Consider the following 115,343-nt stretch of genomic DNA (forward strand, 5'->3'; position numbering starts at 1 on the left):
CCACGTACGGCGGTGCTCTCACCTTTTACGATCCCGTGCAGTACGACGCGTGGAAGCCGACGAACTCGCTGTGGTCGAACAGCCAGGTCGCCAACAACATCGCTGAGCGTCTGATCTGGCAAGACCCGAAGACCGGCGAATACAAGCCGTGGCTCGCCGAGTCCTGGACGACATCCGACGACGGACTCTCGTACACCTTCACCCTGAAGGACGGCGTGACTTTCAGCGACGGGACGCCACTCGATTCCGCAGTGGTCAAACGCAACTTCGACCAGCACGGAATAGGCGACGAGAACCGAGGAATCACCAAGGATCCGTTCTGGCTGAATTACGCGGGCACGGACACTCCCGATGCGAAGACCGTTGTCGTGCGACTGACCGAGCCGAATGCGGCGTTCCTTCAGCTCTTCTCGAACTATCGGGCGAGTTCCATTCTCGCCAATTCGTTCCTCGACCGCGACCTCAACGGACAGAGCGACCTCAAGAACTGGGTCGGCACCGGACCTTTCGTCGTGGATTCGGTGGACGGCACCAACGGAGTGACATTGACGCGTCGCGACGACTACGACTGGGCGCCCGGCGGGTCGACGCACCAGGGCAAGGCGTACCTGGACAAGGTCGTGTTCAAAACGGTGGCCGAAGGTGGAACGCGCGTCGGTGCTCTGACGACGGGCGACGCGCAGATCGCTCGGAACATCGCGCCCTACGACGAGGAGACGGTCTCCGCGGGTGGAGGCGAGATTCTCGCGGTTCCAGTCCAAGGCGAGACCAACGATCTCACTGCGACCCTTAATGAGGACTCCCCGATTCGCGACAAGCAAGTGAGGCTCGCGCTGCAGGCTGCGACCGATCGCAAGGCGATCAACGAGACGGCGCTGTCACCGAGCTATCCGATTCCGACGAGCGCGCTCGTCAAGGGCACTCCGTTGCGCGCCGACTCGAGCCGATTCCTCGGCTACGACCTGGACAAGGCCAAGGACCTGCTCGATGAGGCGGGCTGGAAGGTCGGCTCCGACGGAATCCGTTCGAAGAACGGCCAACGACTCTCCCTCCCGCTGCGCGTCGCGCCGTACTACCAGGTGTCGCAGTCTGTGCTCGAGGTGCTGCAGTCGCAGTGGCGGAAGGCCGGGGTCGAGATCACGCTCACCAGTCCCTCGCTCACCGAGTACGAGTCGCAGCTCGCGACAGGCAAGAACTGGTATCTGACGCAGGGACAGAACTCGACGGCTGAGCCGGGCGTCCTAGCGATCACCTACGGCTCTGACCAGCAGAATTCGTTGAAGAACCCGGTCCCGGATGCGAAACTCGACTCGCTGATCGCGGCGCAGGCCGCCGAGCGGGATCCGGCCGAGCGGAAGAGCCGGATCGCTGACCTCGAAACGTACATCTTCGAGCAGGGCTATTCGATTCCGTTGTACGACGAGACCCAGGTGTTCGCCCTGGCGCCGAGCGTTCACGGATTCGGTACCGAGTCGACCGCGCGCTCGTGGTTCTACGACACCTGGCTCACCTCGGGAGGCAACTGACATGCGCGCCTACGTCCTACGGCGGGCGGCCGCCGCGATCCTCGTCCTCTTCGCCGCGTATACCTTGTCGTTCGTTCTGCTCAGTGCGCTGCCCGGCGACGCGGTGACCAACAAGATCCAGAGTCCGGAGGCACAGATGTCGCCGGAGTCCGCGCGCGCACTGCTCGAGTACTACGGTCTGGATCGGCCGGTCGTCGAGCAGTACCTGCACGGCCTCGGCGCGTTGGCGCACGGTGATCTCGGCTTCTCGATCACCAACGGCCGTCCGGTGATCGACCTGATCGCCGAAGTGCTGCCGAGCACGGCGGCACTCGCCGGCGCGGCGCTGGTCGTCGGCATCGTCGTCGCCGCCGTCTTGGCTCTGCTCGGTGAGTACGCGTCGAGTCGTTGGATCCGCACGGCGGCCACCGCGGTGCCGGTACTGTTCGCCTCGGTCCCCACCTTCGTCGTAGGCATCGTCATCCTGCAGGTCTTCGCGTTCAAACTGTTCGTCATCCCGGCCGCCGACGACGGTACGTTCACCGCGCTCATCGCTCCGGCCGTGACCCTCGGCGTCTTCGTGTCCGCTCCCCTCGCGCAGGTGTTCGGCCGGTCGATCGAAGCGACGCGCAAGCAGGCGTTCGTGCACGTCCTCTACGCGCGCGGTGCGGCCGAACCGTACGTGTTCACTCATGGCGTGCTGCGCAATTCGTCGTTGCCGGTGTTGACGCTCCTCGGTCTCGCGGTCGGTGAGCTCATCGCGGGATCCGTCGTGACCGAAGCGATCTTCGCTCGACCGGGCATCGGTCAGCTGACGGTGTCCGCGGTGAGCACTCAGGACCTGCCGGTGCTGCAGGGCGTCGTGCTGGTCGCGGCGGCCGCTTACGTGTTGGTCAACCTCGTCGTCGATTTGGTGTACCCGGTCATCGACTCGCGGATCCTGATACCGACCTCCGCCGGAGTCTCCGCCGCATGGCGCGTACTGGCGCGACGTCCGACAGGTCGACGCACCTCAACGTCCGACCTCCCTGTCGAGGCGGTCATGCCGTGACGATCTCCACCACGCACGGAGCCGCCACCGGCAGGCTCGCCGATATCGGGCGCCGGCTCCGCGGAAACTGGGCGTTCGCCCTAGCTTCGGCAGTCCTGCTGCTGGCGGTGGCGTGGGCGATCGCGCCCGGGCTGTTCACGGGTTACGACCCCCTCGGTGTCGACCAGAGCCAGCGCCTGCAGTCGCCGTCCGGCGCGCACTGGTTCGGCACCGACCTGCTGGGGCGCGACGTATACGCCCGTACCGTGTACGGGGCCCGCGCGTCTCTCGCGGGAGCGGCGCTGGCGGTCGCCGTCGGTGTGGTGGTCGGGTCCGCGCTCGGCACCGTCGCCGGCTGGTTCGGCGGATTCGTCGACAACACGGTGATGCGCGCAATCGACGTCGTGCTGTCGATTCCGAGCTTCCTGCTGGCGATCGCGATCGTGGTCATCTACACGGCGGGGACCGATGACGCGGGACTGGTACCCGCGGCCTTCGCGGTCGGTCTGACGTCGGCGGCGACTTTCGCCCGGCTGATCCGATCGGAGATCCTCAGCGTGCGCGTCAGCAGCTACGTGGAGGCAGCCGTCACCAGTGGAGCATCGACGTGGTCGATTCTGCGTCGGCACGTGATTCCCAACTCCATCGGTCCGACCGCCGCCCTCGTCACGGTGCAGTTCGGAATCGCGATCATCTGGATCGCCTCGCTGAGCTTCCTCGGGCTCGGAGCTCAACCGCCAGACCCGGAATGGGGGCTGATGGTGTCCGACGGACGCAAGTACATCGCCACCCGCGAATGGCTGATCCTCTTCCCGGCGGTGACGATCTCAGTCGTCGTACTCGCCGCCAACCAGGTCTCTCGTCACTTTCAGAACCGGAGCACATCATGAGCGACACTCCTCTCCTGTCCGTCCGTGGTCTGCAGGTCGGCTATCGCACGGGCGAATCCGGCCGCTCAGCGCTCGCCGGCCGAGCGCTGCCGGTGGTCCACGGCGTCGACTTCGACGTGCGCCCCGGCGAAGTGCTGGCGCTGGTCGGCGAGTCCGGTTCGGGAAAGACCACGACCGGTCACGCGATTCTGGGCCTTCTTCCCGAGAACGGCGAAGTGATCGGCGGCGACATCACCTTCGACGGCCAGGATCTGACGACGCTCGACGCGAAGAGCTGGCGGGCCGTGCGCGGATCGACACTCAGTCTCATCCCGCAGGACCCCACGGTGTCCCTCGACCCCCTCCGACGCGTCGGACACCAGGTCGAGGACGTGCTCCGCCTCCACACCGGCCTCGACGCCGGCCAGCGTCGCACACGTGTGCTGGACGTGTTCGAGACCGTCGGGTTCCGGGATGTCGAAGCCGTCTATCGGCGTTATCCGCACGAACTGTCCGGCGGGATGCGCCAACGCGTTCTGATCGCCGCCGCAGTGATCGCCGAACCGGACCTCATCGTCGCCGATGAGCCGACCTCCGGGCTCGACGCGACTGTGCAGAAGCAGGTCCTCGATCTGATCGACGAGCTCCGCATCCGTTCGTCGACGGCGGTCGTCCTGGTGACCCACGATCTCGGCGTCGCCGCTGATCGCGCCGACACTCTTGCGGTGATGCGGGCGGGTCGGGTCGTCGAGTCCGGGCCGACGGCACAGGTCGTCGCCGAGCCCGCACACGAGTACACGAGGTCGCTGCTGCACGCCGTGAGGTCGCGGTCGGTGCGGCGTCCGACACGTATCGCATCGCTCGACGACAGTCTGTCCGCGGACGCCGCGATCGAGGTGGATGCGCTGACCAAGACGTTCGGCGACGTCGCTGCCGTCGACGGAATCTCTTTCCGAGTCTCGTTCGGGCAGACGTTCTCGATCGTCGGCGAGTCGGGGAGCGGAAAGTCGACAACGGCCCGCATCCTGTCCGGACTCACCCGACCGACGTCGGGCGGTGTGCGTGTGCTCGGCAGCGAGACGTCCGGGTACTCGCGTCGCGACTTCCGTCCACTGCGCCGCGCCGTGCAGATCGTCTATCAGAATCCGTACGCGTCCTTCGATCCGCGTTTCGACGTGTTCGACGTCGTCGAAGAGCCGTTACGGGCGTTCGCGCCCGCCCGGTTCTGGCGTCACGGCCGAGAACGGCCCGGACGGGAGAGACACCGGGACCGCGTCGCGGCCGCACTCGAGTCTGCCGCACTGTCGCCGGACCTGATCGACCGGCATCCTCGCGAGCTGTCGGGTGGCCAACGTCAGCGTGTAGCGATCGCACGAGCCCTGGTCGGCGATCCGTCGGTGTTGATCCTCGATGAGCCGATCTCGGCGCTCGACGTGTCTGTAGCCGCGCAGATCCTCGAACTTCTGCAGACGCTACAGGACGAGCGCGGCCTGACCTACGTGTTCATCTCGCACGACTTGGCGGTGGTGTCGGCGATCTCCGACGAGGTCGCCGTGATGCAGAACGGACGCATCGTCGAGCAGGGGTCGGTCGGTCGGATCTTCGACGCGCCCCGCGAGGACTACACGATCCGGCTGCTCGACGCGATCGCCGGGCGCGACCTGCACACCGTCGGGGCATGCCAATGAGCGAGGTTCCCGTCGACGACTTCCGAGCGGTGTTCGCCGAACTCGCGCGCGGCGCCGCCGATCGCGATCGAACCGGCGAGCACCCGTACGGTCTCGTCGCCGCCCTTGGCGAAGCCGGATTCGGCAAACTCCGCGTGCCGGTGGAGTACGGCGGCTACGACGTGGACCTTCCGACGCTGTTCGCGCTCCTCGCCGAGGCGGGGGAGGCGGACTCGAACATTCCGCAGATCTGGCGCGGGCATTTCACTACGACCGAGATCCTGCGACGTGAGTCCGACTGTGCAGTCCGGGACCGGTGGTCCAGCGCGATCGGCGACGGCGCAGTGTTCGGCAACGCGCAGTCCGAGCCGTCGACGGTCGGCGCCTCGACGCGCGATCTGTCGACTCACGTCCGCGAAACCGTCGACGGACGGTACGTCTCCGGGACCAAGTTCTACTCGACCGGGGCGCGGTTCGCCGACTACATCCGTGCGGCCGTCGCCGACGGCGCCGAACGCCGGTTCGTGGTGCTGCCCGCGCGGCATCCAGGCGTCACCCACGTCGACGACTGGGACGGCATCGGCCAACGACAGACCGGCAGCGGGACAACCGTGCTGGCCGACGTGCCGGTGGAGGACTTGGGTGACATCGGACGCGGTGACGACGCGGTCCGCGGCCTCGATTCGTTCGTTCAGGTGGTGCACTTGGCGAATCTCGTCGGGATAGCTCGCAATCTGGTGTCCGACACGGTCGAACTGGTCCGCGGCCGCACCCGGACGAGCCTGCACGGACTCACTCAGGTGGCAGCCGAAGACCCGGAGGTGCTGGGCGTGGTGGGGCGAATCCAGGCGAGCGCCCTCACCGCGGAGACACTCCTCACCCACGTCGCACAACGACTGGAGGACGCGCACGCCGCGGACGACGAACGCGGATTCGCGGCGACGTATCTGACGGTCTCGACCGCTCAGGTCGCGATCGTCGACGCGGTGCTGGACGCGGCGTCGTCGGCGTTCCACGCCGTCGGATCGTCGGCCGTGCGCAACTGTGTCGGTCTGGACCGACACTGGCGGAACGCGCGCACCCTCGCATCACACAACCCGGTCGTCTACAAACCCCGCATCGTCGGCGACCACTTGGTCAACGACGTCTACCCGAACTCCGGGTACTACCAACAACCCTAAGGACCGCGCCGTGAGAGATCGACTCCATCTCAACGTGAACATCCTCAACGCAGGCGTGTTCGGCGGATCGTGGCGGTTCCCCGGAACCGACCCGGTCGCCAGCTACGGCGTCGAGCATTACACCTCGATCGCCGCGAAAGCCGAAGCCGCCCGGCTGGACGCCGTCTTCCTCGCCGACGGCCCGGTGCTCGATCCGCACATCAGGCATCGGACCGGCAACAGCCTGGAGCCGAGCACCGTCCTCGCACGGATCGCCGCGCAAACCGAGCACATCGGCCTCATCGGGACGTTGTCGTCGTCGTACAACGACCCCGACGAGATCGCCCGTCGTCTCGGCGACCTCGACTATGTGAGCGGCGGCCGTTTCGGCTGGAACGTGGTGACGACTGCGGGCGGGGCCGCTGCCGCCAACTTCGGTCGCGACGGCGAGCCGGATCACGCACTGCGCTACCGACGGGCCGAGCACGTCGTCCGGTCGGTCGTCGCGCAATGGGCGACCCGCACCGAACTCGTGTCCCCGCAGGGGCGCCCGGTGGTGGTCCAGGCGGGTGGGTCCAGCGACGGGCGGCGTCTCGCCGCGCAGGTCGGAGAGGTCGTCTTCTCCGTGGACCAGAACGTCGCCGACGCCCGAGCCTTTCGGGCCGGACTGCGCGCCGGCGCTGCAGAGGCCGGACGCGACCCCGCTGACCTCGTCGTTCTTCCCGGTCTGTCCACCGTCATCGGTGGGACGGAAGCGGAAGCGGCGGCTCGCCGCGCGCTGCTGGACGAGCTTCTGCCCACACCGTATGCGCGTGCCCGGTTGGAGGGCCAGCTCGGGTTCCCTCTCGACGGACTCGACGACGACCAGCCGATACCGCTCGCGTTGCTGCACGATCCGGATACGGCGGGTGGTTCGCAGTCGTTCTACCGCATTGTCCGAGACGTCATCATCGCGGAGCGACCGACGGTACGGCAACTGATCACCAGACTGTCCGGGGGCGGTGGACACCGCATCGTCGTCGGTACCCCCGAACAGATCGCGGACGACATCGAACTGTGGTTCCGGACCGGTGCCGCCGACGGCTTCAACGTGATGCCCGACGTGCTGCCGTCCGGATTCGACGATTTCGTGGAGCACGTGGTGCCCGAGTTGCAACGGCGCGACCTGTTCCGCACCGACTACGAGACCGATACCCTCCGCGGGCACCTCGGGCTCGGTCTTCCGTCGGTCCGCAAGGCGGACCCGGATCTGCTCGTGAGCGCGCGATAGCGCAGGGAATGGAGACCTCATGACCGTATTCATCGAAGTATCGATCGGCTCGGCGCCGCACCAGGTGCCCTTCGCCCACGCGGAGTCCGTCGCCGCAGCGGCGGCCGCTGCCGGAGTCACGGGGCTGCGGCTGGTGGAAGGCGACGTGGGAAGTCCCACCGTCGACCCCAGCATCACCGCCGCCTATCTGGCCGTAGCCGAGCCGGTGCTCGCTTATCTGGTTGACGCGTCGACCAGTCATAATGCGCCCTACAACCTCGCCCGCCGGATCGGCTCACTCGACCGGGCCACCGGCGGACGAACCGGCCTCGTCCTGCGGCCAGGGGCGGGAGACGAGGTCAGTGACCCGGTGACACCGGATCCGGCCGCCGACACCGACGCGGCTCAGCGCTGGGGCGAGTACACCGACGTCCTCGCCCAATTATGGGACTCGTTCCCGGCGGACGCCCTCGTCGGCAACCAGACGGCCGGGGTCGTCGTCGACGACGAGCAACTCGTGCGCATCGACCACGAGGGCGCGCTCTACCGGGTGCGCGGGCCGCTCGACGGTCCGGGCTCCCCGCAGGGCAGACCGCCGTTGGTGACCGACCGTCTCGACACGGTCGGAGCCGATGCCGTCGTCGCGCGTGCTGACGCGGTCATCATCGCCGTCGCCGATGTCGCTGACGCCCTGCCCGCACTGACCGAAGCGCTGTCGGCCGCCGCTCGTCCGCGCGAGACGCTCGCGATCTTGGCACGTGTCGGAGTGGACGAGTCGGCCGACAGGCTCGTCGCGTGGGCGGCCGATGCGGGCGTCGACGGCTTCGTCGTCGCCGACGCGGGCAACGTCGACGCGACGATCGGTGCCGTCCGCACCGTTGCCGCGGGTCTGGTGGGATCGGGAACGGGCACCCTGCGCGCGTCGCTAGGCCTGGCGCCGCGGTTGCGCGGCCTCGAGTCGGCGGCGGTTCTCGCATGACGATCTCCACTGCGGTCGACCTTCCGCACGGTGCTCGGCTCGACCGTCCGACCGTGGCCGGGATCCGCGCGGCGATCGCCCCGATCCTCGACCGGCTCGCCGCCACTGCGGGCGAGCGTGAGGAACGCCGTGACTACGCGTTCGACGAAGTTCGCGGACTCGCTGCCGCCGGACTGGGCGTCGTCGAGGTCCCGTCAGCCGACGGCGGTGCAGGAGGCACGGTCCGCGACGTGGTGGACATCGTTGTCGCCGTGGCTCGGGCCGACTCGTCTGTCGCGCAAGCGCTTCGACCGACGTTCCTGACCGCGCATCAGATCGCGGAGAACCCGGCCGTTCCGTTTCGGGCCGAGAACGTCGAACGACTCTGCCGGGGTGCATTGTTCGTCGGCACCGGCAACGAGCGCAACGGCGGCGCGAGCGGCAGCGTGAGCACCACCGCCAGTCGGGTGGACGGCGGCTACCTGGTGAACGGTCGCAAGTTCTATTCGACGGGAGGGCTGTACGCCGACTACTTCTCGTCGCAGGCGGTCACCGACGACGGCACGATCATCCGATTCACGATTCCCGTCGACCGTGCCGGGCTGGACCGGATCGACGACTTCGACGCCGTGGGGCAACGACTCACGCAGAGCGGCTCCACCAGTCTCGACGGGGTGCGCGTCCACGACCACGAAGTGTTCGTGCCGACCGACGAACGCCGAGACAACCCGTGGACCGGATCGTTCGCCCAGCTCTACCTAGCCGCCGTGCAGGCGGGCATCGCCGCAGCCGCGCTGGACGACGCCGTCGGCTTCGTGCGAGACCGCGCCCGGCCGATCAAACACAGTTCGGCGAGTCGGAGCGTCGACGACCCGTACGTCCGGGAGACCGTGGGCGAGATCGCGGCCCGTGCCCAGGCCGCGGCCGCCGTCGTCGGAGGGGCCGCCGACGCGGTGCACTCGGTGCGCGGGCTGACTGGTGCGGCGGCGAGAACGGCTGGAGCTCAGGCTGCGGTGCGCGTCGCCGGCGCGGCAGTCATCGCCATCGAGTCGGCGCTGCGCGCCGCGGAACTGCTCTTCGACGTCGGCGGCGGCTCGATCACCGACCGGGGCCTCGGATTCGACCGACACTGGCGGAACGCTCGCACCGCCGCCAACCACAACCCTCGGCAGTGGAAGACCGCGGTCGCCGGGGCCTACCACCTGACCGGTGAGGAACCTCCGACCACGGGTCTCTTCTGACCACATGTGCCCTGGCCATCCAGAGCATCTAACCCCGGACACCCACAACCCTAAGGACAGTCTTCATGACCATCGAGGCCGATCGAATCCTCGGACGCACCGGTGCGCGCATCACTCCGCTCACCCTGGGCAGTATGAACTTCGGACGCTGGCAGGACGAGACGGAGAGCCTCCGGATCCTTGGCGCGGCGCTCGACGCGGGCATCAATGCCGTCGACACCGCCGACGTGTACGCACAAGGTGTCACCGAGCGAATCGTCGGCAAGGGGCTCAAGGGGCGTCGCGACGATGTCTTCCTGGCCACCAAGTTCCACGGCCAGATCGGCGAGAACCCGTCGCATGCAGGCAACTCACGACGGTGGATAACTCGCGCCGTCGACGACAGCCTGCGGCGCCTCGACACCGACTACATCGATCTGTATCAAGCGCATCGCCCCGACCCGGACACGGATCTGCTCGAAACTCTCCACACTTTGAACGACCTGATCCGGGCCGGAAAGATCCGGTACTACGGGACATCGGTGTTTCCTGCGCACGAGCAGGTACGTGCGCACTGGCTCGCCGAACGGCACGGTCTGATCGCGCCGCACACCGAGCAACTGCCGTACTCGCTGTTGGTACGCGGCTCCGAACGGGAGGTGTTTCCGGTGGCTCAACGGTACGGCGTCGGCGTCATCTCCTATGGCCCGCTCGCGGCCGGCTGGCTGTCGGGCAAGTATCGGGTCGGCGGTGATCAGCCCGAGTCGGCCCGCGCCGAACTGATTCCGGGCCGGTTCGACGTCGCGGCGCCGGCCAACGCCAGGAAGTTGGCTGCGGCCGACGCCCTGGCCGTCGTCGCCGAGGACGCCGGTCTGAGTCTGATCGACCTCGCGGTCGCGTTCGCGTTGAACCATCCAGCGATCTCGAGCGTCATCATCGGGCCGCGCACCCACGGCCACCTCGACGCGTATCTGGCTGCGGCTCAGACCGTCCTCAGCGACGAGGTCCTCGACCGAATCGACGAGATCGTCGAGCCGGGCACACAATTCCATGATCGCGACACCGGACGCGACACTCCCTCCCTGCAACCGGCCGCCCTCCGTCGCTGACCGGTGAGCCCACCCACGAAAGGCACCCGCATCCCATGACCGCACGCATTGTCGACACCGTCTACTCGGCCGCCACCGACCGCTACGCGAAAGCGACGTTCCGACGCACCGGCGACTCCGGCCTCGACCTGCCATCGTTCTCCTTCGGCCTGTGGCAGAAATTCGGCGCGGACTACGCGTACGAGACGCAACGAGAGATCATCCTGCACGCCTTCGACCTCGGCATCACGCACTTCGACAACGCGGATCGCTACGGTCCGCCGCATCGGGCGGCCCAGATCAACTTCGGCCGCGTCCTCGCCGAGGACCTCGGCCGTTACCGCGACGAGATCGTGCTGTCGACGAAGGCGGGCAATCCGATCGGCGAGAGCCCGTATCTGAAGGGCGGTTCTCGCAAGGCCCTGCTCGGCTCGCTCGACCACAGTCTGCGCGATCTCGGCACCGACTACGTCGACATCTTCTACCACCATCGCCCGGACGCGTCGACGCCGCTCGAAGAGACCGCGAGCGCGCTGGTGTCGGCAGTGGAGCAGGGCAAGGCGCTGTACGTCGGTGTCTCGAACTACCAGCCCGACCGCGCGCATGAGATCGCTCAGCTGCTGCGGACCGCGGGCGTTCCGTTGCTGATCCATCAGCCGCGCTACTCGATCTACGACCGCAGCATCGAGCGCAACGGCCTGCTGCAGCTCGCCCAGGACGACGGCTTCGGGCTCATCGTCTACTCGCCGCTGGCCCAGGGACTGCTGACCGGAAAGTACCTCGAAGCGATCCCCGACGACGCGCGCGCTGTCAACAGCAGCTTCCTGAGCAGTGCGAACATCACCGACGAGTATCGGCAGCGGACCGCCGAACTGAACAAGCTCGCCGAGTCCCGCGGCCAGTCGTTGGCGCAGCTCGCGCTGCAGTGGGTGCTCCGACAACCGACGGTCAGCTCGGCGCTTATCGGTGCGAGCTCGACCTGGCAGCTCGACCACAACGTCGCCGCGATCGACTTCCCGGATCTGACCGACGACGAGTTGGCGATCATCGATGAGCACGGTGTGCACGGCACCGGATTGAATCTCTGACATGGAGGCACGCGCGGGGACACGGATCGGGGCGGGGGTGCCGGACGGACGGCCCTTCCGCCTCGGCTTCCTGCTGCACCTCGACGGGGACCTCGAACCAGCCGACGCGTACCGACAGGCCGTCGACCTGTTCGTGACTGCCGAGGAACTCGGCTACGACTCCGGCTGGGTGATCCACCGGCACTTCCGACAAGGACGTGAACACGTGTCGTCGCCGTTGGTTCTGCTGGCGGCGATCGCCGAACACACGTCGAGGATCCGGTTGGGCACCGGCGTCTACGTGCTGCCGCTCGATGATCCGTTGCGGGTCGCTGAAGACGCCGCCACGCTCGATGCACTCAGCGGCGGTCGGCTCGAACTGGGGGTCGGCTCGGGACCGTTCGCAGGAGCGTGGGAGGCGTTCGGACACGATCTCGGCGACCGTCATCGGCTGTTCGACGCATCGGTCGGCCGTCTCCGAGAAGTCCTCGACGGCACTGTGTTGAACTCTCGCGGAGAAGCACTGCACCCGCCCGGAGCGGGTGTACGGAGTCGCCTCTGGCAGGCGACGACGAGCGATCGGGCCATTGCGCTGGATGCGGCGCGCGGCGTCGCCCGCGGCGGTGACGGGCTCCAACTGTCCCGAGCGAATGCTCAGCGGGGCGGAACCGTGACACAGGCGCAGGAGCATCAGGCGCGGATCGTCGACGCCTATCTGGGAGCCTGGACGGATCCGGAGAAATCGCCGCGTGTCCAGATCTCGCGCGCGGTGTACCCGCACCCCGACCGTGCCGCGGCCGTCCGGGAGGTGACGCCCGGCATCCGCCGCTGGCAGAGTTGGAGCACACACGACGATGCGAAGCGCACCGTCGGCGTCGAGGAGTATCTGGCTGCCGATCGGGCGCTGATCGGGCCGAGCGAACAGATCGCGGGGGAACTGCTCGCCGATCCGGCGCTGGCACAGATGACCGACCTGCTCGTCAGTTTCGTTCCGGGTGTTCCGGCTTTCGACGAGCATCGGCGACTGCTCGCCGACACTGCCGCCGAGCTGTCCCCGTTGCTGGGGTGGCGACCGAGCCGGCGGTCGACTCAGATCGGAGCACACCGATGACCCGGTTCCACCTCAACCTGTCGTTAATGACACCCGGGCACTTCCGACATGCGTGGCGGCTGTCGCACGCCGATCCGCTCGCCTATCTCGACGTCGACCACTTCGTCCGGCTGGCTCGCCTCGCCGAGGACGCGAAGGTCGACGCGGTGTTCCTCGGCGATGCGCCGGCACTGCGCGGCGAGATCGCATCGGCCCCCGGTACCGGTATCGATCCGCTGATTCTGCTCGGGCACATCGCGGCGGTGACCCAGAACCTGGGTGTGATCATCACGAGTTCCAGCACGTTCAACTCGCCGTACAACCTGGCGCGGCGCTTTCAAGCTCTCGATCACGTGACGAAGGGGCGTGCCGCAGTCAACGTGGTGACGACCGCTGCGACAGCTGCTGCCGCCAACTTCGGACTCGACGAACATCCCGACCGTGCCACTCGGTACCGCCGGGCGTGGGAGTTCCTCGATGTGGTGACCCGGCTGTGGGACGGGTGGGCGCCCGATTGGCTGGTCGCCGACCGAGAGACGGGCGAGTACGCTGATCCGTCCCGGATCACCCCGATCGATCACCGGGGCGAGTTCTTCGCCGTCGCCGGGCCGCTGCCTGTTCCGGCGGGGCCGCAGGGTCGTCCGGTGCTGGTACAGGCGGGTGGTTCTGAGGGCGGTCTGCGGCTGGCGGGCGATTTCGCCGACGTCGTGTTCACCGTCGCGCAGACCCGCGAGGACGCCGTGGCCTTCCGGAATGAGATCCGAAGCCGTGCCGCAGCGGCTGAGCGCCGACCCGACGACGTCAAGGTGTCGTTGGGCGTCGTCGTGCTCGTCGGAGAGGATGAGAGGGATGCCGCCCGGCGACTCGATGAACTCGCGGCGACGCTGCCGATGGGACGGCTTGCCGCCGAGATGGTGCGCAACCTCGGTCTGTCCGTCGAACAGTTCGGTCCGGACGTTCCGATACGTGCGGCCGACCTACCAGACGATGTACCGGAATCGGCGTTCTCCGCAGGATTCGGCCGCGCGGTACGTGCGTTGATCGCGCAGGAGCCGAGGACACCGCGGCAACTCGTCATCGGCAGTGCCGGAGGTTCGGGGCATCGTCTGGTCGTCGGATCACCGGAGAGGGTCGCCGCCGACCTCGCGGACTGGTTCGCCGCAGGCGCCGCAGACGGCTTCACGATCATGCCGGCCGACGTCGCGGTGGATCTCGAGAACTTCACTCGGCTGGTTGTTCCGATCCTGCAGCGGCGCGGGATCTTTCAGAGCGAATACTCGGCGCCGACCCTCCGCGCGCGGCTGTTCGGCACGTCCTCGGACACCGACCACGAGCACGATGACGTGGTGTCGTGGGCTCCCGTCGGTGAAGTCGACTCGGCGGTAGTCGAAGGTCTGCGCCTGGGGTGAACGCTTACGTCGGCCGGGGGCGACGACGGTCGCGTTCGGCGCAGGCGCGGAGGACGCCCGCAACGGGTGACGTCGTGGGCGGTGAGGTGAATCGTGAACGTGGAAGCCCCGGTTCGGGCTATCTCCGTCCGAACAGCGTCACGTCGTTGCACGCCTCGCAGACGTCGTCCGGAATGACGCCCGCGCGCTGCAGGTAGCCGAAGCCGATGCAGCCCAGGCACAGCCCGAACGCGAACTCGAGGAAGGCCGCGACGATCAGTGCACCGACGACGATCTGTGCCGCCAGGCCGAGGCCGACGAGCGAGAGTCCGAATGCGACGGCGGAGAACACGAGGCCGATGGTCTGGGCGAAGCGCTTCGGCGGACCCGGTACCGTCTTCTCCCGGCGCCAGATGCGCGGGACGATCACGTGGACGGCGAGTCGACCGAACGGGGAGTAGCGCGGTCCGCCGGCCACCCGCAGCAGGAAGCCGAGCGCCAGAATCCCGTACAGCCACGGTTGATTCACCACGATCGACACGATGGCCAGCAGGATCACCAGTCCGGCCGTGCTGCGGGCCGCATAATCGTTCACCGGGTTCGGGAAGTCGAGCGCGCCGCGGTGCCACGAACGCCGCTCGACGGCGACGGACGAATCGACCTGCGTGAACAGGGAGTCGGAGGGGCTCATGCGGCCCACGCTACGTCCGCGATCGGGGCGGGTCGAGGATTTGGCTCACGCTGCGGTGAACGTCTCGATCACGTCGAGGATGGCCTCGCCGTACCGTTCGAGTTTGGCCTCGCCGATACCGTTCACCGACAGCAGCTGCTCGTCGCTCGTCGGACGCGTCTGCGCGATGCCCTCGAGGGCCTTGTTCGACAACACCGTGTACGGCGGGATCGCCGCCTCCTTCGCCACGGAGGTCCGCCAGCGGCGCAGCGCCTCGAAGAGGTCCTTGTCCTCGTCGGACAGATCGACGGTGGCCACCGCGGCCTTCGGTCGACGAGTTCGTGCCGGTCCCCGCGCATCCTCGCGGAAGAGCTGCGGCACCTTGCCGTGCATCACCGGCACTCCGGCCTCGGTCAGGTAGTACTGCCCGTACTCGCCGCGGGTCTCGAGATAGCCGGACGCGAGCAGCTGCCGCACCACGCTGCTCCAGGTGTTCGCGTCGAGGTCGTCACCGATGCCGTATGTGCTGAGATTCTTGTGGCCGAGCTGGTCCATCCGCTTGTTGTCCACGCCGCGGAGGATGTCGATCAGATGGCCCGCACCGTAGTGCTGGCGGTATTCGCGGTCGAGCCGCCAGATGGTCGCCATCAGCTTCTGCGCGGGCACGGTCCCGTCCCAGGTCGACGGCGGATTCAGGCAGGTGTCACAGTTGCCGCACGGACCCGACTCCTGGTCGAAGTAGCGAAGCAGCCGCTGCCGCCGGCATGACGCCGTCTCACACAGCGCGAGCATCGCGTTCAAGTGCTCCGACTGACTACGACGGTGCGCGGCATCGCCGTCGGACATCTGGATCAGCCGCTGCTGCTGTACGACGTCGGCCAGGCCGTACGCCATCCACGCCACCGACGGGAGTCCGTCGCGGCCGGCGCGGCCGGTCTCCTGGTAGTAGCCCTCGACGCTCTTGGGCAGATCGACATGCGCGACGAATCGCACATCCGGCTTGTCGATGCCCATGCCGAACGCGATGGTCGCCACGACGACGATCCCGTCTTCGCGGAGGAATCGGTGCAGGGTGTCCTCGCGCAGCCGTTTGTCCAGTCCCGCGTGATACGGCAGCGCGTTGATCCCGTTCGAGGACAGGAACGCGGCGATGCTCTCCACCGATTTGCGGCTCAGCGCGTACACGATGCCGGTGGCCGGCTCGCCGTCGACGACGCCTTCGGTGCGGACGAAGTCGAGCAGCTGCTTGTTGGCCTGCTTCTTCGGCTCGATCCGGTAGGTGATGTTCGGGCGGTCGAAGCTGGACACGAAGTGTCGGGCCCGCTGCAGATGCAGCCGCTCGGTGATCTCCTCATGAGTGCGACGGGTCGCCGTCGCGGTCAACGCGATCCGCGGAACGTCCGGCCACAGCTCGGCGAGCTCGCCGAGCGCGAGATAGTCGGGCCGGAAGTCGTGCCCCCACTGCGACACGCAGTGCGCCTCGTCGATCGCGACGAGGGACAGCTGTCCCCGCGAGAGCAGATCGCGCGTGTACTGACCACTGAGTCGTTCGGGTGCGACGTAGATCAGATCGAGTTCGCCCGCCAGGAAACGGCGCTCGACGTCGGCGCGGTCCTCCGGCGCCTGCGTCGAGTTCAGGTAGGCCGCCCGGACGCCGAGTTGTCGGAGGGCGCCGACCTGATCGGCCATCAGCGCGATCAACGGCGACACGACGACCGCGCACCCGTCCCGCACCAGGGCGGGCACCTGGTAGCAGAGGCTCTTGCCGCCGCCCGTCGGCATCAGCACGACGGCGTCGCCGCCGCCGATCACCTGTGCGACGATCTCGGCCTGATCGCCACGGAACTCGTCGTACCCGAATACGGTCCGCAGTACCTCGTACTGGTCGGTCACAGGTGGTCAGGACTCCTTCGAACGCTCGGCCTGTTCGGCCTTGCGCGCCGCATCGCGCAACTCGAAACCATCGGTCACCAACTCGCCGACCTCGCGGGCGACATCGCCGACCGCCGTGGTGATGATGCTGGTGATGTTGCCGACGCGAGTCGCGGTGTTCTGCACCAGCTCCTGCGCGATGTCCTTGGTTCGTTCCGTCCGACCGACCACGATCTGTCCTCCCTCGGGCTGTTGTCCATGGTAGGGGTCTCGACTCCGCTCGACCAGCGGTGGGGCTCGACCAGCGGTGGGGCTCGAGATGGGGTGAGGGTCTACAGCACCTTCTCGACGAAGGCCACGATCTCGGCCTCGACCTCGTCGCGGATCTCGGGTTCGTTGTGGACCTCGTGGCGGAAACCGGTGTAGACGCGGGTGCGCACATCGCGGTGCCGGGTGGCGACGAGTCGGTTCGCGACGTGATAAGCGCCCTCGCCGTAATTGGTCACGGGGTCCTGATCGCCCGCCAGGATCATCACCGGCAGGTCGGTGCGCACCGATGCGTACCAGTCGTCGGCGTTGGCGACGTCGTACAGGTCGATGAAGCCGCGCAGGAAGCGGACGGTCATCGGGGCGCCGAAGTTGTTCAGCGGGTCGATGCCGTGATCGCGCACCACGTCGGCGCTGCGGGCCACCCAGTCGGTGGGGCCGGCGCCGTCGCCGTAGCGGGACACGAAAGCGTCGAACAGGGTCTCGATGTACTCGGCCGCGGCCGGACCGGCCTGGTTCGGCTCGGCGGCGAGCGCGGTGCGGTCGACACCGGTCTCGATGCCCGCCATCTGTGCGGCGATCCCGCACAGGATCAGCCCGTCGATCTGAGTGACCGAGGCCAGCGGTCGCGCGATCATCGACCCCCACGAGTGTCCGAACACGACGTACGGCAGATCCGGGTAGGTCTCCCGTGCGATCGTCATCAACGACTGTTCGTCGACGACGGCGGTCTGTGCACCGTGATCACCGGTATCCACCCAGAATCCCGATTCGACGGCCGTCTTGCCGTGGCCGGCGTGATCGTCGGCCACGACGACGAACCCGGCGTCGAGCAGTGTGGTGATCAGGTGCAGATAGCGGCGGGAGTGCTCACCGAGACCGTGGATGATCTGGACGATCGCCCGCGCGGGCCGTGTGGGGTGATACATCCACCCGTAGACGGTGTCGCGGCCGTTGTGCGAGGGAAAGGCGAGTTCGGTGAGTGCCACTCTGTCACCGTATCGCAGTGCGCACAGTGGAGACGGCGCACGAACGGCGACAGGTGTCGCCGCTCGCGCGCCGTCTGTGTCGGCTGCGCGACGCCTCGACGCAGACCTAGGGGACGTGGGCCTAGGCTGCGTCGACGGCCTTGCTGCGCTCGATGTTGACGATCACGTCGTTGTCGTCGCGGGTCATCCAGTTGGGCAGCGACAGTTTCGCGATCTTCTTCCAGGTGGAGCCGAGCTGATTGCTCAGCGAACCGGTGTTGTACGGCAGACCGTACTTCTCGCAGATCTCGCGGACCTCGACGGCCATCTCCGGGTACCGGTTGGCGGGCACGTCCGGGAACAGGTGGTGCTCGATCTGGTGCGACAGGTTGCCGCTCATGATGTGGAACAGGCGACCGCCGTCGATGTTGGCCGATCCGAGCATCTGCCGGACGTACCACTGTCCCTTCGTCTCGTCGACACATTCTTCGGCGGTGAACGTCTGTGCGCCGGTGGGGAAGTGGCCGCAGAAGATGATCGAGTACGCCCACACGTTACGGATCAGGTTGGCGCTCGCATTGCCGACCAGGGTGGAGAGGAAGAACGGTCCGGTCAGGGCCGGCCACAGGATATAGTCCTTGGCGACCTGCTTGCGGGCCTTGCGCCACATGCCCTTCACCAGGTGCTTGACGTCGCCCCACTTGCGCTTGCCCTGCACGATGTTCTCGGCTTCGAGATCGTGCAGCATGACGCCCCACTCGAACAACAGCATCAGGGCGGTCGCGTAGCCGAGGTTGCCGAGGTAATACGGGTTCCACTTCTGATCGCGCGCCATGCGCAGGATGCCGTAGCCGATGTCGCGGTCTTCGCCGAGGACGTTGGTGAAGGTGTGATGCATGTAGTTGTGGCTGTGCTTCCACTGATCGCCCGGGCACACGTTGTCCCAGTCGAACTCGCGCGAATTGTAGGTGTCCTCGCGCATCCAGTCGTACTGGCCGTGCATCACGTTGTGGCCGATCTCCATGTTGTCCAGGATCTTCGCGACGCCGAGCGACGCGACGCCCGCCAGCCACACCGGCGGCAGGAACGGGACGAACATGGCTGCGCGACCCGCGAACTCGAGCTTTCGCTGAGCGGCGATGATCGAGTAGATGTACTCGCGGTCCTTGTCGCCGAGGTCGGCGACGATGCGCGAGCGCAGGGCGTCGAGTTCGGCGCCGAGCGCTTCGACCTGCTCATACGAGAGGTCGATCTCGGTGGACGGGGTGCGCTGGGGGAGAAGTGAGACGGTCATGGTGTCGATCCCTTCTTTTCAGGTGTGGTGGCGGTCGGCTCAGACGTCGATCTCGACGTCGCCGACGGGGGCGTTGACGCAGATCTGGATGTGGGCGTCGGGCTCGGAGTCGAGCTCCCCGGTCAGCACGTTGCGGGTGCAGCCCGACGTGCGGACCTTGGTGCAGCTGAAGCAGATGCCCATGCGGCATCCGTATTCGGGACTCAGGCCGGCGCCCTCGGCCTGTTCGAGGATGGTGCGGCCGTCGTTCTCGGCGCTCACGTTCGACGTCCCGAAGGTGACCGTGCCACCGACCTGGTCGTCGGGCACCACGGTGGGCAGTGCGACGGTGAACGCCTCGCTGTGCAGGTTCTCGGCGATCCCGGCCTCGTCGGCGTACTCCCGGACGGCGTCCATCAGCGTCGCCGGACCGCACATGTACACCTGTGCACCGGATGCGGCGACGTCGGCGATGTGCTCGGCCTGAAAGTGCGACGGGTCCTCGCCGCGCGTGTAGTACAGGCGCAGCGTCACACCGGCGACGCTACGGGCGATCGCTTCGAGTTCGGCGCGGTACGCGACGTCGTCGGCCGAGCGGGCGTAGTGCACGAAGGTGATCGGACCGGGGTGTCCTTCGGCGATCAACGTGCGCAGCATTGAGAGCACGGGTGTGATTCCGCTGCCGCCGCTGACGAGGACGATCTCGGCGGGGCGTTGGGTCGGCAGGGCGAACTCGCCGGCGGCGGCCGCGAGCGTCAGCACCTCGCCGGCCTCGACGCGGTCCCGGAGGTGGTTCGAGACGAGGCCGCCGTCGTGTGCCGCGACGGTCAGCTCGATGTCGCCGCGAGGGTTCTCGGCGTTGGCGGGGGAGAAGAAGCGGCGCTGGCGGATGCCGTCGATCACCACTCCGACCTCGACGTACTGTCCGGCTCGGTGGCCCTTCCACTGGCGGGTGGGGCGCAGCGTCAGCGTCACTGAGCGATCCGTGCGGTGCTGCACGTCGACGACCTTGGCCCGGGTGTCTCGCCAGGTGAGCATCGGGTCGATGAACTCCAGGTACCGGTCCACCGGGTAGGGGGTGGCGGTGGCTTCCACGAGCGAACCGACGAGGGTCGCGAGGCGCTTGGCCATATCGGTCTCCTTCCGGGGTGTTCGAACTTTTCAGTGAACATCTGTACACACAAAGAATGTCTCTCCGCACCGGGAGGTGTCAAGGTCTTGTGAACGTGTCGGTCATCACCGTGGAGGGGTGAACTACAGTGCACATGTGGCCGGAAGTCGAGCGGAGAAGAAGGAACAGACTCGGCAGGCGCTGCTCGACACCACCGTCGATCTGGTGGACGACCGTTCATTCGGAAGCATCAGCCTGCGCGAGGTCGCACGTGGTGCGGGCATCGTGCCCACCGCGTTCTATCGGCATTTCGCCTCCATGGAGGACTTGGGCGTCACACTCGTCGAAGACGCGATGCGGATGCTGCGGGGAGCGCTGCGCGAGGCGCGTCGGGATCTGTCCGGGCGGGGGATGCCCACCGCGCGAGACTCGCTGGCCATCCTGCTCAAGAAGGTTCGCAGTGACGAGAGGCAGTTCCGGTTCCTGGTCCGCGAACAGCACGGCGGCGTCGCCGAGGTCCGTCGCGCCATCGGCACCGAACTGCGGCTGCTCTCTCGTGAACTCGCCATCGATCTCGCGCGGACGCCCGCGTTGGTGTCGTGGGAGGCCGAGGATCTCGAGGTCGCGGCCGATCTGATCGTGACGATCATGATGACCGCCGTCGCCGAACTGCTCGACGGCGACGGACGCGAGTCCACCGAGCGGCAGCTCGTCGCGCGAGCGGAGAAACAGTTGGTGATGGTGTTTCTGGGGATGGCCGCGTGGCGTCCGAACGAATGACGACTGCGCCGATGTGAGGCACAGTTGTCGGACTCATGAGGAATGATCTACGTCATGGATGTAGGTTCTCAGTTCGGTCCGTATCGGATCGACGCATTGCTCGGCCGCGGCGGCATGGGACAGGTCTTCCGCGCGTACGACACCGTTCGTGACCGGGAAGTCGCGCTCAAACTGTTGAACACGAACCTCGCCGAGGATGCGACGTTCCAGGAACGCTTCCGTCGCGAGTCGCAGACGGCGGCGAGACTCGGCGAGCCGCATATCATCCCGATTCACGACTACGGTGAGATCGACGGCGTCCTCTACCTCGACATGAGGCTCGTGGACGGGCGGGACCTGCGCGCCGTGCTCCGCGGCGACGGTCCGATGGCGCCGTCGGAAGCGGTCGGCGTCGTCGAGCAGATCGCGTCCGCGCTCGACGCCGCACACACGGTGGGTCTGGTACATCGCGATGTGAAGCCGGAGAACATTCTCGTCACGTCGAACGGATTCGCCTACCTGGTGGACTTCGGTATCGCGCATCATGCGGGCGACGATCATCTGACCAGGACCGGCACCGCGGTCGGTTCGATCGCCTACATGGCGCCCGAGCAACTCGACAACGTGCCCGTCAGTGCGGCGTCGGACGTCTATTCGTTGTCCGCGGTCCTGTTCGAGCTGCTGACCGGCCGGCAGCCGTACCCCGGCGACTCGGTGAGCGCCGTGCTCAAGGCCACTGTGTTGGCGGCCGTTCCCGCGCCGAGCTCGATCAGCCCGGCGGTGATGCCCGCGCTCGACGCCGTCGTGATGCGCGGCCTGGCGAAGAACCCGGCCGACCGTTTCGGCTCGGCCGGCGAGTTCGCGGCCGCGGCCCGGGCCGCCGTCGACGGTGCGCCGATCGACCCTGCGTTCGAGGCGACCCGGATCGGGCAGCCGATTCCGATGCAGCCGCCCGTTCCGAGTACTCGACAGATGTCCGAACCGATGTCGTTCTCCGGGCCGCAGGCCTACTCGGGGCCTCAGAACTACTCGGGTCCCCAGAACTACTCCGGTCCCCAACAGCAGTTCTCCGGTCCCATCGGGCAGCCGCCGCCGAGCTATCCGTACGGCGCGGCGCCCGCGTACGGCGCTGCTCCGCAGGGCGACAGCCGGGTCCTGCACATCGTGCTCGCCGTGCTGATCGGTCTGCTCGTGGCGGCGCTGATCGGTTTCGCGGTGTACTGGTTCGGCTTCCGGGATTCGGGTGGGTCGAGCACGGCGGCACCCTCGTCGACGACGACCGTCACGAGCACCGTTCCGCCCACGACGCCGAGCGCCGCGCCCACGCCGCCCCCGGGGACCGTCCCGTGCGGTGGCGATGTCGGTGTGGCGGGCGGGGTCACCACCTGTGAGTTCGCCGTCAACGTTCGCAGCGCATACCTGCAGGCGGGGCCCGAGGGGCAGGCGCGCACCGTGGTCGCGAGCAGTCCGGTGACCGGTATGTCGTACACGATGTCGTGCACCCCGGAGGCGGGCGTGGTGGTCTGTCGCGGCGGGAACAGCGCCGTCGTCGTGATCTACTGAGCGGCGGATCTCAGGTGAACGAGAGGATGCGTGTGGCATCGAAACGGCGTACTACGGGAATCGCCGTCCTGGTTGCGGCTCTGGCGGTCTCGCTCGCCGCGTGCGGTGACGATGCGGCGTCGGAGGGAGTCGCGACGGTGACCGAGATCGTCACGGCGCCGTCGTCGACGACTCCCCAGGCGCCGTCGTCGACGGAGAAGTCGTCGAACGCCGAGCGGCGGCTGACGGCGAGCTTCGACGACTTGGCACTGGCTCAGCCGGTGGGGCTGGCAGTCGAGGCGGTCGGCGGCGGGAATTCGATGGTGTTCGGTGATCAGACGCCGCGGGTCGCCTGGTCGACGATCAAGGTGCCGATCGCGTTGGCCGCCGAACGTCGCAACGGGGCGAGCGACTCGGAGTCGGCGGCGATCATCGACTCCGACAATGCGGCGGCCGAGGCGCTGTGGGCGTCTCTCGGCTCGCCCGATCAGGCGGCCGCCGCGGTCACCGAGGTTCTCCGCGAGGGCGGCGATGAGACGACCACCGTACCGTCGCAGAAGCTGCGGCCCGAGTACACGGTGTTCGGCCAGACGAGCTGGCCGCTCGCCGATGCGGCGACCTTCACCGCGCATCTTCCCTGTCTGCCCGGCAGCGAGCACGTCGTGTCGCTGATGGGGCAGGTCGCGGGCAATCAGCAGTGGGGCCTCGAGGTGATTCCGGCGCGCGCCACGGCGGTCAAAGGCGGTTGGGGGCCCAACGCCGACGGCGGCTACGTCGTCCGGCAGATCGGCCTGGTGACGTTGAAGAACGGTCGGCGGGCGGCGGTCGCAATGAGTACGTACGCGCCCGGCGCGTCGATGGATTCGGGTATCGCGGCACTGAATCAGGTCGGCGGCTGGGTGGGCCGCCACCTCGCGTCTCTCCCGGCCGGTCGCTGCGCATAACAGTCCGGCCACGCCCGGATTGCGGGTGAGCCACACGAATAGGCGACTGCGGATCCCGTCGGCTAAGTTACTGGAGTTGTTGATGTGACTGGAGGGGCTGAAGTTGATTCGTCGCGGGTTGATGACCATGTGTGCGGCCGCGGTTCTGGCGGGTGGGGCCGTCGCGGGCGCGGGCAGTGCGGATGCGATTCCTCTTCCGCCGTTGCCGAACCCGCTGCCGCAGTTGTCGCCGCATGCGTCGCAGGTCGCGCTGATCAAGTCCTTCAACACGCGTTCCAAAGCGATCACCGCGGCGATTCCGGGTCGCATCGGATTGTCGATCACACCGGTCGGCGGTGACGAGGCGATGAACTTCGGAACGGTCCGGACTGCGCGAGCGTGGTCGACGTTGAAGGTTCCTGTGTCCATCGCCGCCGAGCGTGCGAACGGCAAGAAGGTGGTCGCCGACATCCGACCGGCCATCCGGGCCTCCGACAACGACGCGGCCGAACGGCTGTGGGCGTCGATGGACGATGACAAGACCGCGGTCGCCGATGTGACCGCGGTGCTGCGAGAAGGCCACGACTCCGTGACGCGCATCCGATCGAGCCTGAGCCGACCGTCGAGCTACCCGGGTGCCACGAACTGGACTCTTGAGCAGCAGTCCGTGTTCGGTGCGCATCTGCCGTGCCTGCCCGACTCGTCGCGTGTCCTCGGCTACATGCGCACGGTCGAGAGCAATCAGCAGTGGGGCGTGAAGACCATGCGCAAACGCGGTGTCACCACCGCGGTGAAGGGCGGCTGGGGGCCGGTGAACGACGCGACGGGGAAGTACGTCGTGCGCCAGCTCGGAGTCGTCACCACGCCGCGTGGCGCATTCGCGGTCAGCATGGCGGCCCTGCCCTCGAGCGGATCGTTCGAGGACGGGATCGCCATGCTGAACCGGGTGGGCGGCTGGGTCGGAGCCAATCTGAACAAGCTGCCCGTCGGAGGCTGCTGACGCGGGGCGTCAGCTCCCGAAGCTCGTCAATACGATCGCCTCGGCGAGAGCGGTCCGGCGGATCTCCTCCGGATCGACGCTCTCGTTCGGCGCATGGATGTGGCACAGCGGCTCCTCGACGCCGAGCAGCGCGATCTCCGCGTTCGGGTGGGCTTCGGCGAGTACCGTGCACAGCGGGATCGACCCGCCCTGTCCGGCGTGGAACACACCGTCGACGCCGTAGGCGGACTTCAACGCCTCGGTCAGCGCGGCGTAGCCGGGACCGTCGACCTTCGCGCGGAACGGTCGACCGAACGCGTCCGGTTCGACGTCCACGCGCACACCCCACGGGATGTGCTTGCGCAGATGCGCGACCAGGGCGTCGTAAGCCGGTTGCGGCTCCATACCCGGCGGAATGCGCAGGTTGAGCATCGCCGAGGCCTGCGGGATGATCGCCGCCGCGCATTCGGCGGTGCTCGGTGCGTCCATGCCGATCACCGTGACGGCCGGCCGCGCCCACGCCATGTCGGCCGGGGTCCCGCTGCCGAGTATCGCGGTGCCCTCCAGTGCGCCGACATCGGCACGGAACTGCTCGTCGGAGTAGACGACACCGCCCCACTCCTGGGTGTTCTCCACCCCTTCGATGACGGTGTCCCCGCGGTCGTCGCGCAAGGAGGCCAGGCCGGCGACCAACGCCGCCATCGCATCCGGAGTCGGGCCGCCGGCCGCACCGGAGTGCACCGCGGTCTCGAGCGCGGACACGGTCACCTTCACGTTCACCACGCCGCGCAGGCTGGTGGTGAGCGTCGGCAGTCCGACGGCGACGTTCCCGGCGTCGCCGATCAGGATCAGATCGGCCGCGAACAGTTCGGGGCGCTCCTTCACGAGGTCGTCGAGGCCTTCGCCGCCGGCTTCTTCCGAGCCTTCGATGATGATGCGGACGTTGCACGACAGGTCCTCGGCGGCGGCGCGCAACGCGGTCAGGTGCGCCACGACGTTGCCCTTGCAGTCGGCGCTGCCGCGCCCGTACCAGCGGCCGTCACGTTCGGTCAACGTGAACGGGTCGTCGGTCCACAGCGCGTCGTCGCCCGCGGGCTGCACGTCGTGGTGGCTGTACAGTGCGACCGTCGGACTGCCCGCGGGCCCCGCCCGGTGGCCGACGACGGCGGGGGAGCCGTCGCTGGTCACTATCACCTCGGCGTCGAACCCGAGATCGGTGAACGCCTCGCACACCCACTCCGCGCTGGCGCGCGACGCATCGGACTTGGAGGAGTCGATGTGCACGGACGGGAACGAGACGAGGGTCGCGAGGTCGTTGTGCGCGCGATCCATGAACTCGGAGACGGAGGCGGACAGGCTGTCGGCGGTGGGGACCGGAATGCTCATGCTTTCAGGATCGCACGAGATCGAAGCCCGCGTGCATCTCCCAGTAGAGGACCTCAGGCTGCGCGTCGTCGTCGACCGGCGTCACCGTCAGCTCGCCGGAGTCGGTGAGCCGCATGGCATCTCCCTGCGCGAGGACGTGCTGCTCGCCGTCGACGCGCACTGTGGCCGATCCGCGCGCGAGGAAGAGATGTCCGTACGGGGCACCCGGCAGTGTGACGGCGTCGATCGGTCGGGCGATGTGCAGCGTGGCGTATCGGTTGTTGATCGGCGCGGCCGCGGTGCCCGCGTGCTCGGGCCGACCGGAGGCGACGACCACCGGTCGGCCGGTCGCCAGGGCGTCGGCGAAGTCGTGTGCTGACTGCTCGGGCGGCAACTCGTCCTGATGCGGGGCGACCCACATCTGGATCACGCGGAGACTCTGCCGGCCGGAGCGCTTGGCGGCGTTGGCCTCCGAATGGGTGATCCCGGTTCCCGCCGACATCCGGCCGAGCGTCCCGATCCCGAGGGTTTCGACGTTGCCGACCGAATCCTTATGCGTCACAGCGCCGTCGAGCACCCAGGTGAGGATCTCCATGTTCTGGTGATGGTGCGCGTCGAGGCCTTCGCCCGGGTCGACGACATCGTCGTTGTGCATGACGAGGACCCCGTGGGCGTTGCCGAACAGGTCATAGTTTCCGGTGCCCGGAAACGACTGGCGCGAGGTGAGCCACTCGTTGGCCCAGTGGAGCCGGTCGGCGGCGGGGATCACGGTGATCATGATTCCTCCAGGGAGTCGAGGTGGTCGGCGAGGCGGCACATGACGGTCTCGAGAGACTCGCCGTCGTCGGGGGTGAGACCGGCGAAGAAGAAGCGGTCGACGTCGGCGCCGTGGTGTCGTGCCGCCGCGGCGAAGGCTGCTCGTCCGTCGTCGGTGAGGCAGGCGAAGGAGCCGCGGCCGTCGCCGGGCACGGGTTCGCGGCACACCCAGCCGCGTTTGGCGAGAGCGCCGATCTGGTAGGAGAGACGGGACGCGGAGAAGATCATGCGGTGCGACAGATCGCGCATGCGCATCCGTCGGTCCGGCGCCTCCGACAGGAGCAGCAGGACGTGGTAGTCCGACAGTGTCATGCCGTCACTCGCGCGGAGCCGCTCGTCGACGGCGGTCTGCACGCGGACGCTGTTCTCGATGAACAGGCGCCACGCGGCAGACCGTCGGTCGCCGGTCATCGACCCATACGGTGCGGGCGCAGGGCGTCGGCGGGCACGACGCCCAGGCGACCTGCCTGGAAGTCCTCCATCGCCTGGACGACCTGCTCCTTGGTGTTCATGACGAACGGACCGTACTGCGCGACGGGCTCGCGGATCGGCTGTCCGCCGAGCAGCAGCACTTCGAGCGAGGGGCGGTTCGAATCCTGATTCTCGTCGGCGGCGACGGTGATCCGATCGCCGGCGCCGAGCAGAGCGAGCTGTCCGCCTTCGACGGGGCGCTTCTCGACACCGACGGCGCCCCGTCCGGACAGGACGTAGACCAACGCGTTGAAGTCCTCGCGCCACGGCACCGACAGTTGTGCGCCCGGCGAGATCGTCGCGTGCGCGAACACGATCGGCGTGTGTGTCGCGCCGGGTCCGGTGCGGCCGTCGAGGTCGCCCGCGACGACGCGGACCAGCGCTCCGCCGTCCTCTGAGGACAGCAGCAGCGACTGCTCGCCTTCGAGATTCTGGTAGCGCGGCGCGATGAACTTGTCGGTCGACGGCAGATTGACCCACAGCTGGATGCCGTGGAAGGTGCCGCCGGATTCGACGAGTTCGGCGGGTGGCGTCTCGATGTGCAGGATGCCCGATCCTGCGGTCATCCACTGGGTGGCGCCATTCTGGATGAGTCCGCCGCCTCCGGTCGAATCCTGGTGCGCGAACAGGCCGTCGATCATGTAGGTGACGGTCTCGAAACCGCGATGCGGGTGCCAGTCGGTGCCGCGCGGCTCGCCGGGTTCGTACTCCACCTCGCCCATCTGGTCCATGTGGATGAACGGATCGAGGTCGCGGGCGTGGACTCCGGCGAACGCGCGGACGACGGGGAATCCCTCACCCTCGTATCCGCGCGGACCGGTGGTGACGGTGCGGACGCGGCGCTCGGTCGCGTCGATCGGAGCCGAGCTGATGCGCGGCAGGGTCAGAGTGTCTGCGGTCACGGCGGGCATGATGTTCTCCTTTTCCTTAAAATTTGAACTATCTGCCGGGATCAACCGTCCCGCGCGGAGGACTATTCCCGCGTCGATGATCGGGCTGAGCGGCTCGTCGGCGGTATCGGATCGTTCGGCGCCGAGTCCGTCGGCCGAGCATTCGCATCACGATTAGGCATAATCAGTCGCGATCTGCGGCGAATCGGGGGATATTCAGTCAATCAGATGAGCGATCACACTATGGGAGGAAATGATCGTATGACTGACACCGTGTCCACGCCCGCCAAATGGTTGGCAGAACTGTTCGGAACATTCTGGCTCGTCTTCGGGGGCTGCGGTTCGGCCGTCTTCGCCGCCAAGGTCATCGCAGAGGATGCCGACACCAGCAGCATGTTCCAAGTCGGCATCGGATTCCTCGGTGTCGCACTCGCTTTCGGTCTGACTGTCGTCACCATGGCGTACGCGGTCGGTCACATCTCCGGCGGACACTTCAACCCGGCGGTCACTCTGGGCGCCGCGGTGAGCGGACGCCTGCCGTGGAAGGACCTGCCCGGCTATTGGATCTCGCAGGTCGTCGGCGGCCTGATCGCCGGTGCCGCGATCTACGGAATCGCATCGGGTAAGGACGGATTCGAGGCGACCGGAAACATGGCGGCCAACGGCTACGGAGACCATTCGCCCGGCGGCTACACCCTCGGCGCGGTGATCCTCGCCGAGGTCATCCTGACGGCGTTCTTCTTGATCGTCATCCTCGGGGCGACGGACGCTCGTGCACCGAAGGGCTTCGGTCCCCTGGCGATCGGCCTGTCTTTGACGCTCATCCACCTCATCTCGATCCCGATCTCCAACACCTCGGTGAATCCGGCACGGTCGACCGCGGTCGCGTTCTTCAACGGCGCGGGCGCGCCCGGCCAGCTCTGGGCCTTCTGGGTGGCCCCGCTGATCGGTGGACTCATCGGCGGACTGCTGTATCCGCTGCTGTTCGAGAACGGCAAGCTCAAGTTCGGCGCCAAGGCCGCGGCGGAGAGTCCGCGCGACTGACGATTCCGGCTACGCTGCACTCCATGCAGACAGTCACAGCGTCAGTCGCAGGCCTGGGCGGCACCACCATCGTCTACGACGTCCACCGGCCCGACACCGAGCCGGTGGGCGTCGTCTTCCTCGCTCACGGGCTCGGTGAACACGCCGCTCGATACCGCCACGTCGCTCGGGTGCTCACCGACCGCGGCTACGTCGTCGTCGCCCCCGATCACGCCGGACACGGACGGTCCGGCGGAAAGCGCTTGGGCGTCACCGACTTCAGCGACTTCACCACCGATCTGCATACCGTGATCGGTGCCGTCGACGTCACCGGGCCGCGATTCCTGATCGGGCACAGCATGGGCGGTGCGATCGCGCTCTCGTACGCACTCGATCACCAGGACGAACTCGACGGGCTCGTGCTGTCGGGACCGGCGCTGGTGCCCGGCGACGAGCTTCCGCCGATCATGGTCAAGCTCGCGCCCGCCCTCGGCAGGATCGTTCCGTGGCTGCCCGCGGCGGCGCTGCCCGCCTCCGGAGTGAGCCGCGACCCGCAGGTGGTCGCCGCCTACGAGAACGATCCGCTCGTCTGGCACAGCGGTATCAAGGCGGGACTCGGCGGCGCGCTGATCCGTGAGATGAAGACCTTTCCGGAACGGCTTCCGTCCCTGCGGATCCCGACACTCGTCTTACACGGGGGCGCCGACGTCCTCGCCAACCCCGAGGGGTCGCGGATGGTCGAGCGTCTGGCGGGCGGCGACGATGTGACCGTGACGGTCTACCCGGGGCTGTTCCACGAGATCTTCAACGAGCCCGAGCAGGACGAGGTGATCGGGGCGGTCGCCGACTGGATCGTCGCCCACAGCCACTGAATCACAGCCAGGCGCTGTCCGTGTCGATGGTCGTGCGGTCCAGCGACTCCAGGAGGTCGAACTGAGCGGTGGTCTTCGGCAGTTCGTATGCGAAGAAGTAGCGGGCCGCCGCGCGCTTGCCCTGGTAGAAGTCCTCGTCGGAGTTCTCCGCGGCGTCGGCGGCCAGCACCTGCTCCAGCCACATCCAGGCGACGACGATGTGCCCTGCGGCCTCGAGATACGCGGTCGCGTTGGCCAGAGCCAGTTTCGGATCGCCCGGCGCCCAGACCGCTGCCGTCGTCTGACCGAGTCGACCCACGGCTTCGGCGAGGTGCTCGGCGTGCTCGGCGACCTCGTCGCCTTCGGCGCGCGCCTTGGTGATCGTCTCGCCGATCGCCTCGACGAGGACGCCGAGTCCCTCGCCGCCGTTCATGATCACCTTGCGCCCCAACAGATCCAGGCCGTGGATACCGTGCGCGCCCTCGTGGATCGGGTTGAGCCGGTTGTCGCGGTAGTTCTGCTCGACGTCGAACTCCTTGGTGTACCCGTAGCCGCCGTGCACCTGGATGGCGAGACTGTTGGCCTCCAGGCACCACTGGCTCGGCCAGCTCTTGGCGATCGGGGTGAGGACTTCGAGGAGCGTGTGCGTACGCTCGCGGGTCTCCGGGCTGCCGGTCTGCTCGTCGTCGAGCAATGCGGCGCAGTACAACAGCAGCGCGAGGGCGCCTTCGACGTACGATTTCTGCGCCAGCATCATCCGCTTGACGTCCGGGTGCTCGATGATCGCGATCGGCGCCGACTCCGGATCCTTGTTGTCGACCGGTCGTCCCTGGGTGCGGACCTTCGCGTACTCCAACGACGAACGGTAGCCTGCGTGACCGAGAGCGGTCGCCATGAAACCGACGCCGATCCGGGCCTCGTTCATCATGTTGAACATGTACTTCAGGCCCTGGTGGAGATCGCCCACCAGGTAGCCGACGGCGCCGGACTCCGTTGCGGGGGAGAAGGTGCCGTCGCCGAAGTTCAGCAGCGTGTTGGTGGTACCGCGGTTGCCCATCTTGTGGTTGAGCCCGACCAGGGCGACGTCGTTGCGGGTGCCGTCGGCGAGGACCTTCGGGACGATGAACAGCGAGATGCCCTTGGTGCCGGGGCCGCCGCCCGGAGCCTTCGCCAGAACGAGGTGAACGATGTTCTCGGTGAGTTCGTGGTCGCCGCCGGAGATCCACATCTTGGTGCCGGTGATCCGGTAGCTGCCGTCGTCGGCCGGGACGGCCTTGGTGGTGATGTCCGCCAGCGACGATCCGGCTCCCGGCTCGGACAGGCACATGGTGCCGAAGTAGCGGCCCTCCAGCATCGGCCGGACCCACGTGTCGATCTGCTCGGCGGTGCCGTACGTGGTCAGCAGATTGGCGTTGCCGACGGTCAGGAACGCGTACGACGCGGTCGGCGTGTTCTCCGACTGGATGAAGCTCATCGCTGCGCGGGCGACGGTGTTCGGCAATTGCATGCCGCCGAGCTCCTCGTCGAATGTGCCCGCGATCAGGCCCGCCTCGCTGAAGGCGCGGAGCGCCTCGCCGATCTCCGGCAGCAGTACCACCTTGCCGTCGTCGCCGACGTAGGGCTCGGTCTGGTCGGAGATCTTGTTGTGCGGAGCGAACTTCTTGGTCGCGATGTCCTCGCTCAGGTCGAGGACGGCGTCGAAGGTCTCCCGCGAATGCTCGGCGAAGCGGGGTCGCGACGTCATCGAGGTGACGTCGAGCCACTCGTGCAGCAGGAAGTCGATGTCGCGGCGGGACAGGTGCTCGGTCATGTCGGTCGGCTCCGGTTCGGTTACAGGTCGGTCGGGGTGGTCTCGGCGGACAGCCCGCCGAGGATGATGGTCGCGATCCGGCCGGACAAGGCGGTCAGATCGTCATCGGTCTGGTCGTCTCGGGGACGGAACCACTGGTCGATCGCCGAGACGCTGGACAGCAGCGTGCGGGTCAGCAGGCCAGGATCCTCGTCTCTGATCGTCCCATCCGCGATGCCGTCGACGATCACCCGGTGGAACATCGCCTCGAAATCGTCGCGGAGGTCGTTGAGAGCGCCCAGCGCATCGACCTGTTTCGGCTTCAACGCGATCGTCGATCGATGATGGACGCCCTGCCGGATCGTGTTGTGGTACGCGATGTGGCGCAGGAGATAGAACGCGTGCGCGCGGGTCATCGCCGTCAGTCTGGCGAACCCGGTGCCGGGTTCGTCCGCGAACGGCTCCACCCGCGTCCGCACCGAAGTCATGCCGAACTCGTAGACGGCGAGGAAGATGTCGAACTTCGACCGGTAGTGGTAGTAGATCAGGCCCTTGGTCGCACCGAGGCGAGCCGCGATGTCGTCGATCGTCGTCTGTGCGAAACCCTGCTCGTGAAAGGCTGTCGCGGCCGCGTCGAGGATGCGGAGCTTGGCGCCGTCGGCGACGGAGAGCTGTGCCATCTCGAATCGTCACCTCTCTCACCAGCAATACTACAGAGTATTATGTTCTCCGGGTGCGGCTCGGTCAAGGCCGTGCGATGTGGATTCTCAGATGCCGAGGCGGGTGATGACCCGGCCCATGATGCGCGGCGAGACGTCGCCGATTGCGCGCAGCACGCCCGTGTACGCCGGATACAGTTCGGCCGGGCGCTCGTCGATCGCGCGCAGTATCCACGCGGCGGCCTGCTCGGCCGAGATCATCGGTGCGTCGTCGTACGATGCGGTCGGTGCGATCATCGGGGTGCGTACCAGCGGGAAGCCCGCGTTCGTCACGGCCACTCCGGTGCCGTCGCACTCGGCGTCCAACGATCGGCCGAATGCCGCCAGCGCCGACTTCGAGGCGTGGTAGGCCCCGAATCGGGGCATGGCGCCCGCGTCGACGCCCCACGTGACGACGTTGACGATGTGACCGCTGCCGCGGTCGATCATCGCGGGCAGCAGGCCGAGGGTCAGGGCGGCGGGGCCGAAGTAGTTCACGGCCATCGTGCGCTGGTAGTCGTGAAAGCGGTCCACCGATTCCAACGCGGTTCGGCGGATCGATCGGCCCGCGTTGTTGACCAGGACGTCGGGGACGCCGAATCGGTCGAGTACCTCCCGGGCCAGACGCTGAGCATCGTCCGGGTCGGAGAGGTCCGCGGTGAGCGGATACGCTGTGCCGCCGGACTCGGAGATCTCGCTGCAGACCTCCTGGAGCGGCTCGAGGGTGCGTGCGACGGCCAGGACCGTCGCGCCGCGAGAGGCCAGGAGTCGGGCGGTGGCTTCGCCGATGCCCGACGAGGCGCCGGTGAGGAGTACGACGGTGCCGCTCAGATCGGCGGGCGACCCGCCGATCACGCGCCGCAGGCTCCGCAGCCCGAGCGGCGGATTCAGCATGGCGTCCATCACGGGCCGCAACGCCGTCTCGACCGCGCGTGTCACGGGCATGACTACTTGTAATCCTTGATCACGTCTCGCACTTCGTCGGCGCCGATGTTCTTCGCCACCAGCTTGCCGTTCTTCACCTTGCGCACGCTGTACTTATTCGCCTTCTTACCTGCGGCGACGTGCAGGCCGGCCTTCTTCGCCTTCTTGTTCAGTTCTTCCAGCACGCCTGGATCGTAGCTTGTGAAAGTGAACTCGCACGTCGAGGTTGCGCCAGTCGGTCCTGAATCGTGAATCGGCGGATGATCGAGCCGCGAGATCGGGCGGACGTCAGCACACGTCGACGCCGACGGCGGTGACGTCGTCGAGGCGTCGTGCGTAGGCGTCGCCGCCCACCTCGGCCTTGATTCGGCAGGTCTCGGCGAGGGAGGAACCCGCCAGGTAGACGGCGTAGACGGGGTTGCCGTTCAGGTGTTGCCGCAGCGAGGAGCACGACCGGTCGGTGCGCAGATACGACGATCCCGGATGCCGCGCCAGAGCAGTGGCCACCTCTTGTACGTACGTGCCCGGGTCGACGGCGTTGTAGACGAACGTCACGGTTCGGCCGTCGCACGGCGGGGAGGTGATCGGCGTCGACAGTCCGAGGTCCCCTGCGCCGCGTGTCGGAGTCGTCGTCTCGGTGATCGTCGGTCTCGTGACCGTCGGAGCGGGCGTCCCGGTGACGGTGGTCGTCAGCGGAGGCGGCGGATCGGCCGAGGGCTCGAGGAGCGTCGAGGTGTCCGCGGCGGTCGTCGGCGCACCCTGATCGGTGCCGCGTACCGCGAACCAGGTGCCGGTCGCGACGGCCGCGACCACCACCGCGGCGAGCGCGGCGATGAGCGCGATCTTCCCGCGGTGAGATTCCGGGGGCAGCGGGACGTACTGCGCGGACGGCGCCACGAGCGTGGGGGCGTACTGGCCGGCCAGTGCACCGCGGGCGGCGTCGGCGAACGCCCCGCACGACGGGATGCGGGCGGCGCGATCCTTCATCGAGCCCGCGGCGATCACCGGGTCGAGCACGGTGCCGGTCGGTGGGACGGGGCGGGACAGGTGGCCGCTGATGATCTGCTCGATGCTGGTCACCGCGAAAGGCGGAGAGCCTGTGATCGTCTCGTACAGCACGCAGGCCAGCGAGTAGACGTCACTGGCGGGGGTGAGGTCCGCGTCGCCGAATCGTTCCGGCGCCATATACGCGAACGAGCCGATCGCCGTCCCGGTCTGGGTGAGCCTGGTGGCGCCCGCGGTCTGCGCGATTCCGAAGTCGACGAGGTACGCGAAGTCGTTCTCGTCGACGAGGATGTTGTCGGGCTTCACGTCCCGGTGCAGGAGGCCGGACGAATGCGCGGCGTCGAGAGCGCCCGCGATCTGCGCGATGATCGCGACGGCGCGCCCGGGCGGCAGCGGGCCGTCGTCGATGATCGAGCGGAGATCGCGGCCGCGCACGATCCGCATGTCCAGGAACAGTCGGCCGTCGATCTCGCCGTAGTCGTGGATCGGGACGACATGCGGATCGCCCAAGCGCGCGACGGTCTGCGACTCCCGTAGGAAGCGCGCACGGAAGCCCTCGTCGTCGGCGAGGTGGGCGGGCAGGATCTTCAGGGCGACCGTACGATCCTTCACCTCGTCGACGGCCTCGTACACTTCGCCCATGCCGCCGCGCCCGAGGAGTCGGACGAGGCGGTACGGGCCCAGGGTGGAACCGGACTCGTCTGGGGTGGCCATGCCGGGAGTGTAACGGTTGCCGTGGCTAGACCGGCAGACCCGCTTCGAGAAGGTCCAGCGCTTCGAGGCATTCCTCCAGGGTGGGGATCTCCCCGTCGCCGGTGTGGCCGACCACGTGGAACAGTGCGCCGACACAGGCCGCGATGAACACGCGGAGCCGGAGATCGTCGGGACTCACCCCCAGATACGCACCGATGAATCCGCGCATCTCGACCAGTGCGCGATCGGCCTCGGCCTGTTGGGCCGCGACGAGTGCGGGCTCGGTCTGCACCAGACGGAGGCGGGCCTTGTTCGCGGCCCACTCGTCGTTGACGCCCACCTGGTACAGGTCGACGATGATCCTGCGGACCAGGTCGAAGCGGTCCAGGCCGGGCGCGATCGCGTGCAGGAGTTCGTTCCGCCGCTCGTCGAGGTCGTCGGCCAGGACCACTTGTTCTTTGCTCTGGAAGTAGCGGAAGAACGTGGTGTGGCTGACCTCGGCGGCGTCGGCGATCTGCGCGACGGTGGTCGTCGTGTATCCCTGTTTCTCGAACAGGTCCATCGCGGCGGCGCGGATGGCGTTGCGAGTCCGGGCCTTGTTGCGCTCCCGGAGACCGGGCCGCGGCCCCGGAGCGCTCTCCGGGGCCGCGGCCGACAGCGGTGTGTATGACATGACCGGCTACCCGACCTCGACGACTTCCTGCTGCTCGGTGTGCAGGCCGCGGTCGCGGACCTTGCTTCCTTCGATGTCGAAGTCGAGGACCAGCTTGTCGAGCCATTTCGGCAGTCTCCAGGCGCGGTCGCCCAGCAGGGCCAGCACCGCCGGGACGACGATCATGCGGATGAGGAACGCGTCGAAGAACACCGCGACGGCGAGCGCGAAGCCCATCATCTTGGCGGTGGTGTCCGGTGCCATCATGAACGCTGCGAACACGCTGATCATGATGATCGCGGCGGAGGTGACCACGCGGGAGCCGTGTTTGAATCCCGCGACGATCGCGTCCTTGGCGTTCATGCCGTGGATGAACTCCTCCCGCATCCGGGTCACCAGGAACACCTGGTAATCCATCGCGAGACCGAAGACCACGCCCACCAGGAAGATCGGCAGGAACGAGAGCATCGGCTTGGTGTGCTCGATGAGGCCGAGTGCGCCGTCGGAGAAGATCCAGGTGGTGATGCCGAACGTGGCCAGGACCGAGAACACGAATCCGAGAGTGCCGATCAGCGGCACCCACAGGGAGCGGAACACGCCGATCATGATGAGGAACGCCAGACCGACGACCACGGCGATGTACGGGATCAGCGCCGAGTCGAGCTTGGCCGACAGATCGGACATGATCGCGGTCTGACCGCCCACGTGCAGTTCGGCGCCCTGAGCCTCCGTGGTGGACGCCAGACCCCGGATCTTCTCCATGAGTTCGTGCGTGGCGTCCGATGACGGTGAGCTGACCGGGGTCACGACGATCATGGCGCTGTCGGCGCCGATGTTCGGATTGGCCGGGTCGGCGGTGCCGTTGCCCGTCCACGTGAGGGATTGCGGGGCGACCACGCCGTCGAGCTTCTTGATGCCCTCTACCGCGCTGTTCGCGGCGGCGTCGACGGTGCCGTCGTCGGTGTGCATGACGACGAACAACTCGCCGCCGATGCCTTCTCCGAAGCCTTCGGCCATCAATTCCTGGGCGGCGACCTGGTCGTCGGTGACCATGTCCATGCCGAGCTTCATGCCGCTGACCGGGATGGCCGCGACGATCAGCACGATCAGGCTGCCGGCGATGAACGGGATCGGACGCTTGACGACCGAACGACCGAAGCGGGTGCCGAGCGTCTCGGAGTCGTCACCGGGGGCCGCATGCTTGATCCACGGGATGCGCGGAGAGAAGGCGAAGCGGCCGAATGCGCCGAGCAGCGCCGGGATCAGGGTGAGCGCGCCGAGAACGGCGACGACGACCGCGACGGCGGCTCCCATTCCCATCTGGGTGATCAGCGGAATGCCGATGACCATGAGGGCGGCGACCGCGATGACGACGGTCAGACCGGCGAACACGACTGCGGTGCCCGCCGTGCCGACGGCGCGGCCCGCGGCGTCGGCGGGATCACCGCCGCGCGCTCGTTCTGTCCGGTATCGGGACACGATGAACAGCGCGTAGTCGATCGACACGGCGATGCCGAGCATCATCACGATCGCTGTGGCGGTCTGGTTGATCGACATGAACTCGGCCGACAGAGTCAGCAGGCCGATGGTCAGGCCGACGCCGACGATACCGGTGAGCAGTGGGATGAATGCGGCGATCAGGGCGCCGAAGGCGACGATCATGATCACGAAGGCGATCGCGAAGCCGATCAGCTCGGACTTGCCGCCCGTCTCCATGCCTTCCATGACGCCGCCCATGGCCTCGACTTGCAGTCCGTCGCCGCGGTGCTTGTCGAGCACCGAGACGAGCGCATCCTTGTCGTCGACGGTGATGTCCATGCGGTCGATGCTCTGGTGCAGGGAGATCAGGCCCACACGGCCGTCGTCGCCGAGTACCGATCCGGCGAGCTGCGGCATCGCCTGCGCGACGTCGACCGGGTTCGCGACCTTGTCCGGATCGGTGACCTCGGGCAGCGCCCGCAGATCGGTGACGAGGGCGTTGATCTCCTCGCTGTGACCGGCGAGGCCGTCCTTGGCCCCGATCACGATGTTGGTGGTGGCTTCGTTCTGCTGCTCGGTGATCGCAGGGAAGTAGTCCTGCATCTGCTCCATGGCGGTGCCGCCGTCGGTGCCGGGCATTTCGAAGTCCTGGGCGAATTTCGGATTGAGTGCGCCGATCAGGGCGAAGACCGCGGCGAGAGCCGCGATCCAGGCACCGAGGACCCACCACTTGTGGCGGAACGAGAACCGCCCGACGTGGTACAGGAAGGATGACATGGTCCCTATTGTTACTGACTAACACTTTTCAGTGCTACACAGTTTTTCGTGACGCTGCTCTCGTAGTGCGACGGATCGCCGGGTCCGACGCTCCGGCGGAAGAGCCGCCCGGCACCACCAGCGCCGCCGCGACGGCCGTCGTCAGCGGCACCGACAGTGCCAACGCGATGCCGCCGACGAACGCGCGCGCCAGTTCGATGGCGACCTCCTCGGAGGTCAACAGCGAGGAGAACGGTTGCGCGGCGACGGAGAACAGGAGCAGAAGGGGCAGCGCGCTGCCCGCGTACGCGAACACCAGCGTGTAGACGGTGCTCGCGATGTGGTCGCGGCCCACGCGCATGGCGGCGCGGAACGCGCCGAGCCTCGTCTGGCCGGGCATCGCCGCCAATTCGAAGGTCGCCGACGCCTGGGTGATCGTCACGTCGTTCAAGACGCCGAGCGTGCCGATCACGAACCCCGCCAACAGGAGTCCGTTCAACGAGAGCGAGCCCTGATACAACTGCAGGCTCTTGGTCGACTCCGCGGACAGTCCGGTCAGCGCCAGGCTGCTGATCGCCGCCCAGCTCAGCAGACCGGCGAGAACGAGCGACAGCAGGGTCCCGACGAGTGCGGAACTGGTCCGCAGACTGACCCCGTGCGCCAGGTACAGGACGACGAACAGGATCGCCGCCGCGGAGACGATGGCGACCAGGACGACGTTGTTGCCGTCCAGGATGGACGGGAGGGTGAAGAAGCCGAGGACCGCGAACGCGACGGCCAGGCCGATGATCGCGCGCAGCCCGCGCCAGGTGGCGACCACGACGACGGCCAAGACGAACGCCACCGCCCAGAAGATCAGCGGAGTGCCGCGCGTGTAGTCGTAGAACGCGTACGTCAGTGTCTTCGACGCCGGGTCGGACTGCGAGGCCATCGCGCTGACCCGGATGGAGTCGTCGACGCGCAGACTCGGCTGCCCCGGTTGCGGATCGTCGGGCGCGCCGGCGTCGATGCCCGCCGAGTCCGGTCCCGTCCCCGACTGCGCGGCATTGGTCGGAATCGACAGCACCGCGTATCGGCCCTCGTCCGGACCGGAGTCGATGTGGATGACGGTCGCGATGCACGGCCCGCCGGTGGTCGGGATCTGCGGGAAGTCGGCGGTCGTCGTGCCCGTGTCCAGCGTGGAGCAGTCCGCGCGTGTCTGCGAGACGACGGTCGCGTCGTAGACCTGCAGCGGTCCGCCGTCGGACGAGCGGTACTGCAGCGGGATGGGGTGGTCGTCGTGCGAGGGCCACGACAGGGCGGCGCCGACCGCGATGAACACGGCGAACACGGCCAACACCGCGACGACGGCGGGTCTGGCGTAGCGGGCGAGCACGCCGGGCACATCGCCTCCGCCGTGATGGTGGTGGTGATGGCCCGGCGCGGGCACCGGAGGGGTCGACCGTTTCGGCTTCGGCTTCGGAGTCGGCTTCGGACGCTCCTGCGGAGCGGGTGTCGGCCTGGGCTCGGGTTCCGGAAGTCGGTGGCTCACGCCCTCCAGCGTCGCACGATTCGGGTGCGCCGGTCAGAGCCCCATGTTCTTCGCGATGATCGAGCGCATCACTTCGCTGGTGCCGCCGTAGATGCGGGCCACGCGGTTGTCCGCGTACAGGCGCGCGATCGGGTACTCGTTCATGTAGCCGTACCCGCCGTGCAACTGCAGGCAGCGGTCGATGATGTCCGATGCGGCTTCGGTGGTGAACAGCTTGGCCGAGGCGGCGTCGGCGGCCGACAGCGCACCCTTGTCGTAGGCCTCGATGGCGCGGTCGACGACGGCCTCCATCGCGTCGAGCTTTGCCTTGCAGGCGGCCAGCTCGAACTTCGAGTTCTGGAAGGAGGCGACCGGCTTGCCGAACACCTGGCGCTCGGAGGTGTAGGCCTTGGTGAACTCGATGGCGGCCATGGCCTGCGCGAACACGCCGACGGCGATCGACAGGCGCTCGCGCGGGAGATGCTGACCCAGGTAGTAGAAGCCCTGGTTCTCCTCGCCGAGAAGATCCTCGACGGGGACGAGGACGTCGGTGAAGGAGAGCTCCGCGGTGTCGGAGACGCGCAGACCGATCTTGTCGAGCTTGCGGCCGACCTCGTAGCCCTTCGACGTCGTGTCGACGACGAGCAGGCTGATGCCGAAGCGTCGGTCGGTCTCGCTCGGGGCACTGGTGCGGGCGCAGACGATGACACGGTCGGCGTTGACGCCGCCGGTGATGAACGTCTTCGAACCGTTGAGAACGTAGTGCGTGCCGTCCTCGGTGAGCTTGGCGGTGGTCCGCATGCCCGCGAGATCGCTGCCGGTGCCCGGCTCCGTCATCGCGATGGCGAACATGGCCTCGGCCGACGCCATCGCCGGAAGCCATCGCTGCTTCTGCTCCTCGTTCGCCTGCGCCAGCAGGTACGGCAGACACAACGGGATGTGGACCGACGAGCCGCCGAGGCTGACACCGGCGAGCGCGAGCTCCTCGGTCATGACCGACTCGTACTTGTACGACGTGACACCCGCCCCGCCGTACTCTTCGGGCACCTCGATGCCGAAGACGCCGAGTTCGGCGATCTTGTTGTAGAACTCACGCGGAACGATGCCTGCTTCGAGCCAATCGTCGTAGACCGGCACGATCTCCGAGGCGATGAAGCCTCGGATGGTCTTGCGAAACGCTTCGTGGTCTTCGGTGTAGATTTCGCGGCGCACGGCGCCTCCTTCTTCCTCGATCGGACATCCCGCCCGCGCCGGATGCGCGGAGTCGGAAGTTTGTCGGTCAGGCGCTGGCGCCGACCATGCGCAGGGTCAGTTCGGCGTAGTAGTCGCCGACCGATTCCGGGCTCCACGCCCGGCCGTCACGGAACCATCGGGAGACGTCCACGCCCAGTGACGACACGGCCGTCGTCGTCATCCGGACGTCGGGGACGGTGAACTCTCCGCGCCGGACGCCGTCCTCCAAGACGTCCGTGAACACGGCGTCGATCTGCACCCGGAGCTCGACGACCTCGGCCAGATGCTCGGGATCGAGCTTGGTCATCTCGTAGTTCACCACTCGCGAACTCGCATGATGCTGCGCGTGGTAGACGACGAATTCGCGGATCACGCAGGCCAACCGTGTGGACGCGTCCGGAGCCGATGCCGCGGCAGCCTGCACGATCTCGAGGATCTGCCGGTGGCCGCGCAGGGTGATCTCATACAGCAGTTCCTCTTTCGACGCGTAATGCACGTACACGGCGGCCGGACTCATCCCGGCCGCCGCCGCGATGTGTCGGGTGCTCGTGCCGTGGAAGCCGTGCTCGGCGAAGGAGGTCATCGCGCCGTCGAGGAGTCGAGCCCGCGTGAGTTCGGATTTCGATACCACCGCCGGTCTCCCTTCTGGCACACTGAACGATGAAAATAAGCAATCGCTTATATTTTGGCAGCCTACACGAAAAGGACGGATCTCATGACCTCTGACTCCGCAGTACGGCGCATCGTCGTGACCGGCGCGGCGGCGGGTATCGGCCGGGCGATCGCCACCAAGGCGGCCGCCGAAGGTGCGAAGGTGATGGTCAACGACCTCGACGCCGACGCCGTTCATGCGTTGGCCCACGAGATCGGCGCGATCGCGGCGCCCGGCGACGCGGCGTCGCCGGAGGGCGCCGACGGTCTCGTCGCGATCGCGAACGAATGGCTCGGCGGCGTCGACGTGTGGTTCGGCAACGCGGGCATCGACCGGGGGCGTGGCCTCGCCGCGTCCGAGGACGACTGGACCGACTCGTGGGAGGTCAACGTGATGGCGCACGTGCGGGCGGCCCGCGCGCTGGTCCCGCAGTGGGTGGCGCAGGGCGGTGGCCGCTATGTGGTCACGGCGTCGGCAGCGGGCATGCTCACCATGCTGGGCGCGCCCGCGTACTCGACCACGAAACACGGCGTGATCGGCTTCGCGGAATGGCTCTCGGCCAGTTACCGGCACAAGGGCGTCGTCGTGCAGGCGATCTGCCCGCAGGGGGTGCGCACCCGCATCTACGAGGAGTCCGGCGACCTGAAGGAGGTCCTCTCGCACGACGCCGTGCTCGAACCGTCCGACATCGCCGACGCCGCCTGGGCCGCCCTGGGCAACGAGGACTTCTACATCCTGCCGCACGAGCGGGTCGGCGACTACTACCTCGCGCGTGCGACGGCTCCCGATCGGTGGCTCACGGGGATGAATCGGATCCAACAGAGTCTGGAGAAGCGGTAGTTCTACGTGAGAGGGCTGTCCAGCTGGACGTCCACCGGGCGCCGATGTTCGCCCCGTCGCATCATCGCGCGGATCTGTCGTAGCGCCCACGCCCAGTCGCCCGTCACCTGGCGGTAGGTCAGACGGATCGTGTGGAATCCTAGCGCGTGTGCTTCGGAGTCCCGGCGCTTGTCGTTCTCGCCGGCATCGGGCGAGGAATGGAACTCGACGCCGTCGGTCTCGATGATCAGTGACGTCCCGATGAGGAGGTCGACGCGCCCGACCATCGGGATTCTCACCTGCGGACGCGCGTGAATGTTCAGCGCCTGCAGTCGCAGTCTGACCATCGTCTCGATACCGGACTCGGCCCGACCGTCGATCTTGTCCAGGACCCGCTGAAACTTGGCCGATCGGTCCACGAATTCTGCGATCAGGTCGGACCGGTCCATCAGGCCCTTGTTGACGATGGAATCGCACACGACGACGAAGTCTTCCGGCGGGAGGCAGCGTGCCGCGTGACGAAGCGCGGTGAGCATGTCGTCGACGGACTCGAACTCGCGAGGCTGACGGCCGTGTTGCCGGCACCACAGCGGATGCGTGCGCGCGGCCCCGTCGTTCCCGCGCACGTGCAGGCGATTGCGCTGCGCGGGCACCCATACGCCGTGCATCTCGAGCGCCGTCGCGCAGGACACGACGCCGCCGATCCGCACGGCGTGCTCGACTCGCTTGTCGGCCGCCGGGGTCGAGTACCAGCCGTGTCTGAGCTTGGTCACCATACCGTCCGCGATCGCCAGCTCGATGTCCTTCTTCGGTGCGAGCCGGCACAACTGTCCCCACCGATAGACCCCCGTGTCCATGGTGGAGATTGTGCTCTATGCGATACTTGGCCGGGTCGGGATCTCCGGATCCGAGAACTACTCTCACGTATGCCGCCGACTACGGCCTATAGGCGGGGTGGTTGGTCGCCTACGTGAGACTGGTTCCGGCAGCCTTCGCCGCCACGATGAAATCGCGGACCTTCGCGTGGTCCTTCACGCCGGGGGAGGCCTCCACTCCGCTGGAGGTGTCGACGCCCCACGGGGCCGCCTGTGCGATCGCATCGGCGACGTTCGACGGATTCAGGCCGCCTGCCAGGAGCCAGTGGCCGGTGACGCCGGCGTCGGCCAGCGACGACAGGTCCCAGGTGCGGCCCGATCCGGGCTTCGGTGCGTCGAGCAGCAGGAACTGCTCGCCGTAGGCGCCGACCTGGAGCGGGGGATCGTTCGCGAGCGACGTCGCGCGCCACAGCCGGGGGTGGATCCGTGCGGCGGCCGCGAAGTCGTCAGCCGTGTACGCGCCGTGCAACTGCACCACGGCGAAGCCGAGATCCGCGGCGATGCGGGCCGCGTCGGCGGCCGGCATGTCGTTGACGACCAGCACCGCGTCGATCCGACCGGCCGCGCGCTCGACTATCGAGCGGGCGACGTCGGCGTCGACCGCCCGCGAACTCGTCCGATTCATCACGACGCCGATCGCGTCGGCGCCTGCGTCGACGGCCACGTCGACCGTCGCCGGATCGGTGAGCCCGCACACCTTCACGTACATGGGGAACACGGTACCCAGTGCGAGGGGTCTCGACGTCGCTCGACCGGCGGAGGGCCGCTCAGCGGAGCTCGACGACCGCCGACTTGTCGTTCATCACGATCACCGGGGTGATGGTCGAGTGGCCCGCCGCTTCGACGGCGGCGAGGTCGACGTTCAGGATCGGTTGCCCGGCGGTGACGGTGTCGCCGGCCGCGACCAGGGGCTCGAAGCCCTCGCCTTTCATCTTCACGGTGTCCAGACCGACGTGGACCAGAACCTCCTTGCCGTTGTCCAGACGCAGACCGATCGCATGGCCGGTCGGGAAGACGGTCACCACGGTCGCGTCGGAGGGTGCGGTGACCTCGCCCGACGTCGGGATCACGGCCATACCCGGCCCCATCATCCCGGACGAGAAGGTCTTGTCCGGGACCTCCGACAACGCGATCACATACCCGGGGACCGGCCGCGTCAGCACGACGACGTCGGAATCGGAGAGGGTGGCGACCGATGCATCGGCCGTGGCCTCGGGCACGGGGTCCGGAACCTCGTCGGGATGCGGCGCCTCGATCTGCCCGGCCATGATCTTCTCCATCGCGTCCTTCACGAACTGGACGTTGAGACCGTAGACCACCTGCACGGAATGTCCGCCGGGCTTCATGGTCCCCGCGGCGCCCGCGCGCTTGAGCGCGCCCTCGTCGATCACCGAGGTGTCATTGATCTCCATGCGCAGACGCGTCGCGCAGTTGTCGAGCTCGGCGATGTTGTCCTTGCCGCCCAGCGCGTCGAGGAACTTGGCGGCGGTTCCGACGAAGTTCGACGAGGCGCCCTCCTCCTGCTCGTCGGCGGGGTCGTCGTCCTCGCGGCCGGGGGTCTTGAGCTGGAATCGGAGGATGACCCAGCGGAACACGAAGAAGTAGATGACGAACCAGACCGCACCCATCACGAAGATGATCCACGGGTTCTCGGCCATCGGGTTGGTCCAGTTGAGCATCAGGTCGACGAAGCCGCCGGAGAAGCCGAATCCCATCCGGACGGGCAGGAGTTGGGAGACGGCCATCGAGATGCCCATGAACAGCGCGTGGATCAGGTACAGCGGCGGTGCCAGGAACATGAACGCGAACTCGAGCGGCTCGGTGACGCCGACGAAGAACGACGACACCGCGCCCGACAGCAGGATGCCGTAGGCGATCTTCTTGCGCTTGGTCTTGGCGGTCACGTACATGGCCAGTGCCGCGCCGGGCAGACCGAACATCATGACCGGGAAGAATCCGGTCATGTACTGGCCGGTGACACCGAACTCGCCCTTGCCCGACAGGAAGTTGTTGAGGTCGTTGATGCCTGCGACGTCGAACCAGAACACCGAGTTCAACGCATGGTGCAGGCCGAACGGAATGAGCAGACGGTTGAAGAAGCCGTAGAGGCCGGTGCCGACCGCGCCCAGATCGACGATGTGCTCGCCGAACCAGACCAGACCGCTGTAGATCAGCGGCCAGAGGAACAGCAGGATCAGCGCGACGATCAGCGAGACGCCCGCGGTGACGATCGCGACCGAGCGTCGCCCCGAGAAGAACGACAGCGCGTCGGGGAGTTTCACGTCTTTGAAGCGGTTGTAACAGACCGCGCCGATGATGCCGCACAGGATGCCGATGAACGCGTTCTGGAACGAGCCGGGGGCGAATGCCGCATTGACGTCGGGGGCCTGCACGAGCCACTGCCCGTGGTCCTGGACCAGCTGCTGACCGTCGCCGACGGTGGTCCCGTCGGTCAGCGGTGTCGAGGTGTAGTCGCGCGAGAGCAGCGTCATCACCGATGACGGGGCGAGCAGACTGGTGATCACCAGCCAGGACACCAGACCGGCCAGGGCCGAGGTGCCGTCGGACTTGCGTGCCATGCCGATCGACACACCGACGGCGAACAGGAGCGCCATGTTGTCGAGGATCGCCAGGCCCGCGGTCTGCAGGAACGAGGTGACGACGTTCGCCTGATCGTCATTGATGCCGATGATCCAGTTGGCGATGCCGACGAGGATCGCGGCCACCGGCAAGACGGCGACCGGAAGCATGATCGATTTGCCGAGGTTCTGCAGGAACTTCATCATCGCTGGTGACCAATCGTCGTCACGTGCAGGGCGTTGTTCTCGAAGGACGTTACCGTGGTCACAGGACGTTTCGGGCCGTTCTCTCATGCATCCGTGCCGATGTTACGGTTAGGGCAGCCTATCTAAAATTAGGTTTACCAACCCAGCGAAAGGCATTCGACGTGCGCAAGACCCGATTGCTCTCCCTCCTCTGCGCCGGCGCACTCGTGCTCACTGCCACCGCTTGCTCAGGCTCCGACGACGCATCGTCGTCCGGCGCCGGCGGAGAAGGCTTCCCGATCACCGTCGAACACGCGCTCGGCACGACGACGATCGAGTCTGCGCCCGACCGGGTAGCCACCATCGGATGGGCCAACCACGAGGTGGCGTTGGCGCTCGGTGTCGTCCCGGTCGGCATGGCGAAGGCCACGTGGGGCGACGACAACGGCGACGGCATCCTTCCGTGGGTCGACGACAAGCTGCACGAACTCGGCGGCGACGAGCCCGCGCTCTACGACGAGACCGACGGTGTCGACGCCGAAGCCGTCAGCAACACCGAACCGGACGTGATCCTCGGCGCCTATTCCGGTCTGACCCAGGAGCAGTACGACACGCTCAGCAAGATCGCGCCGACCGTGGCGTACCCGGGCGTCGCATGGGGCACCACCTGGCAGGAGATGGTGCGACTCGACTCGAAGGCGCTCGGTCGCGAGGCGGACGGCGAGAACCTCGTCTCCGACTTCACGGCGCAGATCGAGGCCGCCGTCTCGAAGCATCCCGAACTCACACGCACCAAGACGATGTTCGCCTATCTCGATCCGACCGACACGAGCAAGATCGGGTACTACAACACGAACGATCCGCGTGCGGCGTTCCTGCGTGACGCCGGTATCCCGGTTCCGTCGGCCGTCGAGGAGGACTCCAAGTCCAGTAAGGAGTTCTACACCGAGGTCAGCGCCGAGCAGGCCGACCAGTTCAACGACGTCGGCCTGATCATCACCTACGGCGACGAGAACACCGTGAGACGACTGCAGGCTGATCCACTGCTCGGCAGGGTTCCGGCGATCAAGGCGGGCCATGTCGCGGTTCTGCAGAACGACACGCCGCTGGCCGCATCGTCGAACCCGACGCCGCTGTCGATCCCCTGGGGCATCGACAGGTACATGGACGCGCTCGGCTCCGCGCTCACGTCTTGACCCGTCGTGTCGCCTGGCTGCTCGTGGGCGTCGTCGTACTCGGTGCGCTCTTCTGCGTATCGGTCGCGTTCGGCGCCCGCGACGTCGCATTCGGTGAGATCTGGAGCGGACTGTTCGGCGATGCCGACTCGTTCGGCGCGGCGGCCGTCCAGAAGCGCCTTCCGCGCACCGTGCTCGCGGTGATCATCGGTGCGGCACTGGCGGTCTCGGGTGCGGGCATGCAGGCAGTGACCCGCAATCCGGTGGCCGACCCGGGAATCCTCGGGGTGTCCGGCGGAGCATCATTGGCCGTGGTGTGCGGGATCGTCTTCTTCGGTATGACCGACCCGTATTGGTACATCGCCGCGGCCGTCGTCGGAGCCGCGATCACCGCCGTGCTCGTCTACGCGGTCGGCTCGATGGGCGGGGGCGGAGCCACCCCGCTCAAGCTGGCCCTGTCGGGTGCGGCCACCGCGGCGGCGCTGACCTGCCTGATCAGTGCTGTTCTATTACCGCGCGTCGATGTGATGACCAGGTTCCAGCACTGGCAGGTCGGCGGCGTCGGCGGCGTGGACTGGCATCGGATCGGCGTCGTCTCCCCGGTCCTCGCGGCGGGCGCGCTGCTGGCGTTCACGTGCGCCCGAGGCATGAACTCGCTGGCCCTCGGCGACGACATCGCAACCGGACTCGGCGAGAACGTGGCGCGGACGCGGGTCCTGACCGGCGTGTCCGCCGTCGTCCTGGCGGGCGCGGCGACGGCCGTCGCCGGTCCCATCGCCTTCGTCGGCCTGCTCGTCCCGCACGCCTGCCGCGCGCTGATCGGCACCGACCATCGCTGGGTGCTGCCGTTCTCGGCGCTCCTCGGTGCGGCCCTGCTGGTGCTGTCCGACGTGGTGGGACGCATCATCGTGCGTCCGGAGGAGGTGGACGTCGGTGTCGTGACCGCGATCATCGGCGCGCCGTTCTTCATCTGGATCGTCCGTAGGCAGAAGGTGCGTGAACTGTGAGCACCGTCGAGACAGTCAAGGCCGGACGCCGATCCCGGGCGCGTCGTCGCATCGCGATCCTGTCGATTCTGATCGCCCTCGTCGTGGTGATCTTCTTCGTATCGCTGATGGTGGGGCAGCGGTTCTATCCGCTCGACGACGTGTTGAAGGTCATCGGCGGTCGGACCGTCCCGGGGGCGTCGTTCACCGTAGGCGACCTGCGTCTACCGCGCGTCTGCCTGGCGATGCTGGCCGGTTTCGCATTCGGTCTGGCCGGTGTCACGTTTCAGACGCTGCTGCGCAATCCGCTGGCGTCGCCCGACATCATCGGCATCTCGTGGGGTGCCTCGGCGGCGGCCGTCGTCGCCATCGTCGTCTTCGGACTCTCCGGGACCAGTGTCTCGATCGTCGCGTTGCTCGGAGCTCTGATCGCGGCGGCCGCGGTGTACGGGCTCTCGCACAACGAGGGGTTCTCGGCGACGCGGCTGATTCTCATCGGCATCGGCGTGGCCGCGATGCTCTCGAGCGTCGTCTCGTACGTCCTCGCGCGCGCCGCCGACTGGGATGTCGCCAACGCGCTGCGCTGGATCACCGGCAGCCTCGCCGAACCCTCGTGGGGTCGCGTGGTCCCCCTCGCCGTCCTGATGGCCGTCGTCGTTCCGGTGATGCTGCTCCTCTCTCGCGATATGGGGATGCTGCGACTGGGCGACGACACGGCCGCCGGGATGGGGGTGCGAGTCGAACGCACCCGCCTGCTGGTGCTGTTCGGTGCGGTCCTTCTGCTGGCGTTCGCCACCGCCGGCGCCGGGCCGATCTCGTTCGTCGCGTTCATGTCCGGGCCGATCGCGACTCGATTGTTCACCCGCGCGGGCGGCTCCATGCTGTTGCCCGCCGGACTCGTCGGCGGGGTGTTGGTCTCCTGCGCCGATCTCATCGCGCAGTTCGCGCTGCCGCATCGGTACCCGGTCGGCGTCGTCACCGGTGTGCTGGGCGCACCGTTCCTGATCTACCTGCTCATCCGTGTCAACCGGTCGGGAGGAACTCTGTGACCGTCGAACGTCAGCTGTCCGCCGAGAAGATCCGGCTCGCCTACGGTGACCGGGTGATCGTCGACGGCCTGGACCTGGAGGTGGCGCAGGGTGAGATCACCTCGATCGTGGGCGCCAACGGATGCGGTAAGTCGACGCTACTGCGTGCCCTCGCGCGACTGCTGCCGCCGTCGTCCGGGCGGGTGGTGCTCGACGGTCGGGACATCTCGATGCGCAAGTCGCGGGAGGTGGCGCAGATCCTCGGGCTGCTACCGCAGAGCCCGGTGGCGCCGGAAGGCATCACGGTGGCCGATCTGGTCGGACGTGGACGCCACCCGCACCAGAAGCTGCTCGCACGGTGGAGCACGCGCGACTACGAAGCCGTCGCCGACGCCCTCGATGCGACCGGAACCGCCGATCTGGCGGACCGGTCGGTGGACGAGCTCTCCGGCGGACAGCGTCAACGCGTGTGGATCGCGATGGCGCTCGCGCAGGAGACCGACATCGTGCTGCTCGACGAGCCGACGACCTTCCTCGACCTGGCTCACCAGGTGGAGGTGCTCGATCTGCTGACCGACCTCCGCGAACGATGCGGTACCACGATCGTCATGGTGCTGCACGACCTCAACCTCGCCGCTCGCTACTCCGATCAGCTCATCGCCATGAGAACCGGGCGAATCCATGCGATCGGAACGCCCGACGAGGTGATGACCGCCGAACTCGTCGACGACGTGTTCGGACTCAAGAGCACGATCCTGCAAGACCCCGTCTCGGGTAAACCCGCCGTCATGCCGATTGGGAGGCATCATGTCCGATAGTCAGAGCCCGTACGTCCTCGGTCGCGGCCGCGTCAGCGCCGTAGAGCCGGTGTCGCCGAACTTCGTGCGGATCACGTTCACCGGCGACCACGTGGACCGCCTCGGCAATCCGGGGAACACCTTCGATCAACGGATCAAGGTGATCTTCCCGTCGCCGGGACGCGCCCTGCCCGACCTCGCCGACGGCGATGACTGGTATCGGCGGTGGTTGGAGTCGCCCGAGGACGAGCGCGGGGCGATCCGCACCTACTCGATCCGCGACGTGCGCGTCGCCGACGACGGCGCCACCGACCTCATCGTCGACTTCGTGCTCCACATGGTTCCGGGAGCGACCGGACCCGCGTCGTCGTGGGCTGCCCGGGCCACCGAGGGCGACGAGGTGTATCTCGTCGCTCCGCGACGCGGCCGGCTCGACGGCGGCGGACTCGAATACGCGCCGGGCGAGGCGAAGTCGGTGCTGCTGGCCGGCGACGAGACGGCGGCGCCCGCCATCGCGCGGATCCTCGAGGACGCGCCGGCGGATCTGCGTGGCACCGCGTTCATCGAAGTGCCGACCGGCGACGACGTGCTGCCGTGCGCCGCACCCGCCGGGGTCAGCGTGCACTGGCTGGCCCGCGACGGCGTCGACCACGGCGCGCGTCTGCGCCCGGCCGTGCTGGACCACCTCGGGTCGACCGACGTCGACTCGGCGGTGGTCGACGAGAGCCCTGACGAGCCGATGGTGTGGGAGACGCCGATCTTCTCCAACCTCGGCGAAGACCTCGGACCCGCGCCGGAGCCGGGTGAGCGCTACTACTGGATAGCGGGCGAGAGCAAGGTCGTCACCGGACTTCGCCGCCACCTCGTCAAGGACCTGGGCATCGCCCGCTCCCAGGTCGCCTTCATGGGCTACTGGCGCCACGGCGTGGCGATGAAGGCCTGAGAGCACCGGGAACACCACCACACCACGAAAGGTTGTACTGACCATGGCTGATGACACCGAATACCGGATCGAACACGACACGATGGGCGAGGTCCGAGTCCCCGCCGCAGCACTCTGGCGCGCGCAGACTCAGCGGGCCGTCGAGAACTTCCCGATCAGCTTTCGGCCGCTGGAGCGCACGCAGATCCGTGCGCTCGGTCTGCTGAAAGCGGCCACCGCACTGGTCAACAAAGACCTCGGGCTCCTCGACGCCGCCAAGGCCGACGCCATCGTCGCCGCGGCCACCGAGATCGCCGACGGCGGCCACGACGACCAGTTCCCGATCGACGTCTTCCAGACCGGCTCGGGCACCAGCTCGAACATGAACGCCAACGAGGTCATCGCGTCCATCGCCGCGGCGAACGGCGTCACCGTCCACCCGAACGACGACGTCAACATGTCGCAGAGCTCCAATGACACGTTCCCGACGGCGACCCATGTCGCCGCGACCGAGGCCGTCGTCCGTGCCCTGATCCCGTCGTTGGAGCACCTGCACGCCGCGCTCGCCGCGAAGTCCGTGGAGTGGCGCGAGGTCGTCAAGTCCGGCCGTACCCACCTGATGGACGCGGTCCCGGTGACACTCGGCCAGGAGTTCGGCGGCTACGCCCGCCAGGTCCAGGCCGGGATCGAGCGCCTGCAGTCGAGCCTCCCGCGCGTCGGTGAGCTCCCGATCGGCGGCACCGCGGTCGGCACCGGGCTCAACGCCCCCGAGGGCTTCGGCACCGCCGTCGTCGCCAAGCTCGTCGAGCTGACCGGCGTCGACGAGCTGAGCCTGGCCACCGACAATTTCGAGGCGCAGGCCGCGCGCGACGGCCTCGTCGAACTGTCCGGCCAGCTCAAGACGATCGCCGTCTCGCTGACGAAGATCGCCAACGACGTCCGCTGGATGGGGTCCGGTCCGCTGACCGGGCTCGGCGAGATCGCTCTCCCGGACCTGCAGCCGGGCAGCTCGATCATGCCCGGCAAGGTGAATCCGGTTCTGCCCGAGGCCGTCACGCAGGTCGCCGCACAGGTCATCGGCAACGACGCCGCGGTCACCTGGGGCGGCGGCAACGGTGCGTTCGAGCTGAACGTGTACATCCCGATGATGGCCCGCAACGTCCTCGAATCGGTGAACCTGCTGGCCAACGTGTCGCGACTGTTCGCCGACCGTTGCATCTCCGGGCTCGTCGCACACGAGGACCGTCTGCGCACGCTCGCCGAGTCGTCGCCGTCGATCGTGACGCCGCTCAACTCGGCCATCGGCTACGAGGAGGCCGCCGCCGTCGCCAAGCAGGCGCTGCGCGAGGGCGCCACCATCCGGCAGACCGTCATCGACCGCGGTCTCATCGGCGACAAGCTGTCGGAAGAGGAACTGGACCGCCGACTCGACGTCTTGAAGATGGCGAACGTCGACCGCGAGCGCTGAGTGCGCTTCCGGCTACCGGTCGCGACCGGTAGCCGGAACGGCGGTTCGCGGCCGAACGCCTCGGTCACCGCCCCGGCGTCAGAGCGGCCGCACGCACACCGCCCGCGACGACGTCGCCGGGCAGCGACTCGCCGCGGAAGAGAGCGGCGCCGGACCGCGCGAGACCGTCGGCCATCTGGATGCCGTAGCCGCCCTGACCGGCGAACCAGAAGAAGCCGTCGACGCGGGGATCGAAGCCGACGACGGGCGACCGGTCGGGCGCGAACGTCCGCAGGCCGGCCCACGACGAGGTGATGCGTCGCAGATTCAGATCCGTGACCTCGTTGATCGACTCGATGGCCCGAGCGATGTCGAGGTCGTCGGGCTTCACGTCATGCGGATGACTCGGCGTCTCGTCGGCCGGCGAGCACAGCAGTCCGTTGGCTTCGGGCTTGATGTAGAAGGTGTCGTCGAGGTCGTTGACGACGGGCAGCGCCCCGGTGGTCAGCGCGGCGGGCGCGTCGACACCGAAGATCGTGCGGATCATCGGGGTGAGCCCGGCGGTCGTCGCACCGGCGAGGTCGGCGACGTGGTCGGCCCACGCTCCGGCCGCGTCGACGACGATCGGCGCGGTCACCGTGTCGCCGTCGTCGAGCGTCACCGTCCACCCGCCGCCGGCGCGGTGCAAGGCCGTGACCGGCGCGTTCGTCCGGATCTGACCGCCGCGTCGTCGCAGGCCGCGGACGTATCCCTGGTGGAGTGCGTGGACGTCGATGTCGTCGGCGTCCGGGTCGAGCACGCCTGCCCCGATCGCATCCCGTCGCAGGTAGGGCGCGAGATCGACGGCTTCGTCGGCCGACACCTGCTCCACCGCGGGAGCCTGCTGCCGGACCTCTCGGCAGAATTCGGCGAGCGCGTCCTCGCGACCGTTCCTCGCGAACACCAGATACGGTCGCGGGGACAGCAGCGGGCCGTCGAAGGTGTCGGGAGGATCGGTGAGGAACGCCCGGCTCACGGTGGTCAGCGACCGCACCGTCGCATTGCCGAACGTCTCCAGATAGAGGGCGGCCGAGCGTCCGGTGGTGTGAAAGGCGAGCGTGGTCTCCTGCTCCAGGAGACAGACCGTCCGATCGTCCGCGAGTTCGTACCCGATCGACACCCCGGCGATGCCGCCGCCGATCACGACGACGTCGAATGCTGTCGCAGTCATGGCTACAGGATACGAGTTCGCGGACCCATGCGGGGACGGCGAAAACGCGGCGGACTACCGCAGGCCGCCGTCGGCGTCGAGGATCTGGCCGGTGACCCACCCGGCGTCGGGGGAGAGGAGCAGGTCCACGGCAGCGGCGACGTCGTCGGGAGTTCCTAAGCGGCGCATGGCATTCGACTTGCGCATGGCTTCGATGGCCTTCTCCGCGGTGGTGCGGTGCAGGGTCTCGGTGTCGGTGGAGCCGGGACGTACCACGTTGACGGTCACGCGGCGGCGAGCGAGTTCCTTCGCCGCGACGCGGGCGGCGCCCTCGACGCCCGCCTTCGCCGCGACATACGTGGCCTGGCGGGCCGGGGCCATCGCGACGGCGGCACTCGAGAGCAGCACGATCCGGCCGTCGTCGACCACGCGTCGGGCGGCCTCACGCAACACCAGCAACGCCGACCGCAGGTTCAACGCGAGACTCGCGTCGATCTCGTCGTCGGACACCTCGGTCAGGCGAGGGAAGTCCCAGCCGCCGACGCAGTCCACGACGACGTCGATCGGGCCGAGTTCTTCCGCGGCGTCGAAGGCGGCGAGGACGTCGGTCGTGGTCGTGATGTCGGCGCGCACGGCGCGGAGCTCGTGGCCGTCGGACAGTTCGGCGACGAGGCCCTGTGCGCGCTCGGCGTGATCGAGATACGTCACGAGCACCGGTTCGCGCCGGACGATCCGTGCGGTGACTGCGGCGCCGATGCCTCCGGCGCCGCCCAGGACGAGTGCGGTCACTTCTGCTTCCTCTCGGTGTTCTTCCGGTCGAGGAACGCGGTCATGCGCCGCTCCTTCTCGTCGGTCTCGAACAGGACGGCCTGCGCGACGTTGTCGAACGTCGGGTGCGCCTCGCGCGGCATGCGCAGTGCCAACTTGGTCATCCGCAAGGCCAGGGGTGCGTTGCGGAGCATCCGGTCGACCCAGGCGTTCGCGGTCTCCAGCAGCTGATCGGCGTCGACGACCTCGTTGAGCAGGCGTACCTCGCGCGCCTGTTCGGCGTTCAGCGTCCGGCCGGCCAGCAGGATCTCCTTGGCGAGCGGTTCACCGACGAGCTCGATCAGCCGCCACGACGCGCCCGCCGCGGCGAGGATGCCGAGACCGCCTTCGGGATTGCCGAGTCTCACGGTGGGAGTGCCGATCCGGAAGTCGCAGGCGTAGGCGAGTTCGGCGCCGCCGCCGAGCGCGTAACCGGCGACGGCGGCGAGCGTCGGCATCGGAAGGCGCGCGATGCGATCGAAGATCCCCGAGTTGACGCCGGCCAACGCGTCGACGTTGCGCCGCTCGCGCAGCTGACCGATGTCGGCGCCACCGGCGAATATCTCGGGGCCGCCGGTCACGATCATCGGCTTGGGATCTGTCTCCAGCTCCTGGCACACCGCGTGCAGCTCGGCGACCATCTCGGCGTCGATCGCGTTCTTGGTGGCCGGTCGGTCGAGGGAGACGATCACGCGGTCGTCGAGCGTCTCGATGCGTAGACGTCGGTCGCTCATCTAATCGTCCCACTCGTAGAAGCCGCGGCCGCTCTTGCGGCCGAGGTCGCCGCGCTCCACCATGTCGACCATCAGCCGCGGCGGCGCGAACCGCGGCCCGAGCTCGGACTCCAGATAGCGTGAGATGCCCAGGCGCACATCGATTCCGACGATGTCGGTCAACTTCAACGGGCCCATCGGGTAGCCGTATCCGAGTTCCATCGCGGCGTCGATGTCGACGGCGGACGCGACGCCGTCCTCGACCATCCGAATGGCCTCCAGGCCGACGGCGACGCCCAGGCGGCTACTCGCGAAACCCGGTGCGTTGCGGATGACGACGGGGGTCTTGCCCATCGCACGCACCCACCCGGCTGCGCGTTCGGTGAGCGCCGGATCGCCCGCGTCGGTGTACACGACCTCGATCAGCTTGCTGGCGGGCACCGGGTTGAAGAAGTGCAGGCCCACCAGGCGCGCCGGCACACGCAGTGCGGCACCGAGCACGTCGAGCGAGATGCTCGAGGTGTTGGTGGCGATCGCCGCGTCGTCGGCGACGACGCCCTCCACCCGCGACAACGTCTCGGTCTTGAGAGACACGTCCTCCGGGACGGCCTCTACGACCAGCCCCGACGAGGCCAGATCGGTGACGTCGGTGGTCACCGAGAGTCGTGCGACGACCGGCTCGGGAGACGGGACGACTCCGCGTTTCACGCTCGCCGCCACCGCGCGTTCGACGCGCTCGCGGGCGCCGCGCGCCGCATCGGCGTCGCGTTCGAGGACGGTGACGGCAGATCCCGCGAGGAGCATGGCGTGCGCGATGCCCGCGCCCATGCGTCCACCGCCGACCACTCCGACCACATCGGGCAGTGCCACGGCGTCGTTCACTCCCCGGCCTCCGCTAGACGTGCGCGCCCCGCGTCGGTGATCACGCGGTCGGACTGCTCGGTGATCAGCAGCGGCGGGTCGGACTGGTACAGCTTGGCCAGCGCCGAGCGCTCCAGCCCGACCTCGCGAGCGGCCTGGTGGACTTCCAGCTTGTGCATGCGCCCACCGTCTGCCGCGGCGATCCGGGACAGCAGAGCGGCGGTCGGGTCCGTGACGGCGGTGTGCTCGCCGTCGCGGCGGACGGGCTCGGAGTCGAGGAGGGCGGTGATCTGTACCAGAATCCCGCGCAGCGCCTGCTTGAGGACGTCGAGTTCACTCTGCTCGCCCGCCGCGCCGCCGGAACCCTGCCACGTGCGCATCGGGTGGCGGCGCAGATACTCCTGTTCCAGTTCGAGCATGCGTGCGGTATGCGTCGCGAACTGCTCGGCGGTGCCGTTGAGGAACACCCAGTTGCGCGTCTCGTGCGCGGTGGCGCCCTGCTGTTCGAGTTCGGCGTCGGTCAGCTCGTGCGCGGGGCGCCCGGCGGGGCCTGCCGAGCCGGTGGTGGGGGACATGGTTACTCCTTGTGGGCTGTGGAGGTGAGGGGGATCTCGACTCCGCTCGATCGGCGGATGGGGGCTCGATCGGCGGATGGGGGCTCGATCGGCGGATGGGGGCTCGATCAGCGGATGGGACTCGACCGGCGGATGGGTTCGACGGGACGCAGTTCGGCACGGTAACGGCGGGCGTTCTCGCGGTACTCGCCCACGCCGTAGTCGATCCAGGCGGTCACGTCGTCGGGTGCGACGTCACGTGGACGGGCGGGCACACCGAGCAGCATGGTGCCCGGCGGGGCGACGGTGTCCTCGGCGACGAGGGCCTGACCGCCGACCACACAGCCGTCGCCGATCTGTGCGCGGTTGAGCACCACTGAGCCGGAGCCGATCAGACAGCGGTTTCCGACCGTGCATCCTTCGAGGTGGGCGATGTGTCCGACGACGCAGTCGTCGCCGATCACCGTGGGCCACTCCTCGGTGGTGTGCAGCACCGTGTTGTCCTGAATGGAGGTGCGGGCGCCGACGACGATGGAGCCCATGTCGCCGCGCAGCACCGCGCCGGGCCACACCGACGACTCCGGTCCGATCGTCACGTCGCCGATCACCGTCGCCGCCGGATGGACGTATGCGGTCTCATCGACGGTGGGCCGCACTCCGCCCAGGGCGTAGAACGTCATGACGCCTCCTTCAAGTGGTCGAGTCCGGCGTAGACGTCGATCGCGTTGCCGCCGAGTACGAGTGCGGCGGTCTCCTCGTCGAGCCCGAGGTCGACGACCGCCCGCGCGTTGGCGGCGACGCCCGGGACCCCCGGCCAGTCGGTGGCGAAGATCCATTTGCGAGACAGACGCCGCAGGCTGAACTTCGCGTAGTAGTCGGGGAGGCGCTTGGGCGGCAGACCGGAGAGCTCGATCCACACGGTGTCGTAGCTGAGCGCCATGAACGCGGCCGCGTCGTACCACCAGCCGCGACCGCCGTGCGCGAGAACGACGTTCAGCCCCGGGTGATCGCGCACCACGGGCAGGAGGATCTCCGGATCTGCCAACTCGTTCATGGATCCGGGGAACGTGCTGGTCCCACAGTGCACGATCAGCGGCACACCGCGTTCTTCGAGCACCTGATACGCGGGATAGAGCGCGCGGTCGTCGCATCGGAACCCGCCGTGCACCGGGTGCAGCTTCAGCGCGGCCGCACCGTGGTCGAGCTGACGGGTCAGTTCTTTCGCGATGGGGAAGTGCAGGTGCGGATTCACGTTCGCGACGGGACGGAACCGGGTCGGGTTGTACTCGACCAGCGGCAACAGATCGTCGAAGAGCTGCATGCCGGTGGCCTTCGGACTGTACTCGCACAGCAGCAGCGCGCCGTCCACGTCCTGCGCGGCGAAGACCGCGTCGAGCCGCGCGGGGATCGGTCTCCCGTCGGTGTCCCACACGGACTCCAGGAGCCCGTCGGCGCCGAACTCTCGCGCCCAGTCGATCCAGGCCGGCGCGAGGGTGTCGAGCATCGGCACATGCACGTGCGCGTCGATCAGACGATGTCCGTTCAGCACGACGACGCTCCTCTACAGATCGGCGACCATCGGCGTGTCGACGCCGAGCGAGCCCACCTTGTGCGAGCCGCCCGGGGCCAGCAGCGGCTCGTCACGTCCGGGAAGCGCGAGCTCGAAGAAGGCGCGATTGTCGGCGATGAACGCCTCGTCCTCCTCGGGCACACGACGGTCCTGGCTGATCGCCTCGACCGGGCAGACGGGTTCGCAGGCACCGCAGTCGATGCACTCCTTGGGATTGATGTACAGCTTGCGGTCGCCTTCGTAGATGCAGTCCACCGGGCACTCCTCGGTGCAGCTGCGGTCCATCGTGTCGACGCACGGGCTGGCGATGACGTAAGGCATGAGGTGCTTCTTTCTCGTGAGGAGGAGGGCAGGCGGGGCGCGGCCTAGTGCGGGTTGTCCGTCGAGTGTCCGGGGAACAGCATGGCGTCGGGGTCGAGATGGACGGCCGCATTGTTCACCGCGGTCGCCACCTCGCCGAAGCCGACCGCGATGAGGCGGACCTTGCCGTCGTAGTCGGTGATGTCGCCCGCGGAGAACACGCCCGGCACGTTGGTGCGCATCGCCGAATCGACGACGAGATGCCGATTGTCGTGCAACTCGAGCCCCCACTCGCGCAGTGGTCCGAGATTCGCGGTGAACCCGAGAGCGGCGACGACGCGCTCGCATTCGAGGACGTCGACACCTTCGCCCTTGGTCTCGATGGTCGCCTTCTCGATCGCGCCGCCGCCGTCGAGGCCGGTGACCTGCGCATTGATCTTGACCGTGATGCCCGGGTGCGCGAGCACCCTGTCGACGCTGGCCTGGTGCGCGCGGAACTTGTCGCGGCGGTGCACCAGCGTCACGCTGCGGGCGATCGGTTCGAGCATCAGGCACCAGTCGATAGCCGAGTCGCCGCCGCCCACGACGACGACGTTCGCGTCGTGGAACGGCGTCGAGTCGGGGACGAAGTAGTCCAGACCGCGGCCGAGGAAGTCCTCGCCCGCGGGCAGCGGGCGCGGCGTGAACGTGCCGATGCCTCCGGTGATGACGACTGCTCCGGCGTCGATGCTCGATCCGTCCGACAGACCGACGACGTGTCGACCGGCGTCGGTCACCTCGTGCGTCTGTGCTTCCCGACCGAGGAGATACGTCGGATCGTACTGGCCGGCCTGCTCGACGAGGTCGGCGACGAGCTTGCGCCCGGACACCGCGGGGAACCCGGCGATATCGTAGATCTCCTTCTCCGGGTACATCGCGGTGATCTGCCCGCCGAGCTGGCTCAGTGAGTCGACGACGGCGACGCTCAGTCCGCGGGCGCCCGCGTAGTAGGCGCCGAACAGGCCCACCGGGCCCGCCCCGATCAGGAGAACGTCCACCCGGGTCGTGGTCGTGGTCATGACGATGCTCCCGTCAGTTCGGCTCCGCCCGACAGCTGTTCGCGCACGCGGAATCGTTGGAGTTTGCCGGTCGCCGTCTTCGGCAGTTCCGGCGTGAAGATGATTCGACGCGGCGCTTTGAAATGCGCCATGCCGTCGCGGCACCACGTGACGAGTTCGGCTTCGGTGACCGTGTCCGTGTCGCCGCCGAGGACGACCGCGGCCACCGGCTTGTCGAGCCCGTCGTCGTCGGCCACGCCGACCACGGCGACCTCCACGATCGCCGGATGCTCCAGCAGCCGCGATTCGACCTCCGACGGCGACACCCAGATGCCGCCGGCCTTGATCATGTCGGAGTTGCGGCCCAGGCAGGTGTAGTTGCCGTTCTCATCGCGCACATAGGTGTCGCCGGTGATGAGCCATTCGCCGCGGAACACCTGGCGGGTCGCGTCCGTCCGCCGCCAGTAGCCGAGAGCGATCGACTCGCCCCGCACGTGCAACGCGCCGGGTGTTCCGTCCTCGACCGGCTCGCCGTCGTCGTCGACGATCCGCAGGTCGTAGCCGGGCACGGCCGTGCCGGTGGTGCCCGGTGCGATGGCGTCGGGCCGGTTCGACAGGAAGATGTGCAGTGCCTCCGTGGAACCGATGCCGTCGAGGATGTCGACGCCGAACCGCTCCTTGAACCGCTTGAGCAGCGGTGCCGGGAGAGGCTCGCCCGCCGACGTCGCGATCCGCACGGAGGCGAACGTGTCGTCGGGCAGGTCGCTGTTCAGCAGCGCCGCGAAGAACGTCGGCACCCCGAAGAAGATCGTCGGCTTCTCGGCCCCGACACGTTCGGCGACCACCGCGGGCGTCGGGCGTCCGCGTTCGAGGATCGTCGTCGCGCCGACCGAGAGCGGGAAGAACACTGAGTTGCCGATGCCGTACGCGAAGAACATCTTGGCGATCGAGAAGCCGCGATCGTCCGACCGGATGCCCAGGACGCGACTGGCGTACGTCTCGCACACGTGCCGGATGTTGGCGTGCCGGTGCATGGCCGCCTTGGGGAATCCGGTGGTGCCCGAGGTGTAGAGCCACAGCCCCCATGAGTCGTCGGCGGTGTGGACGGTCTCGCGCAGGTCGGGGGCGGCCGCTGCGCCGTGCGCTGCGAACGCGGGCCACGACCACGGGGTGACCCCGTCGGGAACCTTGAGATCGCCGGCGCCGTCGAGGACGACGGTCCCCACGTCCGGGGCGAGCGTCAACGCGGTGTTCACCGCGTCGACGAACTCGGTGCTGGCGACCACGACGTGTGCGCCGGAGTCGGCGGCGATCTTGCCGAGCTCCTCTCCGGTGAACATCGTCGACACCGGCACGGCGACGACACCGGCGCGCATCGCGCCGAGGATCGCGGCGAGCATCGGGACGTCGTCGGCCATCACGATCAGCACGCGGTCGTCGCGGTGCAGGCCCGCCGAACGAAACGCGCCGGCGACATTCCCGACCAGCTCATCGAGCTGCGCATACGTCACGGTGGTGGTGCCGACGGCGGCGACTCGGTCGCCGTCGCCGTCCGTGACGCGCCGGGAGACGAGGTACTCCGCGGCGTTGAAGTAGTCGGCCATGACTACACCCGACCGAAGTCGTACTCACCACGCTGACCGCTGCCGTACCTGCGCAACGCGCCGTCCGGACCGGAGGCGTTCGGGCGGATGAAGATCCAGTTCTGCCATGCGGTGAGGCGCCCGAAGATCTTCGTCTCCATCGTCTCCGGCCCGACGAAACGGTGGTTCGCCTCCATTCCGGTCAGCGCGTCCGGGGAGAGCGCGGCGCGCTCCTGCAGGACGATGCGCAGTTCGTCGGCGAAGTCGATGTCGTCGAGGGCGACGGTCACCAGCCCCGCCGCGTCGGCGGCCGCCGAGTCGAGGGCGGTGCCGATGGTGGCGCGAGCCGCTTCCAGATCATCGTCGCGGCCCCAGAATCGGGACTGCACGCGGGTCAGTCCGTTGCCCATCGGGTACGGGCCGTCGTTCGACGCGGTGAGCTGTATGGTCGCGGGCGCGGCGTCCGGGTCGATGTCCTCGTAGACGCCTTCGAGCATGTACTGGCGGTCGGCGGCCAGGGCGATCTCGGCGAGCAGACCGACGAAGGCGCTGCCCGGCTCGATCACGGCGATCAGGCTGCGGCTCGTCACGTCCAGGCGCTTCATGACGCGCTTGTAGTAGTTGCGGATCTCGCGGATGAACCAGTCGTCGCCCGCCAGGACCTGCGCGTCGTAGGCGAGAGCCTTCTCCGCGTCGCCGGTCACGCGCAGAACCCAGGTGCCCAGGTCGTTCTCGTTGGTGCGCAGGTGCAGGATCAGATCGTCTAGTTCGCGGGTCACCGCCAGCGGCCAGTAGTCGACGCCCTGCTCCAGAGCAGCCGCGGCGTCGGCGGGCGGATCGTCGGTGGGCGCCGACACGGTGATCTCGACCTTGCGGCCGGCCCGGTCGAGAGTCGCCGACACGTGCGGGTAGGAGATCTCGGTGTCGCCGATCCGACGGTCCAACGGAGTCAGTTCCACGCCCTTGCCGCCGGGACGGTGCGAGCCCTCGGCGCGGGCGGCCGCGCGGGCGGCGACGTGCTCGTCGAACGCGTTGCGCGGAACAGTGGAGTCGATGAATCCCCACTGGACGGCGGTGTCGCCACGGTAGCCCTCCGACTTGGTGGCGAACATGTCGGCCCGGTCCTTGCGGACGTGCCGCTTGTCGACCACGCGGGTCAGGCCGCCGGTGCCGGGGAGCACGCCCAGCAGCGGGACCTCGGGGAGGGAGACGGTCGACGAGTTGTCGTCTACCAGGATGATCTCGTCGCAGGCCAGGGCCACCTCGTAGCCGCCGCCGGCGGCGGTGCCGTTGAGCGCCGCGATCCAGGTCTGGCCCGAGTTCTCGGTGGAGTCCTCGATACCGTTGCGGGTCTCGTTGGTGAACTTGCAGAAGTTGACCTTCCACGAGTGCGGCGACTGCGCCAGCATGCGGATGTTGGCACCCGCACAGAACATGCGCTCTAGGCCACCGGTCAGAACGACGGCCTTGACCTCGGGGTGCTCGAAGCGCAGGCGCTGGGTGATGTCGTAGAGCTCGATGTCGACGCCGAGGTCGTACGAGTTCATCTTCAACTGGTAGCCGGGCACCAGGCCGCCGTCTTCGTCGACCTTGAGGGTCACGGTGGCGACGTCGCCGTCGATGGCGACGGTGTAGTGCTTGTACTCGGTCGGGTCGACGATGAAGTCGACGACCGGCGGGGTCGCGTGATCGGTGGTGGGCTCGTCAAGAACGGTCATGACTGGGTCCTTCGGGAGTCTCGGATGGGCTGATTCGAGCGGCCGGCGGTTACGCCAGACCTTCTTCGGCGAGGTGGACGTAGTCGAATTCGACGGGCTGCGAGTTGATGCCGGTCTTCGGCGGAGCGATCCAGCCGGCGAACTCGCCGTACTCGTACTCGGGGACCATCAGTGCGGCGACCCGCTCGCGATCGGACTTCGACGGCAGCCACTCGTCGACACGCGCCTCCCAGGCAGCGTCGTCGAGGACCTCGCCGTCGGGGGAGACGTTGAACTCGGCGTATGTGCCGACCTTGCGGTGGAAGCCCTCGTGCGGCAACGTCAGGCGCTGCTCGAGTTCGGCGTCCTCGAGCTCCTGGTTCCAGCGGGCGACGCCGTTGGCGCAGTCGGCGACGTACTCGTTGCGCAGGTCCAGGTTCAGGGAGCCGAGCGCGGAGACGGTCTTCTCCTTGATCTCGCCGTCCTCGACATAGCTCATGGTGCGCTCGTCGTCGACGAGGATGTGGTCGTCCTTGCGGCGGGTCTCCTGCCACCGGCCCTTGATGCCCTCGGAGTAGTAGTTGCCTGCGTTGGTCGACTGCTCGGAGCCGAACAAGTCCATCGACACCGAGAACTGGAAGTTCAGGTACTTCTGGATGACGCTCAGCGGGATGACGCCCGCTGCGAAGAGCGCGTCGGCGTCGTCGGTGCCGAGTTCTTTCATCTTCTGCGCGGTCTTCTCGACGGTGCGCTGGACGCCGGTGGTGCCGACGAACATGTGGTGTGCCTCTTCTTTGAGCATGAACTCGCAGGTGCGGGCCAGCGGGTCGAACGCCGACTCCTTGAGGGTGCCGAGCTGGTACTTGCCGTCGCGGTCGGTGAAGTACGTGAACATGAAGAACTGCAGCCAGTCGGTGGTCTCCTCGTTGAACGCGCCGAGGATGCGGGGGTTGTCGAAGTCACCGGAGTTGCGCTGCAGCAGCTTCTCGGCCTCCTCGCGGCCCTCGCGACCGAAGTACGCCTGGAGCAGGTAGACCATGGCCCAGAGGTGACGGCCCTCTTCGACGTTCACCTGGAACAGGTTGCGCATGTCGTAGATGCTGGGCGCGGTCTGTCCGAGGATGCGCTGCTGCTCCACCGACGCGGGCTCGGTGTCGCCCTGCACGACGATCAGCCGCATGAGGTCGGCGCGGTACTCGCCGGGGACCTCGTTCCACACCGGCTCGCCCTTGTGCTTGCCGAAGTTGATCTTCTTGTCGGGGTCGGCCTCGGCGAGGAAGATGCCCCAGCGGTACTCCTCCATCGGGACGTGGTCGAAGTGCGCCCAGCCGTCACGGCCGACAGCGACGGCGGTGCGCAGGTACACGTCCTTCGTCGGGATGGCCGGGCCCAGGTTGCGCCACCAGTCGAGGAACTTGGGCTGCCAGCCTTCGAGGGCGCGCTGCAGGCGACGGTCGCTCGCGAGGTCGACGTTGTTCGGGATCTTCTCGCTGTAGTCGATCTTGGAGAGGGGGCCGGTGGGTTTGGGGGCTTCGCCGGTGCGGTCGGTGGTGGAGCTTGTCATGGTGTTCTCCTGGGTTGTGCTTACGCTGGTCGAGAGGAGTTCTACTGCTGGTCGAGCGGAGTCCAGACCCCTAGTGCCCGAGACTGTTCAGTAACGCTGGTCCGCCTTGGACCGCCGTGCGCTGCATGTGGTGGTAGACGGCGCGCAGTCCGCCTTCTTCTTCGCCGCCGCCCGCGCGGCCGGGACCGCCGTGGACGAGTTGCGGCATCGGGATGCCGTGACCGGTCGATTCGGATGCGCTGTCGCGGTCGAGGACCAGGACGCGTCCGTGGTGCGCGGCGATGCCCAGGACGGTGTCGCGGGCGAAGTCGCCGTCGTTCGACACGACCGATGCGGCGAGTGAACCCTGTCCGCGCGCGGCCTGTGCGGTGGCGTCCGCGGCGGTCCCGTCGTAGGGCAGGAGGGTGGCGACCGGGCCGAAGGCCTCGACGTCGTGGGCGCTGCCCGAGGTCGCGTCGCCGCGGAGCAGGATCGGGGAGAGGAATGCGCCGGCCTGGGCGTCGGCGCCCACCACGTCGACGGTGTTCGGGTCGCCGAACACGATCTGCGCGTCCTTGCTCAATTCGGTGATCCTGCCGCGGACGTCGTCGCGCTGATCGGTGCCGACGAGCGCGCCCATCGTGACGCCCTCGGCGCCCGGTGCGCCGATCACGATGTCGCCGAGGGCCGCGGTCAGCGCGTCTTGTACCGCGTCGAGCCGGCCGGCCGGGACCAGGGCGCGTCGGATGGCGGTGCACTTCTGCCCGGCTTTGACGGTCATCTCGGTGACGACCTGCTGGACGAAGAGGTCGAACTCCTCGGTGCCCGGTGTCGCATCCGGTCCGAGGATCGAGGCGTTGACCGAGTCGGCTTCCGCGGTGAAGTGCACCGAGCGTCCGACGATCCTCGGGTGCGAGCGCAGTGACGCGGCGGTCGCGGCCGAGCCGGTGAAGCCGACGCTGTCCTGACCGTCGAGCTGGTCGAAGAGGCCGCCGATCGGGCCGGCGACGAACTGCAGCGCGCCCTCGGGGAGCGTGCCCGACTCGATGATGATGCGGACGGCGTGCTCGGCGATGTACGCGGTGGGCGTCGCGGCCTTGGCGAGCGTCGGGACGCCTGCCAGGATCGCGGGGGCGAGCTTCTCGAGCATGCCCCAGACGGGGAAGTTGAAGGCGTTGATCTGTACGGCGACGCCGAGGCGCGAGGTCAGGATGTGCTGACCGAGGAAGACACCCTGCTTGCCGAACGGTGTCGGTGCGGGATCTTCGACGATGACGGTGCCGTCGGGCAGGCCCTTGCGACCGAGTCCGGCGTAGACCATCGCGGTGCCGAAGCCGCCGTCGACGTCGACCTTCGCGTCGGCACGGGTGCAGCCGGCCTGGGCGGAGAGTGCGTAGAGCTCGTCCTTGCGCTCGGCGAGTGCGCCGGCGGCGGCCTTGAGTGCTGCGGCTCGCTCACTGAAAGTCATTGCGCGCAAAGCGCTCCCGCCGGTGCTGCGGGCATGGGCGAGGGCGCCTGCGAGGTGCGCTTCGCTCGACGCGATCTGCGTGACGGCCGCGCCGGTCACGGCGTCGTACACGGTGCGGGCGTCGCCGTCGCCGGTGCGCCACTGACCGGACAGGTAGCTGGGGATGGTGTCAACCACTGAAAGGCTCCGTTTCGTGGGCTGTGATGTGGGCCTCTTTCTGCAAAATACTCTACAACTAGCTTTAAATTCGTCAAGTAAATGTCACATAATTAGGGTGACCTAACCTGCTTGACCTGCGCGAATGTGATGTAGGCAATGTTCTACATGTAGGTCGAGAGACCTACATGTGTTGTCGAAAGTCCCGAGTTGTGCCGCCCGAGTGGGCCTCATCTGTCGGGCGGTTCGACCGGCGGGGGGTCTTGATCGGCGCGGTGGCCCGGGGTGTGGACCGGCTACACGCGCTGCGCGGCCTGCGCTTGCAGCTCGTCCCAGTGGGCCTGGGCGCGACGATGCCACTGTGCGTGGCGGTCGTGGAAGACCGACGCGGCGCGGGGGCCGGGCCATTCGTGGTCGAGGAGTTCGCGCGGCAGGTCGGGGTCCAGGAACGGGAACCGTCGCCACTCCTGAACCAGTTCCACCTGGGCGGCGAACGCGTCGGACTGGCTGTCGGCTCGGCGCTCGGAGAAGCCGTCGAGGAACTCGATGTAGCGCGACTCGACGTCGGCGAGGTCCCAGGCGGATGCGACGAGAGTGTTCTCGTCGCCGATGCCCGCGGTCTCGCCGATCCACGACAACGTCTGGCCTCCCAGTCCCAGGTCGTCGATGACGCGTCGCACCTCCTCGGCCTTGCTGACGTCCGGGGTGATCCACAGTCCGGACTGCGGTGATCCGAGCCCGAGCCAGGTGAATCGGGTGCGGAGGCGATGACGGAGTTTGCGCTGAGTCTCGGGGATCGACACCGCGAGTGTCAACCAGCGTCCGTCCCAGGCGGGCGCGCTGCGCATGAAGCCGTAGATGCGCTCGGTGCCTTCGGTGAGCAGCGTCGTTCCCGAGGCGGTGAGGGCCCATGCGCTGCGTCGTCCGTGGCGTTGCGATTCGAGGAGTCCCTCGGACGACGAGCGCGAGAGCGCCTGGCGTGCGGCTCGCTCTTCGACTCCCTGTAGGGCCAGGGCGTCGAGGATCGTCGCGGTCCAGACCGGCTCCGTGCGGGGGAGGGCGAACTCGCCGAGAATGGTCAGCAGCAGTGACCGGGCGCTCGCCGAGCCGACCTCGCGTCGGCGGCTCAGCGGGTGGGAGCCTTCGGGCACGTGCTCCTCCAATCGGTCCTCGATACGATGTCACTCGCTGCGGATCACTGTATCGCCAGCGTGCGGCGGTGATCGTGTCGGTCGACACGATGTATTCGAGCGGCCGGTTCAGAGGCTGACGGCGTACCGCGTCTTGTATGACGGTTTCACCACCATACCGCTGAAGTTACGTGTCATTAACTGTCGTCTTGACGATGGTTCCGGACTTCCTGTCGACTACCTTCGGTTTTTTCGTCTACAAAAGATTGACGAATCATACGAACAATGTAGTGTTCAACCCACTCTGCAGCGCTTGCGAGTTCTCTCACTCCCTCTTCTCCGGAAGGAATCCCAATGAGTTCATCGACCCGTTCTGTCGGACTCGCCGATACGATCGGCGATCCGGGAGGTGCCGCCCTCTTCACATTCGGACTGGCCCTCACCTGGGTGTTCTTCGCCGAAGTCGTCGATCACGCCGCGTCGGGGGCCCTCGTCTTCGGTCTTCTCGTCGGCGGTCTCGGTCAGACTCTGGGCGGTGTCATCGCCATCATCCGCAAGGACAACTACCTCGGGAATCTGTTGATCACGTACGGACTCTGGCTGATCGGCTTCCACCTGCTGTCGATCCACGAAATGGGGTCGCCGGCGGCGCGAGGATTCTGGTCCTTCGCGCTCGTCGTACCATCGTTGTTTCTGCTGGTGCCCGCGATCCGGATGCGTGCCGTCGCGATCATCCTCGCGTTCGTCTTCCTCATCGCCCTGGAGCTGTTTCTCGGTTTCGCGATGCTCAACGGAGACATCGCCTGGCTCGGAAAGGCCGTCGGCTGGTCGGCATTGGCGTCGGCCGTGCCGATCTACTACCTGGGGTACGAACGACTGATGGGGGCGGTGACGCCCGAGCCCTCCGCGGACGGAGTGCCCGCGTGACGAGGGCGGACAGCCGTCATGCGGCCGCACGGTGACCAGATATGGAACCGGGCCCGGTGGGCGAGGAATCCTCGCGTACCGGGCCCGGGGTTCGGGGCCGCGAAACCGTCAGCGGTAGACGGACTTGAGGTTCTGGTACGCAGCGAGCCCTTCGGGGCCGAGTTCGCGCCCCATGCCGGAGTGCTTCACGCCGCCGAACGGGGCGATCGGGTCGGGGATGTAGCGGTTGATGCCGATGGTTCCGGTCCGCACGCCGGCCGCGACGCGCTGTGCACGTTCGGGATCGGAGCTCCAGACGGTGCCGCCGAGTCCGTAGTCGGAGTCGTTGGCGATGGCGACCGCGTCGGCGTCGTCGTTGTAACCGATCACCGAGAGCACCGGACCGAAGATCTCTTCGCGTGAGATGACGGCGGTGTTGTCGATGTCGGCGAACACCGTCGGCTGTACGAACCAGCCGTCCTCGTGGTCGGCGGGACGTCCGCCGCCGGTGGTGATGCGGCCGCCGTCGGCCTTGCCCTTGGCGATGTAACTCTCGACGCGGTCGCGGTGGCGCGAGGTGGCCATCGGTCCGATCTGGGTGTTCGGGTCGAGCGAGTCGCCGATCGCCATCGACGACGCGAACGCGGTCAGAGTGTCGACCACTTCGTCGTACCGCGAACGCGGTGCGAGGACGCGAGTGCCGAGGAAGCAGGTCTGACCGTTGTTGGCCAGTGTCGCTACGAACAGGTCGTTGCCGATCTGCGCGAGGTCGAGTTCGGCGTCGTCGAGCACGATTGTCGCCGACTTGCCGCCGAGTTCGAGTGTCACGGGACGCAGAAGCCGTCCACAGGTCTCGGCGATCGAGATTCCCGCCGCGGTGGAACCGGTGAAGGCGACCTTGTCGACGCCGGGATGCGAGACGAGGTGCGCGCCGACCTCGCGGCCCGCGGGAACGAAGTTGACCACACCGGCGGGCAGGCCCGCGGCTTCGGCGGCCTCGGCGACGACGTACGAGTCGAGGACGGTCTCCGGCGACGGCTTGATCACCATGGTGCAGCCGGCGGCGAGAGCGGGCGCGAACTTGAACGAGGCGAGGGTCTGCGGGAAGTTCCACGGGACGATGGCGCCGACCACGCCGATCGGTTCGCGGCGCACTTCGACGGTGCCGCCGAACATGCCGTCGCGGACGTCGACGCCCTGGTTCTCGATGAGGTCGGCGTAGTAGCGGAGCAGCATCGCCGGGTAGACGGCCTCGAGTTGGCCGGCCACCGAGATGGGCATGCCGTTCTGTGCGGAGACGAGAGCGGTGAGCCGATCCTTGCGTGAATCCAGCTCATCGGCGAATCGGCGCAGGTGACCGGCGCGGACCGACGGTTCCAGACCCGACCAGATCGACGGATCGTCGAATGCCCGGCGCGCCGCCCCGACTGCGGCGTCGATGTCGGCGTTCACCCCGTCGGGCACGCTGCCGATGTGCTGTCCGGTGTTCGGGGAGACGACGTCGATGCGCGCACCGCCGTGCGGGGCGACCCATTGTCCGCCGATGTAGAGGGTGTCGTGGGTCAGGCCTTCGGCCGGGATGAGGGTGTCGGTCATGAAGCTCACTCCTGGGGTGATGACGGTCACGGTTCGGTGATGCAGCCATCGTCACACCGTTCGAGGGCCCGTAACTGTCCGAGAGTCCGGACAGCGTGGGTCTCACGCTTCGATGCCGAGCGCGCGGATCCGCGCGTACAGGGTGCTACGGCTGACGTCGAGTTCACGCGCCGCGTGGACCTTGTTGCCGCGACAGCGGTCCAGGACGTCGACGATGGCGTCGCGTTCGGAGCGCTCCCGGACCGACAGGGTCGACGTCTTCGACGACTGTCGATACTGCGCGGGCAGATCGGCGACGTCGACGTGGTGCGGCGAGCCCCGGTCGGCGGCGTGGGTGCGAGCCGCGTCGAGAGCGCGATCGAGTTCGGTGAGGTTGGCAGGCCAGTCGTGTGCCATGAGAGCGTCGATCGCACCGGGGCTGCACGTCGTGTCCGGCCCGATGAAGTGCGCGGCCAGAGCCGCGATGCGGTTGGTGCGGTGTCGGACGGGAGCCAGGACCGCGCGGTCGTCGCACAGGGAGACGACGGAGGCGACCTCCGGTCGCAGATGTGCGGTGGGGCCGCTGACCAGAACGACGGGGACCTGGCGGTCGACCATCAACTGTCGGACCACCGACAGATCGGTGCCGGCGAGCAGGTCGACTCCGTCGACGATCACCGCGCCGCGGTCGGACCGTGCGCGGGCGGCGACGCTAGGCAGATCGAGCCGTTCGCCTGCGGCGATACGGCGCGGTATGTCGACGTGCTGAGTCTGGAGACCACTCGTCGCCGCGGCGGCGTATGTGGTCCTACCCGTGCCCGACTCCCCGGATACGGCCAACGACCGCGCGTGCAGCGCACTCCCGGAATCGAACGACGGCGCGTCGAAGAGGACGGGCGATCGACCGTGGGCGGCCGATCCGCGAGGCACCGGGTGATGCGACGGCGCCGCTGGAATCAGGGTGAACACGGCAGCGTTCGGTGCGCCCGGCACGCGGGTGCCGGCGACCGAGACCGGGAGCCCGGCGGCGGTGAGCATCTCCTCGGGTAGTGTGCCAGCGCCGACGGCGAACGCCTTCAATGCGCCGAGGTCGGATTGGTCGAGCAGGGCCGTCGCGAGATCGTTGGTGAGACAGACGTCGTCGCCGACGCCGACGACCGCCACGTCGCGCCGCGTACAGGTCCGGTGGAACGCGTCGAGAACGGCGCGGTGTGACGCACGGGTGGTGTCGAGCAGGCGAGAGGTGATGTCGGAGACGAGTCGTTCGACATACGAGCGGAACAACGGATTCACCGTTCCGGCGACCTCTGTCATGCACAGGATGCCCTCCAGACGACGTGTCGTCGGATGCACGATCGGCTCGCCGTGACAGCTCAGGTGCTTGTACAGCTCGAGGAAGTGTTCGTCGCCGTTCACCGTGATGGAGCTGCGTGTCTCCACCGGCGTGCCGAGCGCGGTGGTGCCGACCGCGTCCTCGCCCATATGCGATCCGCGGACGGCGCCGGTGGAGTCGATGCTCCGCTCGACGTGTGCGCCGCCGTACACGCCGGCGATGATCCGCGACTCGGCGTCGGTGAGCAGCAGGGCCAGTCCGGTGTCGACGAGCTGGGTGGACGCCGCGTCGAGGACCGGTCGCGCGGCACGCAGAACGGGGTCGCAGGCACTGAAGTCCTCGTCGACCGTCATATCGGGGACGAGGCTGGGGATCAGTCCGTTGACGGTGGACCGGCGCCACGAGGTGTCGATCTCGGGGCGCAGGGGATGGGTTCCGATGGAGATCGCACACCTCCTCTGCGTAACGACAGTTAAATGTCATATTTTCATGTCGGGGTGCGGGGCGTGACGAAACGGTGGGATGCGTTGCCGTCAGTCCTGTTCCATCGACCCCACCTATGACGACCGACCCGACATCGAGTTCGTCCACGTCGACGTCACCTCCGCCGATTCGGTGAACGCGCTCGTCGCACAGGTCGTCGAGACGCACGGACACCTCGACATCGTGATGAACAACGCGGGCACCGAGATCGAGAAGTCCGTCCCCGACACCTCCGAGAAGGAGTGGGACTTCGTGATGGACGTGAACGTCAAGGGTGTGTTCCTGATGTCGAAGGCCGCCGTGCTGCAACTGACACGCTGCATCGCGCTCGACCACGGCCACGAGGGCATGCGCGCCGTCGCGATCTGCCCGGGTTACGTCCGCACCGACATGACCGAGCAGTACTTCGAGAGCCAGGCCGATCCGGCCGCGGTCCGCGCCGGCATGACCGGCAAGATGCCGCTCAACAACCGCCTGGCCGAACCGTCGGACATCGCGTCGATGGCCGCGTTCCTGGCCAGCGACGACGCGTCGTACCTGTCGGGTCAGGCATACGTCGTCGACGGTGCGCTGTCGGCCGGTCGCGCCTTCGAGTGGCACTGACGGCACACGATCACATAGTCGCGCGGCGCGACTCCATCGGTCAGGTGGGGAGCATCAGGTCACGGACTGCCCGTTGGTGGCGAGGCCTGGGTCGAGCGGACACGATCAGGCCCCTCCTGAATCTCGTACCGTGCGGACACGTCCTCCGCCCAGGGCGCGCCAGTCGTCGAGAGACATGAGGCGGTGGGGTACGGCGGTCGCGGGGCGAGTGTGAGCCGATCCGGCGGGGTGCCCACGTGCGTCGTCCACAGTGGCGAAGACAGCTGTGGGGGACTCGGCCCTACCGCTCCTTCGACCGTACGCGGATACCGCTGACCGGGACGTTCACGGTGCCCGACGGGTCGGTGAAGAAGTCGTTGCCCTTGTCGTCGACGACGATGAAGGCGGGGAAGTTCTCGACGTCGATCTTCCACACGGCTTCCATGCCGAGCTCGGGGTACTCGATGATCTCCTGGCTCTTGATGCAGTCGAGCGCCAGACGAGCCGCGGGACCGCCGATGGAGCCGAGGTAGAAGCCGCCGTGCGCATCGCAGGCGTTGGTGACCTGCTTGGATCGGTTGCCCTTGGCGAGCATCACCATCGAGCCGCCCGCGGCCTGGAACTGTTCGACGTAGCTGTCCATGCGGCCGGCCGTCGTCGGGCCGAACGAACCGGACGCCATGCCCTCCGGGGTCTTGGCCGGTCCGGCGTAGTAGACGGGGTGGTTCTTCAGATATTCGGGCATCGGCTCGCCCGCGTCGAGACGCTCCTTGATCTTGGCGTGCGCGATGTCACGGGCGACGACCAGTGGGCCGGTCAGCGACAGGCGCGTCTTGACCGGGTGCTTGCTGAGCTCTTCGAGGATCTCGGGCATCGGACGGTTCAAATCGATCTCGACCACCTCGCCGCCCGCGATGTCCTCGGCGACGCCCGCATCCGGCATGTACTGCGCCGGATCGGTCTCGAGTTGTTCGAGGAACACGCCGTCGGCGGTGATCTTGCCGAGTGCCTGGCGGTCGGCCGAGCAGGAGACGGCGATCGCCACGGGCAGCGACGCGCCGTGGCGGGGGAGGCGGATCGCGCGGACGTCGTGGCAGAAGTACTTACCGCCGAACTGGGCGCCGATGCCGAACGACTGGGTGAGCTTGAAGATCTCCTCTTCGAGCTCCGGATCGCGGAAGCCGTGGCCGGTCATGTCGCCCTCGGTGGGCAGATTGTCGAGGTAGTGCGCCGACGCCAGCTTCGCGGTCTTGAGCGCGAACTCGGCGGAGGTGCCGCCGATGACCACGGCCAGGTGGTACGGCGGGCACGCCGCGGTGCCCAGCGAACGGATCTTCTCGTCCAGGTACTCGAGCAGGCGTTTCGGATTCAGGATGGCCTTGGTCTCCTGGAACAGGAACGACTTGTTGGCCGAGCCGCCGCCCTTGGCCATGAAGAGGAACTTGTACTCGGGCCCCTTCGGCCCCTGCTCGGTCGCGTAGATCTCGACCTGCGCGGGCAGGTTGGTGCCGGTGTTGCGCTCCTCGTACACGGTGATCGGAGCGTTCTGCGAGTACCGCAGATTGAGCTTGGTGTACGCGTCGTACACGCCGCGCGAGACCCACTCGCCGTCTTCGACGCCGGTCAGAACACCCTCGCTCTTCTTGCCCATGACGATCGCGGTGCCGGTGTCCTGACACATCGGCAGCACGCCGCCCGCCGAGATGTTGACGTTCTTGAGCAGGTCGAGGGCGACGAAGCGATCGTTGCCCGAGGCCTCCGGGTCGTCGATGATCTTGCGCAGCTGCCGCAGGTGAGCCGGCCGCAGGTAGTGGCTGATGTCGTGCATCGCCTCGGCGGTCAGGGTCTGGATCGCCTTCGGATCGACCTTCAGGAACTTCTGGCCGTCGACCTCGAGAGTGGAGACACCGTCGGTGGTGACCAGGCGATAGGGCGTGTCGTCCTGATTCGCCGGGAGAAGGTCGGAGTAGAGGAATTCGGGGGCTGCTGACTCGCTCACGCACCGAATAGTAGCCACCGCGCAAGCATCGGTGCGGGTAAGGATGACCTATGTTCTCGGGGCCGCTCGTCGAGTGTACGGCCCCGGGGAAGTTCGCCGAGTCGGTCAGCTGACCGGCATCTCGATGTGGTCGGCCGGATGATCGCGCAGGCCGCCGTCGGTCGCCAGAAACGCCGACGCGGACTCGTACGCCTTCGCCATGAGTTCATCGGCCAGGCTGAAGTCGAGGGCCCCGACGGTCAGCGGACACGGTGGCGGGATGACGACGAGTTCGGCGCCGGCGTCGTACTCGCGGATGTCGCGGATCAGGCGCTTGTGGATCAGCAGGGTCATGGTGTGCAGCAGGGTGGACGCGACATTGGTCGGCGGCTCGACGTCGCCGCACTGGTACCCGCACGGCAGCACGTAGATCCGGTCGACTCCCGCATCGACGGCGTCGGAGATCGGGGTGTTGTCGGCGATGCCGCCGTCGATCAGCTTGCGGCCGTTCCATTCGACGGGTGGCAGCAGTCCGGGGATGGCTGCGCTGGCCAGGATCGCGTCGATCGCCGGTCCGGAGTCGATACGGACGTCGCCGCCGGTCAGCAGATCCGTGGCGACCACCGACAGGGGGATGCGGGTCGCCGCGATGTCGGTGAATGTGAGGTGTCTTTGCAGGAGGCTGCGCAGACCGTGGTCGCCGACGATCGCGTCTTCTCGGCCCGACAACGCTCCGATGATTCGGATCGGGTTGGGCGGGAACAGCTTCCAAGCGCGGAGTGGGCGCCACACGTCGGCGAGGTCGGCTACGGTCCGGGCGTCGAAGCCGCGCCCGGCGATGTACGCCGCGTTGAATGCGCCGACCGACGCGCCGATGAGGACGTCGGGGCGCACGCCGCGCTCGACGAGCGCGCGCAGCATGCCGACCTGCAGGGCCCCGAGATTGGCTCCACCCGACAACACGAACGCGATTCTCACGGATGCACCGCCGCCATACGGGTGAACGCCTCGGTGAGGATCGCCTGCGAGGTCGCCAGGTTCACGCGGACGTGTCCGCCTCCGCCGTCGCCGAACACGTGACCCGAGCTCAGCGCGACGCGGCACTGATCGAGGAACGCCTTCGCAGGACCGGCGAGATCGCCGACCGCGCCGGGCTCCGCGGCGTCGTCGAATCCCAGTGGGCGGCAGTCGAGCCACGCCAGATAGGTGCCTTCGGGCGGTTGGTATCCCACGGCTGGGAGATGCTCGATCATCAGGCGTGCGACCAGTTCCCGGTTCGAGGCCAGGCCGACGAGCAGCGCGTCGAGCCAGTCCTCACCGTCGCTGTAGGCGACGGTGTGCGCGAGGACGCCGAGGTGACTGGGGCCGTGGCTCACCTCCTCGGGCATGCGACGCAGATCGTCGACGGCGGCCGCTCCAGGCACCGCGAGCGCGGCCTTGACCCCGGGCAGATTCCACGCCTTCGACGCCGAGGTGACCGCGACGGCCGTGTCGTCGAGGGAGAGGTACGGCGTGAACCGTGCGCCGTCGAGAACGAGTGGGGCGTGGATCTCGTCGGCGACCACCCGCACGCCGTACTCGCGAGCCAACGCGGCGACGGCGGTCAGCTCGTCGACCGTGTGCACCGCTCCGGTCGGATTGTGCGGGTTGGCGAGGAGGAACGCCGGTCTGCCGCCGGTGGTTCGCGCCCGGGAGAACGCCGTCTCCAGTGAGGCGAGATCGATGCGCCCGGTCGAGGACAGTCGCGCGCCGATCACGCGACGATCGGCGTGCTCGGTGAACGCGAAGAACGGTGGATACACCGGAGTGTTCACGACGACGGCGTCGCCCGGGTCGGTCACCAGCTTGAGGACCTCGACGATCCCCATCATCACGTCGGGCACGAGTTGCGCGGTGTCGACGTCGATCCCGTCCCAGCCCCAGCGTCGCTGCGCGAATCCGGCCAGCGCGCGAGCGTAGTCGCGTGCGCCGGAGGGATACCCGGTGTCGCCCCGGTCGAGCGCGGACCGCAGGGCCGCCGTGATCGGCGCCGCCGGCATCACATCCATCTCGGCGACCCACAGCGGCAGCACGTCCGGCGGATACGCCCGCCACTTCATGCTCGTCCGCCGCCGGAGGTCGTCGACCGTGAGCTGTTCGAGTGGATTGTCGACGGTGACCATGGCCTCAGACTAGCGGGGTCGCGGGCAGTCCGACGTCCACTCGGTGGTGGGTGAGATCATGCAGCGCGTACGCGGCCAGCGAGGTCGCGGTGAACACTGCGCCGTCCCCGCGCAGCCCTTCACGCGTCCACTGGTCGTCGGCGACGGACCGGTACGCGTCGGCGAATGCCGCCGCGTTCGCTTCCATATCGTCGGCCACCGTCGAGGGATCCTGGTCCGCGTAGTCGGCGGACGCCTCGTCCTGATCCCAGTTCGCGAAGTGTGCGGGCTGCCGGGCGAGCATCGACTCCAGACGTTCGCGCATCACCGCGTGCACATCGCGGACGTGACAGGCGTACTCGACCGGCGACCAGGTGTGGTCGTTCGGCCGCACAGTCGCGCCCGGTCGGGCGATGACCTCGCGCCACCCGGCCGTCGACGCCGAGATGCGTCCGGCGACCTCCGAGTGGACCAGACCGCCCGGATCGAATCCGCAGAACGCACAGCGCCGGGTCGTGACCCAGGTCCAGTCCTTGTCCTCCGGGGCGATCGCCATGAACTCAAGATTACGACGATGTCGGGTACTGAGTGGACGTCCGTCGATTGAACGACGGTACGGTCACTCCTGAGGGATCGGTCACGATAGTCCCGGTGTCAGGTCGGAGCACGAAGGAGTGGACATGAGTCGATCGGTCGCCGTCGCCGCGGGATGCGTGCTGGTGGTCGTCGCGGCGACCGTCGCCGGGTGCGCGCCTGCCGGTGCTGATATCGACGGGCGCCGAGACTATTCGGCTCCGCTGCCGTCACCGTGCGAGCTCGCCGACACCGAGTCGCTCGCATTCCTCACCGGTGAGTTCGCGCAGCAGATGGCGCAGCCGTTCACCTTCGACCACGTCGACTGCGACGGTCTCGTCGCGACCGCGTACACGGTGCCCGACGGCGTGACACCTCCCGCGGCCGTGCGTTTCGAATACTCGACCGGCATGTGGCGGCCGATCGCGGTGGCGCCCGCCTGATCGAGTCGTGACGCGATGTCCCTCCTATGGGGGATGTCCGACGAGATCTCGGGTCCGACCATCGGGTCATGACTGAGAATCCATCTGTACGGCGTCCCGTCCGCAGCGTCGCGATCGTCCTACTCGGCCTCGTCTGCGCGTATTTCGTGATCCGTGCGGTCGCCGAACCGTTCTTTCTCGATTCGTACGAGACCGCTTGGGGCGGTCCGTCGCTCGTCGGCGTGCTCGCCGTCCACATGCTGCCGGGGGTGGTCGGCCTCGGCATCCTGATCTGCATGTATCGGAGACGGGTCTGGCGCGCGTGAAGAATCCGGCACTCCAAACCGGACCGGGCACGGTTTGCAGTGCCGAAGATCTCTGCGGCGATCGCGCCGTACGCTCGACGGCGTGGACATCCCCGTCGAACTGGCTTCGCAACGCCGTCTCGGCGACGATTGGGCCGACTGGCTCGACCGACTGCCCCGCTTGACCGACGATCTCCTCGACGCGTGGCGGCTCACGCCGGACGGCGAACCGATGCACGGACACGCGTCGCTGGTGATTCCGGTGACCGGCGCCGACGGCGACGCGGTCCTCAAGATCGGCTTCGACTCGCCGGACACCGCACAGGAACACCTCGCGCTCCAGCACTGGGCGGGCGACGGTGCCGTGGCGATGCACCGGGCAGATCCGCGGCATCACGCGTTGCTGCTGGAACGCCTCCACCCGCAGGACCTGACGCGGGAGTGGGACGTCCAGGCGTGCCAGATCGTCGCCGACCTGTACGGCCGGTTGCACAAGCCGGCACCGAATCGACTGGCGACGTTGAGCTCTCGTCTGCGCGGCTGGCTCGACGCGCTCGAATGCGACGTCGCCGATCTGCCGATGCCGCCGCGGCTGGTGGAGCAGGCCGTCGCGCGCGGGTGGGCGTTCGTCGACGACCCGGGCACCGACGGCACCATGATCCACGGCGACCTCCACTACGAGAACGTTCTCGCCGCCGATCGCGAGCCGTGGCTGGCGATCGATCCGCAGCCGATGTCGGGCGATCCGCACTACGAGGTCGCTCCGCTGCTGTGGAACCGATGGGACGAGATGGAGGGCTATCTGCGCGGGTCCATCCAGACCCGGTTCCACGCGACCGTCGAGGCGGCCGGGTTCGACGACGACCGCGCCCGGGACTGGGTGATCGTCCGCATGGTGCTGAACGCGCACTGGACCGTCGAGGACGCGAAACGTCTCGGGCGCGGGCTCACCGACGACGAGCGGACGTGGATCACCACATGCGTCAGCGTCGCGAAGGGCGTGCAGCGATGATCAGTTCTGTCGCGGCAGCAGCTCGGCGGCGAACCGGTCGACGAACCGATCCACCGCCCGACCGTCGGCGGGCAACACCACGAACTTGCTCAGGCCGGCGTCCAGATAGCCGTCGATGAGACGGTGCAGATCGGCCCAACCGCCTGCGACCAGCTCCGCGGGATCGACGCCGGGTCGCTGGCGGGTGACGGCGGTCGCGAGATCGTCCGGCACCCCGTTCTCGGCGAGCAGCAGGGTGAGTCCGAAGTGATCGTCGTCGATCGTGCGGCCCGCGGCGTCGGCCTCGGCGTGGATCGTCGCGACGGCCGTCGCGGCCTCCGCGGGCGTCACGAAGCTGCCGAGCCAGCCGTCGCCGTATCGGCCGACGCGTCGGAACGCGGCGCGGACACGGCCGCCCACCCAGACGTCCAACGGGCGCGTCGGTCGCAGTCCGACGCGCGCGCCGTGCACCGTGAAGAACTCGCCGTCGAAGTCGACGTCGTCGTCGTGCAGGACGGCGCGGAGCAGGCGCAACGATTCGTCGAAGACGTCGCCGCGCCGCCCGGAGACGGGGAACAGCTCGCGTTCGGCCGGGGTCGCCGCCTGCAACCCGAACACGGGCAGGACGCGCTTGGGCGCCAACGCGGCCAACGATGCGAGCTGCTCGGCCACCAGCACCGGATGCCGACCGGGAAGGATCGCGACCGATGTGCCGACCTTCAGCCGCGCCGTCCGAGCGAGAGCGAACGCCATGCCGACGGTCGGGTCGACGGTGGGGCCGTACACGGTCTCGGAGAACCAGAGCGAGTCGATTCCGGTGTCTTCGAGCAGGTCGACCAGGTCGGCGAGCCGATCGGGGCCGCTGCGCGGTCCGACGCCGATTCCGAACCGCACCTTCTTCGTCATGGGCGAACTCTATCGCCGCCGGAAGTCGATCGGCAGACCGTCGGCGGGGGTGGGGCCGGTGCCGTACTCGAGGTCGAGCTCGTAGTCGTCGGGGACCGACCATTCGAAGTTCAACAGCAGCTGGTGCATGATCGACTTCACCTCCATGCCGCCGAAGTACAGGCCGATGCACTTGTGCGCGCCGCCGCCGAACGGACACCAGGCGAACCGGTGCACCTTGTCCTCACGACGCTCGGGGGAGAAGCGCCCGGGGTCGAACTTCGTCGGTTCGGGCCACCACTCCTCGCGGAGCATCGTCGCCCACGGGTGGATCGCGACGAGCGTGCCCTTGGGGATGTAGTGGCCGAGGACCTCGGTGTCCTTGATCGATTTGCGGAACAGCATCCCGACCGGCGCGTTGAGGCGCAGGGTCTCCTTGAACGCCAGGTCGAGACTGGGGAGCGCGTCCAGATCGTCGTATGCGAGGGTCGGTGTGCCCAGCGCGATCGACTCCGCGCGCAGCCGCTCCTGCCACTCCGGATGGCGACCCAGGTAGTGCGTCATCATCGACAGCGCGATGGTGCTCGTGTCGTGGGCCGCCATCATCACGAAGATCATGTGGTTGACGACGTCCTCGTCGCTGAAGGTGTTGCCCTCGTCGTCCTCGCTGTGACACAGGACGGTGAACAGATCCTCGGCGTCGCCGGCCCGGCGGGCCGGGATCTCCGAACGGAAGTACTTCTGCAGGAGTTCGCGCCCGCGAAGTCCGCGCGCCCAGGTGAAGTTGCCGACGTCACGGCGGATGATGGCCTGCCCGCCGCGGACCGCGGCCTCGAAGGCCTGCTCGAGCTCGTGGTTCTCCTCCCGCGAGAGCGATGATCCGACGAACACCTCCGAGGCCAGCGACAGGAGCAGCTCTTTGGTCCTGGAGTACATGGGGAAGGCGTCGCCGACCTTCCATTCGGCCAGCGACGACTCGATGTGCGGAGTCATCAGATCGAGGTAGCCCTCCAACCTCGGTCGCGAGAACGCCTGCTGCATGATGCGACGGTGGTGCATGTGCTCTCCGAAGTCGAGCAGCATGATGCCGCGTCGGAAGAACGGGCCGATCATCAGTTCCCAGCCCTTCTCGCTGGAGAAGGCCTTGTCGCGGTTCATCCACGCGGCTTCGACGGCATCCGGTCCGACGAGGGTCACCAGATTCATGCCGAGCGCGCTCGACCACGACACCGGGCCGTACTTCTCGAACCGCTTCATCGTGCCGTCGAGCGGGTCCACCAGCGATTCGATGGTGGTGCCGACCAACGGCATGCCAGGGTTGCCCATCACCGGTTTGAGCCCGGATCCCGCGGGCGGCGCCGCCAGGACCGTATCCGAACTGGGATACGCGGCCGTCGCCTTGGCCAGTACCTTCTGCATTGTCTTGGTCGCCGTCGTGGTCAATTCCGCCGTACTGGGAACCGGCATGGCTGCCTCCGCAATCGTCCGCTGAGTCATCTGACGTTGGAACATAAACTCAGTTATGTTCCAACGTCAAGGTTAGTCCGAATGTGACGGAGAAGCCATGGATTGCGCGGATTGCCTGCGTGAGCGTGCCGCCAGGACCTCGGTCGCGACATAGTCGGGGTAGATGTTCCGGCGTGGCGCGACGGCGTCGACCAGCCGCAGCCGCCGTGCGTAGCGTTCCAGAACGCGGCGGTCCGAGCTCGACGCGGTGATTCCCAGATGTGCGGCGGCCACCGGATGCTGCATCGCGCGGACGGCCGGAGTCGGCAGGTCCTTGAAGAACCACGTGTCCGGGCGGAGCAACTGCTCGCGGTACCACTGGTAGCCGGGGTCGGGGTCGAGGCATGTGGCCAGGGCGTCGTCGAAGTACTCGTAGAACTCGCCGAGTGTGGCGGGCATCGGACGCTCGGAGATCCCGTAGCGGCGATACCATTCGCACGTCTCGAGGTAGAGCCGTCCTCGACTCTCGTGGTCGAGGGGTGTGAAGAAGTGCTCGACGCAGGCGAACAGGGCGTCGACGTACGTCGCATGCTCGAAGAAGAAGATCTCCGGATTCAGCGCGTGATACCGCGTTCCGTTCCGAAGGCGGCCGGTGAACTCGTCGTGGCTGTACCGGATCAGCCGTACCTCGTCGAAGTCGGATTGATACGCCGACCGGATGATGCACGGGGCGGTCCGCTGCTTGTGCACGAACACCCGATTGCGAACCATCGAGAACTCGTGGGTGGCCGTCGCGATGGCCGGGTGCAGCATCTGCAGTGAGACCGCCCGGCAGATCGACATGACGAATCGTCTGTCACCCAGGTACCTCCAGATCAGCGAGTCGGCATCGAGGCGGACGTCGACGCTCACATCAACGGCCGTCCCAGGCGGGCGCGCAACCGGGTGTCCCACAGCAGTGCCGTGAACATCAGTTGGGACAGCCACCGTGGTTTGCGGCGCTCCTTGCGTACCGCCGCGGCGACGTAGTCGTCGAACCACGCCTGATCCTCGGCGGTCCACTCCACACGCAGAGCGTCGCGGAACTCCGGGGGCAGGAAGCCGATGGTGCGGCGGTATTTGATCGGGCCGAACCGGCGCGCGATCGAATCGCTCGCGTAACCGAAGTTCGCGATGTCGAGCAGGAAGTCGCGCACCTCGTCGCTGATGTCGATCTTCGCGACGCGATCGTTCCAGTACACGGTGAACGCGTCGCGGTCGGCGGGCCAGTGTTCCGCGGGCATCTGCAACGTGGTGCCGAGTACCTTGCCCTGCTGGTAGAAGGTGTCGCGGGTGTGCGCCGGGATCGGGCCGTGAACGCGCTCGTAGATGTCCTCCCATCCGTAGTACAGGCAGGCGGCGACCCATAGCTGCAGATCGGCGCGCATCGCGTTGTATTCGACGGGGCTGTCGTCGGTGGAGCGGACCTGTGCGTGCTGGCGGTTCACCGCGCGACGGTACCGTCGCCGGTCGTCCGCGTTGCCGAACACCGCGACAGCCAGGTACGACGCGGTGGTGCGCGCCCGCTTGATCGGGTGCGTGTCGAGTCGACCGTTCTCCACGGGACTGCGGGCCACGCCGTAGCCGATCGCCGGATCGGCCAACTGCATGATCACGTTCGATGTCGACATCAGTGATCCCATCGACAGCAGCGACCTGCCGAACACGCTCGCATCCATCGCGTCGAGTTCGGCGCGGCTCATCTTGTTCGACTGTGCGTCGTCGAGTTGCTCGTCCCGTGCGGTCACGCGACCCTCCCTATCTGAATACATTTGTATTCAGATTAGCGGAGGGGGTGACCGGTGACCACAGTGGGAATGCGCGTGCGCGACGATGTTCTCTGAACAAGGGGCGTGCACGGACCCCGGGCGAGAGGATCGTTCCCATGGCGAAGACGATGTCGGCCACCGATCGGGTGCTGGAGGCGGCCGATGGAGCAGGACTCGGACCGTGGTCGGAGTCCGACGAGATCAATGTCGGTGACAACGACGCGACGATGCCGATCTTCGGTGTGGGGCTGCTCGTCGGATGCAGCGCGTGGTTCCTGGTACCGCTCGGGGTGGCCGGATGGCTGCTGCGCGAATCGCACCCGGTCGTCGGCTGGGTGATGCTCGCCGTCGCGGTCGTCCTGTCGGCACTCGGCCTTCTCGTCTTCGGCGGGGCGCTCGTGCGGGGTCTCACCGAGCGACGTGACGGAAAGCTGCTCCTGCACGAATTCGCCGACGGACTCGTCCTGGAGAGGACTGGAGGCCGGGTGTACGCGGTGCGCTACGACGAGACCGACGCCGAACTGTTCAAGTACGAGAACCGAGGCACGGACGAGACGAACCGCTGGATCGACTGGATGGTCCTGCTTCGATTCCCGGACGGGACGTCGACCACTGTGCGCGGTATGCACCGCACCCATGCGTTGCAGCGACGTCTGGCGCAGCGCTGCGGGACCGAGCTCGCGGGTACGACGATCACCGTGAGCGAAGCGGTCGACCTGCGCCACGCCCACCGGTGGCTCTGAACGGTCGCCCGGAACCGCCGGTCAGTGCATCGTGACCGGCGTGTCGCCCGGAACCTCGGTCTCGATCTGCTCTTCGGTGTTCGTCGGGCGGCGCACCAGCAAGGAGAGCACGACGGCGAGGACTCCGAAGCCCGCACCCCAGTAGAACGCCTGGTGGATACCGTGCGCCATGGACTGCACCGGATCGTTCCCGGCGAGCGCGTACGACGCGCTCGCCCGTGTCATCACAGTGATGAACAGGGCGGTGCCCGCGGCGCCTGCGAGCTGCTGCAGCGTGTTCTGGATGGCGCTGGCGTGTGAGTACATCATCGGGGGGACGGAGCCGAGGGCCGAGGTCATCAGCGGTGTCATCATGGTGCCCAGGCCGAGGCTGAGGACCACATGGATGCCGACGATCTTCCACTCCTGGTTCGTGAACATCCAGAACTCGCCGGTCACGGCGTCAGCCTTCAGCGTGGTCAGCAGGATGAGGGCGACGGTCACCAGGATCGCCCCCGGGGTGACCAGCGGACGCGGCCCGACCTTGTCGTAGAGTGCACCGACGAACGGCGCGATCAGACCCATCACCAGACCGCCCGGCAGCAGGACCAGGCCGGTGTCCATCGGGCTGGCGTGCCAGACGTTCTGCATGAACAGCGGCAGCAGCATCAATGCGCCGAAGAGGGCGGCCATCGCGACCAGCAGAATGGCGATGCCGACGGTGAACGTCCGCGTGGCGAACGGCCGCAGATCGAGCAGGGCCGAGTCGGTCGTCTGCAGCGAGAGCTGGCGCCACACGAACAGTGCGAGGGCGACGGCGCCGATGACGATCGGCACCCACGGCGGCACCGGAGTGTCGCCGGCCGCGGCCTCGCCGAGGCTGTTGAGGCCGTAGATCAGGCCGGCGAACGCGATGACGGACAGGAGCACCGAGGCGATGTCGAACGGCGCCTTCCGGGGCGTGGTGATGTTCCGGACGAAGATCAGCCCCAGGACCAGGGCCAGTCCGGCGATCGGCAACATCACGTAGAACAGCCAGCGCCACTCGAGATGGTTGAGGATCCAACCGGCCAGGGTCGGACCGACCGCCGGTGCGACGGCGATGACGATCGAGATGAAGCCCATGACGGTGCCGCGCTTCTGCTCGGGGATGAACGTCAGCACGGTGGTGATCATCAGCGGGATCATCACCGCGGTGCCCGAGGCCTGGACCACGCGGCCGGTCACCAGGAGGATGAAGTTCGGGGACACCGCGGCGAGTGCGGTACCTGCCGTGAACAGCACCATCGCGGTGATGAACACCGAGCGCGTCGAGAACCGCTGGAGAATGAAGCCCGTCGTCGGAATCACCACGGCCATCGTCAACATGAACGCGGTGGTCAGCCATTGGGCGGTGCTCGCGACGATGTTCAAATCCTGCATGAGGACCGGAATCGCCACGGCCATCGTCGTCTCGTTCAAGATCATGACGAACGTGGCGACCAAGAGGAGGACGATGACGATGTTCACCGACTTCGGTGGCGGCGGTGTGGGCGTTGCCGCTTCGGAGGAGCGGTCGTCGACACTCACTTCGGTGTCCTTTCGGGCGGTGGGGCCCGATCGAGAGCATGTGATGCGGGCGATACCGCTCTAGGTTCCTGGGTTTAGACACCGAGTGTCAACCGATTTCTCACGCAGACGAGTCGGACGTGGCCGCGGAGTCGGGTCGACGGCGAGCCTCGAGTCGCCGTGTCCGGCCTGAGTTTCGGGACGGGCTACTGCGTCACGGCTGCAGCAGCACCTTGCCGAGTGCGCGTCGCTGGTCGAGTTCGAGGAGTGCCTCCGTCGCGTTCTCGAGTGGGTGGACCGTCGAGATGACCGGGTTCAACGCGCCCGACGCGAGGTGCGGTGCGAGCGCGTCCCACTCCGTGCGGACGTGGCCCGGCTTGCTCAGGGCGTAGGCGCCCCAGCCGACGCCGATCGCCGAGATGTTGTTCAGCAGCAGTCGATTGACCTTGACCTCGGGGATCGAACCGCCGGTGAAGCCGATGACCAGCAGTCGTCCGGTCTCGGCGAGGCAGCGCAGCGAGTCGGTGAAGCGGTCGCCGCCGACCGGATCGACCACGATGTCGACCTTGCCGCCCACGGCGTCCTTGAATCCGTCGGCGAGAACGTACTCGTCGGCGCCCGCGGCGACGGCGATCGCGCCCTTCTCGTCGGTCGAGGTGACGGCGACGACGCGGCTCGCGCCGAAGGCCTTCGCGACCTGGATCGACGCCGTGCCGATGCCGCCCGCGGCGCCCTGGACCAGCACGCTCTCGCCCGCCTGCAGGTGGCCGCGTTCGATCAGCGCGAAGTACGCGGTGCCGTAGTTGAAGATGACCGATGCGCCCGCCTCGAACGACACCGAGTCGGGGAGCGGGAACACATACTGTTCGTCGGCGGCGACGATCTCGGCGAAGCCGCCGAGCAGCGGCAGGGCGGCGACCCGGTCGCCCGCGGAGAACTCCGACCCCTCGGGAGCGGAGATCACCTCGCCTGCGACCTCGGATCCCGGGGTGAACGGAAGCTCCGGCTTCATCTGGTACTGGCCGCGCGACTGGAGGAGCTCGGGGAACGAGACTCCGGCAGCGCGGACTCGGATCAGGACCTTGCCGTCGCCCGCGGGCTCCGGCACGTCGAGGAGTTCGACCTTCTCCGGGCCGTCGAGGGACGTGATCTGGACTGCACGCATGGGCCTGACTCTAGCCGGGGCCGCCGACGCCCGCGCGGCAGGTATGCGATCGCTTAGAAATCGATGGTGCCCGGTCGCATTCGAACCGGCACGGTGACACTCGAGGACGCCGACCCTCACATGCTCGAGGAGCTGCCGACACTAGTCGTCATCACAGTGCCACCCGAGTGGCGGCAGAGGCGGCAGCACGATGTCACCGATGTCGTCGGGTACGAGGTGGTGCGCGGCCTGCGGGATGTAATCGCGGATCGGTGTCGGTTCGTAGCGGCCGATGATGATCGGGGCGTCCGGGATGAGTGCTTGGGTGACCGGCTCGAGTGTGTCGCGCAGGTTCGGTGGATCGTTGTCCAGTGGTGTCGACGGCACGATGTGGTTGACCGGCGGTAGGTCGTGCCGACCGGGATCGTGCGGAACGTACTGGTACTCGTGGGCGCCGATCACGTATCCGATGGCGGCGTCGACGGCATGTCCCGGATCGTGGATCGGGTTGCCGACGTTGCAGATGGCGTCGTTGTCGTGGCATACCGACGACGTCGGGATCGGCGAGGCCGGGCGCGGCCCGGTGTGCGTGAATCCCGGTATGACGGATGGAAGTTGTGACATGGCGCCGTCGGCGGCGCGCGGATCGGATACGAGAACGACGTCGACGTCATCGCGCATCAACGGATCGTCGGACCAGTCGTCCCGGACGTTGCCTGCGACGAGTGCGCCCTGGGAGTGCCCGACGACCGTGATGTGCGAGCCGGGGCATTCGGCGCGGAACGCGCGGGCGGCGGTATCGAGGGCGTGTTCGCCGCGGGCGACGGAGTCGTCGCCTCCGACGTCGCCGTCGGGGGCGATCGACCCCGGATAGCGGATTCGGGTCACCGGTCCTTCGCCGATTCCGGGCACATCGATGGAGTCGCCGTTGTCGGTGCCCCCGACCGCGAAGGTCATCGTGTGCGGGCACGTGTCCGCACGGGCCGGCGCGGCGGTGAGGCAGCAGTGGACGAGGAGTCCAACGGCTAGGAGGGCGGCGGGGAGGAGGGATACACGCATGGCTGAATGCCAATTCTGGCGTGCCGCAACCGTACTCGCGAGTCAGTTGCTATGTGAGACGGAGCGGGGCCGCGTGGCCGTGACAGTCCCGCCGGGTCTGGAGAACGTCGTGAACACTCTGACCGGTGCCCCCACAGGGGTTCGAACCCTGACTGTGCGGATTTTAAGTCCGCTGCCTCTGCCAGTTGGGCTATGGGGGCGCGTGACAAGCATGCCAAACGACGACGCATCGCGATCGCGGCGGGCCTCTGCACCTACCGCCGGCGGGTCACGAAGCCCTCACGAGTGGTAGGAACACCTCGTCGACGATGGCTTCGAGCGTCTCGTCGGGGACGGCCTGCAGGTTCATCACCACCTCGTGGCGGAACAGGCTGTACGGCACGGCGCGAACCAGGGGAGTGAGCGTGGCGGGATCGATCTCGCCACGCTCGACGCCGCGGTCGAGGATGTCGTCGATGGCCAGCCGTGCCCGTCGCCCGAGCAGCAGTTCGCGGATCTCGCCGGGCGTCGACCCGGTCTCCGCGTAGTAGCCGCCCAAGCTCGCGCTGAGCAGCACCAGGAAGTTGGATCGCTGTTCGTTGGAACGACGAAGGGCGGCGAGGAGGTCGCCGCGCACGCTGCCGGTGTCCGGCGCGGAGGTGTCCTCGGCGTCGCCGTGATGCCGAATCGTCGCCTTGAGGAGTTCGGCGCGGGTGGCCCAGCGCCGGTACAGGACCGGCCGACTGGTGTCCGCGCGGTCGGCGACCGCCTCGAAGGTGAAGCCCTCGTACCCGCGTTCGGTCAGCTGCTCCCAGGCGGCGTCGAGGATGGCGGCCTCCAACTCTGCTCCGCGTCGCCGCGTCGCCTTCTCCCTACTAAGACTCACTTGCGAATCTTAACTCACGGTCCTATCCTTGCTTCTGGATATAAGATACAGAAGTGAATCTAAAGGGGATGTGATGGCGACGAAGACAGTCAACGATGTGCCTGTCGAGGCCAAACGGGTCGCGTTCGCCGTGGTCGCGGGGCTCACCGCGCCGATCCTCGACACGACGATCGTGACGATCGCGTTCGACGAGCTGACGCGGACCTTCGACGCGGGTGTCGGCACCGTGCAGTGGACGGGCACCGCCTATCTGCTGGCGCTCGCGGTGGCGGTGCCGCTCGCGGGATGGGTGGCGACCCGATTCGGCTCCCGCCGTGCGTGGCAGGCGGGTCTGATGTTGTTCCTCCTCGGCTCGATTCTCTGCGCCTCCGCATGGAACCTGCACGCGCTCATCGCGTTCCGCGTGGTTCAGGGTCTCGGCGCCGGTCTGCTGTTCCCACTGATGACTTCGATTCTCGTCGCGGCCAGTGGAGGTCGTGCCCTCGGACGGTTGGTCGCGATGGTGTCGTTGCCGACCGCCCTCGGACCGATCCTCGGACCGGTCGTCGGCGGCGTCATCCTGCACTGGTTGAACTGGCACTGGATGTTCCTGGTGAACATCCCGGTCTGCCTGGTGGCGCTCGTCATGTCGTGGCGGATCCCCGATGATCGTCGTCCGGATGCGCCTCGCCTGGACTGGATCGGACTCCTGTTGATGGCCCCGGGCCTCGCGGGTCTTCTACTGGGACTGTCGAACGCGTCGGCCGGTATCGCGCGTGCCGACGTGCTGGTGCCGTTCGCGGTGGGCGTGGTGCTGCTGGGTGTGTTCGCGTGGCGGTCCGGTCGCGGCGCGTCGCTCGTCGATGTCGGCATCCTGCGGTTGCGCAACGTCGCGGCGTCGTCGGCGGGACTGTTCTTCTTCAGTCTGGCGAGCTTCGGCGCGATGCTGGCGCTGCCGCTGTACTTCCAGCAGGTGCGCGGCGAGTCGGTACTCGGTGCGGCGCTCATCTTGATTCCGCAGGGCGTCGGTGCCCTGGCCAGTCGAATGCTGGCCGGGCGCCTCACCGACTCGATGGGTGCCCGGTGGGTGGCGGTCGCCGGATTCGCAGTGGTCGCGGTGGCGACCGTTCCGTTCGCGTGCGCCGACGAGACGACCGGCTTCGTGTGGCTCGGCGTATGGCTGCTGGTCCGAGGGCTCGGCCTCGGCATGCTGTTGAGTCCGGTGATGGCGTCGGCGTTCGTCGGCCTCGCCGGGGAGAAGCGGCACGACGCATCGATCGTGAGCCGCGCCTTCCAGCAGGTCGGGGGATCGGTCGGGACGGCGGTCGCCGCGGTCGTGATCACCGCCGGTGTCACGGCGACGGCCGGATTCCGCGACGCGTTCTGGTGGATGACGGCGTTGGCCGTGGTCGGCGGGCTCGCCGCCCTGTGGTTGCCGGGCGTCGAGAAATCTTCGGCACTGTGAACGGGACAGAGTCCGGTCTGGAGTGCCGGATTCTTCCGCGCCGGCGACGACACGCCCGGGAATCGCTGAACGGAACCGGATCGGCCTCCGCCGCGTCTGACCTTGCATGGGGGCAGTTGATCTCACAGCAGTGGCGGTAGCCGAATTCTTGGCCGATCGCGACGGCGTCATATCGACGAATCAGGCGCGCGAGCTCGGCATGTCCGCCGACGAAGTGTATTGGAAGGCGACGTCGGGACTGTGGTCCAAAGAGGCGAAGTCGGTGTATCTGTCGGCGGAACACCGCCTGACCGACATGGCGCGCCTGCGGATCGCGTCGCTGGCGCGGGGCGGGGTAGTCGATCGGGAGTCGGCGGTCTGGCTGCACGGACTGATCGACGATCTCCCGTCACCGGTCACCGTGTCGGTGCCGCGGTCGGCGCACGGGGCGACGTGTTCGGTCCCGGTGAACGTTCGTCGGCGCACATTCGCCACGGAGGACCTCGCCGTCGTCGACGGCATCGAGACCACGGCACTACCGCTGACGATCCTGATCGGCGGTGGACTGTTGCGCGATGGCATAGACATGGTCGACCGCGCCCTTCTGCACAAACGGGTGACCCTCGCGCAACTGCGAGCCGCGGCGGATCGGAATGCGGGCACGAACGGGATGGGTAAGGCCCGCGTCCTTCTGGCGTCGGCCGAAGACGAGTCCGAGTCCGAGCTCGAGCGGATGTTCGTCCGGTTCCTCCGCCGTCGGAAGATCGGCGGATGGCTGCAGCAGCAGTGGATCGGCGGGCGCCGCATCGACTTCGTGTGGCCGGACGAGAACATCGCCGTGCAGCTGCACGGATGGGCCTTCCATCACGCACACAATCAGTGGGAGCGTGACCAACAGACCACCAACATGCTCAGCGGGATCGGTTGGCTGCCGCTCATCTTCACGTGGAAGCGCCTGAAGTTCACGCCTGACGACGTCGAAGCCGAGCTCGCCGGTGCATTCGAGGTGCGGCGGGCGGCGGCGTGAGAAGATCGGGCACTCCAAACGGGACCCAGTCCGGTTTGCGGTGCCGGATTCTCTGCGCCGGAACAACGCGGCGGCGGCGGGCGTTGATTCGGGACGAAACCCACTATCGGAGGCGCCCCATCATGCAGGTCGAGATCTGGACCGACATCAACTGCCCGTTCTGCTACCTCGGGAAGAAGCGGTTCAACGACGCGCTCGCCCAGTTCGCCGACGCCGCCGCGGTACAGGTGACGCACCGCTCGTTCGAACTCGACCCGACCAGCCCGTTGGGCGAGTCGGGCGACGTCGTCGAGCACATCGCGAAGAAGTACGGGCGCACCCTGGAGCAGGCAGCCGAGGGCGAACGCCAGCTCGGCGCGGCCGCCAACGAGGCCGGCCTGGAGTACATCACGTCGGGCCGCGACGGCGGCAACTCCTTCGACATGCACCGTCTCCTGCAGTGGGCGGCCGGGTTCGGTCGCCAAGAGGAGATGCTCGACGCTCTGTACCTGGCCAACTTCGCCGATGAGAAGCCGCTGTTCGGCAGCGACGACCGGCTCGTCGAGGTGGCGGTTGCCGCCGGGTTCGACGAGGCGGCGGTCCGCGACGTCGTCGCCGACAAGACACGCTTCGCCGACGACGTCCGACGTGACGAGGCCCAGGCGCAGGAGTTCGGCGTGCAGGGCGTTCCGTTCTACGTGTTCGACCGCAAGTACGCGGTGTCCGGTGCGCAGCCGGTGGAGCTGTTCACCCAGGCGCTGAACCAGGCGTGGGATGCGCGTCCCGTCGCCCCGCAGGTCCTCAACGCCGACGGAGACGCATGCGGACCGGACGGGTGCGCGGTGCCGCAGGCGTGATGCCCTACGGCGCCGTCGCCGTGTAGTCCGGAAAGCCGTACGGATCGTGCGGACCGATCACCGCGAACTCGAACAGACCGTCGCCGGTCTCGGTGACGGCACCGTCGGTGTAGACGAACGACGAGTAGTGGTCGACGGGGCAGAACATCTTCATCATCGGATCGAATCCCGACACGGTGTTCCGCACCGCCTCGACCTTCTCCTCACCCTGCCACATGCCGTGTCGCCAGTCCTGCTCCAGTCCGTAGCCGGTGCCGAAACCGATGTAGTTCGCGACCTGCGGGGTGGCGCGCACAGCGGTCGACGACCCGTCCGGCTTCACGAAGCGCAGCGTGGCACCGGCGGGTTCGCGTGTGCCCGAGACGAATTCGACCTCGTGCTCCACGCGGCCCAGCCATTCGGGTTCCCGCGAGGCGTCGTTCCAGACGCGCTTGGCATCGCCCATGACCCGTTCGCCGGTCCGCAGCTCCTGCACCACCACGACGATCGAGTACTCCTCGAACCGCATCACCGCGTAGATCCAGAAGAACGACGACGCATCGGTCTCGGCGGCGCGGCGTCCGGGCGGTTCGGCCTCGCCGACGGGACGCACGCCCCATGAGCGGTCGCGGTTGCCGCGCCAGACGTCGGGCTGTACGTCGTACGCGGTGCCGTCGACGGTGAGCGAACCGGTCCACGTACCGGTCTGCACGAAGCGCATCGTGTCGAACGTGACCCGCTCGAGTTGCCGCTGGTAGTGCCGCGGCTCCAGGAGCGCGGGGCCCTCGGCGTCGAAGACGAGGTCGAACGAGAACTCGCCGTGACCGGGATCCAGTGACATCCGCAGCCGCTGCAGGCCCTCCAGTACCTCGAGTTTCAGGGGGCCGATCGCGAGGTCGTTCCGGTTGTCGCCCAACGCCTTCGACGCCCGCACGACGAGGTGGTCGTCGTCGCGGCGGATCACCGCGAACCCGTCGACCACGCCAAGGTTCGGATACACGCCGAGTCCGACGATCAGCCAGGGATCGGGTTCGTCGCCGCGCATGTCGCCGTGGCAGTTGAAGTAGTACCGGTCGTAGAAGTTCCGGTCGGAGGTCCCGACGTGCCGCACCACCTCGGCCACCTGGTGGATCGGGTAGTCGTCCATCTCCGACAGTGCGCCGCGGTTCATCGTCTGACGTCCTTCCAGTACGTTCCGGCCATCATCGCCTCCACCGTCGCGCGATGCATGATCATGTCGTCGGGGTCGGCGGGCTCGGGGGCCTGGCCGAAGCGGATCGCCCGGCACTGGATCCGATACATGACGACAGCGTGGATCAGCGCCGCGTACAGCGTGTAGAAGTCCAGGTCGGCGGGGGTGTGTCCGGTCTGTCTCTGGTATTCGGCGGCGACGTCGTCGCGGGTGAGGAACCCGGGCAGCCCTTCCAGGCCCGCCGTCTCGGTGATGTCTTGGAAGAACCGATGGATGAAGATCATCCAGGACACGTCGAGTTCGCGCGGCCCGATGGTGGCCATCTCCCAGTCGAGCACGGCGACCGGTGTGAAGTCGCGGTACATGATGTTGCCGATCCGTGCGTCGCCCCACGACAGGACCGGATCAGACGACGGCGCAGGCAGATGCTCGTCGACCCACGCGAACGCCCGCTCGATCAGCGGTGCACCGGTCCGTCCGGTCGATGCCCACTCGTAGAACCCGCGAAGCCGTCGGATGTGGCCGCGCAGCGGATCCTCGCCGGGTGCGGGCATCGCGACTCCGGCCGCGGGCAGGGGCGCGGCGTGGATCTTGGCGAGCACGCCGACCGATTCGGTCAGCAGGCGATGCTGCTGCTCGGCGGAGCCCTCCGACACCCATGATCCGAATGTGTACGGCATCACGTCGGGCGGCACCTCGCCGTCCACCCGGCTCATCACGAAGAACGGGGCGCCCAGTGCAGTGGAATCGGGCTCGGACCACCACAGCTTCGGCACCGGGACATCCGTGTGATCGGCGACGTGGCGGATCAGTGCGAACTGTCCGTCGAGGTCGTAGGACTCGAATACCGGGTCGCTCTCGGGCATCGGCGCCACCCGCACGACGAGTCGTTGCCGCGATCCGGCGATCTGCGCCTCGACGAGCAGCGTTTCGCTGCTCATGCCGTTGGCCTCCGGGATCTCGACCGAGATCACCTCGGCGTCGGCGCTCTCCCGGCCTTTGAGCCAGGTGTCGAGTCGTTGTCTGAGCCACTCGGGGTCGCGGCGTGATTCGCTCGGTCGGGCGACCTGAGCTCCGTCGTTGTCTGTGATGGGGGACACGGTTGCATTGGAACACGTTTCACTTCACGCCGTGAGCGGTTGGCACGGAACATGCGGTGGCGTTAGATTAACGTCGTTAACGTAACGATGTAAACCTAGGAGGCGACGTGTTCACACGACTGGCCGAGCGCGTGGTGGCCGCACCGAGGATCGTCCTCGCCGTCTCGGTGGTGATCGTGGCGCTGTGCGGTGTCTATGGTCTCGGTGCCGCATCGACGATGCTCTCGGGCGGATTCGAGGATCCCTCGGCCGAATCGAGCCATGCGACGAAGGTGCTCGACGAGAGATTCGATCGCGGCGGGCTGCAGTTCGTGATCAAACTCGACGGCGACGCCGACATGACGTCGAACCCCGCCGCGATCGCCGCCCGCGACGAGGTCCTGGCGATCCTCGACGAGAAGTCCGTCGCGCACGGCGGTTACGTCCAGGAACCGATCCTGACCGTCTGGAACTCGCCGAACCTCGCGGGCGAGTTGCTGAGCGAGGACAGGACCTCCACCCAGATCGTCACCGCGATCTCCGGCGGTGATCAGGAGGCGCCAGGCAACGCCGAGGAACTCGCCGACCTCATCGGCACCGGGCGGCACGGCGTCGACCTGCAGACCGGCGGCATGGCGTTGGTCTACGGACAGATCAACGAGCAGACATCGAAAGACTTGGCCGTCGCCGAGGCGATCGCCATCCCGATCAGCTTCCTGTTGCTCATCGTCGTGTTCGGCGGTGTCGTCGCGGCGCTTCTTCCCGTACTGATCGGGGGCGTGGCGATCGTCGTCACGCTCGCCATGCTGCGTCTGATCGCCGGGTTCGCCGACGTCTCGATCTTCGCGCTCAATCTCACCACGGCGATGGGGCTGGCACTGGCGATCGATTACACCCTGCTGCTGGTGACGCGGTACCGCGAAGAGGTCGCGGCCGGCCGCGATCGCCGCACCGCGATCATCCGCACCGTCGACACGGCGGGCCGGACCGTCGCGTTCTCGGCGGTCACCGTCGCCCTGGCGTTGGCCGCGTTGGCGATCTTCCCCATGTACTTCCTGCGCTCGTTCGCCTACGCCGGAGTCGGCGTCGTCGCCGTCGCGCTGATCGCAGCTCTGATCGTGACGCCCGCCCTGCTCATGGTCCTCGGTGACCGAGTCGACGCCCTGGATGCACGCGCCGGGATCCGGCGACTTCTCCGTCGACCGGCGCCGGTCGCCCGTCCCATCGAGGAGACCGCCTGGTACCGGCTGTCACGGTGGGTGCTGCGTCGCGCGGTGCCGGTCGCGATCATCGTGCCCGTCCTGCTGTTGATCCTCGGTGCGCCGTTTCTCGGCCTCAAGTTCGGGTTCCCCGACGAGCGCGTGCTGCCGACGGATGCGGGCGTCCACTCGATGGCCGATCAGGCCCGCGCCGACTACGCGTCGAGCCCCGGCAGTTCGGTGATCGCCGTCGTCGAAGGCGATGTGGCGCAACAGGCTCTGCAGTCGTACGCGGCGAGCGTGTCGAGGATCGACGGTGTCGAGTCGGTACTCTCGCCGGTCGGTGTGTTCACCGACGGGAATCGGGTGGCGCCGGGCGATCCGACCGACGCGCGCGACGGCGTCGCCCTCCTGTCGATCTCGAGTTCGGTGGAGCCGATGGGCGATGAGGGCGCCGACCAGATCGAGGCTCTGCGTGCGATAGGCGCGCCCGCGGGGGCCCGCGTCTCGTACACCGGCGCGTCGGCCGTCAACGCCGACGCCGTCGATTCGATGTTCGCGCATCTGCCATGGGTGCTCATCGTGATCGCGGTGGCGACCTACCTGCTGCTGTTCCTGTTCACCGGCAGCGTGCTGTTGCCGCTGAAGGCGCTGGTGATGAATGTGCTCTCGTTGTCGGCGACGTTCGGCGCCATGGTGTGGATCTTCCAGGACGGGCACCTCGGCGCGCTCGGCACCACTCCGCTCGGGTACCTCGTCGCCACCATGCCGGTTCTCATGTTCTGCATCGCGTTCGGTCTGTCGATGGACTACGAGGTGTTCCTCCTCGGCCGTATCCGCGAGGAATGGCTGGCCGGACCCCGGACCGCGGGCGGCAACGACCGCGCGGTCGCCGTCGGACTGGCCCGCACTGGTCGCGTCGTGACCGCCGCCGCACTGCTCATGGCCATCGTGTTCGCCGGGATCGCGGCGTCGGAGGTGTCGTTCATGAGGATGTTCGGGGTGGGTCTGACGCTGGCGGTCCTGATGGACGCGACGGTCATCCGGATGTTCCTGGTGCCCGCGTTCATGCGGCTGATGGGAACATGGAACTGGTGGGCGCCCGCACCGTTGCGCAGACTGCATGATCGGATCGGGCTGACAGAGGAGTGAGCAGATGGCCGTACGACCACGATCGCCGCGCGGCAGCGGTGACCAGTTGGCCGACGAGATCATCGATGCCACGACAGAACTTCTGATCGGATTGGGCAGTGCCGACGCCGTCTCGATCCGTGCCGTCGCCCAGCGCGTGGGCGTCACCCCACCGTCGATCTATCGGCACTTCGACGACAAGGAAGAACTCCTCGACGCGGTGTGTGCCCACTACTTCGAGCGGTTCGCCGACGTGATGGACGCCGCCTCGGCGGGGATCGACGACGTGTTGGAACGCGCTCTGGCCCAGGGGCTGGCGTACATCCGGTTCGCGATCGACAACGACGTGGTCTATCGGACCGCGTTCTCGCGCATCACCGAACCGGGCAAGCCGTCGAAGACCGACGAGGTGATGTTGTCGTCGGCGTTCGTGAAGTTCCGCGGCACCGTCGTCGACATGATGGCGCACGACCTTCTGCCGCAGTCCGATCCGATCGAGACCGTGTTGAAGCTGTGGTCGGTGGCCCACGGTTTCGCCTCCGTGATGATCTCCAAGCCGGGGCTGCCGTGGGGCGATGATCTGGCACTTGCCGAGCAGACCCTGCGCGCCGTCGCGGAGGGTCTCGGCCGATCCTGAATGCTGCGATGACGACTTGCCGGACATCTTTCTCGGTCAAGAACCGGTAAAGTGGGAACACAGCGGGTCCGACGTTCGTTGAACAGTCGAACCAGTCGTCCGCAGACCTGATGCGCACCAGACTAAGGAGCACCAGTGCGAGAGTCCAGCAACCCGATCATGCGAGGCGTGATCCGCGACAACAAGAAGGATGCCAACGGCTACGCCACCTTCGGAACCGGCATGGCCGGCGCGGGTCAGGCATCGATGATGCAGGGACAGCAGCAGCACGCCGCCCAGTACACCCAGCCGGGCTACAGCCCGTCGACCACCAGCCGATCACTCACGATCGACGACGTCGTCACCAAGACGGCGATGACGCTCGGCACCGTGATCGTGTTCGCGGTGGCCGCCTACTTCTTCATCAGCAGCCGCGGCACGGTCGACGACCAGCTCGCCGTCGCCTCGCCGATCATGGCCGTCGGCGCCATCGTGGGCCTCGTCCTGGTCCTCGTCGCCAGCTTCGGCCGGAAACAGGACAACCCGGCGATCGTGCTGGCGTACGCCGCATTCGAGGGACTGTTCGTCGGCGCGATCTCCTTCGTCTTCGCGAACGTGATGGTCAGCGACGTCTCGGCCGGCACCCTGATCGGACAGGCGGTCCTCGGCACGCTGGGCGTGTTCGTCGGCATGCTGGTGGTCTACAAGGTCGGCGCCATCCGCGTCACCCCGCGTTTCACCCGCATGCTGATGGCCGGCCTCTTCGGCGTCCTGGCATTGGTGATCGGCAACCTGGTCGTCGGCCTGTTCAACGACGGCCACGGCTTCGGCATCCGCGACGGCGGCCCCATCGCGATCATCTTCTCGCTCGTCTGCATCGCGCTCGCCGCGTTCTCGTTCCTCATCGACTTCGACTCCGCCGATCAGCTGATCCGTGCGGGCGCACCGTCGAAGGCCGCCTGGGGCGTCGCGCTCGGCCTGACCGTCACCCTCGTGTGGCTGTACGTCGAGATCCTGCGCCTGCTGAGCATCCTCAACAGCGATTAGCCTGGTCCGGTCAACCGGACGACAATGGCCCGGCCGCCGCAGTCTCCACTGTGGCGGCCGGGCCTTTTCGAGGAATCAGTCGGGCTTCACGAGTCCTTCACTGACCAACCAGTCGAAGGCGACGTCGCCCGGATCTTCGCCGTCGATGTCGACCCGGCCGTTGAGCTCGCGCATCACGTCGTCGTTGAGTCGACTCGAGATGGTCTCCATCAGATCGGCGATCTGCGGGTGTGCGTCAAGTACCGACTGCCGGACCACGACACTGCCGCTGTACGGCAGAAAGTACTTGCGGTCGTCCTCGAGCACTTTGAGATCCAGGTTCGGGATCCTGCCGTCTGTGGAGAAGACCATGCCGAAGTTGCACGGCGAGCCTTTCGCCGTAGCAGTGTAGATGACGCCGGAGTCCATGCGGGTCACGTTGCGCTGCGGGACACCCTCTTCGGAGTCGAACGGAATGCCGTACGCCTTGAGCATGGGCAGGAAGCCATCCGAACGACTGAAGAACTCATCGTCGATGCAGAAGGTCCGCTGGTCCACGGGCAGTGCGGCGACGTCCGACAGCGTCGAGACGCCGGTGCGCTTCGCCGTTTCCTCCGATGCCGCGAAGGCGTAAGTGTTGTTCAACGACGACGGCGGGAGCCACGCGAGATCGTTGTCCTTCGCCTCGATGTCGCGGACCTTCTCCCACAGCTCGGTCGGATCGCTGATCGCTTCGGTTCGCTCGTGATAGACCACCCATCCCGTACCGGTGTACTCCCACTGCACGTCGGTCTCGCCGCGAAGCTGCGCCTGGCGCGACGACGCAGCCCCCGGTGCTCCGGTCATGTCCTTGACATCGGCACCCGCCGCCGCCAGATACGTGCCGGCGATCTTGCCGAGGATCACCTGCTCTGTGAAGGCTTTCGAGGTGACGGTGATACTCGCGCCGTGAAGCGGCTCCTTCCCGTTCGGCAGGCGCGCGCTGTGCAGAGTTCCGGACGAACTGATCAGACCACAGCCGCCGAGCACCGCGATCATGAGTACGCCGACGAGCGCGAGGGGGAAAGCAGTCGGGGGCCGGTGCCTTCGAATCGATCTACTCATCGCATTCCCTTCGGCGTGGCGAAGTACTCGACCAACCGGCCGATCCAGTCGACGATCAACGCGAGCAGGGCGACGAGTACCGCTCCGGCGATCAGAACTTTGGGTAAGAAGACTGTGATTCCGGTCGTGATCAGTGTGCCCAGACTCGTGGCGCCGATGAAGGTGCTCAGGGTCGCCGTGCCGACCAGGATCACCAGCGCGGTGCGCACGCCGTTGAGGATCACCGGTACCGCGAGCGGCAACTCCACCTGGAAGAGCGTGCGTCGAGCCGAATATCCGATACCCCGCGAAGCCTCCACGAGGTGCTGGTCCACTTGACGGAGGCCTGCGATCGTGTTCTGCAGGATCGGTAGCACCGCGTAGACGATGAGGCCGAGCACCGCGGTCCGGAACCCGGTGCCGATTGCGAATGTGAGTAGAACGAGCAGGCCGACCGCGGGGGCGGCCTGACCGATGTTTCCGAGGCCGACCGCGATGGGCGTGAGTCGCTTCATCGACGGGCGGGTGAGAAGGATCCCGAGGGGAATCGCGATCGCGAGCACGATGATCGCGGCCACCGCGGTGAGCTTCACGTGCGCGATAACCGTGTCGATCAGGACTGAAGAGTTCAGCTGTGCGGACTCGTTGGCAGTGAAGTCGGTCGCGGCGTGCCAGATGAGAAAGCCCGCCCCGAGTATCACGATGATCAGCGGTTCCAGCCAGACGTCGATCGGCAGTCGTCGTAACCACGACCATGCTGTCGCCCTGGCCGGTGGCCGTTCGAGGGCCTGCGCCTGAGCGGTCATGGCGCACCGCCGTCCGTCGCCGTCTGGCCGCCTTCGGTCGCGGCGTACTCGGTGTAGCCGATCTCGTCGGGTTGTGCCTCGTCGAGTTGGCCGCGGATGATATCGATCACGCGGCCGATGCGCAGCCAGCCGATCAGGGTGCCCTCACCGTTGGTGACCAGGGCGCCGCCCTGGTTGGCCGCGAGCATCACGTCGAGTGCGTCTTGCAGCGTCGACGAAGGGGCTACCACCGGGAGTCGGGTGTCGACGTAGGCCGACACCAGCGGCACCGATGCGATCTCTTCGACCGACGGCCACGCCCGCGGTCGTCCTCGCTCGTCGACCACGACGACCCAACTGCTGGACGCGACGCGTGCGCGATCGACGACGACCTCAGACGGTTCGTTGACCGTCGCCGTCGTGACCGCCTCCAACTCGACGTCCTTGACTCGGGTGAGTGTCAGTTGGGCGAGCGTTGCGCCGGAGCCGATGAACTCCTTGACGAAGTCTGTGGCCGGGTTGGCCAGGATCTCGGCCGGGGTCCCGTACTGCTCGACATGTCCGCCCTTGGAGAAGATCACCACCTTGTCACCGAGCTTGGTGGCCTCCTCGAAGTCGTGAGTGACGATCACGATCGTCTTGCCGACCTTCTTCTGGATCTCGATCAGACTGTCCTGCAAGCGGACGCGGGTGATCGGGTCGACTGCGCTGAACGGCTCGTCCATGAGGAGTACCGGCGGGTCGGCGGCCAGCGCACGGGCGACGCCTACGCGCTGTTGCTGACCGCCGGACATGTCCTTGGGCAGCCGGTCTCCGAACTCGTCGGGGTCCAGGCCCACGAGGCGAAGCAGCTCTTCAGTGCGTTGAGCGATCGTGGCCTTGTCCCAGCCCAGGACTCGGGGGATCGCGCCGATGTTGCGTTCGACAGTCCAGTGGGGGAACAGGCCGCCCGATTGAATCACGTAGCCGATGGACTGGCGCAGTCGGTCGGGATCCTCGTCGGTCACGTCCCGATCGCCGATGTATATGCGTCCGCTCGTCGGTTCGACGAGGCGGTTGATCATCTTCAGCGTAGTGGTCTTACCGCAGCCGGATGGGCCCACGAAGGCCACGATCTCGCCGGCCTCGATCGTCAGATCCAGGTCGTCGACCGCCGGCCCGTCTTGTCGTTTGTACTGTTTGCGTACGCGTTCGAGTCGAATCGACGACCCGGCGGTATCGGTGTCGGTGGTCATTGGATTCCTCTCGGAATGGTCAGCCGTCCGAGAAGGACCAGCAGAGCATCGAAGATCAGAGCGATGAGGACGATGAGGACGGTTCCAGTCAGCGCCATCTCCAACGCGTTCGCACCGCCCAGTCGAGCGAGGCCGTTGAAGATCAGCGAGCCGAGTCCCGGACCGAGCACGTAAGCCACGATCGCCGCGACGCCGACGATCATCTGTGTCGACACGCGGATACCGGTCAGGATCACGGGCCAGGCGAGCGGCAGTTCGACGGTCAGCAGAATCCGCCAGCGGGAGAAGCCGATGCCCTGGGCCGCTTCGATCACGTTCGGCGGGACCGAACGGAGCCCGACGATCGCATTGCCGATGACGGGCATGGTTGCGAAGAAGGCGAGCATGATGAACGACGGTACGACGCCCAGGCCGAACGGAATGATCAGCAGCGCGAGCAGCGCGAGTGTAGGAATGGTGAGGGCGATGCGGCTGGCGGTGATCGTCAACGCGGAGCCGAGTGGCAACCGGTACACGAGCAGTGCCAGGGCGATCGCGATGACCGAGCCGACGAGCACGGTCTGAAAGGCGAGCGAGGCGTGCTGATACGACAAGAAGGCGATGGTGCCCTGGCGCCCCTGAAGGTAATTCCAGAGGCTCACGTCGCGCGTCGCCGGATGCTGCGTCGGCGGTCGAGCGCCGGTGTTCTGTCGGTCATTCTGGGTCCACTTCTCGGTCGAAGCCGGGCGCGAACCCGACTTATGCATACGGTGCACGTATGTTTACGCGATCCGAGGTGGGAGCCCCAGGGTTCCGATCGTGGTGAGCAGAAGTCGGCCGGTTCTAGCGAGTCGCGTCGGCGAGTGCGTCGACGGCCAGGTGCATCGCCGCGTCGACGGTCAGTTCACGGACCTGTCGTCGGTCGCCGCGGAAGTGTCTGGTCACGGTGATCGTCTTCCGTCCGGCGACGGCGATGCTTATGCACACGGTGCCGACCGGCTTGCCCGGCACCGCTCCGCCGGGGCCCGCGATCCCGGTGGTCGAGATCGCGACATCGGCGTGCAGGTGGGCGGCGACGCCCTCGGCCATCGCCCGGGCCACCTGCTCACTGACGGCGCCGTGCTCGGCGATCATCTCGGCGGGCACGTCGATCGCGCCGGTCTTCACGTCGTTCGAGTACGAGACGACCCCACCGAGCATGTACGCAGACGATCCCGCACGGTCGGTGAGGCGTGCGGCGACGAGACCACCCGTGCACGACTCCGCAGTCACGATGGTCCGCCCGGCCAGGCCTGCGATCAGCAGGTCGTCGATCTGCGAACCATCGGTGGCGTAGATGCGGTCGCTGTGCCGTTCGACGAGGAAAGCGGCCAGCGCATCGTAGGCGGAGGCGGCGTTCTCGGTGAACTGCGTGCTGATCTCCAGTTCGCCGCCGCGCATGCACGTCGTGATCTCGAGCGAGTCGAATCCGTCGACGGTCTTCTGGGCCTCGGTCAGTGAGACGGCCAGATCCGGCTCGGACAGACCGTATGCGCGAATGGTCTGCAGTATCGCGGGCACACGATCGGTGAGCGCCCGTACGACGGGGCCGGTCTGCATGGCCGCCGGCCACATGGAGCGGAGTTCGCGCGGGGGACCGGGCAGAACGAGGACGGCGGGCAGTTCGTCGGTTGCCGGAACGGCTACGCCCGGGGCGGTGCCGGTCGGCGGAATCGCCTCGGCGCCTTCGGGAATCAACGCCTGTTTCTCGATCGAGGCCACGATCGACGACGGGAGGTCGTCGGAGTACTTGCGCCAGTTGCGGATCACCGATTCGATGGTCTGTGCCATCGTGGCGTCACGTACCACGTCGCGGCCGCTGAATTCGGCGACGGTGGCGACCGTCAGATCGTCGGCCGTGGGGCCGAGACCACCCGTGGTTACGATGAGGTCGACCTTCTGGTCGGCGAGGAAGCACAGTTGCGCGAGGAGGTCGTCCGGGCGATCGCCGCATACGGTGAGATGCGCCACCTCGACGCCCGTCTCGCGGAGCCGCTGTGACACCCACGGCCCGTTCCGATCGGAGATCCAACCACTCAGGACTTCGGTGCCCGTAACGACGATCCCCGCACGTGTACTCACGGATTCGAGAGTACGCGTACGGGGATCGAGGTTCAGTCCCACCGCTCCTCGGGTGGAATCGAGACGTGTCAGCCGATGCTGAACGGCTTGCCGTACATGGTGACGTTGCCCTTGAAGGTGTCGGTCGAGACCTGGACCTTCACGATCGCGCGAGCCGAGGCGTAGCCGGCGCAGCCGTCGACGCCGAAGCGCTCCTGGCTGTAGGCGAGGCCGCCGCGGCCGTTCGAGAAGCTGATGCTGCTCAGCGTGCTGCCGTCGCTCGCTGCCACGTTGATGATCGGCTTGAAAGCGCTGTCGCCGGGGCCGAGCTTGAAGTTGGCACCTGCGCTCGGATCGGCGGCGGCTCCACCTGAGGCGTCCGGCGTGACCTTGACGCCGCCGTCGGCACCTGCACCGAAGGTCAGCTGGCAGCCGACCTGGTATCCGGCGGTAACGGTGCCGCCCTTGACGTCACCCTTGGTGTTGATGGCGATCTTGCCGGAGACCCATGCCTCGCGGCTGGTCGCGATGTTGGTGACGGCGCGCGAACGGGTGACCGACTCGTCGTACAGTCGGATCTGGACGCTGTTGCCATCGCCCAGGTTCTTCGAGACGTAGCCGCCCGGCAGCTTGCCTGCGTCGGCGTGGCCGACCATGGCGGTGGTGCCGCCTGCGGCGATGAGTGCGGCGCCGACTACGGCGGCACCGGCGACGATGCGGGAGTTCTTCTTCATGTCAGTAGTCCTTGTGCAGTAAGTCGTCGGGAGGTCAGTTGAGGCTGAACGGCTTGCCGTACAGGCTGGACTGGACGTAACCGCTGGTGGCGGTGATCGTGTCGTCGTCGGTCGAGAGGCCGTCGGCCGCGAGGACCTGGACAACCGAGCGCGCCGAGGCGTAGCCGCCGCAGCCCTCGACGTTGATGTTGAAGTTGTCGACCATGACGGTGCCGTGGCCCTTCTTCAGCGAGAGGCTGTCGCCCGACACGAATGCGACCTGACCCGGCTCCAGCGGAACGGTCAGCGAGCCGCTAAGTGACGGCGCAGCGCTGATCGTCGCGCCGATTCCGCCCGACAGTCCCGCGATGTTGATCTGGCAGCCGACCAGGTAGCCCACCTTCAGGCTGCCGGTGCCCTTGCTGAGCTTGGCCGAGTAGGTGCCCGACACCGCTGCCGAGCGGCCGGCACCGTTGTTGGCGACCGAGTGGAGCGCGCGGGCGCTCTCGCCGGAGCGGCTGATCTTGACGACCTGGCCGTCGATGCCGGTGGAGGTCTTGCTGCCGCTGGGGAGGCGCGCTGCGTCGGCGTCGCCCGCGTTGATCATCAGACCGGCGGCGCCCACTGCCGAGACAGCGGCGACCGCTGCGACACGGCGCGCGATCGTTGTGGCCTTCTTGCTCATTCAGGTCTCCTACTAAGACGGGGAGGGTTAGAACATTCGTATGGTTTCCCGGGTGGAACTGTAACGGAGGGCACCCTCATTTGCGAATAGAAAAACGCGCATGAGACGTGAATAACCTGAAGGAATCCTCAGAGTTGGCACAGATTTAACCTGACTGTCAAGTAAGTGAATCATTCGATCAGGCGATTTGGGCGAAAAGTCGGATTGCTGTTCGCAAGGTTATGCGCCGCCGAGCAGAAAACTGCGGACCCGTACTTGAGGGTTTCGGTCGTCACCGACGTGGGCTCAACACTTTTCGAGCAGTGGATCGGCCATCCGACGAGCATCAGGTTCGGAAATATTCAGTTGGATGTCCTCGGTTTTTCGGGCGCCGAAGCGATCGTCAAATCGCGACGGCACGTCTGTGCCCCGCATAGCAGAGGACGGACCCGGCGAACCGGATCCGTCCTCGCGATGTGACTCCGCGGTGTCTACAGGCGCTCGAGGATCATCGCCATGCCCTGGCCGCCGCCGACGCACATGGTCTCGAGACCGAACTGCCCGTCGTGCGTGGTGAGGTTGTTCAGCAGGGTGGTGGTGATACGTGCGCCGGTCATGCCGAACGGGTGGCCGAGAGCGATGGCGCCGCCCGAGACGTTCAGCTTGTCGTGGTCGATGCCCAGTTCGGCGGCCGAGCCGAGGACCTGCACGGCGAACGCCTCGTTGATCTCGGTGAGGTCGATGTCGCCGATGCTCATACCGGCCACGCGCAGGACCTTGCGCACGGCCTCGATCGGGCCGAGACCCATGATCTCCGGGCTCAGACCGGTGGCCGCGGTCGCGACGATCCGGGCGAGCGGCTTGAGGCCCAGCTCCTTGGCCTTGGTGTCGCTCATGACGACCAGGGCGGCCGCGCCGTCGTTCAGCGGGCAGGCGTTGCCCGCGGTGACGGTGCCGTCGGGGCGGAAGACGGGCTTCAGCTGCGAGATCTTCTCGTACGTGGTGCCGGCGCGGGGGCCGTCATCGGCCGAGACGACGGTGCCGTCGGCCAGGGTCAACGGATCGATCTCGCGGGCGAAGAAGCCGTCCGTGATCGCCTTCTCGGCTCGGTTCTGGGAGAGGACTCCCCACCGGTCCTGATCCTCCCGGGAGATGCCCGTGTACGACGCGACGTTCTCGGCCGTCTGTCCCATCGCGATGTAGACGTCGGGGATCAGGCCGTCCTCGCGGGGGTCGTGCCAGACTCCCGCGCCGCCCTCGGCGGCCTTCGCGGTCCGGGCCTGCGCGTCGTCGAACAGCGGGTTCTTGGAGTTCGGCAGGCCGTCGGCGCCACCTGAGACGCCCATGCTCGAGACGCTCTCGACGCCGCCCGAGATGAAGACGTCGCCCTCGCCGGCCTTGATCGCGTGCAGTGCCATGCGTGTGGTCTGCACCGACGACGAGCAGTAGCGGTTCACCGTGACGCCGGGGATGTGGTCGTAGCCGAGCTGAACTGCGACGCTACGGGCGATGTTGTAGCCGCCCTGACCTCCGGGCTGCCCGATGCCGAGATGGATGTCCTCGACGAGCGACGGGTCGAGCTCGGGCACCTTGGCCAGTGCCGTCGCGATCATCTGACGAGCCATCTCGTCCGGTCGGAGGCTCGCCAGGGAGCCCTTTCCGGCGCGGCCGATGGGGGAGCGGGCGGTTGCAACAATCACAGCTTCAGTCATGCGACCAAGCATATGCTTGTTACAAGCGGTCGGCTTTTGTTCGCCGGATGCAGTCGGGAGTTTTGCGTACTGCGCGGGTCGACCGGGTGCCTGTTCGCTGAAAATGCGAACATGGAGGCATGCGCATCGCCAATCACGTCGTCGACCTGGTCGGAAACACCCCGCTCGTCAAGCTCAACTCGGTCGTCAAGCCGGGCGCGGGTCTGGTGGCGGCGAAGGTCGAGTACCTCAACCCGGGCGGCAGCTCCAAGGACCGCATCGCCACTCGTATGATCGACGCCGCGGAAGCGGCGGGCGAGCTCAAACCCGGTGGCACCATCGTCGAGCCCACGTCCGGCAACACCGGTGTCGGGTTGGCGCTGGTCGCCCAGCAGCGCGGCTACAAGTGCGTGTTCGTCTGTCCCGACAAGGTGGCCGAAGACAAGCGGAACGTGTTGCGCGCCTATGGCGCCGAGGTCGTCGTCTGCCCGACCGCGGTCCCGCCGGAGCACCCGGACAGCTACTACAACGTGTCCGACCGCCTCGTGGGTGAGATCGACGGCGCGTGGAAGCCCAACCAGTACGCCAACCCGAACGGCCCGCTCTCGCATTACGAGACCACCGGCCCGGAGATCTGGCGAGACACCGACGGCACGGTGACGCACTTCGTGGCGGGCGTCGGCACCGGCGGCACCATCACCGGCACCGGTCGCTACCTGAAGGAGATCTCCGGCGGCGCGGTCACCGTGGTCGGCGTCGACCCGGAGGGCTCGGTGTACTCCGGCGGCGACGGTCGTCCGTACCTCGTCGAAGGCGTCGGTGAAGACTTCTGGCCGGATGCGTACGACCCGACCGTTCCCGACGAGATCATCGCCGTGAGCGATGCCGATTCGTTCGACATGACCCGTCGCCTGGCCCGCGAAGAGGGGCTGCTCGTCGGCGGGTCGTGCGGCATGGCCGTCGTCGCCGCTCTCGAAGTGGCCGAACGCGAGGGGCCCGACGCCGTCGTCGTCGTGCTGCTGCCCGACGGCGGCCGCGGCTACATGTCGAAGATCTTCAACGACGACTGGATGAGCAGCTACGGCTTCCTGCGCACCCCGCTCGGCGGCGGTGCGGTGCCGGAGTCGACCGTCGGCGATCTGCTGCGGGGAAAGTCGGGTTCGCTGCCCGACCTGGTCCACACGCACCCGCAGGAGACGATCCGCGACGCCATCGAGATCCTCCGCGAGTACGGGGTCTCGCAGATGCCGGTCGTCGGCGCGGAACCGCCGATCATGGCGGGCGAGATCGCGGGTGCGGTGAACGAGCGCGATCTGCTCTCGGCGGTCTTCGAAGGCCGAGCGAGCCTGGCCGACCCGGTGTCCAAGCACATGGGCGTCCCGTTCACCCTGATCGGCGCGGGCGAACCGGTCTCCGCCGCGATGAAGGCGCTCAGCGAGTCCGACGCGCTCATGGTGATCGAAGAGGGCAAGCCCGTCGGCGTGATCACCCGCCACGACCTTCTCGCATTCGCGAGCACCCACCCGATTCCCGCGCAGGAGGACTGATGACCGACCACGGCTTCTCGACCAAGGCGATCCATGCGGGCTGGGACCCCGATCCGCGGACCGGCGCCGTCAACGTGCCGATCTTCGCGAGCTCGACCTTCGCGCAGGACGGCGTCGGCGGCATGCGCGACGGGTTCGAGTACGCGCGTACCGGCAACCCCACCCGCCGTGCGCTCGAGGCGAACATGGCAGCCATCGAGGGCGGCGCCTACGGCCGGGGGTTCTCCTCGGGTATGGCGGCGACCGACGCGACGCTGCGCGCCGCGTTGCGCCCCGGTGATCACATCGTCATCCCGAACGATGCGTACGGCGGCACGTTCCGCCTGATCGACAAGGCGTTCACCGAGTGGGGGATCACCTATTCGGTGGCACCGGTCGTCGATCCGGACGCCGTCGCCGCGGCGATGACCCCGCAGACACGACTGGTGTGGATCGAGACCCCCACCAACCCCCTGCTCAACGTGGGCGACATCGCGAAGCTGGCCGACGTCGCCCACGCCGGCGGTGCTCGGCTCGTCGTCGACAACACGTTCGCCACCCCGTACCTGCAGCAGCCGCTGTCGCTGGGGGCCGACGTCGTACTGCACTCGACCACCAAGTACCTGGGTGGCCACTCGGATGTCGTCGGCGGCGCAATCGTCACGAACGACGAGCAGACCGACGCCGACATCGCGTTCCTGCAGAACGGCTCCGGCGGGGTGCCTGGACCGTTCGACGCGTACCTGACGATGCGCGGCATCAAGACGCTGTCGGTGCGCATGGACCGCCACTGCGACAACGCGGAGAAGCTGGTCGAGTTCCTCTCGGCGCACAAGGCGATCGACAGCGTGCTGTACCCGGGGCTGGAGGGGCACCCCGGTCACGCGACCGCGGCCTCGCAGATGCGTCGATTCGGCGGGATGATCTCTGTGCAGTTGGCCGGTGGCCGTCAGGCCGCGCTCGACTTCTGCGCGAAGACCGAGGTGTTCACGCTCGCCGAATCACTCGGCGGCATCGAGTCGCTGATCGAGCACCCGGGCGCCATGACCCACGCGTCCACCGCGGGCTCCCTGCTGGAGGTCCCGGACAACCTGGTCCGCCTCTCCGTCGGCATCGAGGACGTCGACGACCTCCTCGCGGACGTCGACCAGGCGCTGCGCTGAGTCTGTTCGTACTCGGGCACTCGAAACGACCGTAGAGGTCGTTTCGAGTGCCCAAGTCGTCTCAGTCGACGTTCTCCCGGAGTTCCATCGCCGTCTGCAGCTCGCGGAGCACCTCGTCGGGCTCCTGCATGAGTCGTTTCCACGTGAAGATCAGCGGCAGCCAGTCGGCGTTGACCAGCGCGTTGGTGACCTTCTGGTCGCGTTCCCAGCGGTCGTAGTCGTGGTGGAACGCCCAGCCGTGCAACTCCACGGCGATCCGGTGCTCCGGGAAGACGAAGTCGAGTCGGTAGGGGCCGAACTCGACCTGCTGCCTCCATCCGGTGATTCCGTGCCGGCGCAGGAACCGGACGAACTTGCGTTCCAATTCGGACTCGGAGACGTCGTCGGCCGCTGCCAGGATCGTGCGCGCCGCAGCCATACCGTGTGCGCCGCAGTTCCGATCGAGGGCCGCGTGCAATTGTTTCAGTGTGACCAGGCGTCGTTGCAGAGTCCGATCCATGATCTCCACTCCGTCGTCGCGTTCGGCCGCGACCATGAGAACAGTGAGAGGCAGTGCGACCGAGTCGACGCCGTGCACGCTCGTGAGATCCTCGGCGGGGAACGTACGCCGACGGATCTGTGTCGGGATGCTGCAGCCTCTGCTGCCGTGCGCCGACCTCGGCACCGACAGGCTGACCCGGGTGCCGGGTCGATCGATCAGATCGTGGAGCCAGGCGGCCGACGTTCGATCTGCGACACCGCCGTGCGACGCCACGGCTATCCGGATCGCGGCCATATCCGACATCGGGTGTTCCGCGGACAGATGAACCGACGGGCCCCGCGAGGCCCACAGTCCCGATGAGGTCTTGCGGTAGACCTGACGTCTGGTCATCCCCAGCGACCCGGCCTGTCCGGTCGTGATGACTCCGTCGTGAGCCGCGAGAAATCGCGCCACCTTCACTGCTGTCGAATCGTTGTCCCCCATACTCAGTCAGACGCGACGACTGCCGATCCGGTTCCGTCGCGTGCATCCCGGGTGTGTCGGCTCGACTGTTCGCAGTCGGGCACTCGAAACGACCGTGGCGGTCGTTTCGAGTGCCGAAATGCAGACAGGCCCCGATCAGACCTTCGAGAAGTGCCTGATCGTGTCCGTCTCGACGGTGCCGAAAGCGCCGTTGGCGATGGGGGAGGACAGGAACGACGGCAGACCGGCGCCGCCGAGTTCCATCGCGAACTTCCAAATCAGTCTGCACCCGTGGTCGGCCGGTGAGACCTCGGTGTACTCGCCGAACCTGCGCAGGCCGGGGATGTTGGCGCGTATGCCGCGGAATCCGTGGCGGTAGGTCGAGGTCGCCGGGTCCTCGTCCCAGATGAAGAACTCCTCGTCCATCTTGACGACGCCGGGTGCGAGGACCACCGAGCGCGTCGTGCCGACACCGTGCGGCTCGGGTGAGGTGAAGGTGACCGACGTCAGTGCTCGGCACCAGTCGAGTGTGTTCTGCCGAGTGAACTCCGCCCACGCCGTCTCCGATGCGACGGGCAGCGCCACGTCGATCTGGTAGCGCATGGGAGCGGTGTCGTAGAACTGCTCGTCGAAGGGTGCGAGATCGTATGTCATGCCGCGCAGTGTAGTGCCCGTGACGGCGCCGGACCGGTCCTGACTGGGGTCGATCGCGCGATCGGCTTCTGCCACAACAATATTCACACAGATGTGTGCGGACATTGATGTGTGCATACAGCAGGGTTGACGGTGTGGACGAGACGCGTTGGGAACCTCTGGAGTGGGGCACGTACGCGCACTCGCTGGGACATCGTCTCGTCGTGATCCGCAAGATCAGGAAGTACTCCCAAGAAGATCTCGCCGAGCGCGCGGGTCTGCACCGCAATCAGATCTCGAACCTCGAGCGGGGCACGGGCAACGGTGGGCTCCGGGTGTCCGATCCGGTGCTGTCCACCGTGTATCGGCTTGCGCGAGCGCTCGACGTGCCGCCCGCCTACCTGTTGCCGGATCTGCGGTCGCCCGTCGCGCTCCGCTCTGCCGAACAGACTTCGCGTATCGAATTGTCCGCGGTCGAGGTGCAGTTGCGCGACCTGCTGGAGCGACAGTTCGGCGACGGCGCGTAATCACGTCGTAGACGTGACTCGTAGACGCCACTCGTAGACGCCGAAGCGGCGGCACCGGATGAGAGTCCGATGCCGCCGCTTCGGCGTGTCTGTCAGGAGTGGTACGGCTCAGCGCTGACGAGCGTGACCGTGACCGTGGCGCCGCTCGGCACCGTGTAGCTGCGGCTCTCGCCGACGGTCGCGTCGATGATCGCCGCACCGAGCGGGGAACTCGGCGAGTAGATCTCGAGGTCGCTGGACGACCCCTCTTCGCGTGTGGCGATCAGGAAGGTCTCCTTGTCGGACTCGTCGCCGTCGTAGTAGACGGTGACGACCGAGCCCGGAAGGGCGACGCCCGACTGAGTCGGCGCCTCGCCGACCTTGGCGTTGTTCAGCAGATCCTGCAGCTGGCGAATGCGCGCCTCCTGCTGTCCCTGCTCCTCACGGGCTGCATGGTAGCCGCCGTTCTCCTTGAGGTCGCCTTCTTCACGACGCTCATTGATCTCGGCGGCAATGACTGGGCGATTCGCGATCAGCGAATCCAGCTCACCCTTCAGGCGGTCGTACGACTCGGGCGTCAACCAGGTCACCTGGGAATCAGTCATCGTGGTCTCCTTTGCTGTCCGCGAATGGACTGCTCTAAATGCAGCAGCACGACCTCTCGCGAGGTCGTGCGCCGTTCATCATATCAGTTCGTGTGGTTCAAGGCACACGCGGCGAAGTGTGGTCGCCGTTCATCAGAGCCTCACGATACGACGGCTCGGCCCGTTTGAGGAAACCCACGACCGCATACGTGATGGGCATGACAACCACTTCGACGAGGGTCTTCCACACGAAACCGATCACCACGTAGTTGATGAAGTCCGACCATGTGCTGATGCCGATCGCCGTGGCCGCGATGGAGCAGAACACCAGCGTGTCGAAGAACTCGCCGACGACGGTCGAGGAGATCAGACGTGCCCACAGGTGTCGCTCGCCGGCTCGTTCCTTCATCTTGACCAGCACGTACGAGTTCAGCAGCTCGCCGACGACGTAGCCGGCAAGGCCGGCGGCGACGATCTGCGGAACCGACCCGAGGACGGTGTCGAACGACGACTGGCCGTCGTAGAAGTCGGCGGCGGGCAGTTTGATGGCGATCCAGAAGCACAGCGAGGCGAGCAGGATCACGACGAAGCCCGCCGCGACGGTGCGACGCATCGCCCGGAAGCCGTACACCTCGCTGATCACGTCGCCGATCACGTAGCTGAGCGGGAACATGAAGAACGCGCCGTCGGTCACCAGTCCGTTGACGTGCAGCGGTCCGAGGTCGAAGTGCAGCCAGCCGTCGAACAGCACGACGGCCTTGGTCGCCGCGATGTTGCTGATCAGCATGATGCCGACGAACAACGCGGTCAGAATCGGAAAGTACGGGCTGGAGATGCGCGCGAAGACGGCGCGCCCGACGGTGGTGGTCATGCGGCGGGCTTCAGATACGGGGGAACGGATGTGCTGCAGCCGAAGACCTCACCGATGACGGCGGGTTCCGACGTGTGCACCTCGGTCTTGGCGCCGACCTGCGTCTCGCCGCCCGCGGGCACGAGGACTTCGCGGCGACCGACCTCGGCGCCGTCCTGATTGCGGGCGCGCACGACGCAGGCGACGGCCTCGTCGGGATCGGCCCGGTTCACCGTGTACTGCACCGACACGGTGTCCGACGACACGATCTCGAAGGCGGTCGCGTCGCCCGACACCGCCGGATCGGCGAATCGGTCGTACGCGAAATACGCGATGGCGACTCCGATCACAACGACGCCGATCGAGAGCACGTAGAACCATCGTTTCCTGCTCGATGGAGTCTGTTCGGTCGGATATGTCGCGCGGGGACCGCTGTGCGGGGTGGGGCCGATGCCGCCCCCGTCTGAACTGCTCACGTGTCAATACCTACCATGAGTACTAACAGCGAGCGAAGGTGAGGAAGCGTGAGCGAACACGCGAACGGTCTGCGTCTCATGGCCGTGCACGCACATCCCGATGACGAATCGAGTAAGGCGGCCGCGACCTTGGCGAAGTACGCCGCCGAGGGACACGACGTGATGGTCGTGACCCTCACGGGCGGCGAGCGCGGCGACGTGCTCAACCCGGCGATGGACCGTCCGGGCGTGCTGGAGAATCTGCCGGAGGTGCGACGCGAGGAGATGGCGAAGGCCGCGGCCGCACTGGGCGTGCAACACCACTGGCTCGGCTACATGGACTCCGGTCTGCCCGAGGGCGATCCGATGCCGCCCCTGCCGGAGGACTGTTTCGCACTGGTGCCGCTCGAGGAGTCGACCGGCCGTCTCGTCGAAGTGATCCGTTCGTTCCGGCCGCACGTGATCATCACCTACGACGAGAACGGCGGCTATCCGCATCCAGACCACATCCGCTGCCACGAGGTCTCGGTCGCGGCGTTCGACGCCGCAGGCGATGCCGAGCAGTACCCGGACGCCGGCGAGCCGTGGACTCCGCTGAAGCTGTACTACACGCACGGATTCATTCGTGCCCGCATCAAGCGGTTCGCCGAGGCCTTCGACGCCGAGGGCCGGGAGAACCCGTTCGCCGAATGGCTGAGCAAGTGGAGGACCGACCAGGGCGATCTGATGGCGCGAGTGACCACCCAGGTCACCTGCGGCGACTACTTCGGTCAGCGCGATGACGCGCTCCGCGCCCACGCCACCCAGGTGGACCCGAACGGATTCTTCTTCGCGGTGCCGCTGGAGTGGCAGCGGGAGATGTGGCCGACCGAGGAGTTCGAGTTGGCCCAGACGAGGGTGAAGACGTCGATCCCCGAGACCGACCTCTTCGCGGGAATCGAGCAGGTATGAGTCTGTCAGCATGGGCGAGCAGCGCGGTGGTGCTGGCGGCCGATCAGGAGCCCAAGGGCCCCGAGTTCGGCAAGGCGTCGCCCCTGGGGCTTCTCATCATCATCGTGCTGCTCGTCGCGGTGTTCCTGCTGATCCGCTCGATGAATCGTCAGCTCAAGAAGCTTCCAGAGAGTTTCGACACCGATCATCCCGAAGCCGATCAAGCCTTCGACGAGGGCACCGAGGCGTCAGCGGCCGATGAACCGGACCCCGGCGAGACCGAGTCGAAATCGGATGCAGGGGGATCGTCGTAGGCGCATTCGTGGCTGAACGGCGCCGCTCGACCCGGGATGATGACGACGGGTAGTCCGTGGGCCGACCACCTCCGTGGCACGCTGGAGTAATGGCGAATCGTCTCGGACAGTCCACGTCTCCGTACCTGCGACAGCATGCGGACAATCCGGTGCACTGGCAGGAGTGGGGCGACGAGGCGTTCGCGCAGGCCCGTGAACGGGACGTGCCGATCCTGCTCAGTGTCGGCTACGCCGCCTGCCACTGGTGCCATGTCATGGCGCACGAGAGCTTCGAGAACGCCGAGCTCGCCGCGCGGATGAACTCGGGCTTCGTGTGCGTCAAAGTCGACCGCGAGGAACGCCCCGACATCGACGCGATCTACATGGCCGCGACTGTCGCGATGACCGGCCAGGGCGGCTGGCCGATGACCTGCTTCCTCACCCCGGACGGAGACCCGTTCTACTGCGGCACCTACTTCCCGCCGCACGCACGGAACGGGCAGCCCGGCTTCGGCGAACTGCTCGACGCGGTGACCGGGACGTGGACCACCCGCCGCGACGAGGTCGACGTCGCAGCGGGAAAGATCACCGAGCACCTGCGTGCCACCGCACAGAATCTGCCCGACGGTCCGCCGCTCGACGTCCAACTGCTCGCCGACGCCGTCGCCGCGATCGCGGCCGACGAAGACCAGGTGCACGGAGGGTTCGGCGGGGCGCCGAAGTTCCCGCCGTCGAACATCCTCGAAGGGCTGATCCGCGCCGCCGAGTACACCGACGACCAGACCGCTCTCGACGTCGCGACCCGAACGCTGCATGCGATGGCCCGCGGCGGAGTCTACGACCAGCTGGCAGGCGGTTTCGCGCGGTACGCCGTCGATGCGGCCTGGGTGGTGCCGCACTTCGAGAAGATGCTGTACGACAACGGCCTCCTACTGCGCGCCTACGCGCACCTGGCCCGCCGCACCGGCGACCCGCTGGCCCTGCGAGTCACACAGGAGACGGTCGCCTTCCTCGATGAGCAGCTGTGGACCGGCCGCGGCTACGCATCGTCGTTGGACGCCGACACCGAAGGCGTCGAGGGACTCACCTACGTGTGGACGCCCGACGAGTTCGCTCAGATCCTCGGCGACGATGCGCAGTGGGCGGCGCAGACCTTCACAGTGACCGCGGGCGGAACGTTCGAGCACGGAGCGTCGACGCTGCAACTCCTGCGCGACCCCGACGACATGGACCGATACGAGTCGGTTCGCGTCCGACTCCGGGAGGTCCGTGCGCGGCGACCGCAGCCCGACCGCGACGACAAGGTGGTGACCGGTTGGAACGCGTTCGCGATCACCGCGCTCGCCGAGGCCGGAGCCGGCCTGGATCGGCCCGACTGGATCGACCGCGCGCGACAGACCGCCGCGGGCCTGCTCGACCTGCACCTGGTGGACGGCGATCTGCGACGGTCTTCGCTCGACGGTGAGGTCGGTGTGCCGCTCGGAGCGCTCGACGACTACGCGGCGCTGGTCACGGCACTGCTGACCCTGCACTCGGTGACCGGCGAAGACCGATGGCGCACAGCCGGACTGCAGATCTGCGACCGTGCGATCGAAGTGTTCGCCGACGATGAGCCCGGTGCCTGGTTCGACGCGCATCCGCGCGCGGACCTGCTCCTGCGCCCTCGCGATCCGGTCGACGGCGCGACCCCGGCCGGGGCGTCACTCATGGCCGAGGCGCTCGTCGCCGCCACCGCCGTCGCCGACCTCGACGCGCAGTCCCGGTACGCCGATCTCGCCGCCGCGACTCTCTCGCGCGCGGGCATCGTCCTGGCCAAGGCTCCCCGATCGGCCGGACACTGGCTGACGGTGGCTCAGACGTACGTGGCCGGCCCGCTGCAGATCGGGGTGGCCCAGGCCCCCGACAGCGACGGAGCGATGGCCGCTCGGCTGCGGCGTCGTGCGCCCGGCGGCGTGCTGGTGATCGCGGGTGAACAGGACTCTCAGCCGCTGCTGACCGGGCGCGGTCCCGTCCCCACCGGCGGCCGTCTCCGCGACGCCGCCTACGTATGCC

General features: G+C 67.4%; 109 protein-coding genes and 1 tRNA gene (2 of these 110 running past the window's edge). 43 read left to right on the plus strand and 67 right to left on the minus strand.

Annotated elements, in window-relative coordinates; genetic code table 11:
• The 12 genes from BKA16_RS09695 to BKA16_RS09750 form a co-directional block, all read left to right on the plus strand.
• Positions 1–1,526, plus strand: the 3' portion of a protein-coding gene (locus tag BKA16_RS09695; protein ID WP_343067351.1) for an ABC transporter substrate-binding protein. The gene continues 70 nt to the left of window position 1, outside the view; the window shows 1,526 of its 1,596 coding nt (coding positions 71–1,596); its start codon lies off the left edge, out of view; it ends in the stop codon at positions 1,524–1,526.
• 1 nt (position 1,527) lies between these two features.
• Entirely contained in the window at positions 1,528–2,556 is a 1,029-nt protein-coding gene (locus BKA16_RS09700) for an ABC transporter permease (protein ID WP_183370453.1), read from the plus strand.
• On the plus strand, positions 2,553–3,425 hold the full coding sequence (locus tag BKA16_RS09705; protein WP_343067352.1) for an ABC transporter permease: 873 nt from the start codon (positions 2,553–2,555) through the stop codon (positions 3,423–3,425). Before BKA16_RS09700 ends, BKA16_RS09705 begins: the two co-directional genes overlap by 4 nt.
• Positions 3,422–5,092, plus strand: coding sequence for a dipeptide ABC transporter ATP-binding protein (locus tag BKA16_RS09710; RefSeq protein WP_183370455.1), 1,671 nt, complete (start codon positions 3,422–3,424; stop codon positions 5,090–5,092). The genes BKA16_RS09705 and BKA16_RS09710 overlap by 4 nt, the downstream gene beginning before the upstream one ends.
• Positions 5,083–6,252: an acyl-CoA dehydrogenase family protein gene (locus BKA16_RS09715; RefSeq protein WP_183370456.1), complete on the plus strand. Its 1,170-nt coding sequence runs from the start codon at positions 5,083–5,085 to the stop codon at positions 6,250–6,252. The genes BKA16_RS09710 and BKA16_RS09715 overlap by 10 nt, the downstream gene beginning before the upstream one ends.
• A gap of 10 nt (positions 6,253–6,262) precedes the next feature.
• Positions 6,263–7,501 (plus strand): LLM class flavin-dependent oxidoreductase, encoded by a 1,239-nt coding sequence (locus BKA16_RS09720; protein ID WP_183370457.1) that lies wholly within the window; start codon positions 6,263–6,265, stop codon positions 7,499–7,501.
• Positions 7,502–7,520: 19 nt separating this feature from the next.
• A complete protein-coding gene (locus tag BKA16_RS09725; RefSeq protein WP_183370458.1) occupies positions 7,521–8,459 on the plus strand; it encodes an LLM class oxidoreductase in 939 nt (312 codons plus the stop codon).
• Positions 8,456–9,679, plus strand: coding sequence for an acyl-CoA dehydrogenase family protein (locus BKA16_RS09730; RefSeq protein WP_183370459.1), 1,224 nt, complete (start codon positions 8,456–8,458; stop codon positions 9,677–9,679). The genes BKA16_RS09725 and BKA16_RS09730 overlap by 4 nt, the downstream gene beginning before the upstream one ends.
• Before the next feature lie 65 nt (positions 9,680–9,744).
• Positions 9,745–10,767 carry an aldo/keto reductase gene (locus BKA16_RS09735; protein ID WP_183370460.1) on the plus strand — a complete coding sequence of 341 codons (1,023 nt, stop codon included), beginning with the start codon at positions 9,745–9,747 and terminating at the stop codon, positions 10,765–10,767.
• A gap of 35 nt (positions 10,768–10,802) precedes the next feature.
• Complete coding sequence (locus BKA16_RS09740) at positions 10,803–11,834, plus strand: aldo/keto reductase (RefSeq protein WP_183370461.1); 1,032 nt, start codon at positions 10,803–10,805, stop codon at positions 11,832–11,834.
• A gap of 1 nt (position 11,835) precedes the next feature.
• Entirely contained in the window at positions 11,836–12,924 is a 1,089-nt protein-coding gene (locus BKA16_RS09745; protein WP_183370462.1) for an LLM class flavin-dependent oxidoreductase, read from the plus strand.
• Positions 12,921–14,312, plus strand: a complete 1,392-nt coding sequence (locus BKA16_RS09750) for an NtaA/DmoA family FMN-dependent monooxygenase (RefSeq protein ID WP_183370463.1) — start codon at positions 12,921–12,923, stop codon at positions 14,310–14,312. The genes BKA16_RS09745 and BKA16_RS09750 overlap by 4 nt, the downstream gene beginning before the upstream one ends.
• Before the next feature lie 118 nt (positions 14,313–14,430).
• Here BKA16_RS09750 and BKA16_RS09755 read toward each other — a convergent pair whose 3' ends face one another.
• From BKA16_RS09755 to BKA16_RS09780, 6 genes are all read right to left on the minus strand, one after another.
• Positions 14,431–14,982, minus strand: a complete 552-nt coding sequence (locus BKA16_RS09755; protein WP_183370464.1) for a DUF4395 domain-containing protein — start codon at positions 14,980–14,982, stop codon at positions 14,431–14,433.
• A gap of 45 nt (positions 14,983–15,027) precedes the next feature.
• On the minus strand, positions 15,028–16,854 hold the full coding sequence (gene recQ / locus BKA16_RS09760; protein WP_183370465.1) for a DNA helicase RecQ: 1,827 nt from the start codon (positions 16,852–16,854) through the stop codon (positions 15,028–15,030).
• A 6-nt stretch (positions 16,855–16,860) separates the two neighbouring features.
• Positions 16,861–17,064, minus strand: coding sequence for a hypothetical protein (locus tag BKA16_RS09765; RefSeq protein WP_183370466.1), 204 nt, complete (start codon positions 17,062–17,064; stop codon positions 16,861–16,863).
• A gap of 101 nt (positions 17,065–17,165) precedes the next feature.
• Complete coding sequence (locus BKA16_RS09770; protein ID WP_183370467.1) at positions 17,166–18,089, minus strand: alpha/beta fold hydrolase; 924 nt, start codon at positions 18,087–18,089, stop codon at positions 17,166–17,168.
• A 121-nt stretch (positions 18,090–18,210) separates the two neighbouring features.
• Entirely contained in the window at positions 18,211–19,362 is a 1,152-nt protein-coding gene (locus BKA16_RS09775) for a fatty acid desaturase family protein (protein WP_183370468.1), read from the minus strand.
• Between the two features lie 39 nt (positions 19,363–19,401).
• The gene (locus tag BKA16_RS09780; RefSeq protein WP_183370469.1) at positions 19,402–20,472 is read right to left on the minus strand and encodes a ferredoxin reductase; all 1,071 of its coding nucleotides are present in this window, start codon (positions 20,470–20,472) and stop codon (positions 19,402–19,404) included.
• 136 nt (positions 20,473–20,608) lie between these two features.
• Between BKA16_RS09780 and BKA16_RS09785 the strand changes: the two genes are divergently transcribed.
• The 4 genes from BKA16_RS09785 to BKA16_RS09800 all read left to right on the plus strand — a co-directional run bounded on the left by BKA16_RS09785 (position 20,609) and on the right by BKA16_RS09800 (position 24,676).
• Entirely contained in the window at positions 20,609–21,232 is a 624-nt protein-coding gene (locus BKA16_RS09785; RefSeq protein ID WP_183370470.1) for a TetR family transcriptional regulator, read from the plus strand.
• A gap of 54 nt (positions 21,233–21,286) precedes the next feature.
• Positions 21,287–22,774, plus strand: coding sequence for a serine/threonine-protein kinase (locus BKA16_RS09790; protein WP_246371713.1), 1,488 nt, complete (start codon positions 21,287–21,289; stop codon positions 22,772–22,774).
• A gap of 26 nt (positions 22,775–22,800) precedes the next feature.
• Positions 22,801–23,697: a serine hydrolase gene (locus tag BKA16_RS09795; protein WP_183370472.1), complete on the plus strand. Its 897-nt coding sequence runs from the start codon at positions 22,801–22,803 to the stop codon at positions 23,695–23,697.
• A 103-nt stretch (positions 23,698–23,800) separates the two neighbouring features.
• Positions 23,801–24,676 (plus strand): serine hydrolase, encoded by an 876-nt coding sequence (locus tag BKA16_RS09800; protein ID WP_246371715.1) that lies wholly within the window; start codon positions 23,801–23,803, stop codon positions 24,674–24,676.
• A gap of 9 nt (positions 24,677–24,685) precedes the next feature.
• Here the strand turns inward: BKA16_RS09800 and BKA16_RS09805 are convergent, their stop codons facing one another.
• The 4 genes from BKA16_RS09805 to BKA16_RS09820 are packed head-to-tail and all read right to left on the minus strand — an operon-like array spanning position 24,686 to position 28,218.
• Positions 24,686–26,041, minus strand: coding sequence for a dipeptidase (locus BKA16_RS09805; RefSeq protein ID WP_183370474.1), 1,356 nt, complete (start codon positions 26,039–26,041; stop codon positions 24,686–24,688).
• A gap of 4 nt (positions 26,042–26,045) precedes the next feature.
• The gene (locus BKA16_RS09810) at positions 26,046–26,801 is read right to left on the minus strand and encodes a pirin family protein (protein WP_183372991.1); all 756 of its coding nucleotides are present in this window, start codon (positions 26,799–26,801) and stop codon (positions 26,046–26,048) included.
• Positions 26,795–27,247: a MarR family winged helix-turn-helix transcriptional regulator gene (locus BKA16_RS09815; protein ID WP_183370475.1), complete on the minus strand. Its 453-nt coding sequence runs from the start codon at positions 27,245–27,247 to the stop codon at positions 26,795–26,797. Before BKA16_RS09815 ends, BKA16_RS09810 begins: the two co-directional genes overlap by 7 nt.
• Positions 27,244–28,218, minus strand: coding sequence for a pirin family protein (locus BKA16_RS09820; RefSeq protein ID WP_183370476.1), 975 nt, complete (start codon positions 28,216–28,218; stop codon positions 27,244–27,246). Before BKA16_RS09820 ends, BKA16_RS09815 begins: the two co-directional genes overlap by 4 nt.
• 240 nt (positions 28,219–28,458) lie before the next feature.
• On the opposite strand from BKA16_RS09820, the gene aqpZ reads away from it, so the two are divergent.
• Both aqpZ and BKA16_RS09830 read left to right on the plus strand, forming a co-directional pair.
• Entirely contained in the window at positions 28,459–29,241 is a 783-nt protein-coding gene (aqpZ, locus tag BKA16_RS09825; RefSeq protein WP_183370477.1) for an aquaporin Z, read from the plus strand.
• A gap of 23 nt (positions 29,242–29,264) precedes the next feature.
• Positions 29,265–30,092, plus strand: a complete 828-nt coding sequence (locus BKA16_RS09830; protein WP_183370478.1) for an alpha/beta hydrolase — start codon at positions 29,265–29,267, stop codon at positions 30,090–30,092.
• 1 nt (position 30,093) lies between these two features.
• On the opposite strand, the gene BKA16_RS09835 is transcribed toward BKA16_RS09830, so the two are convergent.
• The 10 genes from BKA16_RS09835 to BKA16_RS09880 all read right to left on the minus strand — a co-directional run bounded on the left by BKA16_RS09835 (position 30,094) and on the right by BKA16_RS09880 (position 41,441).
• Complete coding sequence (locus BKA16_RS09835; RefSeq protein ID WP_183370479.1) at positions 30,094–31,881, minus strand: acyl-CoA dehydrogenase; 1,788 nt, start codon at positions 31,879–31,881, stop codon at positions 30,094–30,096.
• 20 nt (positions 31,882–31,901) lie between these two features.
• Positions 31,902–32,540, minus strand: coding sequence for a TetR/AcrR family transcriptional regulator (locus tag BKA16_RS09840; RefSeq protein WP_183370480.1), 639 nt, complete (start codon positions 32,538–32,540; stop codon positions 31,902–31,904).
• A gap of 87 nt (positions 32,541–32,627) precedes the next feature.
• Positions 32,628–33,503, minus strand: a complete 876-nt coding sequence (locus tag BKA16_RS09845) for an SDR family NAD(P)-dependent oxidoreductase (protein WP_183370481.1) — start codon at positions 33,501–33,503, stop codon at positions 32,628–32,630.
• 2 nt (positions 33,504–33,505) lie between these two features.
• Positions 33,506–33,667, minus strand: a complete 162-nt coding sequence (locus tag BKA16_RS09850) for a hypothetical protein (RefSeq protein WP_183370482.1) — start codon at positions 33,665–33,667, stop codon at positions 33,506–33,508.
• Between the two features lie 103 nt (positions 33,668–33,770).
• Positions 33,771–35,201, minus strand: coding sequence for a serine/threonine-protein kinase (locus BKA16_RS09855; RefSeq protein ID WP_183370483.1), 1,431 nt, complete (start codon positions 35,199–35,201; stop codon positions 33,771–33,773).
• A gap of 25 nt (positions 35,202–35,226) precedes the next feature.
• Positions 35,227–35,853, minus strand: a complete 627-nt coding sequence (locus tag BKA16_RS09860; protein ID WP_183370484.1) for a TetR family transcriptional regulator — start codon at positions 35,851–35,853, stop codon at positions 35,227–35,229.
• Between the two features lie 6 nt (positions 35,854–35,859).
• Positions 35,860–38,088 carry an MMPL family transporter gene (locus BKA16_RS09865; protein WP_183370485.1) on the minus strand — a complete coding sequence of 743 codons (2,229 nt, stop codon included), beginning with the start codon at positions 38,086–38,088 and terminating at the stop codon, positions 35,860–35,862.
• Between the two features lie 34 nt (positions 38,089–38,122).
• Positions 38,123–39,598: a YibE/F family protein gene (locus BKA16_RS09870; protein ID WP_183370486.1), complete on the minus strand. Its 1,476-nt coding sequence runs from the start codon at positions 39,596–39,598 to the stop codon at positions 38,123–38,125.
• A 33-nt stretch (positions 39,599–39,631) separates the two neighbouring features.
• Positions 39,632–40,789, minus strand: coding sequence for an acyl-CoA dehydrogenase family protein (locus BKA16_RS09875; RefSeq protein WP_183370487.1), 1,158 nt, complete (start codon positions 40,787–40,789; stop codon positions 39,632–39,634).
• 67 nt (positions 40,790–40,856) lie between these two features.
• Positions 40,857–41,441 (minus strand): TetR/AcrR family transcriptional regulator, encoded by a 585-nt coding sequence (locus tag BKA16_RS09880; protein WP_343067354.1) that lies wholly within the window; start codon positions 41,439–41,441, stop codon positions 40,857–40,859.
• Between the two features lie 84 nt (positions 41,442–41,525).
• Here BKA16_RS09880 and BKA16_RS09885 point away from each other — a divergent pair, with 84 nt between their 5' ends.
• On the plus strand, positions 41,526–42,302 hold the full coding sequence (locus BKA16_RS09885) for an SDR family oxidoreductase (RefSeq protein WP_183370488.1): 777 nt from the start codon (positions 41,526–41,528) through the stop codon (positions 42,300–42,302).
• 2 nt (positions 42,303–42,304) lie between these two features.
• Here BKA16_RS09885 and BKA16_RS09890 read toward each other — a convergent pair whose 3' ends face one another.
• The 3 genes from BKA16_RS09890 to BKA16_RS09900 all read right to left on the minus strand — a co-directional run bounded on the left by BKA16_RS09890 (position 42,305) and on the right by BKA16_RS09900 (position 45,942).
• Positions 42,305–43,138 (minus strand): endonuclease domain-containing protein, encoded by an 834-nt coding sequence (locus BKA16_RS09890; protein WP_183370489.1) that lies wholly within the window; start codon positions 43,136–43,138, stop codon positions 42,305–42,307.
• Positions 43,139–43,247: 109 nt separating this feature from the next.
• On the minus strand, positions 43,248–43,865 hold the full coding sequence (locus tag BKA16_RS09895) for a phosphoribosylanthranilate isomerase (protein WP_183370490.1): 618 nt from the start codon (positions 43,863–43,865) through the stop codon (positions 43,248–43,250).
• 58 nt (positions 43,866–43,923) lie between these two features.
• Positions 43,924–45,942 carry a PTS sugar transporter subunit IIABC gene (locus BKA16_RS09900; protein WP_183370491.1) on the minus strand — a complete coding sequence of 673 codons (2,019 nt, stop codon included), beginning with the start codon at positions 45,940–45,942 and terminating at the stop codon, positions 43,924–43,926.
• Positions 45,943–46,103: 161 nt separating this feature from the next.
• On the opposite strand from BKA16_RS09900, the gene BKA16_RS09905 reads away from it, so the two are divergent.
• The 6 genes from BKA16_RS09905 to BKA16_RS09930 are packed head-to-tail and all read left to right on the plus strand — an operon-like array spanning position 46,104 to position 52,297.
• Positions 46,104–47,117: an ABC transporter substrate-binding protein gene (locus BKA16_RS09905; protein ID WP_183370492.1), complete on the plus strand. Its 1,014-nt coding sequence runs from the start codon at positions 46,104–46,106 to the stop codon at positions 47,115–47,117.
• On the plus strand, positions 47,114–48,103 hold the full coding sequence (locus BKA16_RS09910) for a FecCD family ABC transporter permease (protein WP_221246796.1): 990 nt from the start codon (positions 47,114–47,116) through the stop codon (positions 48,101–48,103). Before BKA16_RS09905 ends, BKA16_RS09910 begins: the two co-directional genes overlap by 4 nt.
• Positions 48,100–49,131, plus strand: a complete 1,032-nt coding sequence (locus BKA16_RS09915) for an iron chelate uptake ABC transporter family permease subunit (RefSeq protein WP_183370493.1) — start codon at positions 48,100–48,102, stop codon at positions 49,129–49,131. The genes BKA16_RS09910 and BKA16_RS09915 overlap by 4 nt, the downstream gene beginning before the upstream one ends.
• Positions 49,128–49,928 carry an ATP-binding cassette domain-containing protein gene (locus BKA16_RS09920; protein WP_183370494.1) on the plus strand — a complete coding sequence of 267 codons (801 nt, stop codon included), beginning with the start codon at positions 49,128–49,130 and terminating at the stop codon, positions 49,926–49,928. Before BKA16_RS09915 ends, BKA16_RS09920 begins: the two co-directional genes overlap by 4 nt.
• Complete coding sequence (locus BKA16_RS09925; protein WP_183370495.1) at positions 49,918–50,850, plus strand: siderophore-interacting protein; 933 nt, start codon at positions 49,918–49,920, stop codon at positions 50,848–50,850. Before BKA16_RS09920 ends, BKA16_RS09925 begins: the two co-directional genes overlap by 11 nt.
• A gap of 43 nt (positions 50,851–50,893) precedes the next feature.
• Positions 50,894–52,297, plus strand: coding sequence for a class II fumarate hydratase (locus tag BKA16_RS09930; RefSeq protein ID WP_183370496.1), 1,404 nt, complete (start codon positions 50,894–50,896; stop codon positions 52,295–52,297).
• 64 nt (positions 52,298–52,361) lie between these two features.
• Here the strand turns inward: BKA16_RS09930 and BKA16_RS09935 are convergent, their stop codons facing one another.
• From BKA16_RS09935 to BKA16_RS10000, 14 genes are all read right to left on the minus strand, one after another.
• Positions 52,362–53,486: an NAD(P)/FAD-dependent oxidoreductase gene (locus BKA16_RS09935; protein ID WP_183370497.1), complete on the minus strand. Its 1,125-nt coding sequence runs from the start codon at positions 53,484–53,486 to the stop codon at positions 52,362–52,364.
• 54 nt (positions 53,487–53,540) lie between these two features.
• Positions 53,541–54,254 carry an SDR family oxidoreductase gene (locus BKA16_RS09940; RefSeq protein WP_183370498.1) on the minus strand — a complete coding sequence of 238 codons (714 nt, stop codon included), beginning with the start codon at positions 54,252–54,254 and terminating at the stop codon, positions 53,541–53,543.
• Positions 54,251–55,006, minus strand: a complete 756-nt coding sequence (locus tag BKA16_RS09945; protein ID WP_183370499.1) for an enoyl-CoA hydratase/isomerase family protein — start codon at positions 55,004–55,006, stop codon at positions 54,251–54,253. The genes BKA16_RS09940 and BKA16_RS09945 overlap by 4 nt, the downstream gene beginning before the upstream one ends.
• Entirely contained in the window at positions 55,007–55,867 is an 861-nt protein-coding gene (locus BKA16_RS09950; RefSeq protein ID WP_183370500.1) for a 3-hydroxyacyl-CoA dehydrogenase NAD-binding domain-containing protein, read from the minus strand.
• The gene (locus BKA16_RS09955) at positions 55,864–56,421 is read right to left on the minus strand and encodes a DUF6158 family protein (RefSeq protein WP_183370501.1); all 558 of its coding nucleotides are present in this window, start codon (positions 56,419–56,421) and stop codon (positions 55,864–55,866) included. Before BKA16_RS09955 ends, BKA16_RS09950 begins: the two co-directional genes overlap by 4 nt.
• A gap of 107 nt (positions 56,422–56,528) precedes the next feature.
• Positions 56,529–57,080 (minus strand): gamma carbonic anhydrase family protein, encoded by a 552-nt coding sequence (locus BKA16_RS09960; RefSeq protein ID WP_183370502.1) that lies wholly within the window; start codon positions 57,078–57,080, stop codon positions 56,529–56,531.
• Positions 57,077–57,949, minus strand: a complete 873-nt coding sequence (locus BKA16_RS09965; protein WP_183370503.1) for an amidohydrolase family protein — start codon at positions 57,947–57,949, stop codon at positions 57,077–57,079. The genes BKA16_RS09960 and BKA16_RS09965 overlap by 4 nt, the downstream gene beginning before the upstream one ends.
• Positions 57,950–57,961: 12 nt before the next feature.
• Positions 57,962–58,291 (minus strand): ferredoxin, encoded by a 330-nt coding sequence (gene fdxA, locus BKA16_RS09970; protein ID WP_183370504.1) that lies wholly within the window; start codon positions 58,289–58,291, stop codon positions 57,962–57,964.
• 44 nt (positions 58,292–58,335) lie between these two features.
• Positions 58,336–59,328, minus strand: coding sequence for an NAD(P)/FAD-dependent oxidoreductase (locus tag BKA16_RS09975; RefSeq protein WP_183370505.1), 993 nt, complete (start codon positions 59,326–59,328; stop codon positions 58,336–58,338).
• Positions 59,325–60,911: a benzoate-CoA ligase family protein gene (locus tag BKA16_RS09980; protein WP_183370506.1), complete on the minus strand. Its 1,587-nt coding sequence runs from the start codon at positions 60,909–60,911 to the stop codon at positions 59,325–59,327. The genes BKA16_RS09975 and BKA16_RS09980 overlap by 4 nt, the downstream gene beginning before the upstream one ends.
• 2 nt (positions 60,912–60,913) lie before the next feature.
• Positions 60,914–62,608 carry a 2,3-epoxybenzoyl-CoA dihydrolase gene (gene boxC, locus BKA16_RS09985; RefSeq protein ID WP_183370507.1) on the minus strand — a complete coding sequence of 565 codons (1,695 nt, stop codon included), beginning with the start codon at positions 62,606–62,608 and terminating at the stop codon, positions 60,914–60,916.
• A gap of 49 nt (positions 62,609–62,657) precedes the next feature.
• Complete coding sequence (gene boxB / locus BKA16_RS09990) at positions 62,658–64,151, minus strand: benzoyl-CoA 2,3-epoxidase subunit BoxB (RefSeq protein ID WP_183370508.1); 1,494 nt, start codon at positions 64,149–64,151, stop codon at positions 62,658–62,660.
• Between the two features lie 70 nt (positions 64,152–64,221).
• Entirely contained in the window at positions 64,222–65,775 is a 1,554-nt protein-coding gene (paaZ, locus tag BKA16_RS09995) for a phenylacetic acid degradation bifunctional protein PaaZ (protein WP_183370509.1), read from the minus strand.
• Between the two features lie 275 nt (positions 65,776–66,050).
• The gene (locus BKA16_RS10000; RefSeq protein WP_183370510.1) at positions 66,051–66,905 is read right to left on the minus strand and encodes a PaaX family transcriptional regulator C-terminal domain-containing protein; all 855 of its coding nucleotides are present in this window, start codon (positions 66,903–66,905) and stop codon (positions 66,051–66,053) included.
• Positions 66,906–67,238: 333 nt separating this feature from the next.
• On the opposite strand from BKA16_RS10000, the gene BKA16_RS10005 reads away from it, so the two are divergent.
• A complete protein-coding gene (locus BKA16_RS10005; protein ID WP_183370511.1) occupies positions 67,239–67,811 on the plus strand; it encodes an acetate uptake transporter family protein in 573 nt (190 codons plus the stop codon).
• A gap of 108 nt (positions 67,812–67,919) precedes the next feature.
• On the opposite strand, the gene BKA16_RS10010 is transcribed toward BKA16_RS10005, so the two are convergent.
• Positions 67,920–69,386 (minus strand): aldehyde dehydrogenase, encoded by a 1,467-nt coding sequence (locus BKA16_RS10010; RefSeq protein ID WP_183370512.1) that lies wholly within the window; start codon positions 69,384–69,386, stop codon positions 67,920–67,922.
• Between the two features lie 102 nt (positions 69,387–69,488).
• Positions 69,489–71,051 carry a helix-turn-helix domain-containing protein gene (locus tag BKA16_RS10015; protein ID WP_183370513.1) on the minus strand — a complete coding sequence of 521 codons (1,563 nt, stop codon included), beginning with the start codon at positions 71,049–71,051 and terminating at the stop codon, positions 69,489–69,491.
• A 169-nt stretch (positions 71,052–71,220) separates the two neighbouring features.
• Between BKA16_RS10015 and BKA16_RS10020 the strand changes: the two genes are divergently transcribed.
• The gene (locus tag BKA16_RS10020) at positions 71,221–71,784 is read left to right on the plus strand and encodes an SDR family NAD(P)-dependent oxidoreductase (RefSeq protein WP_183370514.1); all 564 of its coding nucleotides are present in this window, start codon (positions 71,221–71,223) and stop codon (positions 71,782–71,784) included.
• Positions 71,785–72,064: 280 nt separating this feature from the next.
• On the opposite strand, the gene BKA16_RS10025 is transcribed toward BKA16_RS10020, so the two are convergent.
• The 4 genes from BKA16_RS10025 to BKA16_RS10040 form a co-directional block, all read right to left on the minus strand.
• Complete coding sequence (locus tag BKA16_RS10025) at positions 72,065–73,762, minus strand: FumA C-terminus/TtdB family hydratase beta subunit (protein WP_183370515.1); 1,698 nt, start codon at positions 73,760–73,762, stop codon at positions 72,065–72,067.
• Positions 73,763–73,867: 105 nt separating this feature from the next.
• Positions 73,868–74,719, minus strand: a complete 852-nt coding sequence (locus BKA16_RS10030) for a patatin-like phospholipase family protein (protein WP_183370516.1) — start codon at positions 74,717–74,719, stop codon at positions 73,868–73,870.
• A complete protein-coding gene (locus tag BKA16_RS10035; protein WP_183370517.1) occupies positions 74,716–75,903 on the minus strand; it encodes a MalY/PatB family protein in 1,188 nt (395 codons plus the stop codon). Before BKA16_RS10035 ends, BKA16_RS10030 begins: the two co-directional genes overlap by 4 nt.
• A 4-nt stretch (positions 75,904–75,907) precedes the next feature.
• Complete coding sequence (locus tag BKA16_RS10040) at positions 75,908–76,438, minus strand: DinB family protein (RefSeq protein WP_183370518.1); 531 nt, start codon at positions 76,436–76,438, stop codon at positions 75,908–75,910.
• 124 nt (positions 76,439–76,562) lie between these two features.
• Between BKA16_RS10040 and BKA16_RS10045 the strand changes: the two genes are divergently transcribed.
• From BKA16_RS10045 to BKA16_RS10055, 3 genes are all read left to right on the plus strand, one after another.
• Positions 76,563–76,898, plus strand: coding sequence for a hypothetical protein (locus BKA16_RS10045; RefSeq protein ID WP_183370519.1), 336 nt, complete (start codon positions 76,563–76,565; stop codon positions 76,896–76,898).
• A gap of 68 nt (positions 76,899–76,966) precedes the next feature.
• A complete protein-coding gene (locus BKA16_RS10050) occupies positions 76,967–77,203 on the plus strand; it encodes a hypothetical protein (protein ID WP_183373251.1) in 237 nt (78 codons plus the stop codon).
• Positions 77,204–77,285: 82 nt separating this feature from the next.
• Positions 77,286–78,194 carry an aminoglycoside phosphotransferase family protein gene (locus tag BKA16_RS10055; protein ID WP_183370520.1) on the plus strand — a complete coding sequence of 303 codons (909 nt, stop codon included), beginning with the start codon at positions 77,286–77,288 and terminating at the stop codon, positions 78,192–78,194.
• Here BKA16_RS10055 and BKA16_RS10060 read toward each other — a convergent pair whose 3' ends face one another.
• The 4 genes from BKA16_RS10060 to BKA16_RS10075 form a co-directional block, all read right to left on the minus strand.
• The gene (locus BKA16_RS10060) at positions 78,195–79,079 is read right to left on the minus strand and encodes a TIGR03854 family LLM class F420-dependent oxidoreductase (RefSeq protein ID WP_183370521.1); all 885 of its coding nucleotides are present in this window, start codon (positions 79,077–79,079) and stop codon (positions 78,195–78,197) included. It lies immediately after the preceding gene.
• 9 nt (positions 79,080–79,088) lie between these two features.
• Positions 79,089–80,525 (minus strand): cytochrome P450, encoded by a 1,437-nt coding sequence (locus BKA16_RS10065; protein ID WP_387996685.1) that lies wholly within the window; start codon positions 80,523–80,525, stop codon positions 79,089–79,091.
• Between the two features lie 72 nt (positions 80,526–80,597).
• Positions 80,598–81,416 (minus strand): oxygenase MpaB family protein, encoded by an 819-nt coding sequence (locus BKA16_RS10070; RefSeq protein ID WP_343067355.1) that lies wholly within the window; start codon positions 81,414–81,416, stop codon positions 80,598–80,600.
• Entirely contained in the window at positions 81,413–82,246 is an 834-nt protein-coding gene (locus BKA16_RS10075; protein WP_183372995.1) for an oxygenase MpaB family protein, read from the minus strand. The genes BKA16_RS10070 and BKA16_RS10075 overlap by 4 nt, the downstream gene beginning before the upstream one ends.
• 182 nt (positions 82,247–82,428) lie before the next feature.
• Here BKA16_RS10075 and BKA16_RS10080 point away from each other — a divergent pair, with 182 nt between their 5' ends.
• Positions 82,429–83,055, plus strand: a complete 627-nt coding sequence (locus BKA16_RS10080) for a hypothetical protein (RefSeq protein ID WP_183370522.1) — start codon at positions 82,429–82,431, stop codon at positions 83,053–83,055.
• A 21-nt stretch (positions 83,056–83,076) separates the two neighbouring features.
• Here BKA16_RS10080 and BKA16_RS10085 read toward each other — a convergent pair whose 3' ends face one another.
• The 5 genes from BKA16_RS10085 to BKA16_RS10105 form a co-directional block, all read right to left on the minus strand.
• Positions 83,077–84,603, minus strand: a complete 1,527-nt coding sequence (locus BKA16_RS10085) for an MDR family MFS transporter (protein ID WP_343067356.1) — start codon at positions 84,601–84,603, stop codon at positions 83,077–83,079.
• A gap of 193 nt (positions 84,604–84,796) precedes the next feature.
• Complete coding sequence (locus BKA16_RS10090; RefSeq protein WP_183370523.1) at positions 84,797–85,747, minus strand: NADPH:quinone oxidoreductase family protein; 951 nt, start codon at positions 85,745–85,747, stop codon at positions 84,797–84,799.
• A 141-nt stretch (positions 85,748–85,888) separates the two neighbouring features.
• Positions 85,889–86,785: a cutinase family protein gene (locus tag BKA16_RS10095; protein WP_183370524.1), complete on the minus strand. Its 897-nt coding sequence runs from the start codon at positions 86,783–86,785 to the stop codon at positions 85,889–85,891.
• 126 nt (positions 86,786–86,911) lie between these two features.
• Positions 86,912–86,985: transfer RNA gene (locus tag BKA16_RS10100), tRNA-Leu, on the minus strand.
• 68 nt (positions 86,986–87,053) lie between these two features.
• Positions 87,054–87,650 (minus strand): TetR/AcrR family transcriptional regulator C-terminal ligand-binding domain-containing protein, encoded by a 597-nt coding sequence (locus BKA16_RS10105; RefSeq protein WP_183370525.1) that lies wholly within the window; start codon positions 87,648–87,650, stop codon positions 87,054–87,056.
• A 73-nt stretch (positions 87,651–87,723) separates the two neighbouring features.
• On the opposite strand from BKA16_RS10105, the gene BKA16_RS10110 reads away from it, so the two are divergent.
• The 3 genes from BKA16_RS10110 to BKA16_RS10120 all read left to right on the plus strand — a co-directional run bounded on the left by BKA16_RS10110 (position 87,724) and on the right by BKA16_RS10120 (position 90,936).
• Positions 87,724–89,094 (plus strand): DHA2 family efflux MFS transporter permease subunit, encoded by a 1,371-nt coding sequence (locus BKA16_RS10110; RefSeq protein WP_183370526.1) that lies wholly within the window; start codon positions 87,724–87,726, stop codon positions 89,092–89,094.
• 130 nt (positions 89,095–89,224) lie between these two features.
• The gene (locus BKA16_RS10115) at positions 89,225–90,100 is read left to right on the plus strand and encodes a DUF559 domain-containing protein (protein ID WP_183370527.1); all 876 of its coding nucleotides are present in this window, start codon (positions 89,225–89,227) and stop codon (positions 90,098–90,100) included.
• A 122-nt stretch (positions 90,101–90,222) separates the two neighbouring features.
• Positions 90,223–90,936, plus strand: a complete 714-nt coding sequence (locus BKA16_RS10120; RefSeq protein WP_183370528.1) for a DsbA family oxidoreductase — start codon at positions 90,223–90,225, stop codon at positions 90,934–90,936.
• 4 nt (positions 90,937–90,940) lie between these two features.
• Here BKA16_RS10120 and BKA16_RS10125 read toward each other — a convergent pair whose 3' ends face one another.
• Entirely contained in the window at positions 90,941–92,086 is a 1,146-nt protein-coding gene (locus BKA16_RS10125; protein WP_183370529.1) for an Rv3169 family protein, read from the minus strand.
• Positions 92,083–93,207, minus strand: a complete 1,125-nt coding sequence (locus tag BKA16_RS10130) for a phosphotransferase (protein WP_183370530.1) — start codon at positions 93,205–93,207, stop codon at positions 92,083–92,085. Before BKA16_RS10130 ends, BKA16_RS10125 begins: the two co-directional genes overlap by 4 nt.
• A gap of 107 nt (positions 93,208–93,314) precedes the next feature.
• Between BKA16_RS10130 and BKA16_RS10135 the strand changes: the two genes are divergently transcribed.
• From BKA16_RS10135 to BKA16_RS10145, 3 genes are all read left to right on the plus strand, one after another.
• On the plus strand, positions 93,315–95,537 hold the full coding sequence (locus BKA16_RS10135; protein ID WP_183370531.1) for an MMPL family transporter: 2,223 nt from the start codon (positions 93,315–93,317) through the stop codon (positions 95,535–95,537).
• 4 nt (positions 95,538–95,541) lie between these two features.
• Positions 95,542–96,153, plus strand: a complete 612-nt coding sequence (locus BKA16_RS10140) for a TetR/AcrR family transcriptional regulator (RefSeq protein ID WP_183370532.1) — start codon at positions 95,542–95,544, stop codon at positions 96,151–96,153.
• A 135-nt stretch (positions 96,154–96,288) separates the two neighbouring features.
• Complete coding sequence (locus BKA16_RS10145; RefSeq protein ID WP_183370533.1) at positions 96,289–97,179, plus strand: Bax inhibitor-1/YccA family membrane protein; 891 nt, start codon at positions 96,289–96,291, stop codon at positions 97,177–97,179.
• Between the two features lie 75 nt (positions 97,180–97,254).
• Here the strand turns inward: BKA16_RS10145 and BKA16_RS10150 are convergent, their stop codons facing one another.
• The 8 genes from BKA16_RS10150 to BKA16_RS10185 form a co-directional block, all read right to left on the minus strand.
• Entirely contained in the window at positions 97,255–98,262 is a 1,008-nt protein-coding gene (locus tag BKA16_RS10150) for a glycine betaine ABC transporter substrate-binding protein (RefSeq protein ID WP_183370534.1), read from the minus strand.
• Complete coding sequence (locus tag BKA16_RS10155; protein WP_183370535.1) at positions 98,259–99,047, minus strand: ABC transporter permease; 789 nt, start codon at positions 99,045–99,047, stop codon at positions 98,259–98,261. The genes BKA16_RS10150 and BKA16_RS10155 overlap by 4 nt, the downstream gene beginning before the upstream one ends.
• Positions 99,044–100,261, minus strand: a complete 1,218-nt coding sequence (locus tag BKA16_RS10160; RefSeq protein ID WP_183370536.1) for an ATP-binding cassette domain-containing protein — start codon at positions 100,259–100,261, stop codon at positions 99,044–99,046. The genes BKA16_RS10155 and BKA16_RS10160 overlap by 4 nt, the downstream gene beginning before the upstream one ends.
• Positions 100,258–100,902 (minus strand): ABC transporter permease subunit, encoded by a 645-nt coding sequence (locus BKA16_RS10165; protein WP_183370537.1) that lies wholly within the window; start codon positions 100,900–100,902, stop codon positions 100,258–100,260. Before BKA16_RS10165 ends, BKA16_RS10160 begins: the two co-directional genes overlap by 4 nt.
• Positions 100,903–101,083: 181 nt before the next feature.
• The gene (locus BKA16_RS10170) at positions 101,084–102,361 is read right to left on the minus strand and encodes a competence/damage-inducible protein A (protein ID WP_183370538.1); all 1,278 of its coding nucleotides are present in this window, start codon (positions 102,359–102,361) and stop codon (positions 101,084–101,086) included.
• Between the two features lie 68 nt (positions 102,362–102,429).
• On the minus strand, positions 102,430–103,074 hold the full coding sequence (locus tag BKA16_RS10175; RefSeq protein ID WP_183370539.1) for an MspA family porin: 645 nt from the start codon (positions 103,072–103,074) through the stop codon (positions 102,430–102,432).
• Between the two features lie 34 nt (positions 103,075–103,108).
• The gene (locus BKA16_RS10180; protein ID WP_183370540.1) at positions 103,109–103,738 is read right to left on the minus strand and encodes an MspA family porin; all 630 of its coding nucleotides are present in this window, start codon (positions 103,736–103,738) and stop codon (positions 103,109–103,111) included.
• A 470-nt stretch (positions 103,739–104,208) separates the two neighbouring features.
• Complete coding sequence (locus tag BKA16_RS10185) at positions 104,209–105,429, minus strand: acetyl-CoA C-acetyltransferase (RefSeq protein WP_183370541.1); 1,221 nt, start codon at positions 105,427–105,429, stop codon at positions 104,209–104,211.
• 119 nt (positions 105,430–105,548) lie between these two features.
• Here BKA16_RS10185 and BKA16_RS10190 point away from each other — a divergent pair, with 119 nt between their 5' ends.
• Complete coding sequence (locus BKA16_RS10190; RefSeq protein WP_183370542.1) at positions 105,549–106,955, plus strand: cystathionine beta-synthase; 1,407 nt, start codon at positions 105,549–105,551, stop codon at positions 106,953–106,955.
• On the plus strand, positions 106,955–108,097 hold the full coding sequence (locus BKA16_RS10195; protein ID WP_183370543.1) for a cystathionine gamma-synthase: 1,143 nt from the start codon (positions 106,955–106,957) through the stop codon (positions 108,095–108,097). Before BKA16_RS10190 ends, BKA16_RS10195 begins: the two co-directional genes overlap by 1 nt.
• Before the next feature lie 61 nt (positions 108,098–108,158).
• On the opposite strand, the gene BKA16_RS10200 is transcribed toward BKA16_RS10195, so the two are convergent.
• A complete protein-coding gene (locus BKA16_RS10200; RefSeq protein ID WP_343067358.1) occupies positions 108,159–109,031 on the minus strand; it encodes a DUF559 domain-containing protein in 873 nt (290 codons plus the stop codon).
• Between the two features lie 165 nt (positions 109,032–109,196).
• Entirely contained in the window at positions 109,197–109,694 is a 498-nt protein-coding gene (locus tag BKA16_RS10205; protein WP_183370544.1) for an SRPBCC family protein, read from the minus strand.
• Between the two features lie 134 nt (positions 109,695–109,828).
• On the opposite strand from BKA16_RS10205, the gene BKA16_RS10210 reads away from it, so the two are divergent.
• Positions 109,829–110,200, plus strand: a complete 372-nt coding sequence (locus BKA16_RS10210; RefSeq protein WP_343067359.1) for a helix-turn-helix domain-containing protein — start codon at positions 109,829–109,831, stop codon at positions 110,198–110,200.
• Positions 110,201–110,292: 92 nt separating this feature from the next.
• On the opposite strand, the gene greA is transcribed toward BKA16_RS10210, so the two are convergent.
• From greA to BKA16_RS10225, 3 genes are all read right to left on the minus strand, one after another.
• On the minus strand, positions 110,293–110,784 hold the full coding sequence (gene greA / locus BKA16_RS10215) for a transcription elongation factor GreA (RefSeq protein ID WP_183370546.1): 492 nt from the start codon (positions 110,782–110,784) through the stop codon (positions 110,293–110,295).
• Between the two features lie 97 nt (positions 110,785–110,881).
• The gene (locus BKA16_RS10220) at positions 110,882–111,634 is read right to left on the minus strand and encodes a queuosine precursor transporter (RefSeq protein WP_183370547.1); all 753 of its coding nucleotides are present in this window, start codon (positions 111,632–111,634) and stop codon (positions 110,882–110,884) included.
• Positions 111,631–112,089, minus strand: coding sequence for a DUF4307 domain-containing protein (locus BKA16_RS10225; RefSeq protein ID WP_183370548.1), 459 nt, complete (start codon positions 112,087–112,089; stop codon positions 111,631–111,633). The genes BKA16_RS10220 and BKA16_RS10225 overlap by 4 nt, the downstream gene beginning before the upstream one ends.
• Positions 112,090–112,167: 78 nt before the next feature.
• Here BKA16_RS10225 and mca point away from each other — a divergent pair, with 78 nt between their 5' ends.
• From mca to BKA16_RS10240, 3 genes are all read left to right on the plus strand, one after another.
• On the plus strand, positions 112,168–113,019 hold the full coding sequence (gene mca / locus BKA16_RS10230; RefSeq protein WP_183372999.1) for a mycothiol conjugate amidase Mca: 852 nt from the start codon (positions 112,168–112,170) through the stop codon (positions 113,017–113,019).
• On the plus strand, positions 113,016–113,312 hold the full coding sequence (locus tag BKA16_RS10235; protein WP_183370549.1) for a hypothetical protein: 297 nt from the start codon (positions 113,016–113,018) through the stop codon (positions 113,310–113,312). The genes mca and BKA16_RS10235 overlap by 4 nt, the downstream gene beginning before the upstream one ends.
• 89 nt (positions 113,313–113,401) lie before the next feature.
• Positions 113,402–115,343, plus strand: the 5' portion of a protein-coding gene (locus BKA16_RS10240) for a thioredoxin domain-containing protein (protein ID WP_183370550.1). Its footprint extends 56 nt past the window's final position; only the first 1,942 of its 1,998 coding nucleotides appear in the window; it begins with the start codon at positions 113,402–113,404; the stop codon falls past the right edge of the window.

Origin of the sequence: Gordonia humi (genome assembly GCF_014197435.1) — a bacterium.
In the GTDB taxonomy this organism is placed as follows: Bacteria; Actinomycetota; Actinomycetes; order Mycobacteriales; family Mycobacteriaceae; genus Gordonia; species Gordonia humi.

What these genes read in the sequence shown, in the direction of transcription:
- BKA16_RS09725 (WP_183370458.1), top strand. Translation starts at nt 7,521, where the DNA reads ATGACCGTATTCATCGAAGTATCGATCGGCTCGGCGCCGCACCAGGTG.
- BKA16_RS10035 (WP_183370517.1), bottom strand. Translation starts at nt 75,903, where the DNA reads ATGGTCACCGTCGACAATCCACTCGAACAGCTCACGGTCGACGACCTC.
- BKA16_RS09980 (WP_183370506.1), bottom strand. Translation starts at nt 60,911, where the DNA reads ATGGCCGACTACTTCAACGCCGCGGAGTACCTCGTCTCCCGGCGCGTC.
- BKA16_RS09925 (WP_183370495.1), top strand. Translation starts at nt 49,918, where the DNA reads ATGTCCGATAGTCAGAGCCCGTACGTCCTCGGTCGCGGCCGCGTCAGC.
- BKA16_RS10010 (WP_183370512.1), bottom strand. Translation starts at nt 69,386, where the DNA reads ATGACCGACACCCTCATCCCGGCCGAAGGCCTGACCCACGACACCCTC.
- BKA16_RS10205 (WP_183370544.1), bottom strand. Translation starts at nt 109,694, where the DNA reads ATGACATACGATCTCGCACCCTTCGACGAGCAGTTCTACGACACCGCT.
- BKA16_RS09730 (WP_183370459.1), top strand. Translation starts at nt 8,456, where the DNA reads ATGACGATCTCCACTGCGGTCGACCTTCCGCACGGTGCTCGGCTCGAC.
- BKA16_RS09945 (WP_183370499.1), bottom strand. Translation starts at nt 55,006, where the DNA reads ATGAGCGACCGACGTCTACGCATCGAGACGCTCGACGACCGCGTGATC.
- BKA16_RS09840 (WP_183370480.1), bottom strand. Translation starts at nt 32,540, where the DNA reads ATGGCACAGCTCTCCGTCGCCGACGGCGCCAAGCTCCGCATCCTCGAC.
- BKA16_RS09975 (WP_183370505.1), bottom strand. Translation starts at nt 59,328, where the DNA reads ATGACCACGACCACGACCCGGGTGGACGTTCTCCTGATCGGGGCGGGC.
- BKA16_RS09890 (WP_183370489.1), bottom strand. Translation starts at nt 43,138, where the DNA reads ATGGACACGGGGGTCTATCGGTGGGGACAGTTGTGCCGGCTCGCACCG.
- BKA16_RS09700 (WP_183370453.1), top strand. Translation starts at nt 1,528, where the DNA reads ATGCGCGCCTACGTCCTACGGCGGGCGGCCGCCGCGATCCTCGTCCTC.
- BKA16_RS10110 (WP_183370526.1), top strand. Translation starts at nt 87,724, where the DNA reads ATGGCGACGAAGACAGTCAACGATGTGCCTGTCGAGGCCAAACGGGTC.
- BKA16_RS10005 (WP_183370511.1), top strand. Translation starts at nt 67,239, where the DNA reads ATGAGTTCATCGACCCGTTCTGTCGGACTCGCCGATACGATCGGCGAT.
- BKA16_RS10125 (WP_183370529.1), bottom strand. Translation starts at nt 92,086, where the DNA reads ATGAACCGCGGCGCACTGTCGGAGATGGACGACTACCCGATCCACCAG.
- BKA16_RS09775 (WP_183370468.1), bottom strand. Translation starts at nt 19,362, where the DNA reads ATGACCGTCTCACTTCTCCCCCAGCGCACCCCGTCCACCGAGATCGAC.
- BKA16_RS09820 (WP_183370476.1), bottom strand. Translation starts at nt 28,218, where the DNA reads ATGCCCGCCGTGACCGCAGACACTCTGACCCTGCCGCGCATCAGCTCG.
- BKA16_RS09755 (WP_183370464.1), bottom strand. Translation starts at nt 14,982, where the DNA reads ATGAGCCCCTCCGACTCCCTGTTCACGCAGGTCGATTCGTCCGTCGCC.
- BKA16_RS10095 (WP_183370524.1), bottom strand. Translation starts at nt 86,785, where the DNA reads ATGCGTGTATCCCTCCTCCCCGCCGCCCTCCTAGCCGTTGGACTCCTC.
- BKA16_RS09930 (WP_183370496.1), top strand. Translation starts at nt 50,894, where the DNA reads ATGGCTGATGACACCGAATACCGGATCGAACACGACACGATGGGCGAG.
- BKA16_RS09745 (WP_183370462.1), top strand. Translation starts at nt 11,836, where the DNA reads ATGGAGGCACGCGCGGGGACACGGATCGGGGCGGGGGTGCCGGACGGA.
- BKA16_RS09780 (WP_183370469.1), bottom strand. Translation starts at nt 20,472, where the DNA reads ATGGCCAAGCGCCTCGCGACCCTCGTCGGTTCGCTCGTGGAAGCCACC.
- BKA16_RS10140 (WP_183370532.1), top strand. Translation starts at nt 95,542, where the DNA reads ATGGCCGTACGACCACGATCGCCGCGCGGCAGCGGTGACCAGTTGGCC.
- BKA16_RS10090 (WP_183370523.1), bottom strand. Translation starts at nt 85,747, where the DNA reads ATGCGTGCAGTCCAGATCACGTCCCTCGACGGCCCGGAGAAGGTCGAA.
- BKA16_RS09710 (WP_183370455.1), top strand. Translation starts at nt 3,422, where the DNA reads ATGAGCGACACTCCTCTCCTGTCCGTCCGTGGTCTGCAGGTCGGCTAT.
- BKA16_RS09835 (WP_183370479.1), bottom strand. Translation starts at nt 31,881, where the DNA reads ATGACCGAGCACCTGTCCCGCCGCGACATCGACTTCCTGCTGCACGAG.
- fdxA (WP_183370504.1), bottom strand. Translation starts at nt 58,291, where the DNA reads ATGCCTTACGTCATCGCCAGCCCGTGCGTCGACACGATGGACCGCAGC.
- BKA16_RS10190 (WP_183370542.1), top strand. Translation starts at nt 105,549, where the DNA reads ATGCGCATCGCCAATCACGTCGTCGACCTGGTCGGAAACACCCCGCTC.
- BKA16_RS09845 (WP_183370481.1), bottom strand. Translation starts at nt 33,503, where the DNA reads ATGCCCGTGACACGCGCGGTCGAGACGGCGTTGCGGCCCGTGATGGAC.
- BKA16_RS10235 (WP_183370549.1), top strand. Translation starts at nt 113,016, where the DNA reads ATGAGTCTGTCAGCATGGGCGAGCAGCGCGGTGGTGCTGGCGGCCGAT.
- BKA16_RS10075 (WP_183372995.1), bottom strand. Translation starts at nt 82,246, where the DNA reads ATGAGCCGCGCCGAACTCGACGCGATGGATGCGAGCGTGTTCGGCAGG.
- boxB (WP_183370508.1), bottom strand. Translation starts at nt 64,151, where the DNA reads ATGACAAGCTCCACCACCGACCGCACCGGCGAAGCCCCCAAACCCACC.
- BKA16_RS10120 (WP_183370528.1), top strand. Translation starts at nt 90,223, where the DNA reads ATGCAGGTCGAGATCTGGACCGACATCAACTGCCCGTTCTGCTACCTC.
- BKA16_RS09885 (WP_183370488.1), top strand. Translation starts at nt 41,526, where the DNA reads ATGACCTCTGACTCCGCAGTACGGCGCATCGTCGTGACCGGCGCGGCG.
- BKA16_RS10065 (WP_387996685.1), bottom strand. Translation starts at nt 80,525, where the DNA reads ATGCCGGTTCCCAGTACGGCGGAATTGACCACGACGGCGACCAAGACA.
- BKA16_RS10195 (WP_183370543.1), top strand. Translation starts at nt 106,955, where the DNA reads ATGACCGACCACGGCTTCTCGACCAAGGCGATCCATGCGGGCTGGGAC.
- BKA16_RS10015 (WP_183370513.1), bottom strand. Translation starts at nt 71,051, where the DNA reads ATGACGGTCGACGAGGACTTCAGTGCCTGCGACCCCGTTCTGCGTGCC.
- BKA16_RS09830 (WP_183370478.1), top strand. Translation starts at nt 29,265, where the DNA reads ATGCAGACAGTCACAGCGTCAGTCGCAGGCCTGGGCGGCACCACCATC.
- greA (WP_183370546.1), bottom strand. Translation starts at nt 110,784, where the DNA reads ATGACTGATTCCCAGGTGACCTGGTTGACGCCCGAGTCGTACGACCGC.
- BKA16_RS09865 (WP_183370485.1), bottom strand. Translation starts at nt 38,088, where the DNA reads ATGTCATCCTTCCTGTACCACGTCGGGCGGTTCTCGTTCCGCCACAAG.
- BKA16_RS10175 (WP_183370539.1), bottom strand. Translation starts at nt 103,074, where the DNA reads ATGAAGAAGAACTCCCGCATCGTCGCCGGTGCCGCCGTAGTCGGCGCC.
- BKA16_RS09715 (WP_183370456.1), top strand. Translation starts at nt 5,083, where the DNA reads ATGCCAATGAGCGAGGTTCCCGTCGACGACTTCCGAGCGGTGTTCGCC.
- BKA16_RS10040 (WP_183370518.1), bottom strand. Translation starts at nt 76,438, where the DNA reads ATGGCGATCGCCCCGGAGGACAAGGACTGGACCTGGGTCACGACCCGG.
- BKA16_RS10020 (WP_183370514.1), top strand. Translation starts at nt 71,221, where the DNA reads ATGCGTTGCCGTCAGTCCTGTTCCATCGACCCCACCTATGACGACCGA.
- boxC (WP_183370507.1), bottom strand. Translation starts at nt 62,608, where the DNA reads ATGACCGTTCTTGACGAGCCCACCACCGATCACGCGACCCCGCCGGTC.
- BKA16_RS09855 (WP_183370483.1), bottom strand. Translation starts at nt 35,201, where the DNA reads ATGGCCACCCCAGACGAGTCCGGTTCCACCCTGGGCCCGTACCGCCTC.
- BKA16_RS10155 (WP_183370535.1), bottom strand. Translation starts at nt 99,047, where the DNA reads ATGACCGCTCAGGCGCAGGCCCTCGAACGGCCACCGGCCAGGGCGACA.
- BKA16_RS09790 (WP_246371713.1), top strand. Translation starts at nt 21,287, where the DNA reads ATGGATGTAGGTTCTCAGTTCGGTCCGTATCGGATCGACGCATTGCTC.
- aqpZ (WP_183370477.1), top strand. Translation starts at nt 28,459, where the DNA reads ATGACTGACACCGTGTCCACGCCCGCCAAATGGTTGGCAGAACTGTTC.
- BKA16_RS10150 (WP_183370534.1), bottom strand. Translation starts at nt 98,262, where the DNA reads ATGAGTAGATCGATTCGAAGGCACCGGCCCCCGACTGCTTTCCCCCTC.
- BKA16_RS09935 (WP_183370497.1), bottom strand. Translation starts at nt 53,486, where the DNA reads ATGACTGCGACAGCATTCGACGTCGTCGTGATCGGCGGCGGCATCGCC.
- BKA16_RS09900 (WP_183370491.1), bottom strand. Translation starts at nt 45,942, where the DNA reads ATGATGAAGTTCCTGCAGAACCTCGGCAAATCGATCATGCTTCCGGTC.
- BKA16_RS09860 (WP_183370484.1), bottom strand. Translation starts at nt 35,853, where the DNA reads ATGTCATACACACCGCTGTCGGCCGCGGCCCCGGAGAGCGCTCCGGGG.
- BKA16_RS09735 (WP_183370460.1), top strand. Translation starts at nt 9,745, where the DNA reads ATGACCATCGAGGCCGATCGAATCCTCGGACGCACCGGTGCGCGCATC.
- BKA16_RS09795 (WP_183370472.1), top strand. Translation starts at nt 22,801, where the DNA reads ATGCGTGTGGCATCGAAACGGCGTACTACGGGAATCGCCGTCCTGGTT.
- BKA16_RS09960 (WP_183370502.1), bottom strand. Translation starts at nt 57,080, where the DNA reads ATGACGTTCTACGCCCTGGGCGGAGTGCGGCCCACCGTCGATGAGACC.
- BKA16_RS10220 (WP_183370547.1), bottom strand. Translation starts at nt 111,634, where the DNA reads ATGACCACCACCGTCGGGCGCGCCGTCTTCGCGCGCATCTCCAGCCCG.
- BKA16_RS09955 (WP_183370501.1), bottom strand. Translation starts at nt 56,421, where the DNA reads ATGTCCCCCACCACCGGCTCGGCAGGCCCCGCCGGGCGCCCCGCGCAC.
- BKA16_RS10045 (WP_183370519.1), top strand. Translation starts at nt 76,563, where the DNA reads ATGAGTCGATCGGTCGCCGTCGCCGCGGGATGCGTGCTGGTGGTCGTC.
- BKA16_RS10160 (WP_183370536.1), bottom strand. Translation starts at nt 100,261, where the DNA reads ATGACCACCGACACCGATACCGCCGGGTCGTCGATTCGACTCGAACGC.
- BKA16_RS10185 (WP_183370541.1), bottom strand. Translation starts at nt 105,429, where the DNA reads ATGACTGAAGCTGTGATTGTTGCAACCGCCCGCTCCCCCATCGGCCGC.
- mca (WP_183372999.1), top strand. Translation starts at nt 112,168, where the DNA reads ATGGCCGTGCACGCACATCCCGATGACGAATCGAGTAAGGCGGCCGCG.
- BKA16_RS10180 (WP_183370540.1), bottom strand. Translation starts at nt 103,738, where the DNA reads ATGAGCAAGAAGGCCACAACGATCGCGCGCCGTGTCGCAGCGGTCGCC.
- BKA16_RS10080 (WP_183370522.1), top strand. Translation starts at nt 82,429, where the DNA reads ATGGCGAAGACGATGTCGGCCACCGATCGGGTGCTGGAGGCGGCCGAT.
- BKA16_RS10060 (WP_183370521.1), bottom strand. Translation starts at nt 79,079, where the DNA reads ATGACGAAGAAGGTGCGGTTCGGAATCGGCGTCGGACCGCGCAGCGGC.
- BKA16_RS09895 (WP_183370490.1), bottom strand. Translation starts at nt 43,865, where the DNA reads ATGTACGTGAAGGTGTGCGGGCTCACCGATCCGGCGACGGTCGACGTG.
- BKA16_RS10050 (WP_183373251.1), top strand. Translation starts at nt 76,967, where the DNA reads ATGACTGAGAATCCATCTGTACGGCGTCCCGTCCGCAGCGTCGCGATC.
- BKA16_RS09815 (WP_183370475.1), bottom strand. Translation starts at nt 27,247, where the DNA reads ATGACCGGCGACCGACGGTCTGCCGCGTGGCGCCTGTTCATCGAGAAC.
- BKA16_RS09805 (WP_183370474.1), bottom strand. Translation starts at nt 26,041, where the DNA reads ATGAGCATTCCGGTCCCCACCGCCGACAGCCTGTCCGCCTCCGTCTCC.
- BKA16_RS09750 (WP_183370463.1), top strand. Translation starts at nt 12,921, where the DNA reads ATGACCCGGTTCCACCTCAACCTGTCGTTAATGACACCCGGGCACTTC.
- BKA16_RS09740 (WP_183370461.1), top strand. Translation starts at nt 10,803, where the DNA reads ATGACCGCACGCATTGTCGACACCGTCTACTCGGCCGCCACCGACCGC.